Source organism: Nocardioides sp. NPDC023903, from assembly GCF_040639295.1.
GTDB lineage: Bacteria > Actinomycetota > Actinomycetes > Propionibacteriales > Nocardioidaceae > Nocardioides.
This window is the reverse complement of sequence record NZ_JBEZZS010000013.1, coordinates 1-113,066: the sequence shown is the minus strand read 5'-3', so window position 1 is coordinate 113,066 and position 113,066 is coordinate 1. Positions and strand designations below refer to the sequence as shown.

106 protein-coding genes and 1 tRNA gene (1 of these 107 running past the window's edge) are annotated in these 113,066 nt (G+C 69.8%); 73 read left to right on the top strand and 34 right to left on the bottom strand.

Features of this window, described 5'->3' with window-relative positions; all coding sequences use genetic code 11:
• Positions 1–687 carry the 5' portion of a hypothetical protein gene (locus tag AB0F44_RS15790; RefSeq protein WP_357356932.1) on the bottom strand. It extends 1,107 nt beyond the left edge of the window, so the window shows 687 of its 1,794 coding nt (coding positions 1–687); its start codon is at positions 685–687; its stop codon lies off the left edge, out of view.
• 37 nt (positions 688–724) lie between these two features.
• On the opposite strand from AB0F44_RS15790, the gene nudC reads away from it, so the two are divergent.
• Entirely contained in the window at positions 725–1,636 is a 912-nt protein-coding gene (gene nudC, locus AB0F44_RS15785; RefSeq protein WP_357356930.1) for an NAD(+) diphosphatase, read from the top strand.
• Between the two features lie 6 nt (positions 1,637–1,642).
• Here nudC and AB0F44_RS15780 read toward each other — a convergent pair whose 3' ends face one another.
• A complete protein-coding gene (locus AB0F44_RS15780) occupies positions 1,643–1,888 on the bottom strand; it encodes a mycoredoxin (RefSeq protein ID WP_091051217.1) in 246 nt (81 codons plus the stop codon).
• A gap of 108 nt (positions 1,889–1,996) precedes the next feature.
• On the opposite strand from AB0F44_RS15780, the gene AB0F44_RS15775 reads away from it, so the two are divergent.
• The 4 genes from AB0F44_RS15775 to AB0F44_RS15760 all read left to right on the top strand — a co-directional run bounded on the left by AB0F44_RS15775 (position 1,997) and on the right by AB0F44_RS15760 (position 5,119).
• A complete protein-coding gene (locus AB0F44_RS15775) occupies positions 1,997–4,048 on the top strand; it encodes an ATP-dependent DNA helicase UvrD2 (RefSeq protein WP_357356928.1) in 2,052 nt (683 codons plus the stop codon).
• Between the two features lie 138 nt (positions 4,049–4,186).
• Entirely contained in the window at positions 4,187–4,402 is a 216-nt protein-coding gene (locus tag AB0F44_RS15770; RefSeq protein WP_357356926.1) for a hypothetical protein, read from the top strand.
• 104 nt (positions 4,403–4,506) lie between these two features.
• Complete coding sequence (locus tag AB0F44_RS15765; protein WP_141802912.1) at positions 4,507–4,806, top strand: WhiB family transcriptional regulator; 300 nt, start codon at positions 4,507–4,509, stop codon at positions 4,804–4,806.
• Between the two features lie 148 nt (positions 4,807–4,954).
• A complete protein-coding gene (locus AB0F44_RS15760; protein WP_229788002.1) occupies positions 4,955–5,119 on the top strand; it encodes a hypothetical protein in 165 nt (54 codons plus the stop codon).
• 109 nt (positions 5,120–5,228) lie between these two features.
• Here AB0F44_RS15760 and AB0F44_RS15755 read toward each other — a convergent pair whose 3' ends face one another.
• Complete coding sequence (locus tag AB0F44_RS15755) at positions 5,229–6,875, bottom strand: GMC oxidoreductase (RefSeq protein WP_357356923.1); 1,647 nt, start codon at positions 6,873–6,875, stop codon at positions 5,229–5,231.
• A gap of 129 nt (positions 6,876–7,004) precedes the next feature.
• Here AB0F44_RS15755 and AB0F44_RS15750 point away from each other — a divergent pair, with 129 nt between their 5' ends.
• The 3 genes from AB0F44_RS15750 (at position 7,005) to AB0F44_RS15740 (ending at position 8,828) form a co-directional block, all read left to right on the top strand.
• Positions 7,005–8,105 (top strand): dihydrodipicolinate reductase, encoded by a 1,101-nt coding sequence (locus tag AB0F44_RS15750; protein ID WP_357356921.1) that lies wholly within the window; start codon positions 7,005–7,007, stop codon positions 8,103–8,105.
• A complete protein-coding gene (locus AB0F44_RS15745) occupies positions 8,102–8,584 on the top strand; it encodes a carboxymuconolactone decarboxylase family protein (RefSeq protein WP_350659421.1) in 483 nt (160 codons plus the stop codon). Before AB0F44_RS15750 ends, AB0F44_RS15745 begins: the two co-directional genes overlap by 4 nt.
• Positions 8,585–8,663: 79 nt before the next feature.
• On the top strand, positions 8,664–8,828 hold the full coding sequence (locus AB0F44_RS15740; RefSeq protein ID WP_168381087.1) for a hypothetical protein: 165 nt from the start codon (positions 8,664–8,666) through the stop codon (positions 8,826–8,828).
• A 9-nt stretch (positions 8,829–8,837) separates the two neighbouring features.
• Here AB0F44_RS15740 and argS read toward each other — a convergent pair whose 3' ends face one another.
• The 3 genes from argS to AB0F44_RS15725 all read right to left on the bottom strand — a co-directional run bounded on the left by argS (position 8,838) and on the right by AB0F44_RS15725 (position 11,827).
• Positions 8,838–10,535, bottom strand: coding sequence for an arginine--tRNA ligase (gene argS / locus AB0F44_RS15735; RefSeq protein WP_357356979.1), 1,698 nt, complete (start codon positions 10,533–10,535; stop codon positions 8,838–8,840).
• 158 nt (positions 10,536–10,693) lie between these two features.
• A complete protein-coding gene (locus AB0F44_RS15730; RefSeq protein WP_357356919.1) occupies positions 10,694–11,464 on the bottom strand; it encodes a hypothetical protein in 771 nt (256 codons plus the stop codon).
• A gap of 204 nt (positions 11,465–11,668) precedes the next feature.
• A complete protein-coding gene (locus tag AB0F44_RS15725; protein WP_091051197.1) occupies positions 11,669–11,827 on the bottom strand; it encodes a DUF5679 domain-containing protein in 159 nt (52 codons plus the stop codon).
• A gap of 543 nt (positions 11,828–12,370) precedes the next feature.
• Here AB0F44_RS15725 and AB0F44_RS15720 point away from each other — a divergent pair.
• Together AB0F44_RS15720 and AB0F44_RS15715 are read left to right on the top strand one after the other, a co-directional pair.
• Positions 12,371–13,402, top strand: coding sequence for a PHP domain-containing protein (locus AB0F44_RS15720; RefSeq protein ID WP_357356917.1), 1,032 nt, complete (start codon positions 12,371–12,373; stop codon positions 13,400–13,402).
• Positions 13,403–13,413: 11 nt separating this feature from the next.
• Positions 13,414–13,971: a M48 family metallopeptidase gene (locus tag AB0F44_RS15715; RefSeq protein WP_357356915.1), complete on the top strand. Its 558-nt coding sequence runs from the start codon at positions 13,414–13,416 to the stop codon at positions 13,969–13,971.
• Here AB0F44_RS15715 and AB0F44_RS15710 read toward each other — a convergent pair.
• Complete coding sequence (locus AB0F44_RS15710; protein WP_357356913.1) at positions 13,878–14,549, bottom strand: dihydrofolate reductase family protein; 672 nt, start codon at positions 14,547–14,549, stop codon at positions 13,878–13,880. The two genes, AB0F44_RS15715 and AB0F44_RS15710, sit on opposite strands and share 94 nt — an antisense overlap.
• Positions 14,550–14,614: 65 nt before the next feature.
• Here AB0F44_RS15710 and AB0F44_RS15705 point away from each other — a divergent pair, with 65 nt between their 5' ends.
• The gene (locus AB0F44_RS15705) at positions 14,615–15,466 is read left to right on the top strand and encodes an AraC family transcriptional regulator (protein WP_357356911.1); all 852 of its coding nucleotides are present in this window, start codon (positions 14,615–14,617) and stop codon (positions 15,464–15,466) included.
• Here the strand turns inward: AB0F44_RS15705 and AB0F44_RS15700 are convergent.
• Together AB0F44_RS15700 and AB0F44_RS15695 are read right to left on the bottom strand one after the other, a co-directional pair.
• Positions 15,463–16,002 (bottom strand): NUDIX hydrolase, encoded by a 540-nt coding sequence (locus tag AB0F44_RS15700; protein ID WP_357356909.1) that lies wholly within the window; start codon positions 16,000–16,002, stop codon positions 15,463–15,465. The genes AB0F44_RS15705 and AB0F44_RS15700 overlap by 4 nt on opposite strands.
• Positions 15,999–17,333, bottom strand: coding sequence for a zinc-dependent metalloprotease (locus AB0F44_RS15695; protein WP_350659429.1), 1,335 nt, complete (start codon positions 17,331–17,333; stop codon positions 15,999–16,001). Before AB0F44_RS15695 ends, AB0F44_RS15700 begins: the two co-directional genes overlap by 4 nt.
• Before the next feature lie 56 nt (positions 17,334–17,389).
• Here AB0F44_RS15695 and AB0F44_RS15690 point away from each other — a divergent pair, with 56 nt between their 5' ends.
• From AB0F44_RS15690 to AB0F44_RS15665, 6 genes are all read left to right on the top strand, one after another.
• Positions 17,390–17,827, top strand: coding sequence for a molybdenum cofactor biosynthesis protein MoaE (locus AB0F44_RS15690; RefSeq protein ID WP_357356907.1), 438 nt, complete (start codon positions 17,390–17,392; stop codon positions 17,825–17,827).
• A 35-nt stretch (positions 17,828–17,862) separates the two neighbouring features.
• Entirely contained in the window at positions 17,863–18,099 is a 237-nt protein-coding gene (locus AB0F44_RS15685; RefSeq protein ID WP_160027430.1) for a hypothetical protein, read from the top strand.
• A gap of 33 nt (positions 18,100–18,132) precedes the next feature.
• Positions 18,133–19,179, top strand: coding sequence for a PDZ domain-containing protein (locus AB0F44_RS15680; protein WP_357356905.1), 1,047 nt, complete (start codon positions 18,133–18,135; stop codon positions 19,177–19,179).
• Positions 19,176–19,772, top strand: coding sequence for a PPA1309 family protein (locus AB0F44_RS15675; protein WP_357356904.1), 597 nt, complete (start codon positions 19,176–19,178; stop codon positions 19,770–19,772). The genes AB0F44_RS15680 and AB0F44_RS15675 overlap by 4 nt, the downstream gene beginning before the upstream one ends.
• Positions 19,769–22,669 carry a UPF0182 family protein gene (locus tag AB0F44_RS15670; protein WP_357356902.1) on the top strand — a complete coding sequence of 967 codons (2,901 nt, stop codon included), beginning with the start codon at positions 19,769–19,771 and terminating at the stop codon, positions 22,667–22,669. The genes AB0F44_RS15675 and AB0F44_RS15670 overlap by 4 nt, the downstream gene beginning before the upstream one ends.
• Before the next feature lie 54 nt (positions 22,670–22,723).
• Positions 22,724–22,797 (top strand) — tRNA-Met (locus tag AB0F44_RS15665).
• Between the two features lie 69 nt (positions 22,798–22,866).
• Here AB0F44_RS15665 and AB0F44_RS15660 read toward each other — a convergent pair.
• Positions 22,867–24,003 carry an alkaline phosphatase PhoX gene (locus AB0F44_RS15660; protein ID WP_357356900.1) on the bottom strand — a complete coding sequence of 379 codons (1,137 nt, stop codon included), beginning with the start codon at positions 24,001–24,003 and terminating at the stop codon, positions 22,867–22,869.
• Between the two features lie 157 nt (positions 24,004–24,160).
• Between AB0F44_RS15660 and AB0F44_RS15655 the strand changes: the two genes are divergently transcribed.
• Positions 24,161–24,598, top strand: coding sequence for an SRPBCC family protein (locus AB0F44_RS15655; protein WP_357356898.1), 438 nt, complete (start codon positions 24,161–24,163; stop codon positions 24,596–24,598).
• A 12-nt stretch (positions 24,599–24,610) separates the two neighbouring features.
• Here the strand turns inward: AB0F44_RS15655 and AB0F44_RS15650 are convergent, their stop codons facing one another.
• A complete protein-coding gene (locus tag AB0F44_RS15650; protein WP_357356896.1) occupies positions 24,611–25,966 on the bottom strand; it encodes a flavin monoamine oxidase family protein in 1,356 nt (451 codons plus the stop codon).
• A 118-nt stretch (positions 25,967–26,084) separates the two neighbouring features.
• Between AB0F44_RS15650 and AB0F44_RS15645 the strand changes: the two genes are divergently transcribed.
• The 22 genes from AB0F44_RS15645 (at position 26,085) to AB0F44_RS15540 (ending at position 52,476) form a co-directional block, all read left to right on the top strand.
• Positions 26,085–26,738, top strand: coding sequence for a hypothetical protein (locus AB0F44_RS15645; RefSeq protein WP_357356894.1), 654 nt, complete (start codon positions 26,085–26,087; stop codon positions 26,736–26,738).
• Positions 26,735–28,588: a YhgE/Pip domain-containing protein gene (locus AB0F44_RS15640; RefSeq protein WP_357356892.1), complete on the top strand. Its 1,854-nt coding sequence runs from the start codon at positions 26,735–26,737 to the stop codon at positions 28,586–28,588. Before AB0F44_RS15645 ends, AB0F44_RS15640 begins: the two co-directional genes overlap by 4 nt.
• Positions 28,589–28,726: 138 nt before the next feature.
• Positions 28,727–29,905, top strand: a complete 1,179-nt coding sequence (locus tag AB0F44_RS15635) for a mandelate racemase/muconate lactonizing enzyme family protein (RefSeq protein ID WP_357356890.1) — start codon at positions 28,727–28,729, stop codon at positions 29,903–29,905.
• Positions 29,906–29,936: 31 nt separating this feature from the next.
• Complete coding sequence (locus AB0F44_RS15630; RefSeq protein ID WP_357356888.1) at positions 29,937–30,698, top strand: SDR family oxidoreductase; 762 nt, start codon at positions 29,937–29,939, stop codon at positions 30,696–30,698.
• Positions 30,695–31,834 carry an aldose 1-epimerase family protein gene (locus tag AB0F44_RS15625; protein ID WP_357356886.1) on the top strand — a complete coding sequence of 380 codons (1,140 nt, stop codon included), beginning with the start codon at positions 30,695–30,697 and terminating at the stop codon, positions 31,832–31,834. Before AB0F44_RS15630 ends, AB0F44_RS15625 begins: the two co-directional genes overlap by 4 nt.
• 36 nt (positions 31,835–31,870) lie before the next feature.
• Positions 31,871–33,091: a CoA transferase gene (locus AB0F44_RS15620; protein ID WP_357356884.1), complete on the top strand. Its 1,221-nt coding sequence runs from the start codon at positions 31,871–31,873 to the stop codon at positions 33,089–33,091.
• Positions 33,088–34,227 (top strand): hypothetical protein, encoded by a 1,140-nt coding sequence (locus AB0F44_RS15615; RefSeq protein WP_357356882.1) that lies wholly within the window; start codon positions 33,088–33,090, stop codon positions 34,225–34,227. The genes AB0F44_RS15620 and AB0F44_RS15615 overlap by 4 nt, the downstream gene beginning before the upstream one ends.
• Complete coding sequence (locus AB0F44_RS15610) at positions 34,224–35,012, top strand: enoyl-CoA hydratase/isomerase family protein (RefSeq protein WP_357356880.1); 789 nt, start codon at positions 34,224–34,226, stop codon at positions 35,010–35,012. Before AB0F44_RS15615 ends, AB0F44_RS15610 begins: the two co-directional genes overlap by 4 nt.
• A gap of 14 nt (positions 35,013–35,026) precedes the next feature.
• Positions 35,027–36,214, top strand: coding sequence for a fumarylacetoacetate hydrolase family protein (locus AB0F44_RS15605; RefSeq protein WP_357356878.1), 1,188 nt, complete (start codon positions 35,027–35,029; stop codon positions 36,212–36,214).
• Positions 36,211–37,713 (top strand): aldehyde dehydrogenase (NADP(+)), encoded by a 1,503-nt coding sequence (locus tag AB0F44_RS15600; protein WP_357356876.1) that lies wholly within the window; start codon positions 36,211–36,213, stop codon positions 37,711–37,713. The genes AB0F44_RS15605 and AB0F44_RS15600 overlap by 4 nt, the downstream gene beginning before the upstream one ends.
• A 188-nt stretch (positions 37,714–37,901) precedes the next feature.
• A complete protein-coding gene (locus AB0F44_RS15595; RefSeq protein ID WP_357356874.1) occupies positions 37,902–39,080 on the top strand; it encodes a CoA transferase in 1,179 nt (392 codons plus the stop codon).
• A gap of 76 nt (positions 39,081–39,156) precedes the next feature.
• On the top strand, positions 39,157–40,173 hold the full coding sequence (locus tag AB0F44_RS15590) for a LacI family DNA-binding transcriptional regulator (RefSeq protein ID WP_357356872.1): 1,017 nt from the start codon (positions 39,157–39,159) through the stop codon (positions 40,171–40,173).
• A gap of 202 nt (positions 40,174–40,375) precedes the next feature.
• Positions 40,376–41,710, top strand: coding sequence for an ABC transporter substrate-binding protein (locus AB0F44_RS15585; protein WP_357356870.1), 1,335 nt, complete (start codon positions 40,376–40,378; stop codon positions 41,708–41,710).
• Positions 41,711–41,813: 103 nt separating this feature from the next.
• A complete protein-coding gene (locus AB0F44_RS15580) occupies positions 41,814–42,785 on the top strand; it encodes a sugar ABC transporter permease (protein ID WP_357356868.1) in 972 nt (323 codons plus the stop codon).
• A 79-nt stretch (positions 42,786–42,864) separates the two neighbouring features.
• The gene (locus AB0F44_RS15575; protein WP_357356866.1) at positions 42,865–43,815 is read left to right on the top strand and encodes a carbohydrate ABC transporter permease; all 951 of its coding nucleotides are present in this window, start codon (positions 42,865–42,867) and stop codon (positions 43,813–43,815) included.
• Complete coding sequence (locus AB0F44_RS15570) at positions 43,815–44,915, top strand: Gfo/Idh/MocA family oxidoreductase (protein ID WP_357356864.1); 1,101 nt, start codon at positions 43,815–43,817, stop codon at positions 44,913–44,915. The genes AB0F44_RS15575 and AB0F44_RS15570 overlap by 1 nt, the downstream gene beginning before the upstream one ends.
• Before the next feature lie 19 nt (positions 44,916–44,934).
• Complete coding sequence (locus AB0F44_RS15565; RefSeq protein WP_357356862.1) at positions 44,935–46,089, top strand: CaiB/BaiF CoA-transferase family protein; 1,155 nt, start codon at positions 44,935–44,937, stop codon at positions 46,087–46,089.
• The gene (locus AB0F44_RS15560; RefSeq protein ID WP_357356860.1) at positions 46,086–47,255 is read left to right on the top strand and encodes an extracellular solute-binding protein; all 1,170 of its coding nucleotides are present in this window, start codon (positions 46,086–46,088) and stop codon (positions 47,253–47,255) included. Before AB0F44_RS15565 ends, AB0F44_RS15560 begins: the two co-directional genes overlap by 4 nt.
• A complete protein-coding gene (locus AB0F44_RS15555) occupies positions 47,252–47,725 on the top strand; it encodes a MaoC/PaaZ C-terminal domain-containing protein (RefSeq protein ID WP_357356858.1) in 474 nt (157 codons plus the stop codon). The genes AB0F44_RS15560 and AB0F44_RS15555 overlap by 4 nt, the downstream gene beginning before the upstream one ends.
• A complete protein-coding gene (locus AB0F44_RS15550) occupies positions 47,722–49,020 on the top strand; it encodes an L-fuconate dehydratase (protein ID WP_357356856.1) in 1,299 nt (432 codons plus the stop codon). Before AB0F44_RS15555 ends, AB0F44_RS15550 begins: the two co-directional genes overlap by 4 nt.
• A gap of 8 nt (positions 49,021–49,028) precedes the next feature.
• The gene (locus AB0F44_RS15545; RefSeq protein ID WP_357356854.1) at positions 49,029–49,907 is read left to right on the top strand and encodes an amidohydrolase family protein; all 879 of its coding nucleotides are present in this window, start codon (positions 49,029–49,031) and stop codon (positions 49,905–49,907) included.
• Positions 49,908–50,070: 163 nt separating this feature from the next.
• A complete protein-coding gene (locus AB0F44_RS15540) occupies positions 50,071–52,476 on the top strand; it encodes a glycoside hydrolase family 95 protein (RefSeq protein WP_357356852.1) in 2,406 nt (801 codons plus the stop codon).
• Positions 52,477–52,526: 50 nt separating this feature from the next.
• Here the strand turns inward: AB0F44_RS15540 and AB0F44_RS15535 are convergent, their stop codons facing one another.
• Genes AB0F44_RS15535 through AB0F44_RS15520 form a run of 4 tightly spaced genes read right to left on the bottom strand, consistent with a single transcriptional unit; the run spans position 52,527 to position 55,837 of the window.
• Positions 52,527–53,507: a D-glycerate dehydrogenase gene (locus AB0F44_RS15535; protein ID WP_357356850.1), complete on the bottom strand. Its 981-nt coding sequence runs from the start codon at positions 53,505–53,507 to the stop codon at positions 52,527–52,529.
• Positions 53,504–54,196: a FadR/GntR family transcriptional regulator gene (locus AB0F44_RS15530; protein WP_357356848.1), complete on the bottom strand. Its 693-nt coding sequence runs from the start codon at positions 54,194–54,196 to the stop codon at positions 53,504–53,506. The genes AB0F44_RS15535 and AB0F44_RS15530 overlap by 4 nt, the downstream gene beginning before the upstream one ends.
• A 16-nt stretch (positions 54,197–54,212) precedes the next feature.
• Positions 54,213–54,980, bottom strand: coding sequence for an SDR family oxidoreductase (locus AB0F44_RS15525; RefSeq protein WP_357356846.1), 768 nt, complete (start codon positions 54,978–54,980; stop codon positions 54,213–54,215).
• Complete coding sequence (locus AB0F44_RS15520; RefSeq protein WP_357356844.1) at positions 54,977–55,837, bottom strand: fumarylacetoacetate hydrolase family protein; 861 nt, start codon at positions 55,835–55,837, stop codon at positions 54,977–54,979. The genes AB0F44_RS15525 and AB0F44_RS15520 overlap by 4 nt, the downstream gene beginning before the upstream one ends.
• Before the next feature lie 149 nt (positions 55,838–55,986).
• On the opposite strand from AB0F44_RS15520, the gene AB0F44_RS15515 reads away from it, so the two are divergent.
• From AB0F44_RS15515 to AB0F44_RS15485, 7 genes are all read left to right on the top strand, one after another.
• A complete protein-coding gene (locus AB0F44_RS15515; RefSeq protein WP_357356842.1) occupies positions 55,987–56,937 on the top strand; it encodes an aldo/keto reductase in 951 nt (316 codons plus the stop codon).
• 5 nt (positions 56,938–56,942) lie between these two features.
• Positions 56,943–57,689, top strand: a complete 747-nt coding sequence (locus AB0F44_RS15510; protein ID WP_357356977.1) for a (Fe-S)-binding protein — start codon at positions 56,943–56,945, stop codon at positions 57,687–57,689.
• A complete protein-coding gene (locus AB0F44_RS15505) occupies positions 57,686–59,122 on the top strand; it encodes a LutB/LldF family L-lactate oxidation iron-sulfur protein (RefSeq protein WP_357356840.1) in 1,437 nt (478 codons plus the stop codon). Before AB0F44_RS15510 ends, AB0F44_RS15505 begins: the two co-directional genes overlap by 4 nt.
• Positions 59,109–59,714 carry a lactate utilization protein C gene (locus AB0F44_RS15500; protein ID WP_357356838.1) on the top strand — a complete coding sequence of 202 codons (606 nt, stop codon included), beginning with the start codon at positions 59,109–59,111 and terminating at the stop codon, positions 59,712–59,714. The genes AB0F44_RS15505 and AB0F44_RS15500 overlap by 14 nt, the downstream gene beginning before the upstream one ends.
• Positions 59,715–59,748: 34 nt before the next feature.
• A complete protein-coding gene (locus AB0F44_RS15495; protein WP_357356837.1) occupies positions 59,749–60,072 on the top strand; it encodes an L-rhamnose mutarotase in 324 nt (107 codons plus the stop codon).
• Positions 60,065–60,913 carry an amidohydrolase family protein gene (locus AB0F44_RS15490; RefSeq protein WP_357356835.1) on the top strand — a complete coding sequence of 283 codons (849 nt, stop codon included), beginning with the start codon at positions 60,065–60,067 and terminating at the stop codon, positions 60,911–60,913. The genes AB0F44_RS15495 and AB0F44_RS15490 overlap by 8 nt, the downstream gene beginning before the upstream one ends.
• A gap of 107 nt (positions 60,914–61,020) precedes the next feature.
• Positions 61,021–63,684 (top strand): right-handed parallel beta-helix repeat-containing protein, encoded by a 2,664-nt coding sequence (locus tag AB0F44_RS15485; protein ID WP_357356833.1) that lies wholly within the window; start codon positions 61,021–61,023, stop codon positions 63,682–63,684.
• Positions 63,685–63,703: 19 nt separating this feature from the next.
• On the opposite strand, the gene AB0F44_RS15480 is transcribed toward AB0F44_RS15485, so the two are convergent.
• The 3 genes from AB0F44_RS15480 to AB0F44_RS15470 all read right to left on the bottom strand — a co-directional run bounded on the left by AB0F44_RS15480 (position 63,704) and on the right by AB0F44_RS15470 (position 66,932).
• The gene (locus tag AB0F44_RS15480) at positions 63,704–64,399 is read right to left on the bottom strand and encodes a TIM barrel protein (protein WP_357356831.1); all 696 of its coding nucleotides are present in this window, start codon (positions 64,397–64,399) and stop codon (positions 63,704–63,706) included.
• A gap of 74 nt (positions 64,400–64,473) precedes the next feature.
• Positions 64,474–65,949: a hypothetical protein gene (locus tag AB0F44_RS15475; protein ID WP_357356829.1), complete on the bottom strand. Its 1,476-nt coding sequence runs from the start codon at positions 65,947–65,949 to the stop codon at positions 64,474–64,476.
• Positions 65,946–66,932, bottom strand: a complete 987-nt coding sequence (locus AB0F44_RS15470; RefSeq protein ID WP_357356827.1) for a hydroxyacid dehydrogenase — start codon at positions 66,930–66,932, stop codon at positions 65,946–65,948. Before AB0F44_RS15470 ends, AB0F44_RS15475 begins: the two co-directional genes overlap by 4 nt.
• Before the next feature lie 215 nt (positions 66,933–67,147).
• Here AB0F44_RS15470 and AB0F44_RS15465 point away from each other — a divergent pair, with 215 nt between their 5' ends.
• From AB0F44_RS15465 to AB0F44_RS15455, 3 genes are read left to right on the top strand one after another with little or no spacing between them, the layout of a single operon-like run.
• Positions 67,148–68,407 (top strand): ABC transporter substrate-binding protein, encoded by a 1,260-nt coding sequence (locus AB0F44_RS15465; RefSeq protein WP_357356826.1) that lies wholly within the window; start codon positions 67,148–67,150, stop codon positions 68,405–68,407.
• 39 nt (positions 68,408–68,446) lie between these two features.
• Positions 68,447–69,424 (top strand): sugar ABC transporter permease, encoded by a 978-nt coding sequence (locus tag AB0F44_RS15460; RefSeq protein WP_357356824.1) that lies wholly within the window; start codon positions 68,447–68,449, stop codon positions 69,422–69,424.
• Positions 69,421–70,293, top strand: a complete 873-nt coding sequence (locus AB0F44_RS15455; protein WP_357356822.1) for a carbohydrate ABC transporter permease — start codon at positions 69,421–69,423, stop codon at positions 70,291–70,293. Before AB0F44_RS15460 ends, AB0F44_RS15455 begins: the two co-directional genes overlap by 4 nt.
• A 35-nt stretch (positions 70,294–70,328) precedes the next feature.
• Here AB0F44_RS15455 and AB0F44_RS15450 read toward each other — a convergent pair whose 3' ends face one another.
• Positions 70,329–71,093: a FadR/GntR family transcriptional regulator gene (locus AB0F44_RS15450; protein ID WP_357356820.1), complete on the bottom strand. Its 765-nt coding sequence runs from the start codon at positions 71,091–71,093 to the stop codon at positions 70,329–70,331.
• 231 nt (positions 71,094–71,324) lie between these two features.
• Between AB0F44_RS15450 and AB0F44_RS15445 the strand changes: the two genes are divergently transcribed.
• The 4 genes from AB0F44_RS15445 (at position 71,325) to AB0F44_RS15430 (ending at position 75,402) form a co-directional block, all read left to right on the top strand.
• Complete coding sequence (locus tag AB0F44_RS15445) at positions 71,325–73,217, top strand: right-handed parallel beta-helix repeat-containing protein (RefSeq protein ID WP_357356818.1); 1,893 nt, start codon at positions 71,325–71,327, stop codon at positions 73,215–73,217.
• A gap of 123 nt (positions 73,218–73,340) precedes the next feature.
• On the top strand, positions 73,341–73,814 hold the full coding sequence (locus AB0F44_RS15440) for a nucleotidyltransferase domain-containing protein (protein WP_357356816.1): 474 nt from the start codon (positions 73,341–73,343) through the stop codon (positions 73,812–73,814).
• Positions 73,815–73,867: 53 nt separating this feature from the next.
• Positions 73,868–74,560, top strand: a complete 693-nt coding sequence (locus AB0F44_RS15435; RefSeq protein WP_357356814.1) for a hypothetical protein — start codon at positions 73,868–73,870, stop codon at positions 74,558–74,560.
• Between the two features lie 92 nt (positions 74,561–74,652).
• Positions 74,653–75,402 carry an enoyl-CoA hydratase/isomerase family protein gene (locus tag AB0F44_RS15430; RefSeq protein WP_357356812.1) on the top strand — a complete coding sequence of 250 codons (750 nt, stop codon included), beginning with the start codon at positions 74,653–74,655 and terminating at the stop codon, positions 75,400–75,402.
• Between the two features lie 31 nt (positions 75,403–75,433).
• Here the strand turns inward: AB0F44_RS15430 and AB0F44_RS15425 are convergent, their stop codons facing one another.
• From AB0F44_RS15425 to AB0F44_RS15410, 4 genes are all read right to left on the bottom strand, one after another.
• Positions 75,434–75,628 carry a hypothetical protein gene (locus AB0F44_RS15425; protein WP_357356810.1) on the bottom strand — a complete coding sequence of 65 codons (195 nt, stop codon included), beginning with the start codon at positions 75,626–75,628 and terminating at the stop codon, positions 75,434–75,436.
• Positions 75,629–75,691: 63 nt separating this feature from the next.
• The gene (locus tag AB0F44_RS15420; protein WP_357356808.1) at positions 75,692–76,075 is read right to left on the bottom strand and encodes a DoxX family protein; all 384 of its coding nucleotides are present in this window, start codon (positions 76,073–76,075) and stop codon (positions 75,692–75,694) included.
• A gap of 105 nt (positions 76,076–76,180) precedes the next feature.
• The gene (locus AB0F44_RS15415) at positions 76,181–77,077 is read right to left on the bottom strand and encodes a MerR family transcriptional regulator (RefSeq protein ID WP_357356806.1); all 897 of its coding nucleotides are present in this window, start codon (positions 77,075–77,077) and stop codon (positions 76,181–76,183) included.
• Between the two features lie 8 nt (positions 77,078–77,085).
• Positions 77,086–77,523 (bottom strand): SRPBCC family protein, encoded by a 438-nt coding sequence (locus tag AB0F44_RS15410; RefSeq protein ID WP_357356805.1) that lies wholly within the window; start codon positions 77,521–77,523, stop codon positions 77,086–77,088.
• A 103-nt stretch (positions 77,524–77,626) separates the two neighbouring features.
• On the opposite strand from AB0F44_RS15410, the gene AB0F44_RS15405 reads away from it, so the two are divergent.
• From AB0F44_RS15405 to AB0F44_RS15375, 7 genes are read left to right on the top strand one after another with little or no spacing between them, the layout of a single operon-like run.
• On the top strand, positions 77,627–78,898 hold the full coding sequence (locus tag AB0F44_RS15405) for an FAD-dependent oxidoreductase (protein WP_357356803.1): 1,272 nt from the start codon (positions 77,627–77,629) through the stop codon (positions 78,896–78,898).
• Positions 78,895–79,650 (top strand): DUF1365 domain-containing protein, encoded by a 756-nt coding sequence (locus AB0F44_RS15400; protein ID WP_357356801.1) that lies wholly within the window; start codon positions 78,895–78,897, stop codon positions 79,648–79,650. Before AB0F44_RS15405 ends, AB0F44_RS15400 begins: the two co-directional genes overlap by 4 nt.
• The gene (locus tag AB0F44_RS15395; protein WP_357356799.1) at positions 79,647–80,915 is read left to right on the top strand and encodes a cyclopropane-fatty-acyl-phospholipid synthase family protein; all 1,269 of its coding nucleotides are present in this window, start codon (positions 79,647–79,649) and stop codon (positions 80,913–80,915) included. Before AB0F44_RS15400 ends, AB0F44_RS15395 begins: the two co-directional genes overlap by 4 nt.
• Positions 80,912–82,261: a deoxyribodipyrimidine photo-lyase gene (locus tag AB0F44_RS15390; RefSeq protein ID WP_357356797.1), complete on the top strand. Its 1,350-nt coding sequence runs from the start codon at positions 80,912–80,914 to the stop codon at positions 82,259–82,261. Before AB0F44_RS15395 ends, AB0F44_RS15390 begins: the two co-directional genes overlap by 4 nt.
• Positions 82,258–83,604, top strand: a complete 1,347-nt coding sequence (locus AB0F44_RS15385; RefSeq protein WP_357356795.1) for a TIGR01777 family oxidoreductase — start codon at positions 82,258–82,260, stop codon at positions 83,602–83,604. The genes AB0F44_RS15390 and AB0F44_RS15385 overlap by 4 nt, the downstream gene beginning before the upstream one ends.
• Positions 83,601–84,602 carry an SDR family NAD(P)-dependent oxidoreductase gene (locus AB0F44_RS15380; RefSeq protein WP_357356793.1) on the top strand — a complete coding sequence of 334 codons (1,002 nt, stop codon included), beginning with the start codon at positions 83,601–83,603 and terminating at the stop codon, positions 84,600–84,602. Before AB0F44_RS15385 ends, AB0F44_RS15380 begins: the two co-directional genes overlap by 4 nt.
• A 49-nt stretch (positions 84,603–84,651) precedes the next feature.
• Positions 84,652–86,724, top strand: coding sequence for an MMPL family transporter (locus tag AB0F44_RS15375; protein WP_357356791.1), 2,073 nt, complete (start codon positions 84,652–84,654; stop codon positions 86,722–86,724).
• On the opposite strand, the gene AB0F44_RS15370 is transcribed toward AB0F44_RS15375, so the two are convergent.
• Complete coding sequence (locus tag AB0F44_RS15370) at positions 86,708–87,748, bottom strand: 2-oxoglutarate and iron-dependent oxygenase domain-containing protein (protein ID WP_357356789.1); 1,041 nt, start codon at positions 87,746–87,748, stop codon at positions 86,708–86,710. The two genes, AB0F44_RS15375 and AB0F44_RS15370, sit on opposite strands and share 17 nt — an antisense overlap.
• A 123-nt stretch (positions 87,749–87,871) precedes the next feature.
• Positions 87,872–88,579 carry a dienelactone hydrolase family protein gene (locus AB0F44_RS15365; protein WP_357356787.1) on the bottom strand — a complete coding sequence of 236 codons (708 nt, stop codon included), beginning with the start codon at positions 88,577–88,579 and terminating at the stop codon, positions 87,872–87,874.
• Between the two features lie 99 nt (positions 88,580–88,678).
• Here AB0F44_RS15365 and AB0F44_RS15360 point away from each other — a divergent pair, with 99 nt between their 5' ends.
• Positions 88,679–91,897 (top strand): BTAD domain-containing putative transcriptional regulator, encoded by a 3,219-nt coding sequence (locus AB0F44_RS15360; protein WP_357356785.1) that lies wholly within the window; start codon positions 88,679–88,681, stop codon positions 91,895–91,897.
• On the opposite strand, the gene catC is transcribed toward AB0F44_RS15360, so the two are convergent.
• From catC to AB0F44_RS15340, 4 genes are read right to left on the bottom strand one after another with little or no spacing between them, the layout of a single operon-like run.
• Entirely contained in the window at positions 91,894–92,172 is a 279-nt protein-coding gene (catC, locus tag AB0F44_RS15355) for a muconolactone Delta-isomerase (RefSeq protein ID WP_008361945.1), read from the bottom strand. The two genes, AB0F44_RS15360 and catC, sit on opposite strands and share 4 nt — an antisense overlap.
• Positions 92,172–93,047, bottom strand: coding sequence for a catechol 1,2-dioxygenase (gene catA / locus AB0F44_RS15350; protein ID WP_357356783.1), 876 nt, complete (start codon positions 93,045–93,047; stop codon positions 92,172–92,174). The genes catC and catA overlap by 1 nt, the downstream gene beginning before the upstream one ends.
• A gap of 36 nt (positions 93,048–93,083) precedes the next feature.
• Positions 93,084–94,187: an enolase C-terminal domain-like protein gene (locus AB0F44_RS15345; protein ID WP_357356781.1), complete on the bottom strand. Its 1,104-nt coding sequence runs from the start codon at positions 94,185–94,187 to the stop codon at positions 93,084–93,086.
• The gene (locus AB0F44_RS15340) at positions 94,184–95,095 is read right to left on the bottom strand and encodes a LysR substrate-binding domain-containing protein (protein ID WP_160027542.1); all 912 of its coding nucleotides are present in this window, start codon (positions 95,093–95,095) and stop codon (positions 94,184–94,186) included. Before AB0F44_RS15340 ends, AB0F44_RS15345 begins: the two co-directional genes overlap by 4 nt.
• Before the next feature lie 193 nt (positions 95,096–95,288).
• Between AB0F44_RS15340 and benA the strand changes: the two genes are divergently transcribed.
• The 7 genes from benA to AB0F44_RS15305 all read left to right on the top strand — a co-directional run bounded on the left by benA (position 95,289) and on the right by AB0F44_RS15305 (position 105,918).
• Positions 95,289–96,656: a benzoate 1,2-dioxygenase large subunit gene (benA, locus tag AB0F44_RS15335; protein WP_357356779.1), complete on the top strand. Its 1,368-nt coding sequence runs from the start codon at positions 95,289–95,291 to the stop codon at positions 96,654–96,656.
• A gap of 2 nt (positions 96,657–96,658) precedes the next feature.
• Positions 96,659–97,183 carry a benzoate 1,2-dioxygenase small subunit gene (benB, locus tag AB0F44_RS15330; protein WP_357356777.1) on the top strand — a complete coding sequence of 175 codons (525 nt, stop codon included), beginning with the start codon at positions 96,659–96,661 and terminating at the stop codon, positions 97,181–97,183.
• A 10-nt stretch (positions 97,184–97,193) separates the two neighbouring features.
• On the top strand, positions 97,194–99,923 hold the full coding sequence (gene benC / locus AB0F44_RS15325; protein WP_357356775.1) for a benzoate 1,2-dioxygenase electron transfer component BenC: 2,730 nt from the start codon (positions 97,194–97,196) through the stop codon (positions 99,921–99,923).
• Positions 99,924–99,993: 70 nt separating this feature from the next.
• A complete protein-coding gene (locus tag AB0F44_RS15320; protein ID WP_357356773.1) occupies positions 99,994–101,286 on the top strand; it encodes an aromatic acid/H+ symport family MFS transporter in 1,293 nt (430 codons plus the stop codon).
• Positions 101,287–101,306: 20 nt separating this feature from the next.
• Positions 101,307–103,973, top strand: a complete 2,667-nt coding sequence (locus AB0F44_RS15315) for a LuxR C-terminal-related transcriptional regulator (protein ID WP_357356771.1) — start codon at positions 101,307–101,309, stop codon at positions 103,971–103,973.
• Entirely contained in the window at positions 103,970–105,193 is a 1,224-nt protein-coding gene (locus AB0F44_RS15310) for a benzoate/H(+) symporter BenE family transporter (RefSeq protein WP_357356769.1), read from the top strand. The genes AB0F44_RS15315 and AB0F44_RS15310 overlap by 4 nt, the downstream gene beginning before the upstream one ends.
• Positions 105,190–105,918 carry an alpha/beta fold hydrolase gene (locus tag AB0F44_RS15305; RefSeq protein ID WP_357356768.1) on the top strand — a complete coding sequence of 243 codons (729 nt, stop codon included), beginning with the start codon at positions 105,190–105,192 and terminating at the stop codon, positions 105,916–105,918. The genes AB0F44_RS15310 and AB0F44_RS15305 overlap by 4 nt, the downstream gene beginning before the upstream one ends.
• Here the strand turns inward: AB0F44_RS15305 and chrA are convergent.
• The 3 genes from chrA to AB0F44_RS15290 are packed head-to-tail and all read right to left on the bottom strand — an operon-like array spanning position 105,905 to position 108,209.
• Complete coding sequence (gene chrA / locus AB0F44_RS15300; protein WP_357356766.1) at positions 105,905–107,269, bottom strand: chromate efflux transporter; 1,365 nt, start codon at positions 107,267–107,269, stop codon at positions 105,905–105,907. The genes AB0F44_RS15305 and chrA overlap by 14 nt on opposite strands.
• Complete coding sequence (locus tag AB0F44_RS15295) at positions 107,266–107,697, bottom strand: chromate resistance protein ChrB domain-containing protein (RefSeq protein WP_357356764.1); 432 nt, start codon at positions 107,695–107,697, stop codon at positions 107,266–107,268. Before AB0F44_RS15295 ends, chrA begins: the two co-directional genes overlap by 4 nt.
• Positions 107,694–108,209, bottom strand: coding sequence for a Chromate resistance protein ChrB (locus AB0F44_RS15290; RefSeq protein WP_357356762.1), 516 nt, complete (start codon positions 108,207–108,209; stop codon positions 107,694–107,696). Before AB0F44_RS15290 ends, AB0F44_RS15295 begins: the two co-directional genes overlap by 4 nt.
• A gap of 85 nt (positions 108,210–108,294) precedes the next feature.
• Between AB0F44_RS15290 and AB0F44_RS15285 the strand changes: the two genes are divergently transcribed.
• The 4 genes from AB0F44_RS15285 (at position 108,295) to AB0F44_RS15270 (ending at position 112,042) form a co-directional block, all read left to right on the top strand.
• Complete coding sequence (locus AB0F44_RS15285; protein WP_357356760.1) at positions 108,295–109,014, top strand: hypothetical protein; 720 nt, start codon at positions 108,295–108,297, stop codon at positions 109,012–109,014.
• Positions 109,015–109,174: 160 nt separating this feature from the next.
• A complete protein-coding gene (locus AB0F44_RS15280) occupies positions 109,175–109,594 on the top strand; it encodes a hypothetical protein (RefSeq protein WP_357356758.1) in 420 nt (139 codons plus the stop codon).
• A gap of 2 nt (positions 109,595–109,596) precedes the next feature.
• Positions 109,597–110,925: a hypothetical protein gene (locus tag AB0F44_RS15275; protein ID WP_357356756.1), complete on the top strand. Its 1,329-nt coding sequence runs from the start codon at positions 109,597–109,599 to the stop codon at positions 110,923–110,925.
• Positions 110,926–110,983: 58 nt separating this feature from the next.
• On the top strand, positions 110,984–112,042 hold the full coding sequence (locus AB0F44_RS15270; RefSeq protein WP_357356754.1) for a HupE/UreJ family protein: 1,059 nt from the start codon (positions 110,984–110,986) through the stop codon (positions 112,040–112,042).
• Positions 112,043–112,076: 34 nt separating this feature from the next.
• Here the strand turns inward: AB0F44_RS15270 and AB0F44_RS15265 are convergent, their stop codons facing one another.
• Complete coding sequence (locus tag AB0F44_RS15265) at positions 112,077–112,790, bottom strand: MIP/aquaporin family protein (protein ID WP_357356752.1); 714 nt, start codon at positions 112,788–112,790, stop codon at positions 112,077–112,079.
• Between the two features lie 43 nt (positions 112,791–112,833).
• A partial coding sequence (locus AB0F44_RS15260; protein WP_357356750.1) for a hypothetical protein occupies positions 112,834–113,066 on the bottom strand: 233 nt, incomplete at its 5' end.

Sequence of the window (113,066 nt, the reverse complement as noted above, 5' to 3'; positions counted from 1 at the left end):
CCACGGCACCAGCTGCGCGTGGAACCAGAGCGCGGCCTTGTTGGCGACCACGGCGAGCACGCCGGTGGCGACCAACCCGACGAGGGCGATCTGCCACTTGCGTACCAAAAAGAAGATCAGCCACAGCGCGACCGCGGCGACGAAGACCTGCATCCGGGCGTGGGAGAAGAGCGCGAGCCCGGTGAGCAGGCTGAGCAGGAGTACGCCGCGATAGGTCGGCTTATCCCAGAGCCGGAACGCCGCCAGGGTCGCCAGGACGACGAGCAGCGTGATCAGCCGCTCGGAGAGGATGTAGTCGGCCTGAATCGCGCGGGGCGGCAGGGCGATCACGATGGCGCCGGCGACCACGCCCTGCGCCGGAGTGACCCCGCTGAGCCGCACCGCGACCCGGGCCAGCGGCCAGATCGTGAGCATGCTGATCACCAGGCCGACGACGATCGCCATCTGGTAGAACGTGAAGACATTGGACGTGACCAGCCACAACGGCGCCAGCAGCACGCCCCACCCGGGGTAGTAGCCGGGGGTGTTCAGCTGCGGTGAGTCGAGCCCGAGGACGGTCCGTCCATGGATGACGGTGCCGATCTCGTCGTACATGAACGAGAGGTTGGAGCCCCAGGCGATGTAGACGTTGATCGCCAGAGCGACCACGACGGAGACGACAGCGGCGATGCGCCAGAACCGATCCACGCGGCGGAACTTATACCCACCTCATAGGCTCTGACGGGTGGACTCCCCGAAGCTGCCCATCCATCTGCGAATCATTCAGGATCCCCACGACCGGTCCGGCCATCTGCGCGCCGACGACGGCTGGGTCGAGAAGGCCTGGTTGGAGGAGACGACGAGGGTCCTCGTGGTCGCCGGCAACAGGGTCGAGCCGTCGGGCGAGACCGGAGTGAGGTGGCGTACGCCGGAGGCTTCTCCGGAGGGGATCCGGCTGCTCCTCGGCGACACCGCGGAAGGCGCCCGCTTCGCCGTGCTCACCGGTCGCGAGGAGGCCGGCGAGACATGGCGTGACCTGCGCGGGCTCTTCCCCGCGCTGCTCGCCGATACGACCGAGGCGAGCTTCCTGATGCACGCGATCGGCCTGGCCGAGTGGCACCGGGCGACCCGGTTCTGCTCCAGGTGCGGCGGCGCCCTCGAACCCCGCGCGGCCGGTCACGAGCTGGCCTGCGCGGAGGGACACGTGATCTTCCCGCGCACCGACCCGGCGGTGATCATGCTGGTGACGTCGGGGGAGCCCGGGAGCGATGATGAGCGATGCCTGCTCGGCAACCACACCCGCTGGCCCGCGCCCAACTTCTCCACCCTAGCCGGCTTCGTCGAGCCGGGGGAGTCGCTCGAGGACGCGGTGCGTCGCGAGGTCGCCGAGGAGGTCGGCGTACGCGTCGGGCAGGTCGACTACTTCGGCAACCAGCCCTGGCCGCTGCCGGCCAGCCTGATGCTCGGCTTCTTCGCGCGTGCGGTGTCGACCGACATCACGGTCGACGAGGACGAGATCCGCGAGGCGCGCTGGTTCACCCGCGCGGAACTCGCCGCGGTCGCGGAGAGCGGTGAGATCAAGCTGCCCAGCGGCATCTCGATCAGCCGCTCGCTGGTCGAGGAGTGGTACGGCGGGGAGCTTCCCGGCTCGTGGTGACCCGCGTCAGACCAGCTCGGCGAGCTTCGCCTTGACCTGAGCGATCGACGGGTTGGTCATCGCGGTGCCGTCGGCGTAGACGAGGGTCGGGACCGTCTGGTTGCCGCCGTTGACCTGCTCGACGATCTGCGCGGCCTCGGGGACCTGCTCGATGTCGACCTCGTCGAAGGTGATGTCTTCACGGCCGAGCTGACCCTTGAGTCGCTGGCAGTATCCACACCAGGGTGTGGTGTACATCGTGAAGCTGCTCATTGGGGGGCTCTCCTCATCAGAACTGTCGGTGCGAGCCAATAGTCTTGACCCGCAAGGCATAACGTTCCCACCCCGAGGAGCCATTCCCAATTGAACCCTGCCCCGCCCATGACCCCCGAGTCCCTCCTCGCCGCCCTCGACCCTGAGCAACGCCGGGTGGCGGAGGCACTGCGGGGTCCGGTCCGGGTGCTGGCGGGCGCGGGGACCGGCAAGACCCGGGCGATCACCCACAGGATCGCCTACGGCGTCGCCACCGGGGTCTACGCTCCCCAGGAGATCCTCGCGGTCACCTTCACCACCCGCGCCGCGGGGGAGATGCGGCAGCGGCTGCGCGGGATGGGCGCCGGTGCGGTCCAGGCGCGTACCTTCCACTCCGCCGCCCTGCGCCAGCTGCGGTTCTTCTGGCCGAAGGTCTACGGCACCGAGCTGCCCAACCTGACCGAGTCGAAGATCCCGCTCATCCGCGCGGCCGCGCAGCGCCAGCGGATCAACGTCGACCAGGCCCAGGCGCGCGACCTGGCCTCGGAGATCGAGTGGTCGAAGGTCTCCAACGTCCACCCCGACGACTACCCGAAGTCGGCCGAGTCGCGGGGCCGGGAGGTCGGCGGCCTGACCCCGTCGATGGTGGGACACATCTATGCGGCCTACGAGGACGTCAAGCGCACCCAGGCGCGCATGGACATGGAGGACGTACTGCTCCTGACCGCGGGTCTCCTGGAGCACGACGAGCGCGTCGCGGCGCAGGTCAGGCGGCAGTACAAGTGGTTCACCGTCGATGAGTTCCAAGACGTGTCGCCGCTGCAGTCGGCGCTGCTCGACCTGTGGCTGGGCGGGCGCAGCGAGCTCTGCGTCGTCGGCGACCCGGCGCAGACGATCTACACCTTCGCCGGCGCCGACGCCACCTACCTGCGTGACTTTCCGAAGAAGCATCCTGCCGCCACCTCGGTCGAGCTGGTCCGCAACTACCGCTCCACCCCGCAGATCGTGAAGGCCGCCAACAAGATCCTGGAAGGTACGCCGAGCGCCGGTGTCCAGCTGCAGGCGCAGCGCGACGCCGGTCCGGCAGTCGAGCACGTCGAGCAGCCCGACGAGGTCGCCGAGGCCGAGGGCGTCGCCGCCGAGATCCTGCGTCTGCACCAGTCCGGCAAGCCCTACAACGAGATGGCGATCCTGTTCCGGATCAACGCCCAGTCGGAGGCGTACGAGGACGCGCTCACCGCGCGCAAGATTCCCTACGTCCTGCGCGGCGCCGCCAGGTTCTTCGACCGGCCCGAGGTCCGCGAGGCGGTGACCCGGATCCGCGGCGCGGCGCGAGGCGGCCAGGGCGCCGTGATCGGCGACGAGCTGCTGGAGTCGGTGCACGGGATCCTGGCCGGGATGGGCTGGACCTCCGAGCCGCCCGAGGGTCGCGGACAGACGCGCGACCGCTGGGAGTCGTGGCAGGCGCTGATCGACCAGGCCCGCACCTTCTCCGCCGCTGGCGGCGACCTGGCCGGCCTCGTCGCCGAGCTCGACCGTCGCGCGGCCGAGCAGCACGCACCGGTGCCGTCGGGCGTGACCCTGGCGACCTTCCACGCCGCCAAGGGGCTGGAGTGGGACTCGGTGTTCCTGGTCGGCCTCCAGGACGGCACGATGCCGTTCATCCTCCGTGGCGAGGAGCCGACCCCGGCCGAGATCGAAGAGGAGCGGCGGCTGCTCTACGTCGGCCTCACCCGGGCGCGGGTGGACCTGACCCTGTCCTGGGCGCTGGCACGCCAGCCGGGCCAGGCCGCGCGGCGCAGGCCGTCGCGGTTCCTCGACCCGCTGCGGCCGGCTCGGTCCGCGGCGCCGACCCGGCGCCCCGGCTCCGGCAAGGCGCGGATGTGCAAGGCCTGCGGCGGTCCGCTGGGCTCGGCCGCCGAGAAGCGGATGGGCCGTCACGAGGGCTGCGACGCGCCTTACGACGAGGAGCTCTACGGCCGGCTGAAGCAGTGGCGCAAGGAGACCGCCGAGGCCATCAGCAAGCCGGCGTTCGTGGTCTTCACCGACGCGACGCTGGAGCAGATCGCCGAGCAGAAGCCGGGCACCCTCCAGGATCTGCAGCGCATCGCCGGCATCGGCCGCAGCAAGGTGGAGACGTACGGCTCGGAAGTCCTTCAGGTGATCTCCGCCGAGGCCTAAAAGTCCTTCACGGAAATTCGTCGAAATCAACGGGTTTAATCGTTTGCGGCCGACCTGCCCGGCCGGTTACTGTTCTTTCATCAAGTAAAGCCGCGCGCCGTTGAGGCGCGCCCGACAGCCCCGAAGGAGGTGGCCCCAGTGAAGATCAACTCGAACCAGACGCCGATCAATGGCATCGCCATGTCCGCGTGCGGCCACCCCGAGCTGTCCTGCCCGACCTGGGCCACCCCGGCTGCCGGTGCCTTTATGGGCGCTGGCTACGGCACGCGCTTCGAGGGACTCGTGTCCCCGCAGGCGGATGCCATCAAGGTCAAGTCCCACGGGATTCGAGCCTGGAGCTGTCCGACTACGTAGAACCACGTAGTCACAGCAGCCTCCAGGCCGCGGAACCCGAAACCCGGGATCCGCGGCCTTTCTGTTTCTCAAAACCCGCGATCAGTCACAAAGGAGGTGTACATATGACCAGCATTCTCGAGCCCGAGGTCACTCTCGGCGTTCTCCACGACCGCGCCAACCGCTACGACGAGGACCAGCTGCCCTGCCGGGTCAACAACCCGGAGCTTTGGTTCGCCGAGTCCCCTGCCGACGTCGAGTTCGCCAAGGCGCTCTGCGCGACCTGCCCCGTGCAGCCGCTCTGCCTCGCCAGCGCTCTCGACCGGCGTGAGCCCTGGGGCGTCTGGGGCGGCCAGCTGCTCCTGCAGGGGAAGGTGATCCCCCGCAAGCGGCCCCGTGGCCGGCCCCGCAAGGACGCCGCCTGAACGACCGAACACCTCAACAACAGCAGCCGTTTCAACGACGAAAGGCCAACAGCCATGAACCCGATCGTGATGACCATGGGCGCCGGAGCCCGCTGACCAGCAGGAGATCGAAAAAGACATGAACACCAACCGAGTACGGAGCACTCAGATGAACTTGCTTTACGAAGACCTGGCGCGCGCGCAAATGTCCGCGCGCCTGGGAGAGGCGCGTGAACTGCGGCGAGGACATGCCCTCGTCAAGGCCGCTCGCCTGGGCCGCAAGGCCGAGCGAGCCGCCGTCCAGGCGAAGCTGGCTCTTGCCCGCGCGCTGTAAGTCCCGGATGGGACCCCAGACCTCACCCCTCTGATCGCGGGTGTGGAAGATGACCGGCCAGTCCGAGAAACCCTCGGACTGGCCGGTCCAATGTTTTTGCCGCGATCGATTAGAGGTCGGTGGCGATGATCCTCTCGATGTTCCGCTCCGCGAGGGCGGTGATCGTGACGAACGGGTTGACGCTCGTGTTGCCCGGAATGAGCGAGCCGTCGATGACGTAGAGACCGTTGTAACCGTGCAGCCGGCCGTAGTTGTCCGTCGCCTTGTTCAGGACGGCGCCGCCCAACGGGTGGTAGGTCAGGTGGTCGCCCCAGATCTTGTTGGTGCCGAAGAGGTCGGTCCGGTAGATCGTCCCTTCCGTCCTGTTGATCTTGTCGAAGATCGTCTTCGCCATCGTGATGGAGTCCTGCTTCCACGCGGTCTGCCACGACAGGTCGACCTTGCCCGTGGCCGAGTTGTAGCTGAACGCCGCCCGGCGCTGGGTCTTGGTGATCGCGAGATAGAAGGACGCGAACGTCTCGAGACCGGCAGGCAGCGGCGCGACCTCGGCGAAGGCGCCGCCGGCGTCCCAGTTGTCGATGCCCGAGCACGGGATCGTCGACTGCACGTCACCGGTCGGGTCCCACATGTGGTTGGCGCGCCCGACCATCACGTTGCCGTTGTCGCCCCATCCCTGGCCGACCTCGCCGTTCAGCGCGGGCAGCGCGCCCGTCGCCTTCAGCTTCACCAGCAGCTTGCTCGTACCGACGCTGCCGGCCGCGAAGAACACCTTGCCCGCATTGACCGTCTTCGTCGCCACCACGTCGCCGGCGGTGTTGATCTGTTCCAGGACGACGTCGTAGCCGCCGGCTGCCGCGGGCCGGACCGAGGTGGCCCGGTGCAGAGAGGAGATGGTGACCTTGCCTGTGGCGGCGGCCTGGGCGAGGTACGTCTTCGGCAGCGTCTTCTTGCCGTAGTTGTTTCCGTAGATGACCTCCTGGGCCAGCGCCGACTTCGGGACGCTGCCGTTGTCCTCGGCCATCATGTAGTTCCAGTCGTACACGTCCGGGACGAACGTCCACGCGAAGCCTGAGCGCTGAGCGTGCTTCCGGCCCACGCGTGAGTACTGGTAGTAGGAGGTCCGTTCGAACCAGGCGGGGTCGACGGATCCGACGCCGAGGGCGGCATTGGCCCGCGGGTAGTAGGTGGAATACATCTCCGCCGCATCCACCGAGGGGAGGACGGCTCCGAAGTTCTCCCGCTTCGGCGTGACGGCCATGCCTCCGTTGACGAGCGAGCCGCCACCGACGCCGCGTCCCTGGTAGACGGAGATCCCGGCGAAGTCCTCGGCATCGAGGATGCCGGCATGCTTGGTGATGTCCTTGTCGATGGGGAACCCGAGGAAGTTGCTGAGCGGCTGTTTGGTCCGCGTACGCATCCAGAAGGCGCGGTGATCCGGGCTGGTGATCTTCGGATGGATCTTGCCGTCGCTCCCTGGTGCGACTGTTGCCCAGTCCTGGCCCATCTCGACCATGTGGACGTTGATGCCGGCCTGGGCCAGCCTCAGGGCCGCGACCGAGCCGCCGTAGCCGGTGCCGATGACCAGCACCGGGACCTGCGCGCCGTTGCCGATCGACGACGCTGCGGCTGATGCCCAAGTCGGGCTGGCTCCGAATGCTCCTCCCAGCATCCCGACACCAGCCAGTGAGCCCGCGCCGAGCACGAATCCTCGGCGTGACAGGCCTCGCGACCTGTCCTCTCGTGGTGTGTTGCTCAAGATGACCTCCCTTTTCATCACTGATTGCTAGAACATGTTCTAGTATGCCGGTGGGGGTGTCACAGGTTTCGCAACATTCGCGCAAACCGGCAACGCAAACCAACCAGGGCAACCGGCAAGGGAGATCGCATGGTCAGCGCATGCGTTTGGGGCACGGGAAACATCGGTCGACTCGCCATCCGCGCGGTCGACGCACATCCACGACTCGAGCTGACGAGCGTGCTCGTCCACGACCCCGAGAAGGTCGGCCGGGACGCGGGCGACCTCGCGGATCTCGGCCGTGACCTCGGCGTCGCCGCCACCGACGACATCGACGCGGTGCTCGCGACACGTCCGCAGGCGGTCGTGTACGCAGCATCGGGCGACATCCGACCGGACGAGGCCCTCGCCGACATCGTGCGAGCGCTCGGGACCGGGGCCGTGGTGGTCACGCCCGCCCTCTACGCGCTCTACGACCAGCGCAACGCCCCTCCGGAGATGCGCGAGCCGGTGCTGGCCGCGATCGCTGAGGGCAGCGGGTCCCTCTTCGTCTCCGGTGTCGACCCCGGGTGGGCCAACGACGTGCTGCCGCTGCTCGTCAGCGGCCTGGGCAGCACCGTGGACGTCGTCCGGTGTCAGGAGATCTTCGACTACTCGACCTACGACCAGCCCGACTCCGTCCGCTATCTCGTCGGGATGGGCCAGCCGATGGACTACGACGCCCCGATGCTCGCGGAGACCGTCCCGACCATGGTGTGGGGCGGCCAGGTCAGGCTGCTGGCCCGGGCCCTCGAGGTCGAGCTCGACGAGATCCGGGAGACCGTCGAGCGGCTGCCGCTGGACGAGACGGTGGCCACCGCGTCGATGGGCGACTTCGAGAAGGGCACCCAGGGTGCGGTCCGCTTCGAGGTCCAGGGCATCGTCGCCGGTGAGCCGCTCATCGTCGTCGAGCACGTCACCCGCATCCATCCCTCCTGCGCCCCGCACTGGCCGACGCCACCCGATGGCGACGGTGCCCACCGGGTGATCATCGAGGGCGACCCGCGGATCGAGGTGACGGTCGAGGCGACCGACAAGGCCGGCAACCGGGCGGCGGGCGGCAACGCCACCGCGGTCGGACGGCTCGTCGGCGCGATCGAGTGGCTCGTCGACTCGGCTCCCGGCCTCTACGACGCGCTCGACGTCCCGCTTCGTCCGGCGACCGGCAAGCTCGGTGCGGCCAAGGTCGCCCAGGAAGGTGCGACCGCATGATCATCGATGTCCCCGAGGACAAGGACCCCATCGCGTACGTCTGGGGCGAGATGGTCCCCGGCATCGGCCCGGCCGCCGCCGGTCTCTCGCTAGCGGTCTACGAGCACACCACGCTCGGGCTCCGCGAGTTCGAGGCCGCCCGGTTGCGGATCGCGCAGATCAACGGCTGCGTCTTCTGCCTCGACTGGCGCACTGAACGAGACGGCGAGAAGGTCGAGGAGTCGTTCGCCGAGGCGGTCGAGCAGTGGCGTACGACCGACGCCTTCGACGATCGCACCCGGCTCGCCGCCGAGTTCGCCGAGCGCTATGCGATCGACCACCATGGCATCGACCAGGACTTCTGGGATCGGATGTCGGCCCACTACACCGATGCCGAGATCGTCGAGCTCAGCATGTGCCTCGGCTCGTGGCTGGCGTTCGGCCGCCTCAACCACGTTCTGGGCCTCGACACCGCCTGCGTCCTGCCGTCCGGGAGGTAACACGGCGCTGACATTCAGGTGATGCAGAATTTCGGTGTTGCACCCTCTGAACCGCAGGATTTCGACCTATCGTTGATACATGAAGACCTGCGATTTCTGCGGATGCTACGAGGCCGACCCCAACCGCCTCCTCGCGTGGACCACCGCGGTTGAGCGTGGGCGTTCGAAGTCGTTCTGCGAGGCCTGCTCGCGACGTCACGTGCGCTCCATGGAAGCCAAGCTCGACTCCGACTGGTGGGCCTGAGCACCACGCTCACATCCTCTGCGGCGCCTCGATCCCGAGGAGCCTGAGTCCCTCTGACAGCACTCGCCGGGTCGCCTCGCACAACGCGAGCCGGGTCTGCCTGACCTCACCCTCGGCCTTGAGCACCGGACAGATCTCGTAGAACGCCGTCAAGGCGGTCGCCAGACCATAGAGGTACGCGGTCAGGTGATGCGGCTCCAAGGTGTCGGCGACCTTCGCGACCACCGGCGCGAAGCCGGTCAGCTCCAGCGCCAGCCGCTGCTCGGCCGGGTGGGACAGGGTGCCGATGGCGCGATGTCCTGAGCCTGTCGAAGGGTACGTCTGCTGCGGAGCCTGCGCGAGGATGCTGCAGACCCGGGCATGGGCGTACTGCAGATACGGGCCGGTCTCGCCGGTGGTGGCCGACATCCGGGCGAGGTCGAAGACGTAGTCGCGGGCGAGGTTGTTGGAGAGGTCGGCGTACTTCACTGCGGCATTGGCCACGGCACGTACGACCCCGGGGCCGGCGTAGCTGGCCGCGGCCGCCTCCTCGGCGGCGTCGAGCAGCGCGGTCAGCGTGACCGTCTCGCCGGAGCGGGTCTTGAACGGGCGGCCGTCGGGGCCGAGCACGGTGCCGAAGCCGATGTGCTGGACCTCTACCGACTCGGGCAGCCAGCCGGCGGCTCGGGCGACGGCGAAGACCATCTCGAAGTGCTGGCTCTGCCGGTGGTCGACGATGTAGACGACCCGGTCCACGGCCAGGTCGTCGACGCGGTGCCGGATCGTGGCGAGGTCGGTGGCGGCGTACCCGAACCCACCGTCGGCCTTCCGCACGATCAGGGGCAGCGGCCCGCCGTCGCGGCCGGTGAAGCCGTCGGGGTAGACGACCTGGGCACCGGCCGACTCGGTCAGCAGACCCGATGCGCGTAGGTCGTCGACGACGCCCGGAAGCTGTGGGTTGTAGCGGCTCTCGCCGTCGAAGTCGTCGTCGGTCAGGAGTACGCCGAGCCGGCTGTAGGTGGCGTCGAACTCGGCCATCGAGGCGTCGACGAGCGCCTGCCAGAGCGCCAGGGTGGTCGGTTCGCCGGACTGGAGCGCGACCACCCGCCGCCGGGCGGAGCCGGCGAAAGCCGGGTCGTCGTCGAAGCGCGCCTTCGCCCGCCGGTAGAGCGCGAGCAGCTCGGTCATGTCCAGGTCGGCGACCGTCGCCGGGTCGTCGAGACCCTCTCCGAGCAGCTCCTCGACCAGCATCCCGAACTGGGTGCCCCAGTCGCCGAGGTGGTTCTGCCGTACGACGTCGTGGCCGGCGTAGGCCAGCACCCTGGCCAGGGCGTCGCCGATGACGGTGGAGCGCAGGTGGCCGACGTGCATCGGCTTGGCGACGTTGGGGGAGGAGTAGTCGACGACGACCCGTTTCGGGTTCTCCGGGGTGGGTACGCCCAGGTGTGGGTCGGTCAGCAGGTCGCTGACGGCCGCGCCGAGGACGGCGGGGGACCAGATGAGGTTGAGGAACCCGGCACCTGCCAGCTCGAGGGTTCCGAGGTCCTTGAGGTCGACCGCGTCGACGAGGCGGGCGCCGATCTCCCGCGGTGGCAGGCCGAGCGGACCGGCCAGCCGCAGCGGCAGGTTGGACTGGAGGTGGCCGAACTCGGGCCGGGTGGCCGGTCTCAGCTCGGGATCGATGCCGGCGTAGGCGTCGCCGAAGCAGGTGACGACGGCGTCCTGCAGGTATGCGGACAGGGCAAGAGTGTGCTCGTGCACGAGAGTGGTCCTAGAAGGTGAAGAGGGCAGGCTGACGCGAGGGCGGGGTCAGAGACCCATGCCTCGTCGTCGCAGCGCGCTCTTCGTGACCATGTCCGCAAGGGTGCCGGAGGCATCGACGGAGGTCAAGCCGGTTCGCCCGCCTCCGGCCCGGCCGAGGCGATCAGGTCCCAGGCGCAGCCGCAGTAGGGATGCCGCCGCCAGGGTCGGACGGTGGGCGCGTCGTCACGGGTGAGGATCACCGACGCCGACCACGAGGCCGGGGTGCGCCCGGCGAGGTAGGCGCGGGCGTCGCGTACGGCCCAAGAGAGCGCGAGCGACTGCAGCAACGCGTCGCTCGGCACCTCGTTGCCGACGAGCTGGCTCACGACCACGGCCCGCCGCTCGTCCTCCTCGGCGAGCGTCGCGTCGACGCAGCGAAGGCAGGCGGTGACCCCGGGTACGACCAGCGGACCCACCGTCCAGGTGTCGGGTCCGCTCTCGACGACGAGGTGTGCCCGGCCCTCGCGCACCATCTCGTCGGCTCGCTCGCGGTCCAGCGGCCCCTCCGAGAGGAGCACGACGATGTCCGGGTTGCTCGCTGTCGGAGCCGATCCGATCAGCGCCCGAGCCGCCGAGAGCAGTGCAGGCGGACCGTCGAAGCCCACCCGCGGTGGCGGCTCGCCGCCGTCCGCGTCCATCAGCAGGCCGGCGTTGCCCAGCTGCTGCATCGCGTGTCGTCCGGGCAGGTGGTCGGGCTCGACCGCCCGGCCGGCGGCGAGGTCGGTCAGCAGGCGGCGTACCTCCACGCCGTCCTGCACGATCGCCCGTCGTGGCGGGTCGATGCCGATCTGGAGTCGGGTCTCATCACGTCGTACGGCCACATACCCCGGCCGAATCCGGTAGCGCGTGCTCATGCCGGGAGTCTCACACCGCGCCAGGATTCCTGCACCGACAATCCACAGACCCTGTGGATAACTGCCGAGACGTCACGCGCGTCGGCCGAGTTGGCACTCGGGTGACGCTTCGGCCGACGGGGCTGACGCTTCGGCAAAACGTGGCAGCGGCGCCGCCGGACATGCCGGGGACGCCGCCGCGTGGGCTCAGGATGAGCTCAGTGATCAGGCCTTGCCCAAGATGCGGTTGAGGTTGGTGCTGCAGACGGGGCAGACAGCCTTGGCCATCTTGGTGCCCTTGTCGTTCACCCGGATCTCACCGGTTGCCTCGCGCTTCTCCTTGCACTTCACGCAGTAGAACTCGCCGCTCCAGGTCTCCGCCATGACGGCCTCCTTGCCTATATGTAACTGGTCGTCGCGACGGGGTTGTCAGGGAAGCCCGTCGGAAGCTCGTCATGACGAGCCAACTCGACCCTACGACACGCGGCGCTTCCTGCGGCAACACGGGCTACCAAGCGAGTGTCGGCGTGTTGGCGTCATACCGGGGGATTCGGGGCTTTCGAGGACGCATCGAAGGTCTGTCGAAGGCTCTCGCGAAGGTCTCGGGGTGGGGATAAAACTGGAGGGACCCCCGGTGCCTGGATCGTCCTTCGCCTTCCCCTTGCGAAGGCCGTCCGGCGGCGCCGGGGGTCCCACTGACATCGAACCTAAAGAGGATGTGGGAGCGCGTCAACGTCCCACTCCGCGTTGCTTGTGGACAAGATGTGGACAACCCCGCTTTGCTTGGGGACATCCGGTGGAAGACATGCGCTTTCCTGTGAGTAACCAAGGTGACCGAATGGAGAATATTCGGTTGAATCCAGACCTTGACCTGGGAAAAGCATTCTCCACCGCCTGTGGAGGCAAAAATAGTTGGAGGAAGATTTGGTGGACGAGCCGTTGTCGCCCGTCGCAGCCCTGCGTCGGATCGCATTCCTGCTCGAACGCGGACGCGAGGACACCTACAAGGTGAAGGCGTTCCGCGCCGCGGCGGCAGCGATCCTGCCCCTCTCCGAGGAGGACGTACGCCGTCGGGCGGCCGAGGGCACCCTGACCGAGCTGAGCGGGGTCGGGGCGAGCACTGCCAAGGTCATCACCGAGGCCGCGCGCGGCGAGGTTCCGCAGCGCCTGCAGGACACCGAGCGCATCCACGGCGGTCCGCTGACCGGAGCGGGGGAGGGGCTGCGGAGCAGGCTCCGGGGCGATCTGCACAGCCACTCCGACTGGTCCGACGGCGGCTCGCCGATCGAGGAGATGGCCTTCACCGCGATCGAGCTGGGTCATGAATACCTCGTGCTCACCGACCACAGTCCGCGTCTGACGATCGCCAACGGTCTCAGCGCCGCACGCCTGGAGCGCCAGCTCGGTGTCGTCGACGCGGTCAACGACCACCTCGCCGGACACGGGTTCACCCTCCTGAAGGGGATCGAGGTCGACATCCTCGACGACGGCAGCCTCGACCAGACCGACGAGATGCTCGCCAAGCTCCAGCTGCGGGTCGCCAGCGTCCACTCGAAGCTGAAGATGGAGAAGGAGCAGATGACGAAGCGGATGGTCACCGCGGTCTCCACGACCCGGATGAACGTGCTCGGTCACTGCACCGGCCGGCTGGTCACCGGAAACCGCGGCACCCGGCCCGGCAGCCAGTTCGACGCCCGCAAGGTCTTCGAGGCGTGTGCCGAGCACGGGGTCGCGGTCGAGATCAACTCCCGACCGGAGCGGAGAGACCCGCCGACCAAGCTTCTCGAGCTCGCTCGCGACGCTGGTTGCCTCTTCTCGATCGACTCCGACGCACACGCTCCGGGGCAGCTCGACTTCCTCGTCCTGGGGTGCGAACGAGCCGAAATGGCGGGTATCGAAGAGGAACGGATCATCAACACCTGGCCTCGGGATCGCCTGCTGGCCTGGGCGAACAGGTAGTTTCTTGACCTATGGACGGCCCGGAGATCGAGGTGCGACGCAGCAAGCGGCGTCGGCGTACGGTCTCCGCCTACCGTGACGGCGATCGCATCATCGTGATGATCCCGGCCGCGATGTCCCAGCGGGAGGAGGCCGAGTGGGTCGAGCAGATGGTCGCCCGCCTGGAGAAGGCCGAAAAGCGTCGCAAGCCCAGCGACGACGATCTGGTGCGGCGATCGGCCGCGCTGAGCGACCAGTACTTCGGCGGCCTGGCCAAGCCTGACTCCGTACGCTGGGTCGACAACCAGAACAGTCGCTGGGGCTCGTGCACCCCCGGCGACCGCTCGATCCGGCTCAGCGACCGGCTCCGGGGCATGCCGAGCTGGGTCATCGACTACGTCCTCGTCCACGAGCTCGCCCACCTCTTCGAGGCCAAGCACAACGAGGCCTTCTGGGCGTGGGTCGACCGATATCCCCAGGCCGAGCGTGCCAAGGGCTACCTCGCCGGCTGGTCCGCCGCCGCCAAGCTCCCCGCCCCTCCGGGTGAGGAGGAGGACGACGATGTCGAAGGGGTCGAAGAGATCGACTGACCCACTGCGTAGGTGAGCGCGACCGTGCCGAGACTCGTCGAGGCGATGTCCTCGAGCCGCAGGGAACACGGCGACGGCAGGTCGCCGAAGAGTCGCTTGCCGGTGCCGAGCAGCAACGGATGCACGAACAGCCGCAGCTCGTCGACGAGCCCGGCGCTCATCAGCTGACGGACGAGGTCACCGCTCCCGAGTGCGACGATGGTTCCCTTCCCCTCGGCCTTGAGGCCGGCGACGGCCTCGATGACGTCTCCCTCGAGCACGCTCGCACCGCTCCAAGCGAGGTCGTCGAGCGTGCGGGTCGCGACGTGCTTCGGAGTGGAGTTGAGGCTTGCCGCCATCGGGTTGGTGTCGGGCTGGGTCGGCCAGAACTCCGCCATCTTCTGGTAGGTCCGCCGTCCCATGACGTACGCCGAGGTGTGCGCACCGACGTCGGGGGAGAGGACCTCCCCGACCGCGGCGCCGTACGGCGCGCCCCACCCGCCGTGCTCGAATCCACCATCCCGGTCCTCCTCGGGGGAGCCCAGTCCTTGCATGACTCCGTCGACGCTCAGGAACTCCACGATCGCAACTTTTCGCATGACAACAGCCTGCGCCCTGCTCGAATCGACTGGCTTGAACGAAATCGACCGGCGATCATCGATGTATGACGGGCGTGACCCGCGAGATCGTACGACTGCCCACCCACCCCGGTCTGCGGGGTCTGGTGGCGGGCGTCGTCGGCTTCCGTGAGCAGTCGGCAGCGCCGCTCGAACGGCGTCAGCCCGCGGGCACCCTGCTGCCGCTGGTCCTCTCCTTCGGTGACCCGTTCGAGATCCTCGACGTCGCCGCGGGGGAGGGCGTCGGGACGTACGGGTCGTTCCTCTCCGGCTTCATGCCCGGTCCGGTCTCGACCCGGTCCGGTCGTAGCCACGCGTGCGTGCAGGTCTATCTGACGCCGCTCGGTGTCTCCCGGCTGCTCGGTGTCCCGGGTCGGGAGGTGGCCGGCAGGGTGATCGCGGCCGAGGACCTGATCCCGCAACTCGGGCCGTCCTTCTCGGATCAGCTCGCAGAGGCCGGTTCCTGGCGACCGCGGTTCGACCTGGTCCAGTCCACGCTGCTCGCGCGGGCCGATGGCCCGGCCGACCCGCTGGTCTCCTGGCTGTGGGACCGGATCAACGAGTCCGGGGGTCAGGTGCGCATCCGGGACCTCGTGGCTGAGACCGGATGGAGCCACCGGTATGTCACGGCCTGCTTCCAGCGCGCCGTCGGACTCACCCCGAAGGCGGCTGCCGGTGTCGTACGTTTCGAGCGTGCCGCCGCCGACATCTCGACAAGCTCGATACATCGCCTCGGCACGCTGACCGTCGCCGAGGTCGCCGCCCGTCACGGCTATGCCGACCAGAGCCATCTGACCCGCGACGTCGTCAGGTACGCAGGTGAACCGCCGTCCGCGCTCGCCGTCAGCCAGCGCCCGACCGCGCACACCGCCCTCGGTACGACCCCGGGAGGCCTCTAGAGACGAGCCTGCGCGAGCTTGATGAGCTCGATCAGGTTGTCCTCGGGGTCGGGGATCGAGTCGACCGGCCACCAACGTACGTCCAGCGACTCCTCGCTCACCTCCGGAACCGCACCGGCGGGAGCGACGGCCATGAAGCGTACGTCGAGGTGGTGGACGTCCCCGGAAGGAGCGCAGAAGGGCACCGGGTGCTCGGAGAGCTGCACCAGCTCGGGCAGCGGGACCAGGTCGGGCACCCCGGACTCCTCACGAAGCTCGCGGGCAGCGGCCGCCCACAGGGTCGCGTCGTCCTGCTCGAGATGACCACCGAACTGGAACCAGCGCCGCGCCTTGCGGTGATGGGTCAGCAGCACCGAGGAACCGTCGTCGGAGAGCACCACGCACGAGGCCGTCAGGTGGTCGGGGACGCACGACTTGAAGACTCCGGTGGGCTCGGCCTCGAGATGGGAGACGTAGCGCTGCCGCAAGGTCTCCTGGGGAGCCGACGGCGCGTCCCACGCCCGCAGGTTCGCGAGCGCGTCAGCGTGCAAGCTCACTCGTCAGCGTCTCCGCCGAGCAGCTTCTTGAGCTCCGCGTCGAAGTCGATCGAGTCGACGTCCGGAGCCTCGGCGCCCTCACGGAAGCCGAGCGGGTCGTCGAGGTCGGCCGAGGTGGGCAGCAGCGCCGGGGACATCCAGACGCCGTCACGGGCCTCGATGCCCTGTCGGGTGCGCAGCGAGCCCCACAGCGCGGCCGCATCCCGCAGCCGTCGTGGCCGCAGGTCGAGGCCGACGAGCGTCGCGAAGGTCTGCTCGGCCGGACCGCCGGCAGCCCGGCGGCGGCGTACGGCCTCCTGCAGCTGCGCCGCGACCGGCATCCTCTCGGCGGTGGCCAGGGCGACGACCTCGTCGACCCAGCCCTCCACGAGCGCCAGCACGATCTCGAGCCGCTCCAGCGCCGCCTTCTGCGCGGGCGAGTCGGGCACCTCGAACATGCCTTCCTCGAACATGTTCTGCAGCTGGGAGGGGTCCTGCATCGCGGAGAGGTCCAGGCCGCGCATCTGCTCCTCGATGCGCTGCTGCATGGCCTCCATGTTGAGCTCGACGCCTCGCGCGTAGTCGGTGACGGCCGAGACCACGTGGTCACGCAGCCACGGCACGCCGGCGAAGAGCCGCTGGTGGGCGGCCTCGCGCAGGGCCAGGAAGAGCAGCACGTCGTCGGTGCTGACGCCCAGGCCCTCGGCGAAGGGCTCGACGTTGACCGGCAGCAGCGCGGCCTGACCGGGCTCGGTCAGCGGGATGCCGATGTCGGAGACGGAGATGACCTCGCCGGCGAGATGGCCGAGGCCGGTGCCGGCCTGGTTCGCGTACAACGCGCCCATCGCCTTCCCGACGAACCCGATCATCGGGCCCATCTGGGCCTTCATGTCCTCGGGGAGCTGACCGCTCATCGCGGCCGCGGTCGAGGCCGCGACAGGCTCGATCAGCGGCTTCCACGCGTCCAGCGTGTTGACCAGCCACTCCGCCTTCGACCAGGCGGTGGCGGACTTCACGCCGGAGGGGAACGACGTGGTCTCCTCCAACCAGTGGTCGGCCAGCTGGATCGCGTCGGCGACCGCGTCCTTCTGCCGCTGAGAAGGCGTCGGGTCGGGCGAGGACGCGGCTACCTTGCGGGCGAGGTCCATCGCGACGTCCCAGTTCAGCGGGCCGTCATAGGGCTGTAGCAGCGACTGGATCTGACCGAAGATCTGGCTCAGGTCAGGCATGCCGCCGGGGCCTCCGCCGACGCCGCCGATAGGAAAACCACCGAAGAATGCTTCAAAGGGCGTGCCCTTGAAGGGGTTCTCCGGCTCCTCCGGCTCGTCGGGGCCACCTGGGGTCTGACTCATATGTCCAGCCTACGCGGTTACGGAAGCCCGCTGTCAGCAAGCACTACCCTGTTCCTATGGCTGAACCGAAGAATGGCGCCGTCAAGCTTCTCGACATCCGGGAGACCCCTCTCGATGTCACCGAGGTGTTGGACGCACTCGACGACGACGCTTCCGGCGGGGTGACGCTCTTCGTCGGCCGCGTACGTGATCACGACGGGGGCAAGGGTGTGACCGGCCTCGACTACCAGGCCCATCCGAGCGCCCTCGCCCGCCTCGCGGACGTCGCCGAGAAGGTCGCCGCCGACCACGGCGTCGCGGGTGTCGCCGCCGTCCACCGCACCGGCCACCTCGACATCGGCGACATCGCCGTCATCGTGGCCACCGCCTCCGGCCATCGCGGCGAGGCCTTCGCCGCCTCCCGCGACCTCATCGACACCCTCAAGGCCGAGGTGCCGATCTGGAAGCACCAGGTCTTCACCGACGGCACCGACGAGTGGGTCGGCGCGCCCTGATGCGCGGCGTTGTGCTCACCAAATAGGCTGCGTACGTGGACATCCTGCTCTGGCTCGTACCGTCTGCGGTCATCACCGTGCTGGCGATGGCCTGGGTCGCGTTCCTCGGACGTGAGGGGCGCGAGCAGGACCGCGAAGAGGTCGTACGCCGCCTCGGCATCGCGCTGGAGAAGGAGAAGACGCGCGAGCGCTCGAGAAGGTACGCAGCGCCTCAGCCGCCGCCCGACAGGTCGACCGGAGTCGCGGTCCGTGTCAACCGCGACGCCTCTTAGGGTGCAGTTGGTCCCGAATGAGAAGGTGACGCTATGACACAGCGCACCCTGGCCGGCCTTGTCGCCCTGCCGCTCGTGGTTGCCCTGATCGTGATCGCCTGGGTCGTTCCGCTGCCTTTCACGATCTACAGCCCCGGGCCGACGGTGAACGTCCTGGGCGAGTTCGACGGCAAGGACATCGTTCAGGTCGAGGGTCACAAGAGCTACCGCGACAAGGGGCAGCTGCGGATGACCACGGTCTCCGAGACCACCCGCGAGGCCCGGCTCGGGCTCTGGACCCTGCTCGGCGCCTGGATGAGCGACACCGAGGCCGTCTACCCGCGCGAGGTCGCCTACCCCGACCAGGGCACCGTCGAGGACGACCGTGAGGCCGGGCAGGTGCAGATGGCCAGCGCCCAGGACGCCGCGATCGCCGCCGCGTTCACCAGGCTCGGTGAGGACGTCGACGAGGTGTCGGTCGCCGAGGTGACCAAGGACGCGCCGGCCGCCGGCAAGCTGAAGGCCGACGACGTGGTCACCAAGGTCGGCGACAAGCCGGTCGACACCCCCGAAGAGGTCGTCGCCGAGGTGCAGAAGGTCGAGCCCGGTGACACGGTCGAGCTGACCATCGAGCGCAAGGGCAAGACGCTCACCCAGACCATCAAGACCGGCGAGAAGGACGGCAAGGCCTTCATCGGCGTCTCGCTGGGAGCGACCTACGAGTTCCCCTACGACGTCAAGATCACCCTCGACCCGGCCATCGGCGGACCGAGTGCCGGGCTGATGATGGCGCTCTCGGTCTACGACACCCTCACCGAGGGGCCGCTGACCGGCGAGAAGAAGATCGCCGGCACCGGCACCATCGACGGTGACGGCAACGTCGGCCCGATCGGCGGGATCCAGCAGAAGATCCCGGGCGCGGCCTCCGACGGAGCCGAGCTCTTCCTGGTGCCCGCCGGCAACTGCCAAGACGTCGAGGGTGCCGAGAACGGTGACATGCGCCTGACCCGTGTGGAGACTCTCGACGACGCCATCAAGGCGATCGAAACCTGGACCGAGGACCCGAATGCCAAGCTGCCGACCTGTGGGAGCACGAAGTGAACGACACCCCTGAGCCCACGCCCGAGCTCAGCCGCGGTCTCGACCTGGAGACCGACCCCGCCCTGGCCACAGCGGTCCTCGAGATCGAGGCCCACGTCGCCGGCGAAGGCTGGGACGGACCGGCGAGGCTCTTCGCGCTCGTCGACACCGCCGCGCTGGTCCAGGCCGAGCCCGCGCTCGCCGCGATGATGGGCCTCGACGCTCCCGATCAGGACGGGTCGCTGACCCCGATCGAGCAGGACCAGGTGCCGGTGACGACCCAGCTGGAGGAGGTCCTCCAGACGACCGCCTGGCCCGCAGGGGTCACCGGCTGCGCAGCGGTCGTCGAGCGCCTGGTGCTGCCACCCGACGCCGACGGCAAGATCCCCGATGACGCCGAGGCGGCCGCGGAGTTCGCCAAGGCGCACCCCGACCGGCAAGAGGTACGCATCGTGGCCGGCGCGACACGTGCTGGTGCGACGTACTGTGCTCTGCGGTTGAAGGCGCACGACGACGACCAGTCGGTCATCGGTGGCGTCGACCTGGTCCCCGAGCTCCTCGAACTGTTGCGTGTCACTCTTGAGGAGACCCCCGACAGCGAGAGTGAAGAATGAGCCTGTTCGACGACGACGATCCGGCACAGGCGCCGGCGCGCACACAGAGCACCGGCCGCAACCGATGGCTGGCGATCTCGGCCGTCTCGGTCATCGTGCTCTTCTTCGGCATCAGTGCCTTCGCGGCGATCTACACCGACGCGCTGTGGTACGACGCGATCGACTTCAGCAGCGTCTTCGGCACGGTCTTCTGGACGCGTACGGCACTCTTCGTCATCTTCGGCGTGCTGATGGCGATCATGATCGGGCTGCCCGCGGCGCTGGCCTATCGCACGCGTCCCTACTTCCACCCCGCTGACGACATCGGTGGCCTCGACCGCTACCGCGACGCGATCGCCCCGATCCGCACCTGGCTCTTGGTCGGCGTCGCTGGTGTATCGGGGATCTTCGCCGGCTTCTCGGGCGCCGGCCAGTGGCGTACGTATCTGATGTGGCGCCACGGGCGCGACTTCGACAAGACCGATAAGTTCTTCGGCAAGGACATCGGCTTCTACGTCTTCGACCTGCCGTGGTGGCACTACCTGGTCAACTTCGCGCTGACCGGGCTGATCCTCGGCACCATCGGCGCGATGATCGTGCACTACGTCTACGGCGGCATCCGGCTCACCGCGCAGCGTGACCGGTTCACCCGCTCGGCGCAGATCCAGCTCAGCGCCATGATCGGCCTGATCCTGCTGGTCAAGGGGCTCGACTACTGGGTCGACCGCTACGACCTGGTCAACGGCTCCGGGCCCCGCCTGGACGGGATGACGTACACCGACGAGCATGCGGTGCTCCCGGCCAACCAGATCCTGCTCGGCATCGCGGTGATCTGTGGCGTGCTGTTCATCCTCAACATGTGGCGGCGCAGCTGGCAGCTGCCCTCGATCGCGATCTCGCTGTTCGCGATCTCGGTGCTGCTGATCGGGATGATCTGGCCCGCGGTCGTGCAGGGCTTCCAGGTGCGGCCGAGCGAGCAGGACAAGGAGAAGCCCTACCTGGCGGCCAACATCAAGGCCACCCAGGACGCCTACGGGATCGCCAAGGACGACCTCGAGGTGACCGAATACACCTCGCAGGCCGAGGCCGATGGCGCCTCGCCCGAGCAACTCGACGAGACCGCGTCCTCGCTGCCGATCGTCGACCCCGCGGTCGTCCACCGTGAGTTCGAGCAGGTCCAGCAGGGTCGCTCCTACTACTCGGTGCACGAGCCGCTGGACATCTCCACCTACGAGGTCGGCGGCAAGGAGCGGGCGGTCGTGCTCGGCGTACGCGAGCTCAACCAGGCCGGCATCTCCGACTCCGACCGCACCTGGACCAACCTGCACACGGTCTACACCCACTCCAACGGCGTGATCGCCTCCTACGCCAACATGCGCGGCGCCGACGACAAGTCGGAGTCGAACCAGATGCAGTGGGCCGAGGGTGACCGCACCGGGCAGCACGATCTGACCTCGGGCCAGGGCAAGTTCCAGGACAAGGTCTACTTCGGCGAGGACTCGCCGGAGTACTCGATCGTCGGCAAGGCAGGCAAGGGCAACCCGGTCGAGCTCGACTACAACTCCGAGGACGGCGAGACCAGGACGACGTACGAGGGTGCCGGCGGTGTCCCGATCGGGTCCAACTTCCGGCAGCTGATGTACGCCATTCAGTTCGGCTCCACCAACTTCCTGCTCTCCTCGCGGGTCAACGAGAACTCCGAGATCCTCTACGACCGCTCCCCGAAGGAGCGGGTGCAGAAGGTCGCGCCGTGGCTGACTCTCGACGACGACGTCTACCCGGTCGTCGTCGGCGGGCGGATCCAGTGGGTGGTCGACGGCTACACGACCACCGACCGCTACCCGCAGGCCGCGCGTGACTCGTTCGCCTCGATGACCGACGACGCCACTCAGACCTCGGCCGGCGTGCAGACGCTGCCGACTGACGAGATCAACTACATGCGCAACGCGGTGAAGGCGACCGTGGATGCGTACGACGGCACGGTCACCCTCTACGAGTGGGACGAGTCGGACCCGATCCTGCAGACGTGGGAGGCGGCCTTCCCCGGCACCGTGATGCCGAAGTCGTCGGTCCCGAAGGAGCTGATGGAGCACCTTCGCTATCCCGAGGACCTCTACAAGGTGCAGCGCTACCAGCTGGCGCGCTACCACGTCTCCGACCCGGACGTCTTCTTCTCCGGCAACGAGCGCTGGGCGGTGCCCGAGGACCCGAACGACGACAACCACCAGCAGACGCCCTACCGGATGTTCCTCGACGGCGGCTCGGGCACCGCGCGGTGGTCGCTGACGTCGGCCTTCGTGCCGTACAACCGTCCGAACCTGGCGGCGATGATGTCGGTCGACTCGGACGCGACCTCGGAGGACTACGGGAAGATCCGGATCACCACCGGCTTCCCCGACGACACCCAGGGTCCGGGCATGGTCTCCAACGAGTTCCGTACGGACAAGGCGATCGCCGACGAGGTCGCCTCGTTCAACCGCTCGGGCTCGGCGCCGGTGTGGGGCCAGGTCATCACCTATCCGACGGCGAAGAACGGCATCCTGTACGTCGAGCCGATCTACGCCCGCCGGGCGACCGCCTCGACCTCGGGCTATGCCCAGCTGGCCTTCGTGCTGGTCTCCTACGACGGACGGGTCGGCTACGGCTCGACGCTGAGCGACGCCCTCGAGGTCGCGCTCACCGGTGCTCCACCCTCGCCGCCGACGGCCTCCGATCCCGACGAGGAACCGGCCGAGACCACCCCGCCTCCCTCCGGTGACTCACCGGGCGAGGTCGGCCAGCTCCTCGAGGACGCGCGTGCCCTGTTCGCCCAGGCCGACGAGGCCGGCAAGTCCGGCGACTACGCCGAGCGCGAGCGCCTCATCGCCGAGGCTCAGGACAAGGTCGACCAGGCCGCCGACCTCATCTCGGGAGGCTGAGGACACCTCCGATTAGGGGTTCGTTTCCCCTCGCGTGTAATGTTCTTCTTGCGACGCGGGGTGGAGCAGCTCGGTAGCTCGCTGGGCTCATAACCCAGAGGTCACAGGTTCAAATCCTGTCCCCGCTACTCCAAGACGAAGGCCCGGACCGAGAGGTCCGGGCCTTCGTGGTTTTCTGGGCTAGGTGGTTCGGCCCGCTACGAGCGGAACGGGCCGCTGATTTCGTAGGTGATGCCGCCGCTGGACGAGCCGCTCGTGCCTCGCTGGGAGGAGAAGTACATGCGGTTGCCGGCCGGGTTGAACGCCACGCCGCACAGCTCTGACGAGCTCTGCCCGGTGACCCGGAGGAACGGCGCCACGACGTCGTCGGGGGTGATGATGCAGATCTCCATGTTGCCGCCGTCCTCGGCGACGTACAGGTCTCCTGCCCCGGCGCCGGTGATGTTGTCGACGCCGGTGAGCGGCGGGTTGCTGGTCAGGTTGTCGTCGTAGACCACGTCGAGGGTGTTGGCGGCGGCGTTGTAGGCCCACACCTTGTTGTCGCCCTTGGTGGTGAAGTAGCAGATGTCATTGCGGTAGTAGGCGCCTTCACCGCCGTTGAACAGCTTCATGTTCGACACCTGGTCGCGCGTGGGCGTGGGCGAGCCGTCCGGGTCGGGGACATCGGCCCAGGTGAGGTTCGTGGTGAGCACCTGCAGCTTCCCGGCGGACAGGTCTCCCCAGGTGGTTGGGACGAAGCGGTAGAAGCCGCCGTCGCTCTTGTCCTCGGTCTGGTAGACGACCTTGCGGACCGGGTCGCAGGCTGCGGCCTCGTGCGTGAACCGGCCCATCGCGGCACGACGGACGGCAGGCTTGACGCCCCACGGGTCGGTCTCCCAGCTGTAGCCCGTGTCGTGCTCCTCGCAGGAGATCCAGGTGTTCCACGGCGTCGGTCCGCCCGCGCAGTTCCGGGTGGTGTTGCCGAGGATGCGGTAGGCGCTGGTGATGTTGGCGTTGCTGTCGAACTTGAGTGCGCTGACGCCGCCGGCGCCGCTGCTCATCTCCGAGTTCGAGACGTAGATCCAGCCGGTTCCGTCGGCGAAGCAGACGCCGCCGTCCGGGGCGCTGTGCCAGGTGTATCCGGTGCTCGCGACGGTCCTCGTCGAGCGGGCGACCACCCGGCTGGTGAACCCTGCCGGCAGCATGATGCCGTTGGCGTCGGCGCCCAGGAGAGCGCCATAAGGGCTCGGTCCGGTCTTGGCTGGGTAGGCGATGGCGGGACGAGTGACGCTGAACCCGAAGGCGACGGTTCCGGCGCCCACAACGGCGGCACGTAGGAAGTTGCGACGATCCATGGTGGAGTCCTTCTGGAGTCTCGGCAGATGGAAATGTGCCCGACATACGCTAGAGATCCGGGCCCTGGCCGAGGCGTCTTCAGGACGAACAATGCTCAACGCACAAGCGCCGACCGTGGCGGAGGACAACGGCCCGATTTCGGAGGACGATGGGGCCATGAGCGTGGACGTGCTGGTGGAGACGGTGATTCGGCGATCGCCGGCCGAGGTGTCCGCGTACGCCGGAGATCCGACCAACGCGCCGACCTGGTACGCCAACATCCGCTCGGTCGAGTGGCGTACGGAGCCACCGGTGCGGGTCGGGTCGCGGATGGACTTCGTGGCCCAGTTCCTGGGACGCAGGCTGGCCTACACCTACGAGGTGGTCGAGTGGGTGCCGGGTGAGCGGCTCGTGATGCGTACGGCCGACGGACCGTTCCCGATGGAGACGACCTACACGTGGGAGTCGGCGGGGGAGGGCGGCACCCGGATGACGTTGCGCAACCGCGGCAACCCGTCCGGTTTCTCTCGGGTCGCTGCGCCGGTGATGGAGCGGGCGATGCGGCGAGCGACGACCAAGGACCTGGCCAAGCTCAAGCAGATCCTCGAGTCCTGACGAGGCTCGTGCTCACGCGAGGGCAGCGAGGATCTCATCGGCGGTGCGTCGGCCCGAGCGGACGGCTCCTTCCATGTAGCCGCTCCATTCGGTGGCGTACTCCGCGCCGGCCCAGTGGATCCGTCCGATGGGCTCGCGCAGGATCGGTCCGTAGTTCGTCCAGACCCCTGGCCCGAAGCCGGCGCCGTAGCAGCCGCGGGTGAACTCCTCGGCGCTCCAGTCCTTCTCGACGTACGAGAGCGGTGTGGCTGCCTCGCTTCCGAAGTAGCGCACGAAGCAGTCGATGACGCTGCTGCGGCGCTCGTTGTCGGGAAGACGCTGCCAGCTGCGGGCCTCGCCCGCCTCGACGAAGCCGATCAGGATGCCCACCTCCCCGCCCGGAGGGGAGACGTCGAAGGTGACCTTGACCGGGCCGAGGTCGGACAACGCCTGGCCGTTGAGTCCCTGCTCTCGCCAGAACGGTTTCGGGTACGCCGCGAAGCACTTCACGACCGTTCCGGCCGGCACGCGCTGGGTGAGCTGATCGCGGCCGGGCGGAAGGATCGGGTCGTAGTCGAGTCGTCCGGCGAGGGTCGGAGGCAGAGTGACGAGGACGTGTCGCGCCGTGTGCGACGCACCGTCGCGGGTGATGGCGGTGGCACCCCCGTCGGTCTGGACGATGCGGGCCACCGGCGCCTCGAACCGTACGTCCTGGCCTTCGGCGAGGCGCTGTGAGACCAGCACCGATCCACCGACGACGCGCTCCTTCTGGGCGCCTTGGTCGGTGGAGGCGAGCGTCTCCAGATCGCCGTTGCTGATCGTGTAGAAGAGCGTGTGCAGCAGGGATAGGTCGGCGGAGTCGGCCGAGTAGAGCGCCTCCGCCAGCACGCGGAAGTAGGAACGCCCGATCGCTGTCCTCAGGTTGCGACGGATCCACGACTCGAATGTCTGTCCATCCAGCAGTGCGGCCTTCGGATGGGCCCACGGACGCTCGACGTCGACGCTGCGAGCGAGCCTTTCGTAGCGGACCAGGCCCTGGGTGAGGTCGGCCAGGACGATCGGGTTGAACTTGGGTGTCGCGCCCTTCTGCGGACCGAGCCGGGACTGCTTGCCGCCGAGGTCGAGGAGCAGCTCGCCCGCGTCGTTCCAGGTGGGGAACGTCTTCAGACCCAGCTCGTCGACGAGCCGGTACATCTCGGTGTGCCCCTCGCCGATCCAGGTGCCACCGAGCTCGATCGGATGCCCTTCGAGGACTGCGCCCTCGGTGCGACCGCCGACCCGGTCCCTGGCCTCCAGCACCACCACGGACCTGCCAGCACCGGTGAGCCTGTCGGCCGCGCTCAGGCCGGCCAGACCGGCTCCCACCACGACCACGTCGACATCGGGCATCGCGGGAACCTCCGTTCGCGTCGTACGGCTGAAATCAACGTACGACGTTCTCGGTGCGGCTGCGGCAGGATCGTTGCGCCTGACGATCTTTGCCGACATTTGGTGACAGGGTTTGGCCATGAGCGAGGACGCGGTCGAAGAGGAGACGACGAGGCTGCGCGCCCTCGGAATACGTGTTCGGCAGGGGGCTCGGGACCTGCTCCCGACCACGTCGCTGACGCTGCGCGGGGGAGAGGTCGCGGTGGCTGTCGGCCCGCCCGGAGGTGGGCACACGTCGTTGGCTCTGACGCTCGCCGGACGGCTCCGGCTGGACGCGGGCAGGGCGGAGTTGGACGGGGACGCGTCGCCTCGGGTCCTGCAGGCGGCGGTGGCGCTGGTCGACGTGCCAGGGGTCTCCGAGCCGGACGAGGTGGTGCCGTTCCGCACGATCCTCGGTGAGGAGCTCGCCATGGCGAAGCAGAAGCCGAGCGCTGCGGCCATCGACGGCTGGCTGGGGGAGTACGACCTCGCGACCAGCATCACCACGGAGGCGGTCCCGCCGGTGCCGCGCCTGGAGATCCTCGCCCGGATGGCGCTGCTGCGGCCGGGCACCCGCTTCCTCATCCTCACCTATCCCGAGCGCCTCGGCCTGCCGGTCGCACAATGGCTCGACATCGCCAACGACCTCGCCGGCTCCGAGAGCCGGCCCGGCGTCTTGGTCACCGCGAGTCGTGCGGTCGCGATCCCCGCCGGCGTGCGTACGTTCACCATCGGTCCGACGGAGGAAGCATGAATTCGCTGCGTATCGCCCTGACCGAGCTGCGCCGGATCACGGCCGGACGGCTGGCGAAGCTCGTCATCGTGGCGCTCGTCCTCGTCCCCACGCTCTACGCCGGGCTCTACCTCTACGCCAACCACGATCCGTACGCTCACTTCGATGAGCTCCCGGCGGCGCTCATCGTCGAGGACACCGGGGCCACGACGACCGACGGCACGAAGATCGACGCCGGGCGCGATGTCGCCGACAAGCTCCTGAAGTCGGGCGACTTCGACTGGTCGGAGGTCTCCGCGGCCACGGCGGAGAAGGACATCCGGGAGGGCGACTACTACTTCGCCCTGCGGATCCCGGAGGGGTTCTCCCGGACGCTGACCGGCGCGGAGCGGCTCGACCCGAAGCAGGCGCAGATCCAGGTCATCACCAACGACGCCAACTCCTATCTGTCCACCACGATCGCGACCAACGTCACCGACAAGGTCCGCGATGCCATCGCCAGCGAGGTCTCCGAGCAGGCCGCGGCCAACTTCCTGCTCGGCATCTCCGACCTCCGCTCAGGTCTGGTGAAGGCCGCCGACGGCGCCGCGAAGCTGGAGAAGGGCGCGAGCACTCTGCGCGACGGAGCCGGGAAGCTGGCCACCGGAGCCGGCGACCTCGAGAACGGCCTGAACACCATCGAGGGCAAGGTCACCGACCTGCCCACCAAGACGCGCGAGCTCGCCACCGGCGCCCGCAAGGTCGCCGACGCGAACGGCGAGATCGCCGCCACTGGGCAGCGGGCCGCGACTGCCGTCGACGACGCCGTCGCCGCCTACGACTCCAACCGGGACGACCTCGACGCCCGGCTCCAGGCCCAGGGGCTGGACGAACAGCAGCGAGCCGAGATCCTGGCCATCTACGACCGCGGCTCCGCCCCGCTCGACCGCGTCGACCAGCGCGTCGGCGACGTCTCCGGCCAGCTCGACCAGCTCGCCACCGGGGCGGATCAGGTCGCCGACGGCAACGAGCAGCTGGCTTCCGCGATGCCCGATCTCGTCGCCGGGATCTCCCAGGCTGCGGACGGTGCCGGCGAGCTCAGCACCGGAGCGACCAAGCTGCGCGACGGTGCCGCCCAGCTCGCCACCGGCGCCGGCGACCTGGAGAAGGGGCTGCGGGACGGCGCCGCGCAGGCACCGGCCACCAACGTGGAGCTGCGCGACCGGATCGCCTCGACGATCGCCGACCCGGTCGCCATCGACTCGGTCTCCGAGGCGAAGGCGTCCTCGTACGGCGCCGGCTTGGCGCCCTTCTTCCTGGCCCTGGGCGCGTGGATCGGCGGGTACGTACTCTTCCTGCTCGTCCGGCCGATCTCGACCCGCGCACTGGCCGCGAACCAGACCCCGCTGCGGGTGGCTCTCGGGGGCTGGCTCACTCCTGCGCTCATCGGCGTCGCGCAGATGGTCGTCGTGCTCGTGGTCGTCGGTCTCGCCGTCGACATCACCCCGGTGAACTGGCTCGGCACGTTGGGATTCCTGCTGCTCACCTCCGCGACCTTCATCGCGATCGTGCACATGCTCAACGCGCTCCTCGGTGCACCCGGCCAATTCCTCGGCCTGGTCCTGATGGTCGTCCAGCTCGTCACCGCCGGCGGAACGTTCCCCTGGCAGACCATCCCCGAGCCGCTGCACTGGCTCCACCACGTACTGCCGATGAGCTACGCCGTCGACGGGCTACGCCAGCTGATGTACGGCGGGCTCTCGGGACGGGTCGTTGCCGACGCCCTCGTACTGGCCGCCTTCCTCATCGGCGCACTGCTGCTGACCAGCTACGGCGCCCGCCGGCAGCGGGTCTGGACGCCCAAGCGGGTGCGTCCGGAGATCGCCATCTGACCGTCAGCGCCCATCGATCACCGGTGCTTCCCGAGCTCCGGTGATCACTTCTGCCCACAGACAGCATACAGTTGACAACAGACAAATGATGTCTGATGATTCACGGACTCCATGAAAGAGTTAAGGGGCCGACGATCTATGCACATCACGGGCTATCGCACGCTGACGACAGTGCACGACTGGGGACGTCCCATCGGCGACGTCAACGGCGTCGTCGGGTCGGGCAAGACGGCGGTCCCGATCGTCGTTCTCACCACCGACTCGGGACTGGAGGGCATCGGCCTGGGCCATCACCAGGGCCTCGACGTCGTCTTCCCGGCCCTGGAGGGCGAGGACCCGCTTGCCGTGCAGGCGCTCTACGACCGGATGCTGTCGTGGGTCTTCAAGTCCGGGCACGCTGGCGCCGTGTTCGGTGCGATCGGCGCACTCGACATGGCGCTGTGGGACCTCAAGGCCAAGGCGGCCGGCCAGCCGTTGTGGCGCCTGCTCGGCGGGCGCGACCGGGTCGTGCCGGCGTACGCCTCCGGCCTGGACGGGCCGCTGACCGACGAGGAGCTGGCCGCGCTCCAGGACCGGTTCGCCGACCGTGGCTTCACGGCCGTCAAGATCAAGGGCGGCCTGGACGTCGAAGCCGACCTGCGGCGCCTCCACCTCGTGAGCGACGTCTTCCATGACCGGACGGGCGCCGCGCCCGCGCTGATGCTCGACGCCAACGAGTCCTGGTCGCGCAAGGAGGCGGTACGCCACATCGGCCGTCTCGAGGAGTCGGTCGACCTCGCCTGGGTCGAGGAGCCGGTGCGCCGGTGGGACGTCGACGGCCTGACTCGCGTCTCCCAGTCGGTGCGTGCGGCCGTCGCGACCGGGGAGAACCTCACCGGACTCGAGCAGTTCCGGCCATTGCTGCAGGCCAACGCGGTCGACGTCGTGCAGACCGGCAGCGTCTGGGGGATCAGTCACTTTCTGCGCGTGTCCGCCCTGGCGCTGGCTTTCGACCTGCCGGTGAGCCCGGTGGGCTACAACGCCAATCCGATCGCCCACGCGGCAACGGTCGTTCCCAATCACCTCTCGCTGGAGGTGCAGGACCTGCACCTGCCCTTCGGCATCGAGTCCGACCAGGAGATCGAGGACGGGCACCTGGTGCTCGGCGACCTTCCCGGTCTCGGCCTGGTCGTCGACGAGGCGGCGATCGAGCGCATGAACGAGGCCGCCGACTGGGGACGCCACATCGGTCCCCACGTACGCCCGGAGCGGGCCGGTCGCCGGCTCGTGCGCAAGCCGTCCCTCCACCCGCGCTCCCAAGGCCCCTCGGCACGCTGACTCGCTCCACCCCCACGAAAGGACCAGGCAGATGACGTCCCCGACCATGCAGACCCGCGGTTGTGCCGTGGTGACCGGAGCGGGTGGCTCGCTCGGCCGCGCGAGCGCCGTACGCCTCGGGCAGGAGGGCTTCTCGCTCGCCCTGCTCGACCTGCCGGGTGACGCACTGACCACCACAGCCGCCGAGGTCGAGGCAGCCGGAGCCCGGCAGGCCACCCTGCCCGTGGACGTCCGTGACGCAGGTGCCCTGGTCGCCGCCCTGGAGGAGGCGGAGCGCGAGCTGGGCCCCCTCGAGGTGCTGCTCAACAACGCCGCGATCTATCCGGCCACGCCGTTCCTCGACATCCCGGTCAGCGAGTACGACGACGTGGTCGCGGTCAACCAGCGGGCCTACTTCGTCGCCGCCCAAGCGGCGGCCCGACTGATGGCGCCGCGGCGGAGCGGCTCGATCGTCAACATCGGCTCGATCACCTTCTCCGGTGGCTGGGACAAGCTCGCCAGCTATGTCTCGACCAAGGGAGCCGCGGTGGCGCTGACCCGTGCGCTCGCGCGCGAGCTCGGCCCGCAGGGCATCCGCGTGAACGCGGTCGCCCCCGGCGCCTTCCCGACCAAGGCCGAGGAGATCCACGAGGATCCCGAGGCCTACACGGCCCACGTGCTGGACCACCAGTCTCTCAAACGGCGCGGCCGGCCCGCCGAGCTGGCGGCCGTGGTCGCCTTCCTGGTCGGGCCCGACGCGTCCTTCATGACCGGGCAGACCCTGAACGTCGACGGCGGATGGAACATGCAATGAGCGAACCCGACAACAAGCTCGACATCTTCGGACACCGACTCACGCCGCGGCAGCTGCGCGAGCGCACCGGCGACACCGAGTCCGTCGCGGGAGTGCGACAGGTCGTCCTCGACAACGGCTCCGAGCGCGGCGTACGCGCGGTGCAGCTGCGCACCTCGGCCGGGCTCGAGTTCGAGGTGCTGGTCGATCGGGCGCTCGACCTCGGCGCGGCCAGGCTGCGGGGCGTTCCCTTCGGGTGGCGAAGCGGCAACGGCTTCCGCCATCCGGGCCTGCACGAGCACCACGACGAGGGCGGCCTGTCCTGGCTGCGCGCTCTCGACGGCCTGCTGGTCTCCGGCGGGCTCGACCACACCCTCTTCGGCGGTGACGTCGACGCGACGGCGTACAACTATCCGCCCAAGCAGACGGTCAACCACGGCCTGCACGGCCGGCTCACCGCGATCCCCGGCCGCCTGCTCGAGGCCGGGGAGGTGTGGGACGGCGACCGTTGCGTCCTGCGGGTGCGGGGCGAGGTCGTCCAGGCGACGTCCTTCGGTGAGCATCTGCGCCTGACCCGCACGATCGAGCTGGACTTCGACGGGCTCGAGATCCGCCTCCACGACGTCGTCGACAACCTCGGCTTCGACCCGACGCCGCACATGTTCCTCTACCACCTCAACTTCGGCTGGCCCCTGGTCGACGCGGGCACCGAGTTCGTGGCAGCGATCAGCGAGACACCGTGGTGCTCCGACTCGGTCGCTGAGCAGGGCGTCTCCTACCGCACCCTCCCCGAGCCGCAGCCGCGGTTCGTCGAGCAGGTCCACGAACACACCCTCGTGGCCGAGGGCGACGGCCGGCACCGGGTCGCACTGCTCCGCAGCGACGAGACCCTCGGCGTGGAGGTGTCCTGGGACTCCGCGACGATGCCGCACTTCTTCGAGTGGCAGAACCTCCGAAGCGGCCAGTACGCCATCGGGCTGGAGCCGTCGACGCATGCGGTCGCCGGCGACGCCGCCGCCCGTGCGGACGGGTCGATGACCTGGCTCGAGCACGGCGACTCGCGCACCTACTCCACGACGATCCGCGTTCTCGACGGCGCGGAGGACGTCCGGGCGTCCCGCGCCGCGATCCGCGCACTCGGCGACCAGCCCGACTGACCCGCCCACCCATCCAGGCAAGGAAGACCCGAACCGATGACCACCACACCCCGCATCCTCGAGGGATACCGCGTCCTCGACTGCTCGATCGCCATGGCCGGCCCGTTCGCCGCTCAGCGGCTGGGTGACCTGGGCGCCGACGTCGTCAAGGTCGAGCCGGTCACCGGCGAGTGGCAGCGCCACGCCGCGGCCGGCGGCGCGCAGGGCAACCAGATCAACGTCTCCTTCCTCTCTCTGAACCGCAACAAGCGCTCGCTGGCCGTCGACCTCAAGGCCGATGCCGGCAAGCAGGTGCTGCTGCGGATGGTCGAGACGGCCGACGTGTTCCTCCAGAACTACCGACCAGGCGTGGCCGAACGGCTCGGCGTCGACTACGCGACGCTCTCGGCGATCAACCCCCGCCTGGTCTACGTCTCGATGTCCGGCTACGGCGAGGACGGCCCCGACGTCGACCAGCCCGGGCAGGACCTGCTGCTGCAGGCCCGCAGCGGCGCGATGCTCTCGACCGGCCGACACGGCGAGCCTCCGCAGCCGGCGGGGCAGTACCTCGTCGACGCGGTCACCGCGTCCACCGCGTTCGAGGCTGTGCTGGCCGCGCTGCTCCACCGCGAGCGTACGGGCGAGGGTCAGCTGGTGAAGGTGAACATGCTGGACGCGATCACCACCCTGCAGATGCAGGAGCTGTCGGTGTTCGTGGCTGGCAAGGTGCCCCAGCAGCGCAGCGCGGAGCCGCACGCGCACGTCTACATCCGTGCGCCCTACGGCACGTTCAAGACGGCCGATGGCTTTCTCGCCCTTGCCATGCCCGACCTGCCGACGCTGGGGAAGGTCATCGACGAGCCCGCGTTCGCCGAGATGAGCTCGGAGGTGCACGGTTGGAGCCACCGGGACGAGGTCCACCGCCGCACCGCGGACCGGCTGGTGCTGCGTACGACGGCCGAGTGGCTCGACGCCCTTGGCACCGCCGGCATCTGGTGCGGCCCGGTCCAGGACTACGCGGCCCTGGTCGAGGACCCGCAGATCAAGCACAACGGGACCTTCGTCGACTACGACCACCCCACCGAGGGCCGGGTCACGACCCCAGGATTCCCGTACGCCTTCTCCCGCACGCCCGCCTCGATCGAGCGGGGCGCTCCGCTGGTCGGGGAGCACACCGGTGAGCTGCTCGCAGAGGCCGGATTCACCGGCGAGGAGATCGCGGCGCTGACCGCCGGCGGCGTGGTCGCCGAGACCCGTCCCGAGCAGCCGGGCTCATGACCCAGCCGACCATTCGCGGCCTGACCTGGGACCACCCGCGCGGCCGCGACGCCCTGGTCGAGGCGGCCGAGGCGAGCGACCTGGACCTGGTCTGGGACGTCCACCCGCTCAGCGGCTTCGAGTCCACCCCGATCGAGGAGATCGCCGCCGACTACGACCTCGTCGTCCTCGACCACCCCCACCTCGGCGACGCCGTCGCACACGGCTGTCTGCAGTCGTTCGACGACCTTGTCGATCACGAGCAGGTCGCGGCGTGGGCGGACGCGTCCGTCGGTCCCAGCCTGGCGTCGTACGTCATGGACGGGCGGCTGTGGGCGGTGCCTCTCGACGCCGCGACGCAGGTCGCCGCGACACGTGCGGACCTCGTGGACGTCGTGCCGCGGCGGTGGGCGGAGGTCGCCGCGCTGTCCCGGCGGGCGCCGGTCGCGCTGTCTGTCGCAGGACCGCACGCGCTCCTGACGTTCTCCTCGGTCTGCGTCGCGCTGGGGGAGGAGCCCGGGGGAGCCGAGCGCTTCGTCTCCGACGAGGTCGGACGGCAGGCGCTCGAGCTGATGGCCGACCTGGCCGTGCGGGCGCCGCGCCACACCCTGGACCTCGACCCGATCGGCCTGCTCGCCGAGATGACCGAGGGCGACACGATCGCCCACGTGCCGCTCGTCTACGGCTACGTCACCTACGCCGACACCACGCTCGACCGTCCGGTGCGCTTCACTGATGCGCCCATGCTGGCACCCGGTACGCGGCCCGGCTCGACCCTCGGCGGAACCGGGCTGGCCATCACGGCACGGTGCGAGGTCACGCCTGAGCTGCTCGACCACGTACGCCACCTCATGTCGGGGCCGGTGCAGGAGGACTTCATCCCGGCACACGCCGGACAGCCGTCCGCACGCTCCGCGTGGACCTCGCCGGCGGTGAACGAGCCAGTGGGTGACTTCTACCGCGGCACCCTGGAGACGGTCGAACGGGCGTGGGTGCGGCCCCGTCATCCGGGCCATGTGACGTTCCAGACCGAGGCCGCCGAGGTCGTACGCGAGGCCCTGGCGGGCTCGATCAGCATCGCCGCCGCCCTGTCTCGGATCGACGACCGCCACCTGGCCACCCTCGGCCGAGCGAACCCGGAAGGCGCTGCCCGATGACCGCACCTGAGTCGACCTGCCCGGAGGTGCTGTTCGAGCAGCGCGGCCATGTCGGCGTGATCACCCTCAACCGGCCTGCCAAGCTCAACGCGGTCACCCAGGAGATGTCCGATGCGCTCGTCGCGCTGGCGCACTGGTGCAACGACGCCGACGAGGTCCGGGTCGTGGTGCTCACCGGTGCCGGGGACCGCGCCTTCTGCGCGGGCTCGGACATCGCCGAGCTCGACAAGTACGCCAGCCCCTGGGCCTTCCGCAATCGGGAGGACTACTGCGACTCGCTCAAGGTGCTGCGGAAGCCGATCATCGCCGCCGTCAACGGGTACGCCCTCGGCGGCGGGCTGGAGACCGCGCTGATCTGTGACATCCGGCTGGCGTCGACCACCGCCAAGCTCGCCGCCGCCGAGGTGAAGCTCGGCTGGATCGGCGGCGGTGGCATGTCGGCGTTGCTGGCCCGCTCGATCGGTCCCAGCAACGCAGCGGTGATGCTGATGACCGGCGATCCGATCGACGCCCAGCAGGCGCTCGCCTGGGGACTGGTCAGCGAGGTGCTCGAGCCCGACGCCCTCCTGCCGCGAGCCCTCGAGCTCGCCGAGACCATCGCGAGCCGCGCGCCCATCGCGGTCGAGACCGCCAAGGCCAACCTCGCCGCCGCCGCCAACATGCCTCTGGAGCAGGCGGTCGCCTACGAGCGCGACATCCAGACCGTGTGCTTCGCGACCGCCGACGCCGCCGAGGGCCGCACGGCGTTCACGGAGAAGCGCGCACCCCGATTCGTCCGAGCCTGACCGGAGGACCACCGATGACCGTCACCACCGACTGGGGGCCCGACCTGGCCGCCACCCTGCCCACCGATGGCGCCGTCCCCACACTCGTGGGGCGCGTCTGGGACCCGGAAGTGCGGGGCCCGAGCGTCGTTGTGGTGCGCGATGGTACGGCGTACGACGTGAGTGGCAGGTTCGCGACGGTGCGCGACCTCTGCGAGGAGACCGATCCCGCCGCCGCGCTGTCCGGTGTGCCCGGCGAGGCGCTGGCCACGCTGGCCGACCTGCTCGCCAACACGCCGCCGGAGTGCCGCGATCCCGCCCGCCCCTGGCTGCTCGCGCCGGTCGATCTGCAGGCGGTCAAGGCCGCCGGGGTGACCTTCGCGGTCTCGATGCTGGAGCGGCTCATCGAGGAGCGCGCTCGGGGTGAGGCCGACGCCGCGGCCGAGGTGCGTGCCGAGATCACCGCGGCGATCGGCGGCGGGCTCCACGAGCTGGTCCCCGGCTCGCCGGAGGCGCAGCGGCTCAAGGAGGTACTGCGCGAGCGCGGCATGTGGAGCCAGTACCTCGAGGTCGGCATCGGACCCGACGCCGAGATCTTCACCAAGGCCCAGCCGCTGTCCGCGGTCGGCACCGCCACCGAGGTCGGGGTGCTGGCCGCGTCGCGCTGGAACAACCCCGAGCCCGAGGTGGCGCTGGTCGTCGCCTCCGACGGCCGGATCGTCGGCGCCACCCTCGGCAACGACGTCAACCTGCGGGACGTCGAGGGCCGCTCGGCGCTCCTGCTGCCCAAGGCGAAGGACAACAACGCCGCCTGTGCCCTCGGCCCGTTCGTACGCCTCTTCGACGACGGCTTCACTCTCGACCACGTGCGCACGATGACGGTCTCGCTCGAGGTGCGGGGCAAGGACGACTTCGAGATGGTGGGCACCTCGTCGATGCGCGCGATCAGCCGCGATCCCGCGGATCTGGTCGCCCAGCTGATCGGACCGCACCACCAGTACCCCGACGGGGCTGTGCTGCTGCTCGGCACCATGTTCGCGCCCTCCGACGACCGGGACGAGCCGGGCATGGGGTTCACGCACCACTCGGGCGACGTCGTCCGGATCTCGGCGCCCGAGCTCGGCACCCTCGTCAACCTGGTCAGGGCGAGCGAGGAGTGCGCGCCGTGGGACTTCGGCGTCGCCGACCTGATGCGCAACCTCGCCGGAAGGAAGCTGCTGTGACCCTCCTGATCTCCCGAAACCCCGCCACCGGCGAGGAGACCCCGGCCGGGCTGCGGGCCACCACCACCGAGGAGGTCGACAGGGTCGTCGCGGAGGCACATCTCGCCATGCCGGCGCTGGCAGCGCTGGGCCGCGAGGGCCGCGCTCGCCTGCTCGAAGCGATGGCCGACCGGCTCGAGGAGAGCCGCGCCCGACTCGTCGAGACCGCGATCTCGGAGACCGGGCTGCCCCGGCCCCGCCTCGCGGGTGAGGTCAGCCGCACCACCTTCCAGCTACGGCTCTTCGCCGAGGCCGTCCGGGAGGGCAGCTTCCTGGAGGCCGCGATCGACCACGCCGGCCAGACACCCCTCGGGCCCGCCCCGGACGTACGCCGCATGCTCGTGCCGCTCGGCCCGGTCGCCGTCTTCGGCGCCAGCAACTTCCCGCTCGCCTTCTCGGTGCCGGGCGGCGACACCGCGTCCGCGGTCGCGGCCGGGTGCCCGGTCGTGGTCAAGGCGCACGAGTCGCACCCGCTGACCTCCCAGCTCGCCTTCGACGCGCTGCGCGCCGCGGTCGAGGACCTCGGGCTGCCGCCCGGGACGGTCGGCCTGGTCCACGGCCGCCAGGCTGGAGCTGACATGGTCGTCCACCCGCTCATCAAGGCGGTCGGCTTCACCGGCTCGCCCGCCGGAGGCCGGACATTGCTCGACCTGGTCAACGCGCGCCCCGAGCCGATCCCGTTCTATGGCGAGCTCGGCAGCCTCAACCCGCTCGTCGTCACCCCTGGTGCCGCGGCGGCCCGCGGGGCGGCCGTCGCCGAGGGTCTCGCCGCGTCGATCACCGGGTCGGCCGGGCAGCTGTGCACCAAGCCGGGACTCGTGTTCGTGCCCGAAGGTGAGGCCGGCGACGAGCTGGTCGAGACGCTGGCCGCGATCCTGGCCGAGTCGGTCGCACAGCCGCTGCTCAACGTCGGCATCGCCGACTCCTACCGCGCGATCCTCGACCGCCTCACTTCGGCGCCCGGCGTCACCGCCGCCGTGACTGCGGAGGAGCAGGGCGAGCCCGCCTGGGCCGTCGCGGGACTTCTCGTGACCGGCTCGGCGGGACTCCGGGAGGTCCTCGAAGAGTGCTTCGGCCCGGCCGCCGTCGTGGTGAGGTACGCCGATGAGGCCGACCTCGTCGCCGCGTTGAGGCAGGTGCCCGGATCGCTCACCGCGTCCCTCCACTCCGAGCCCGAGGAGTCAGCGCTGACCCGACGACTCGTCGAGGTGGTCACCCCGCTCGCCGGTCGCCTGGTCTTCAACGGCTTCCCCACCGGCGTACGTGTCTCGTGGGCGCAGCACCACGGCGGACCGTGGCCGTCCACCAACACCCTGCACACCTCGGTCGGCGTCACCGCCGTGCGCCGGTTCCTGCGCCCGCTCGTATGGCAGGACGCGCCCCAGGAGCTGTTGCCCGAGGAGCTGCGCGACGGACACACCGGCACGCCGCGTCGCATCGACGGCACGTTGCACGCCTGACCCAATCCGAGGCGTCAGCCGCGTCGGTCGAGAGGTCAGTTGCGTTGGCCGAGTCGGCAGCGGTCTGCCAGCTCGGCCGGCGTAGGTGACGCCTCGGCCGACCTGCGTGACGCCTCGGCGCTGCTTGTCTCCGAGTGGGCGGAGCCGTACTATTGCGCAAACGATTGATCGCGCGATGGGGAGTGGCGATGCAACCGGAGGATCTGCCTCTCGCCGGGACCGTCGTCCTGGACTTCAGCCAATTCCTGGCAGGCCCCGTCGCCGCGCTTCGGCTGGCGGACCTGGGTGCGCGGGTGATCAAGATCGAGCGGCCCCACACCGGCGAGATCGGCCGTACGCTCGCATTCGCAGGGCGCTCGGCAGCGGGGGACACGCTCTCGTTCCACGCCATGAACCGCAACAAGGAAGCCGTGGTCGCCGACCTCAAGGACCCGGCTGACCTGGCTCGGGTGAAGGACCTCGTCGCTCGCGCCGACGTCATCATCGAGAACTTTCGGCCCGGGGTCATGGAGCGCATCGGCCTCGACTACGCGAGTGTGCGTGAGCTCAACCCGGCGCTGGTCTACGCGAGCGCCTCGGGCTACGGCGACATCGGCCCTTGGGCGACCCGGCCCGGTCAGGACCTCCTGGCTCAGGCGGTGTCCGGGGTGACCTGGCTCGCCGGTGCGGACCGGCCGATGACGGTCGGGCTCTCCCTCGCCGACCACCTGATGAGCTGCCACCTCGCCGAAGGCGTGACCGCACTGCTCGTGCGCCGGGCCAGGACCGGCCGGGGCGGGCTCGTCGAGACCAGTCTGCTCGAGGGCATGCTGGACCTGCAGGCGACGCTCCTGACTCGCGCCGAGGGCGAATACCTGGCGGGCTCGCCTCGTCCGACGTCCGCCTGGACACCCACCGGGATCTTCGCCACCAAGGACGGCTACGTCGCGCTGGCCGGAGCGCCTCTCGACGAGCTCGCGGCCACGCTGGGCGACGCCGAGCTGGCCCGGCTCGCGGCCACCGGGGCGTGGCAGAAGCACCCGGACCGGGTGAGCGACCTGATCGCCGCCGCTCTGAGCCGTGACACCACGGCCTCCTGGCTGGCCGCGCTGCCTGCCCAGGATGGGCCGCGCGGGTGGTTCGCGCCGGTGCTCACCCTCGAGGAGCTGCTCGCCTCACCGGAGTTTGCCGCACTCGAGATGACCCAGAAGGTCGAACGCTCGGCCCTGGAGCCGGATGGCACACCCGTGACCCTGACGACCACCCGGAGCCCCATCCGCGTCGACGGCGAGATCCTCCGCCATCGACGCGGCGCACCGCGGCTCGGTGAGCACGGCATCCTGCGCGACGGAGCCGACCCGCTCGGAGGCGATCCGCATGGCCGGTGACGGCCAACCGGCCCCTGCCACGCCGGAGCCGCCGGGTCCCAAGCCGCCACTGCCGGGCAGAGCTAGGCTGCGGCCCATGGCCACCCTCGGCGATGTCGCAGCCCTTGCCGGCGTCTCGATCTCCGCTGTCTCACGGGTGCTCAGCGACGCGCCGTCGGCCCGGGTGAGCGAGGCGACCCGCGAACGGATCGTCAAGGCGGCGAGGGACCTGCAGTATCGCCCCAACTTCGCCGGTCGTGCCCTGAAGTCGGCGCGAACCCAGGTGGTCGGTCTGGTGGTGCCCGACCTGACCAACGCCCTGTTCACCGAGCTCATGCACGGCGCCGAGGACGAGGCCGCCGCGAAGGGCTACACCCTGCTGCTCGGCCGCGCCGACGACGTACGTCCCGAAGGCGAGATGATCGCCCGGCTCATCGGCGAGGGTCGCGTGGACGGCATGGTCATCCAGGTGGGCGACGGCGTCGCGCCGGCGGGGATGGGGGAGCTGTTGGCCTCCGGCGCTCCGATCGTGCTGATCAACTCCACCTATCCGGGGCACGCCGGCTCGGTTGCCCTCGACGACCGCACCGGTGCCCGGATCGCCACCCAGCACCTGATCGACCTCGGCCACGAGAGGATCGCCTTCGCCAACGGCCTTCCCCGCTCGTTCACGGCGAAGCGGCGGCGGGTGGGCTACAAGGAGGCCCTCGTCGAGGCAGGGCTACCGGTCCTTCAGGGGTACGAGACCCGGGTCGGCTACACCGCCGACAACGGCCGTACGGCCCTGCGGCGACTGATGGAGCGCGAGCCGAGACCCACTGGGATCGTGGTCGCCAACGTCAACGCCGCCATCGGTCTCCTCGCTGCCGCCCGAGCCGACGGGATCCGTGTCCCCGAGGACCTGTCTGTGGCCACCGTGCACGACTCCTGGACCGCTGAGAACACCTGGCCACCGCTGACCGCGGTCAAGATGCAGTTCTACGACATGGGCCGCGCGGCTGTACGCAGCGTGGTCCGCCGCATCGAGACCGGTGAGATGGCCGACGAGATGATCACCGACCCGGCCCCGGAGCTCATCGTGCGGGAGTCCACGGCGCCACCGCGCCAGGCCTGAGAACCCGGCCGGCGAGCACCCCTGCGGCCGGGCGGTGTGTCTCGCGCGCCCCGAATCGGCGGTCCTTGGGCCTCTCGCCTCCCTGCCCGAAGGAAGATCTACTCAAACGATTGACCAGTCCCAGTGATCTGCTCTAACGTTTGAGCAGTGGCCTGCGTCACATTGCATCCGCTCGGGACACATCGTCGAAGGAGCCATGTCCATGAAGCGAAACCCACTCGGTTCACGTCACCGGGCGGCCTTGGTGGCCGCCGTGACCCTGCTGGCCGCCTCGGTCCTGGGTGCCTGTGGCTCCGGCGGAGGAGATGATGCCGCGGGCGAGAAGACGGACTCCGGTGGTGCGATCACCGTCTGGGTCGACCCGCCGCGAGTGCCTGCGGCGAACGCCTTCAAGAAGGCGTACCCCGACATCGACATCAAGATCAACCAGATCGACGGGACCGTCGGAGGCAAGTCTCTCCAGCAGCAGTTCGCCCAGTTCAACGAGGCAGGACAGGGCTGGCCGGACGCCATCTTCTTCCCCTCCAACGACGACATCGCCTGGGCCTCCGGCGCGCAGATCGACTACACGCTCGACCTGACCGACCACCTGCCCGAGGTGCTCGACGGCTACGAGGGTTCGATCAACGCCGCCTGCGAGATCGACGGCCAGGTCCGGTGCCTGCGCAACGACGCGGCTCCTGACGTGTTCTGGTACAACAAGGCCTTCTTCGACGCCAACGGCTACGCGGCGCCGACCACCTGGGAGGAGTACGGCGACCTGGCCGTACGGATCGCCAAGGAGCACCCCGGCAAGATCAGCGGCTTCACCGGTGACGCGTACGCCCCGGACCGCTATCTGTGGGGGTCGGGCTGCCCGACCAACGACCGACAGTCCGAGACCGTCGTCCACATCGACACCTCCGACGCCAAGTGCACCCGAGCAGTGGACCTGATCGGCACGATGCTGGAGGGCAAGGCGCTCTCGACGGTCGGCATCTTCGACCCGGACGCAGCCAAGGTCGGCAAGGACCTGGTCATGAGCCCAGGCGCCGCATGGTGGGGTGACTACCTCTTCAACCAGACCTGGAAGATCCCGGCCGGTCAGATGACCGCCGTGGAACCCCTGGCCTGGGACGGTGAGAGCGAGCCCTCCACCGGCAACGAAGGCGGGGGCCTCTGGGGCGTCTCGAACCACATCACGGGCAAGCAGCTCGAGAACACGCTGAAGTTCGCCGAGTTCGTCGCCACCGACCCGAGGTGGCAGGTCGAGCTCTCCACCGGCCTGCCGGCGTACGGTCCCGTGCAGGACGCGTGGGCGGAGAAGCAGGCCAAGGCCAACTACTTCGCCGACAACGAGACCACGTTCGAGGCGATGAAGAAGGCCAACGACTACGTCGTCGACGGCCACGCCTACATGCTCTACAACACCGGAGCGGTGTGGACCGAGACCGTCGCCGCCGCCCTTGCCTCAGGCGGCGACGTCGACCAGGCCTGGACGTCCTTCGGGGACGAGCTGGTCAGCCAGGCGAAGGCGATGGGCTACACGGTCGAATAACCCGGCCGCGCACGAGCCCCTTCGGCCCGGAACCACCGGGCCGAAGGGTGCCATCCAGTCACATCGGGGCCTCACGGTGGCCCGGACACATCGGAGGAGCAACATGTCGACCGCCTTGATGGAGGACGTCGCCACCTCGCCGCCCGAGGCGGGCCCGAGGCGCCGTCCCCGACGACGCGTCGCGCGGCCCAGCGAGACGCGTGGCGCCTGGGTGCTGATGGCGCCCTACCTCGTCCTGCTGATGATCGCGGGCATCATCCCCGTCGCGTACGCGATCAAGACATCCCTGGAGAAGGCGCCGACGCCGCTGGACCCCACCGGGGGCTTCGGGGGCGTGGACAGCTTCAGGACCGTCGTCACCGACTACCGGTTCGTCGACACGTTCGTCAACATCTTCGCGACCCTGGTCGTCTGGCTTCCGATCATGACGATCGGCATCGTCGGGTTGGCCTTGCTGGTCCATGCCAGCCCCGGATGGTTCGGGTCGTCGATGCGGTTCATCTACTACATCCCCGGGGCCCTGGCAGGCGTCGCCAACCTCGTGCTCTGGGTCTACCTGCTCAACCCGAGCCAGTCCCCGATCGAGGGGTTCTGGCAGGCGCTGGGCGTCGACACGATCAAGCAGGCGGTTGCCGGACCCGGGAATCTGCCGTTCATCCTGGCCGCGATGATGTTCTTCCAGGGCGTCGGTCAGTGGGTCATCGTGGTCAACGGCGGCCTCAACGGGATCTCCGAGGAGACGCTCGAGGCGGCGCGGCTGGACGGCGCCAACGAGTGGCGGCTGGCCTGGCACGTCAAGCTGCCGATCATCCGGCCGTGGATCGGGTACGCCGTGCTGATGAATCTCGCCTACGGGTTCCAGCTGTTCCTCGAGCCACAGCTTCTCGACCAGGTCGCCAGCAACGCCCTGCAAGATCATTGGACCCCCACTCAGCTGGGGTACGCCTTCGCCTTCAGCAGCTACAACTTCCCCGCAGCCGCCGCGATGTCGCTGATCCTGCTCGTGATCACGCTGGGCATCGGACTGCTGGTCGTCTTCCGAACCGGGCTGTTCGGCGAGGAGGAGCACCGATGAGCGAGCGTCAGCGAGCGAACATTGGATCTCTCATCGGGCCGCGTCCGTATTCTGGCGCTTGCGCTACGGAGGTGGCCCGATGAGCCAGACCACCGTGGCCGAGCACCGAGCGGCCGGGAAGAAGCCAGGCATGTTCGACTGGAGCGTCGGCAAGACCGCACGCGTCGTCACGATGCTGTTCGTCGCCTGCCTGTTCGTCCTGCCGATCACCGGCTTCATCGCGATGGCGTTCCGGTCCAACGAGGGTGTCGCATCCGGGGCCGGCGGGCCGTTCGGCTTCGGCGACATGTCGTGGGACAACGCGCAGTACAGCTGGTCGCAGGTCAACGGGTTCGGACCCGACGGCGGGGGCCTGTACACCCGCTGGCTGATGAACACGCTCGCCGTCGCCGGCGGGGGCGCGCTGCTGGCGGTCTTCGCCGCTCTGCCGGCCGGGTACGCGCTGGCCCGGCTCCGGTTCCGCGCCCGCCGGGCCGTCCTCCTGATCACCCTGGTCACGATGGTGATGCCGAACACCGTGCTGGTCATCCCGATCTTCCTCGAGGTGAACGCCATCGGCGCGGTCGGCCTGCTCTGGCCGGTGGGGCTGATCATGGGCTTCTTCCCGTTCGGGGTCTACCTGGCCTACATCCACTTCATGACGACCATGCCCCAGGAGCTCGTCGAGGCAGCCCGGATCGACGGTCTCAGCGAGGTGGCGATCTTCTGGCGAGTCGCGCTCCCGATCTCCCGCCAGGCCGCGGTGCTGGTCGGCTTCTTCGCCTTCGTCGCCAACTGGATCAACTTCTTCCTGCCCCTGGCGCTGCTCTCCTCCAACCAGAACAACCAGACCCTCCCCGTCGGGTTGCAGCAGCTGATCGGCGCCAGTCCGCTGTTCAACCCGACCGTCGCCGCCGGGCTGGACGTGAAGCTCTACATGCCGCAGCTGGCGCTGGCGACCTTCATCTCCATGCTGCCGCTGCTGATCGTCTTCCTCGGCGCGCAGAAGTTCCTGATGCGGGGCGAGACGATGGGGGCGGTGAAGGGCTGATGGCCCCGCATCCGCCACCGGAGTTCGACCCGCACCCTGGCTACTCGGCCGAGATGCCGAAGACCCCGCGTCCGATCGTGCTCCTGGGCGCCGGCGGGATCGTCCGTGACGCTCACCTGCCGGCGTACGCAAAAGCGGGGTTCGAGGTCGCCAGCATCACCGACCTCGTCCCCGAGCGGGCGCGCGACCTCGCCGAGCGGTATGGGATCCGCGCCGTGTGCGAAGACGTCGCGGACGCTGTCCGGTCGGCTCCGGCCGACGCGGTCTACGACGTCGCGCTTCCGCCCGAGGCGCACGTCGAGGTTCTCGAGCAGCTTCCCGACGGAGCGGCGGTCCTGCTGCAGAAGCCCTTGGGAAACCACCTGGCCGAGGGAGTCCGCACCCGCGAGGTGTGCCGCCGCAAGGGACTCGTGGCGGCGGTCAACACCCAGCTCCGCTTCGCGCCGTACGTCGTCGCGGCCCGCGAGCTCATCGCCGCCGGCACGATCGGGGAGCTCTACGACCTGGAGATCCGGGTCTCGGTGCGGACCCCGTGGGAGATGTTCCCCTACGTGCTCGACCTGGACCGGCTCGAGATCAACATGCACAGCGTCCACTACCTCGATCTGGTGCGTTCCTTCCTGGGGGACCCGACCGGCGTCCACGCCGTCACCGTGCGCCACCCCGAGAAGTCTCACGCCAACTCCCGATCCGACATCGCGCTGAGCTACGGGGACCGACCGATCAGGGTCGTCGTCTCCACCAACCACGACCACCACTACGGGCCCCGGCACGAAGAGGCCTTCGTCAAGTGGGAGGGCACGCGCGGAGCGATCCGTGCACAGCTCGGCCTGCTGCTGGACTACCCGAGCGGCGGTGAGGACTCGCTCGAGCTGGTCACCGACGATCGGCTCGACGACGGCTGGCGACCGGTGCCGTTCGAGGGATCCTGGTTCCCCGACGCCTTCATCGGCTCCATGGCCGTGGTCCAGCGCTTTCTCGAGGGGTCGATCCCGTCCCTGCCCACCGGCGTCGAGGACGTCTTCCGCACCATGGCGGTCGTCGAGGCGGCATACACGGACGCGGCCCGCGGGGGAGAGCCGCCGGCTTATGACCAGTGACCATCTGAAAGGAACGCCGATGAGTGGCACCCGCCTCCGCGCCTCCGACCTGCCCCTGGAGGGCGTCACCGTCCTGGACTTCAGCCAGTTCCTGGCCGGTCCGGTGGCGGCGTTGAGGCTCGCCGACCTGGGCGCCCGGGTCATCAAGATCGAGCGACCCGGCAGGGGAGACGCGGGCCGGAGCCTGGCCTTCGCCGGGCGGACGGTGAACGGCGACAGCCTCTCCTTCCACGCCATGAACCGGAACAAGGAGAGCGTGGCAGCCGATCTGAAGGATCCCGCCGACCTCGAGCGCGTACGCGGTCTGGTCGCGGAGGCCGATGTGATCGTCCAGAACTTCCGCCCCGGCGTGATGGAGAGGATCGGTCTCGACTACGACTCCGTCCGGGCGCTCAACCCCGCCATCGTCTACGGCAGCGTGACCGGGTACGGCGGCGTCGGCCCGTTCCAGGACCGCCCGGGACAGGACCTGCTCGCCCAGGCGATCGCCGGGCTGCCCTGGCTCAACGGGTCGGCCGATGACCCGCCGGTCCCCGTCGGGCTGGCGGTGGCCGACCACCTCGCCAGCTGTCACCTGGCCCAGGGCATCACCGCCCTGCTGGTCCGACGGTTCCGGACCGGGAAGGGCGGGCTGACGGAGACGAGCCTGATGGAGTCCCTGCTGGACCTGGAGTTCGAGCTGCTGACCACGCGGCTCAACGACCCGTCGGTCGAGGTCCGTCGCAAGGGGCCTCGGTCTGCCCACGCCTTCCTCTCCGCTCCCTACGGCATCTACCCGACGAGCGACGGCTACCTCGCCATCGCGATGAACCCCGTGCCCACCATCGGTCGGCTGCTGGGGCTTCCCGAGCTGGAGGCGATGACCGATCCGCAGACCTGGTGGGACCGACAGTCGGAGATCGAGGAGGCGATCGGCGACCGTCTCCGGACTGACACCCGGGACGCCTGGCTGGCCGTCCTGGACGCCGAGGACGTGTGGTGTGCCCCCGTGCTCACCCTCTCCGAGCTGGTCGAGCACAAGGGCTTCGAGGCCATCGCGATGACCCAGCAGATCCGTCGTGACGGCCTCTCCCTGACGACCACCCGCAGCCCGATCCGCATCGACGGGGAGCGGCTGACCAACTCGCGTCCGGCTCCACGCCTGGGCGAGCACGACCTCGAGGAGGGCCGATGACCGTCCTGCACGGCATGACCTGGGAGCACCCGCGTGGCTACGACTGCCAGGTGGCGGCGTCCCGGGAGTACGCGCGCCGGACCGGGGTCGAGGTGCGCTGGGAGTACCGCTCTCTGCAGGCGTTCGCCGACGCCCCGCTGGCCGAGCTGGCCGAGCGCTTCGACCTCCTGGTCATCGACCACCCGCACGTGCCACTGGCCGTCGCGGAAGGCGTACTGGCGCCCCTGGACGGCGCCGGACACGACGACGAGCTGGCCGCCTTGGCCGCCGATGCCGTGGGCAGCAGCCACGCGTCGTACCGCCATGGCGGGCGCCAGTACGGCCTGGCCACGGACGCCGCGGCCCAGGTGGCTGCGTACCGCCCGGACCGGCTGCCGGCTCCGCCCCGAGCGTGGGAGGAAGTGCTCGACCTGGCCGCCGAGGGCAGGGTGCTCTGGCCCTGCAAGCCCATCGACGCCTACTCGACCCTGTGCACCCTGGCGGCCAACCGAGGGACGCCCGTCAACGCCGAGCCCGCGAGCTTCCTGCCCGAGGAGGATGCGCTGAGCGTTCTCGAGCTCATGCATCGGCTCTGCGAGCAGGTGCCGTCGTGGTGCTTGGACGCGAACCCGATCGAGGTCGCCGAGGCGCTGGCCGCCGACGGCACGGAGCCGTGGGCCTACGCCCCGCTGATGTACGGCTACAGCAACTACTCCCGGGCCGGGTTCCGGCCACATCGCCTCAAGTACGTCGACATGCCCTCCGGTCCCCGACGGGTGGCCGGCTCGCAGCTCGGGGGCGCCGGCGTAGCGGTCTCGGCCCTGTCGGAAGATCTGGACGCTGCCCGCGCCTACGCACTGTGGGTCGCCTCGCCGGAGATCCAGTCGGGGATCTACTACGACGCCGGTGGCCAGCCCGGCTATGCGTCGTCGTGGGACGACGACCGGCTCAACGAAGAGTCCTGGGACTTCTTCCGTGGCACCCGGGCGACCCTCGAGGGCGCTTGGGTGCGGCCGCGTACCGCCGGCTACCTGGAGTTTCAGGACATCGTCTCCCCGTGGGTGACGGAGGCGCTGGCCGGCCGGATGACCGACGCCGAGCTGGTCCGCCGGGCCGGCGAGCTCGCCGAGCGCCTGCTCGTCATGGAAGCCGACGCCTACGCCGTCGAGGAAGGAGCGTCCCGATGAGAGTCGAGGAGCGCTGGTTCGAGGACTACGCGGTCGGGGAGTCCCGGACCACCCTGGGCCGCACGATCACCGAGGCCGACATCGTCCTGCACGCCGGTCAGACGGGCGACTTCTTCCCGCATCACATGGATGCGGAGTGGATGGCCACTCAGCCGGCGGGACAGCGGATCGCCCACGGGACGCTGATCCTCGCGGTGGCGGTCGGGATGACGGCCACCGACATCAACCCACAGTCCATGTCCTACGGCTACGACCGGATCCGGTTCATCGGTCCGGTGTTCATCGGCGACACCATCACCGTCACCGCCGAGATCACCGAGACGTCGCAGCACCGGAAGAAGCCGGACGAGCTCGGCTATGTCCACGAGCTCGTCACCGTCACCAACCAGCGTGGCGAGACGGTGCTGGTGCTGACCCACCTCTACCTCGTGAACAAGCGCCACCCATCCCCACAGGAGGATCCCTCGTGACCCGTATCACCGCCGTCGATGTCACCGATGTCCGCTTCCCGACCTCCGTGTCGATGGACGGGTCCGACGCCATGAACAAGGACGGTGACTACTCGGCCACGTACGTCGTGGTGAGCACCGACGACCCGGAGCTGTCCGGCTTCGGCTTCACCTTCACCATCGGGCGCGGCAACGACATCTGCACCCTCGCGGCGCAGCGCCGCGGGGAGCCGTTGGTCGGGCGAGAGGTCGGCGACGTGGTGGGTGACCTGGGCGGGGTCTACCGGGATCTCGCCTCGGACTCGCAGCTGCGCTGGCTGGGTCCGGACAAGGGGGTCGAGCACTTGGCCCTCGCCGCGGTCATGAACGCGGTCTGGGATCTGGCTGCCCGCAAGGCCGGCAAACCGCTGTGGCGGCTGCTGGCCGACATGACCCCCGAGGAGCTCGTCGACGTCGCAGACCTGAGCTACCTCAGCGACGCCCTCACCAGGGAGGAGGCCCTGGACATCCTCCGCGCCAGCGTCCCTCACCGTGAGGAGCGGATCCGTCACCTCGAGTCGACCGGCTATCCCTGCTACACCACGTCTGCCGGCTGGCTGGGCTACTCGGACGACAAGCTGCGCAGGCTGGCCGCCGAAGCCGTCGACTCCGGCTACACGCACATCAAGCTGAAGGTCGGCGCGAACCTGGAGGACGACATCCGGCGCTGCGAGATCGCGCGGGAGGTGATCGGCTGGGACGCGAAGCTGATGATCGACGCCAACCAGGTCTGGGACGTGCCGCAGGCCATCGAGTGGGTCAACGCGCTGGCGCGCTTCGAGCCGTGGTGGATCGAGGAGCCGACCAGTCCCGACGACATCCTCGGCCACGCCGCCGTACGCAAGGCGGTGGCCCCGATCGGGGTGGCCACCGGTGAGCACGGCATGAACCGGGTGCTCTTCAAGCAGATGTTCCAGGCCGAGGCCATCGACTTCTGCCAGCTCGACTCCGCGCGGCTGGCCAGCATCAACGAGATCCTCTCCGTCTATCTGATGGCACGGAAGTTCGACGTCCCGGTCTGTCCTCATGCCGGCGGCGTGGGCCTGTGCGAGCTCGTCCAGCACCTCTCCGTCTTCGACTACGTCGCCGTCTCCGGCACGCTCGAGGACCGGGTCACCGAGTTCGTGGACCATCTCCACGAGCACTTCACCGACCCGTGCATCGTCGAGAACGGCGCCTACCGGCTGCCGTCCAGGCCGGGCTACAGCGCGGAGATGCACCCCGCGTCGGTGGCGACGTACGCCTATCCGGACGGCAGCTACTGGGCGACCCGGTGAGGCCGCAGATGATCATCGACAGCCACCAGCACGTCTGGGACCTCACCCGCTCGCCCTACCCGTGGCTCGGTCCCGACGTGCCCGAGTACAACCGCACGTTCACCTTCGACGAGGTCCAGCCGCAGCTGCGGGCGCAGGGAGTGGACGCGACCGTGCTGATCCAGTCCGACGACCACGACGGGGACACCGACCTGATGATCGAGGTCGCCGACCGACATCCCGAGGTGGTGGGGATCGTCGTCTACGTGCCGCTGGACCAGCCGGACCTGGCCGCCGAGCGGCTGGAGTCGCTGCGCGGAGACGACCGGGTGGTCGGCGTACGCAACCTCATCCACAACATCCCCGATCCCGACTGGATCCTCCGTCCGGACGTCGCCGAAGGGCTGCGGCTGCTGGAACGGCTCGGGCTCACCTACGACCACGTCTCGGTGCTGCCACGCCACCTCGAGCACGTCGCGACGCTCTCCGAACGCCACCCGGACCTGCGGATCGTGATCGACCACCTCTCCAAACCACCGATCGGCGAGGCCGAGCGGGAGCCGTGGTGGAGCCTCATTGAGCGGGCGGCCGAGAACCCGAAGGTGTTCGGCAAGGTCTCGGGTCTCTATCCGGGAGCGGCGCCGGACGGCTGGACCGTGGCCGACATCCAGCCCTTCGTCGACCGGGCGGTCGAGGTGTTCGGCCCGAGTCGGCTGATGTACGGCGGAGACTGGCCGATCTCCACCGCCGCGGGTGGCTACGAGCGGGTCTTCGCCGGGCTCCGGGACGCGTTGGCCGGCCTGTCGAGCGGCGAGCGCGACGAGATCTACGCCGGCAGCGCGCGCCGCTTCTACGGGCTCGACCAGCAGCGGCTGGCCGCCGCGGCGGCAGCTCGGGAAGCACTCTGATCGTTTAGAGGTCAGATCTTTCGTTCGTCCTGATCATCGCACTGCGGCCGATATCGGCCATAACAGGCGGATGTTTCAGCAGGCATCGACATGACGTGTGATGTCTATTACATTGAAACAACCGATCTTTGCCCCACCTGGGGCGTGAGTCAGGAGGAAGCTGATGGTGGACTTCACGAGACGACGGGTGCTGCAGGCGGCCTCGGCGCTGGCAGGCGGCGCCCTGGTGCAGCCGGTCGTCACCGAGGCGGCCGCGGCCGCCACCGATGAGCCGGAGACCAACCCGCTGGAGCTCTGGTACCGCCAGCCCGCCGCGGAGTGGCTCCAGGCGCTGGCGATCGGCAACGGCCGGATGGGCGCGATGGTCTTCGGCGGTGTGGCCAGCGAGAAGCTGATGCTGAACGAGGACTCGGTCTGGGCCGGCCACCCGCACAGCTACGACCCGCCTCGTGGGGCGGAGGTGCTGCCCGAGATCCGCCGGATGATCTTCGAGGAGAACTGGGTGGGCGCCCAGCGGTTGGCCGATGAGGAGTTCCTCGGGCGCCCCAGCGAGCAGGCCTTCTACCAGCCGGTCGGTGACCTGCTGCTCGAGTTCCTCGGCCTCGACGGCGAGCCCGTGACGTACCGGCGATCGCTCGACCTGCGCTCGGCGACCGCGATCTCGGAGTTCGAGGTCGGCGGCGTGCGCTACCGCCGCGAGGCGTTCGTCAGCCACGCGGACCAGGTGATGGTCGTCCACCTCACCGCGGACCAGGCCGAGAAGGTCTCGTTCAACGCCACCTTCGAGTCACCGCAGCAGAGCGACGTACGTCCCCACGACGCGCGGACGCTCGCCCTGGAGGGCATCAGCGGGCCCACGGAGGGGATGGAGGGTGCTGTCCGCTTCGTCAGCCTCGTCCGTGCCGAGACCGAGGGCGGAACGGTCCAGTGCCAGGGAGCCCACCTTCGGGTACGCAACGCCACCTCGGTGACGCTGCTGCTCTCGATGGCGACCAGCTACCGCAACTATGCCGACGTGAACGCCGACCACATCGGCCGAGCGACGAAGCCGCTGGAGGCAGCGACCGGGCGCGGGTACGGGCAGTTGCGGTCGGCGCACGTGCGCGACTACCAGTCGCTCTTCGGCCGGGTCGACATCGACCTGGGCACCTCCGCCGCGATCGAGAAGCCGACCGATGAGCGGGTGGCGGCGTTCCGTTCCGGCGGCGACCCGCAGCTGGCGGCGCTGTGGTTCCAGTTCGGGCGCTACCTGCTGATCTCGTCCTCCCGGACGCCCGGGCAGCCGGCCAACCTGCAGGGCCTGTGGAACTACAAGATGCAGCCCGAGTGGCAGTCGAAGTACACCCTCAACATCAACGCGCAGATGAACTACTGGCCAGCTGGCCCGGCCAACCTCGCGGAGTGCTGGGACCCGATGTTCGCGATGACCGAGGAGCTCGCGGAGGTAGGGCGGAACACCGCCAAGAAGATGTGGGGTTCGGACAAGGGCTGGGTCGCCCACCACAACACCGACGGCTGGAGGGGGACCGCACCGGTCGACTTCGCCTACTACGGAGTCTGGCCGATGGGAGGCGCCTGGCTGTCGCTGCTGTTCTGGGAGCGCTACGAGTACACCGGCGACAAGGAGAACCTCGCCGAGCACTTCCCGACCCTGCGCGGAGCCGTCGAGTTCTTCCTCGAGACGATGGTGCGCGACGAGCAGTCCGGCTACATGGTCACCTGCCCGTCGCACTCGCCGGAGATCAAGCACCACGAGCAGGACGACGAGGGGGTCAGCATCTGCGCCGGCCCGACGATGGACTGCCAGATCCTGCGCGACCTGTTCACCGCGTTCGAGAAGGCCGCTGAGGCGCTCGGCAAGTACGACCCGCTCGTAGAGAAGGCGGTGGCGATGCGGGATCAGCTGCCGCCCAACCAGATCGGCTACCTGGGCCAGCTGCAGGAGTGGCTGATCGACTGGGAGGAGGCGGCGCTGGAGCGGAGCCGCCACGTCTCCCACCTGTGGGGCATCTTCCCCTCGGACCAGATCACCCCGTTGCGTACGCCTGAGCTGGCCGACGGTGTCCGCAAGGCGCTCGAGCTGCGCGGTCCGGCGATCACCACGGGCTGGTCGCTGGCGTGGAAGATGAACATCCGCGCGCGGCTGCTCGAGGCCGAGAACGCCTACCTTCACGTCCAGCACATGCTGCATCCCTCCCGGACAGCCCCCAACCTCTTCGACCTGCACCCGCCCTTCCAGATCGACGGCAACTTCGGCGGCGTCTCCGGGATCACGGAGATGATCATTCAGAGCCACTCCGGCGAGGTCTTCCTCCTCCCGGCGCTGCCGGCGGCATGGCCACAGGGGAAGGTCCGCGGCCTGCGCGCCCGCGGCGGCTTCGAGGTCGATCTGCAGTGGGCTGACGGCAAGGTCGAGGTGGCGCGGATCCGGTCGCTGCTCGGCAACCGGCTCCGCCTGCGTACGCAGCAGCCGGTCAAGGTGACCGGGACGGAGGTCTCCCGGCCGGAGGAGAACGTCGTCGAGTTCGGCACCAGGCGGGGCAGCACCTACACCGTGGTTCCGCGCTAGGACCCAACCATGGCCGGCCGCGGGTGAGCCCGCGGCCGGCCTTGGTCTGCTTACGGGTGGACCGGGGTCGGCGCGGGCTCGCCGGCGAGCACGGCGCGGGCGTTGTCGATCGCGAGCATCGCCATCCGGTCGCGGGTGGCGCGGCCGGCGCTGCCGATGTGCGGCAGCAGGACGACGTTGGGGAGCGCCAGCAGCTCGGGGTGGACAGCCGGCTCGTTCTCGAAGACGTCGAGCCCCGCTGCGCCGATCGTGCCGTCGGCGAGCGCGGCCGCCAGGGCGGCCTCGTCGACGATCGGGCCGCGAGCAGTGTTGACGAGGACCGATCCCGGCCCCATGAGCCGGAGCTCCTCGGCGCCGACGAGATGCCTGGTGTCGGGGGTCAGCGGGCAGTGCAGCGACACCACGTCCGAGGTGACCAGAAGGTCAGCCAGCGGCAGGGTCTCGATGCCCAGACGCGCCGCCTCATCGCCGGCGGAGCGGGACGGGGTCGCGACGATGCGCATGTCGAAGGCGCGGGCACGCCGCGCCATCGCCAGCCCGATCCGGCCCAGGCCGACGATGCCCAAGGTGGCGCCGCTGCTGACGTCGAGGCCCACGAAGAGGTCCGGCCGCCAGGACCAGGGCTCGCCGCTGCGTACGAACGCATCGGCCTCCACCACGCGACGCGACGTGGCGAGCAGCAGGGCGAAGGCGAGGTCGGCGGTCGCCTCGTCGAGCACTCCCGGTGTGTTGGTCACGGTGATGCCGCGAGCGGCGCAGGCGGCGACATCGACGTTGTCGTAACCGACCGCCATGTTGGCGACGACGCGCAGCGACGGACCGGCCGCGTCGAGCAGTTCGGCATCGACCCGGTCGGTCAGCAGGCACACGAGCGCGGCGGCCCCGCGTACGTCCGACAGCAGCTCCGAGCGGTCCTGCCCGGACGGCGCAGCGGCGCAGGTCACCGGCCCGGGCAGCGTCTCGAGCGCCTGGCGGGCGCGGTCGCTGGGTCGGAAGCTGACGTGCAGCCGGTCCTGGTTCGGCGCGCTCACTCCTCCTCCCGGTCCTCGGCGAGGCTGCGGCGGATCCAGTTCTCGATGCCCGCGACGTGGGCGAGCGACAGCGCGGCGGCGATGCTCGGCTGTCGGTCCGCGATGGCCAGGGCGATGCCGCGGTGCTCGCGCTGCGTCTGGTCGAACGAGTCCTGCTGGGTCACGCCACGCCAGATCCGTGCCCGCTGGGTGCGGTTGGCGACGCCGTCGATGAACGAGCACAGCACGGTGTTGCCGGAGGCCCGGGCGATGCGGTGGTGGAACTCCAGGTCGTTGGCCACGACCTCCTCCAACGACGTCTCCGGACTGACGGAGTCGACCAGCGCGAGCAGGTCGGCGGACTCGTCCGGGAGCATCAGCAGGGCCGCCTTCTCGGCGGCCAGCGGCTCCAGCGCCCGTCGTACCTCGAAGAGGTCCAGGACGCTGGAGTCCTGGTGGAAGTCGATGACGAAGCCCATCGTCTCCAGCAGGATCTCCGGCGTCAGGCTGGTGACGTAGGTTCCGTCGCCCTGGCGTACGTCGAGGATCCGCATCATCGAGAGCGCGCGCACCGCCTCTCGCAGGGAGCTGCGGGAGATGCCGAGCTGCACGGACAGGTCGGCCTCGCGCGGGAGACGGTCGCCGGGCTTCAGCCTGCCGTCGAGGATCATCTCCTTGATCTTCTCGATCGCCTCGTCGGTCAGTGCCATCGGGATCCTGGTCCTCTCACTCGGTCGGTCGCAACCGTAACGTTGCCATGCCGCCGTCGACCGCCAAGGCCACGCCGGCGGTCGAACCCGAGGAGGGGCTGGCCAGATACGCGACCGCGAGGGCGACCTCGTCCGCGCTGACCAGCCGGCCGTGCGGCTGCCGCGCGTCCAGCGCGGCACGCTCGGCCTCGGGGTCGTCGGCCGAGTCGAGCAGGCGCTGCACCCAGGGGGTGGCGGCGGTGCCGGGGTTCACGCAGTTCACCCGGACGCCCTCCCGGAGGTGGTCGGCGGCCATGGCCTGCGTCAGGGACTGGACCGCACCCTTGCTCGCGGAGTAGACGGCCCGCTGCTGGATGCCCGTGGTCGCGGCCACCGAGGCCACGTTCACGATCGCCGCGGCCGGGGAGCGGCGCAGGTGCGGAAGCGCGGCGCGCGAGACGCGTACGGCGCCGAGGACGTTGACGTCGAAGACCGCGTGCCACTGCTCGTCGGGGTTGTCCTCGACGGTGCCCTGGGCGCCGATGCCGGCGTTGTTGACCACGATGTCGAGCCGGCCGAAGTCGGCGACCGCCTGTTCCACCGCGGCCCGGATGCTCGCGTCGTCGGTGACGTCGGCGCGGATGCCGAGGGCCTTGGGATTGATGCCCTCGGGGTCGAGGTCGAGGGCCGCGACCTGGGCGCCCCGCTCCAGCAGGACCTCGACGACGGCGGCGCCGATGCCGGAGGCGCCGCCGGTGACGAGGGCGACGAGCCCGTCGAGCTCGGGCGTTCCCTGCGCGCTCATGACTGCGTCCCGAAGGCGACGTACTCCTGGCGCTGGCGGCCGAGTCCGTCGATCTCGATCTCGACGACGTCGCCGGGCTGGATGTAGGGGAACCGGCCAGAGAGCGCGACGCCCTCCGGGGTGCCGGTCATGATCAGGTCGCCGGGGTCGAGAACCATGAACTGGCTGAGGTGGTGGATCACCGTCGCGACGTCGAAGATCTGGTCGGCGGTCACGGAGTCCTGTCGCGGTTCGCCGTTGACGAAGGACCGCATGCCGAGCTTCTGGTGTTCCACCTCGTCGGGTGTCACGACCCACGGGCCGATCGGGCTGAAGCCGGGGGCGATCTTGCCCTTGCTCCACTGGCCCCCGGAGATCTCGAGCTGGAACTCGCGCTCGGAGAGGTCGTTGGCGACCACGAAGCCCGCGACGTGCTCCAGGCTCTGGTCGGGGGAGTCGAGGTAGGACGCGCGCTTCCCGATCACCACGCCGAGCTCCACCTCCAAGTCGGTCTTGGTGCTGTTGCGCGGGATCGTGACGGTGTCGTTCGGCCCGGCGATGGTGTTGGGGGCCTTGAAGAAGATGACCGGCACCGAGGGCGGCTCCGAGCCGGACTCGGCGGCGTGCGCGGCGTAGTTCATGCCGATGCAGACGATGGCGCCGGGCTGGGTGATCGGGGCACCGATGCGGAGCGCGTCGGCGTCTTCGACGAGCGGGAGATCGCCCGCGGCGAGAGCGGCGGCGGCTCGCGCCGGTCCGTCGGCGGCCCAGAAGGCTCCGTCGATGTCGTTGGTGAGGCCGGCCAGGCTGCGCACCTCGTCGTCGAGCACGACGACGGGCAGCTCCTCACCTGCGGGTCCCAGACGGGCGAACTTCATGGTGTGGCCTCCAACGTTGATTAATCGGATCTATGGTGGTCTGGAAGCGCCAAATGAGGCACCGAATGCATATTGACAGTCTAAACATCAGATGTCTAGCCTCGATGTCGCGGTCGGACGACCGTGGAGTCAGAGGTTGAGGAGGGCGGATGGAGATCCCGCTGTTCGGACTCGGCTGTGCACCGATGGGCAACCTGTTCCGGCCGCGCACCGACGAGGACTGCTACGCCACGCTCGACGCGGCCTGGCAGGCAGGCGTACGTCACTTCGACACCGCGCCCCATTACGGGCTGGGACTGTCGGAGGAGAGGATCGGGCGGTTCCTGGCGTCGCGTCCGCGGTCGGAGTTCGTCATCTCGACCAAGGTGGGCAGGCTCGTGCGGCCCAACCCCACCTGGGACGGGGAGTCCCAGGACGACATGGGCTTCGCGGTCCCGGCGAGTTCGCACCGGGTCCTGGACTACTCCGCCGACGGCGTCCGCCGCAGCCTGGAGGAGTCGCTGACCCGGCTCGGCCTCGACCGGGTCGACATCCTCTACGTGCACGACCCCGAGCTGTCCGGTGACCCGGCGGCAGTCGAGACCGCGCTCACCGGCCTGGCGAAGCTTCGCGAGGAGGGGCTGGTCGACGCGATCGGGACCGGCTCCCTGTCGGTCAAGGCGCTGACCGCGACGGTCGAGACCGGCCTCGCCGACGTCGTCATGGTCGCCAACCGCTACACGCTCCTCGATCAGTCCGTCGCCGACAGCCTGCTCGAGGCGTGCGACCGGCACGGCACCAGGATCGTCGCGGCGGCCGTGTTCTCCAGCGGCCTGCTCGCCACCACCCCGCGCAGGGGCGCGATGTACAACTACGGCGAGGTGCCCGAGGACATCCTCGAACGCGCGCTGCGGATCGGCGAGGTGTGCGAGGCGCACGGCGTCGAGATCGCCACTGCCGCGCTGCACTATCCGTTGCAGGACCCGCGGGTCGTGTCGGTCGTGGCGGGCGCGGGGCGGCCCGAGCAGATCAGGCAGAACCTCGAGCGTCTGGCAGCCACGGTCCCCGAGGCGCTGTGGACGGACCTGGCCGACCAGGGGCTGGTGCCGTCGTGCGCGTAGCCCTGATGGTCACCTGCATCAACGATGCCCTGTTCCCCGACACCGGGCGCAACGTGGTCCGGCTCCTCCGCCGACTCGGCGTCGAGGTGGACTTTCCCCAGGCACAGACCTGCTGCGGCCAGCCGATGGTCAACACCGGTTACCTCGACGAAGCGGTGCCGGTGCTGCGTACCTTCGTCCGCGCCTTCGAGGGGTACGACGCCGTCGTGACGCCGTCGGGCTCGTGCGCCGGCTCCGCCCGGCATCAGCACGACCTTGTCGCGCGCCGCAGCGGCGACGAGGGCCTGCGGGCGGCGGCCCGCGAGACGTCCCGGCGCGTCTACGAGCTCAGCGAGTTCCTCGTGGACGTGCTCGGCGTCGAGGACGTCGGTGCCTACTTCCCGCACCGGGTGACCTACCACCCGACCTGCCACTCGCTGCGGATGCTCGGGGTCGGCGACCGGCCGATGCGGCTGCTCCAGCACGTCCGGGGGATCGACTTGGTAGACCTGCCTGGCGCGGCCGAGTGCTGCGGGTTCGGCGGCACCTTCGCCATGAAGAACTCCGACACGTCGATCGCCATGGGCTCTGACAAGGCCCGGCACGTACGCGAGACCGGGGCCGAGGTGCTGGTGGCCGGTGACCGGTCCTGCCTGACCCATGTCGGTGGCCTGCTCTCCCGGCAGCGCGCCGGCATACGCGTCATGCACCTGGCCGACGTGCTCGCCCAGACCGAGCCTGCCTCGGTTGCTGCCCCGGTGGTCGCCTCGTGACCGGCACGTTCGTCGGGATGCCCGTGTTCCCGAAGGCCGCGCGCGAGGCGGTCGGCGACTCCCAGCTGCGCCGCAACCTCGCGCACGCCACCGGCACCATCCGCGCCAAGCGTGCCGCCGTCGTCGGCGAGGTCGAGGAATGGGAGGAGCTGCGCCTGGCGGGTGCGGCGATCAAGGAGAACGTGCTGCTGCACCTCGACGAGCATTTGGTACGTCTCGAGGAGTCGCTCACGAAGGCCGGCGCGACCGTCCACTGGGCGAGCGACGCCGCCGAGGCGTGCCGCATCGTCGGCGACATCGCCGCCGCACACGACGCCACCGAGGTGGTGAAGGTGAAGTCGATGGCGACCCAGGAGATCAGTCTCAACGAGGCGCTGGCCGCCCGTGGCATCGACGCCTGGGAGACCGACCTCGCCGAGCTCATCGTGCAGCTGGGCGACGATCTGCCCTCCCACATCCTGGTCCCCGCCATCCATCGCAACCGCGCCGAGATCCGCGAGATCTTCGCCTCCGCGATGGGTGAGGTCGGCCGTCCCGCGCCTGACGACCTCACCGACGAGCCCGCCCGGCTCGCGGAGGCCGCCCGCCTGCACCTGCGCGAGAAGTTCCTGCGCGCGAAGGTCGGTGTCTCAGGTGCCAACTTCGCGGTGGCCGAGACCGGGTCCCTAGTCGTGGTGGAGTCCGAGGGCAACGGCCGAATGTGCCTGACCCTGCCCGAGGTGCTGGTCTCGGTGGTCGGCATCGAGAAGATCGTGCCGACCTGGGACGACCTCGACGTCTTCCTCCAGCTCCTGCCGCGCTCGGCGACGGGGGAGCGGATGAACCCCTACACCTCGGTGTGGTCCGGTGTCACCCCCGACGACGGCCCGCAGGAGGTGCACGTCGTGCTGCTCGACAACGGCCGCACCCGCGCCCTGGCCGACGAGGTCGGCCGGCAGGCGCTGCGCTGCATCCGCTGCTCGGCCTGCCTCAACGTCTGCCCGGTCTACGAGCGCACCGGTGGCCATGCGTACGGCTCGGTCTATCCCGGCCCGATCGGCGCCATCCTCAACCCGCTGCTGAAGGGCATCGGGCACGACGACCAGACCGACTCCCTGCCCTACGCCTCGACGCTGTGCGGCGCCTGCTTCGAGGCCTGCCCCGTACGTATCGACATCCCCTCGGTGCTCGTCGAGCTGCGCTCGCAGGTGGTCGACGCCCACCGCGGCGGCGTACCCAAGCCCGAGGCGGTGGCGATGAAGGCCGCCGGGGCGACGCTCGCGTCCGGGCGCTGGCTCGGCTTCGCCGAGCGCCTCGTCGGCACCGGCGTCCGGCTTGCGCGTCGCGCCGGGGCGCGCCCGTGGACGCAGGCCCGCGACCTGCCCGACCCGCCCGCCGAGTCCTTCCGCGCCTGGTGGCGCCGCACCGAAGGAGGTGCCGATGAGCACCCGTGAGCAGATCCTGGGCCGAGTCCGGCAGGCGCTCGGCGACGCGCCCCATCCGACCGCTGAGGTGCCGCGCGGCTACCGCGGTGTCGGCGACGACCTCGACCGGTCCGCGGTGCTCGCCCGGTTCGTGGAGAGGGTCGAGGACTACCGAGCCACGGTCACCCGGTGCAGCACAGCAGAGGTCGCCGAGGAGCTGGCGCGGGCGGTAGCCGGCCGGAGCGTCGTCGTACCCCCGGGCCTGCCGTGGCCGGTCCCCGGATCCGTCGACGACACCGGGCAGTCGGCCGCCGAGCTCGACGCGATCGACGCGGTCGTTTCAGCGGCTGCGCTCGGCATCGCGGCCACCGGCACGGTCGTGCTCGACCACGGCCCCGGCCAGGGACGTCGTGCGCTCACCCTCGTCCCGGACCTGCACGTGTGCGTGCTCGGAGCCGCCCGGGTCGTGGCCGGTGTCCCGCAGGCCGTCGCCCGGCTCGACCCGGCGAGGCCGCAGACCTGGATCAGCGGCCCCTCGGCGACCAGCGACATCGAGCTCGACCGCGTCGAGGGCGTCCACGGCCCGCGCACCCTGCACGTCGTCCTCGTCGACGACCTCTGACAGTTCGCCCATCACTGCTGAGAGGACCCCCACCATGACCCGCCACGGCTCCGTGGTCCGGCTGCGCCCCGAGAAGGAGGCGGAGTACGTCGAGCTGCACGCGGCTGTGTGGCCCGAGGTGCTCGAGCGCCTGACCGCCAGCGGCATCCGCAACTACTCCATCTTCCTGCGCGACGGCTGGCTCTTCAGCTACTTCGAGTACGTCGGGACCGACTACGAGGCGGACATGGCCGCGATCGCCGCCCATGACGTGACCCAGCGGTGGTGGGAGATCACCGCTCCGTGTCAGGAGCGGCTGCCCACCGCCACCGAGGACGAGCAGTGGTCCACGATGACCGAGGTCTTCCACCTTGACTGAGCCCCGGCGTATCGACGCCCACCACCACGTGTGGGACCTCGAGGTCCGCGACCAGGAGTGGACGCGCGACCTCCCGGCCATCCGGCGCTCCTTCTCGTTCGACGATCTCCGGCCCCACCTGGACGACCACGAGATCGCCGGGACCGTCGTCGTCCAGACCGTCGCGGTCGCCGAGGAGACCCCCGAGCTGCTCGCGCTGGCGGCGGCCACGCCCGAGATCCTCGGGGTCGTCGGCTGGGTCGACCTCACCGCCTCGAACGTCGCTGACCGGCTCGCCGAGCTGCGTGATTGCCCCGGGGGCGACCTGCTGGTTGGCATCCGGCACCTGGTGCAGTCCGAGCCCGATCCCGAGTGGCTGCTCCGTGACGACGTGCTGCGGGGCCTCGCCGCGGTCGCTGATGCCGGCCTGGTCTACGACCTGCTGGTGCGCCAGCCCCAGCTGGCTGCCGCCGTCGGCGCGGTCGAGCGGGTCCCCGGCGGGCGCTGGGTGCTCGATCATGTCGGCAAGCCCTTCATCGACCCCGTCGCCTTCGACGAGTGGGCCGGGCATGTCGCCGACCTGGCCCGCCACGACTCCGTGGCGTGCAAGCTGTCCGGGCTCGTCACCGAGCTCGCCCCGGACCAGCCCATCGACGCGGTCCTCCCTTGGGCCGCACACGTCGTCGACGTCTTCGGCGCCGCACGCACGATGATCGGTTCCGACTGGCCGGTCTGCCTGCTGCGCTCGCCCCACGACGAGGTGATCGCCCTGGCCGACACGGTCCTCGCTGGACTCGACGACGCCGGCCGCGCCGACGTCTGGGGTGGCACGGCCGCTCGGGTGTACGGCCTCTCCTCCTGACCGGTGGGCTGACTCCCGATCGCCCCGGGAAACCTTGGAAAACGCTTGCCCGCACCTCGTGTGTGATGTTAGACACATGTCATACGTCATATCTCAAGGAGACGGACATGCAGACTCGCACGACACGCCGCGCCCGCGCGGCGGCGGCCGTGGTCCTGGCAGCACTCGGTTCGACGGTCCTCGTCACCGGTACGCAGCCCGCCACCGCGGCCGAGACGACCCTCACGGTCCACGTCGCCCCTGACGGCGACGACGCCGACCCGGGCACGAAGAGCCAGCCGCTGAGGACGGTGGAAGCGGCCCGCGACGCGCTGGCCGGACGTACCTCCGCGGAGGACCGAGGCACGGTGATCGTCCACGGCGGCGAGTACGTCCTCGATGACGCGATCGACCTGACCGGCCCCGAGCACTCGTGGGTCACCTACCGCGCCGCGGCGGGGGAGAAGGCCCGCCTCACGGGCGCGCACGCCCTGGACGCGCAGGGCTGGCGGCCGCTCGCGGACCTGTCCGAGGAGGAGCTCGCCAAGCCGCAGTTCTCCTCGAACACCCGACTCGACTCGCCGGCGCTGCGCGAGGGCGTGTGGGTCTATGACCTGGGCGCCGAGGGCATCGACCCCGGCACGCTCTACAAGAACGGGTTCAACTGGCTGCCGCAGCCCTTCGCGCCCGAGCTCGTCGTCGACGGCGGGACGCAGACGCTCGCGCAGTTCCCCAACCAGGAAGGCTGCACCGGAGCGGATTCCAGCTGCCACCTCTACGGCGACGGCGGCAAGTGGAAGGTCCCGGCGACCAACGACCTCATCCAGTGGACGTTGCGCGACCGGTTCGGGATGGAGCCCGACTGGGGGATCAGCGGGACGACCCCGCGCGCGCAGTTCGAGGACAAGAAGCAGCAGCTCGCGAACCCGGCCGACCGCGACACCTGGTCCCAGGACGAGATGCGCAAGATGACCCCTCCTCTCTACGAGGTCGGGGGCCGGCTGCTCGAGGGCAACCGCTACCAGGGCTGGGCGCCTGAGGGAGTGCCGGAGATCATCGACCACGGCACCCGTGGCTTCGGTGCCTACTCCCACATCCCGGTGCAGGCCGACCCGCAGGAGCTCACCGACGTCGACAACACGACGTACGAGACCGAGGCGTGGCTCTCGGGCTACCTCGGCAACAACTACGCCAACGACATGGTGCGGCTGGTCTCTTGGAGCGGAACCACGATGTACGCCAAGTACCCCTCGATGTACTGGCCCCGCAACGACTACACCAAGGTCAAGGCGATGAACATCCTCTCCGAGATGGACGTCGAGGGTGAGTACTACATCGACCGCCACGCGGGCAACGACGTCGTCTACTACAAGCCGGCGGGCGGGACGATGGAGGGCAAGAGCGCGACCCTGCGGGCCTTCGACGACAACATCTTCCGCCTCGAGGGCACCACCGGCGTACGGATCGAAGATCTGTCGATGTCGGACTCGCTGGTCAGTGCGGTCCAGCTGCTCGACGCCGAGAAGACGCTGATCGACGGCGTCGACATCTCCAACGTCAGCATGGACGCGATCCGCATCGGCGAGACCACCGAGTCCATCACCGCGCTGCCCGACTACGAGACCGTACGCGGCGGCCACAACAACATCGTGCAGAACTCCTACCTCCACGACCTCGGCGGCGGCGGAGTCCTGCTCGGCGGCGGTGACCGCAGCACCCTCGAGCGCGGGAACAACGTGGCCCGCAACAACGAGATCGCTCGCTTCTCGCGCTTGGCGACGTACACGCCCGCCGGCTACCTGTACGGAGTCGGCAACAGCTTCGAGAACAACTACGTCCACGACGCGCCCCACATGGCGGTGCAGATCATGGGCAACGACATGCGCGTCAACCACAACTACTTCTACGACCTGGTGAAGAACGCCGGCGACCAGGGCGTCGTCTACACCGGGCGTGACTACACCTATCTGGGCAACGAGGTCGCGTACAACCTCTTCGACACCATCGGCGGCTCCAACGACGCGTTCTACATGGACGACGGTGTCTCGGGGATGCGGTTCCACCACAACGTCGTGAAGAACGCGCACTCGGGTGTGTTCTTCCAGTCGGGCCACAGCAACAAGGCGACGGACAACGTGTTCATCGACGTCGACCAGACCGGCCACGACCAGCTCTACCACCGCAACGGCGAGATTGGCCTGCCCGTGCCCAACGGCTGGGTGGTGCAGAGCCGCTACAACTCGTTCCTCGACGTGCGACCCGGCGAGAAGTACTCAGCCACCGAAGGGGGCGTGGCTCGCTGGCACCGTCACTACACCGACGGCAAGGCCCGCTACTCCGACGGAAAGCCGATCGTGTTCCCGGAGATCGGGGACTGGTACGTCCCGCGCGTGACCGCGACCGGCGCGGACTGCAAGAAGGCCGACTACGCGCCCGCCGCCACCAACGGATGCGACCGCGCGACCGTGTGGGAGAACCCGAACTCTCTCTATGTCCCCGCCCGCAACGCGATCGACCGTTCGGTCATCATCGGCGGCGGCGAGTACCGCGCCGGGGAGAACTCGTTCGCGAACCCGGCCGCGACCTATCGCCTCGCCACGTGGAGCGACGCGATCAACACCAACCTCAGCAAGCCTGCGTCGCTCGAGGCCGCCGGGCTCGACCTCGACACGCTGAGCTTCAGCTACACCGGTGAGGTCGCGCAGACCTTCGGCCAGGAGTGGGTGGCGACCTGGAACCGGCTGGTCACCAGGGACGGCATCGGGCTCCCCGGCGGCCCGGCCGCCGGCTGAGCCTCCCCGGACAGAGCAGTCAGGTCGCCTGCGCGATCCACTCGCGCAGGCGACCTGCCTCGCCCGGCAGCAGCGACAGGTCGTCGTCGGGCAGGAACTCCAGCAGTACGTCCGTCGGTCGCCCGGTGGTGGCGAGCATCTCCAGCACCGGTGGCCACAGGTCGGCGCGGCCTGCCAACGGCAGCCGCTCGAGATCCGGCCACCAGGAGAACGCGTGCACCGCACGTACGTGGGGGAGCAGCCGGGCCAGGCCGGCCAGGGCCACTTCTGCCGGCTCGCCCACCCGGGGCTGCCAGTAGGTGCCGACGTTCGGCCGGTCCACCTCGGCGAGGAGGTCGAGGGTGGACTCGACCGTGTCCGCCAAGGTCCGGTCATGGTGCTCGAAGGCGAGCTCGAGGCCGTGTCCGCCGGCCTCGTCGGCCAGCCGCTGTACGCGACGTACGACCTCGGCGCGCTCGGTGGGGGAAGCCTCGGCCGAGCCGGTGGTGCCGGCCCAGATGCGTAGGCGTGTGCAACCCAGCGCCAGGGCCGCGCCGATCAGCGCGGCCCCGTCGTCGTCCGCCGGCGCCCGCCAGTAGGTGCCATAGGAGGCGACGGCCAGCCCGGTAGCGGCGGTCGCGTCCGCCAGGCCGCGCAGGTCGCCGGCCGGCGGGGCGTGGACGTCCGCGCCCCACTCGATGGAGGCCAGACCGGCCTTCGCGGCGGCCTCGAGCACCCCGTCCGTCGAAAGATGACGGGCGGTGACCGAGCACAACCCGGGGCGCAGCAGCGGCTGGCCGCTGGGCGTGCTCAGAGCGTGCCCCGGTAGGTCGTGCCCAGCGCGGAGACGTCCGTCGGGCGATCGGAGGCGTCCACGCGACGCATGCCGTCGTTGGTCTCGAGGAAGAGCGGCGCCTCGGGGTAGCGCAGCTCGTCGTCGAGCGGCACCTTGTCGGTCCACGCGAAGAAGTCGCGCCCGAACACCGCCCGGTCCTTGCGGCCGTAGAGGTGCAGGTCGCCTGCGGTCAGCGGGCTGCGGATGCACCAGTGAGCGCCGTACTCGGCCCATACCGCCCGGTTGGTCATCAGCACCGACTGGCGCTCGTCGGGCGTGAGCACCGTCTTCCAGAAGTCGGGGCCCGGGTCCTCGACGTCGTCGGCGAGGAACACCAGGTCGTGGGCGTGCCACGCCGTGCTCGGCGCGACGTCGGCCTCGGTGCCCCAGTGGGTCGCCGAGGCGAAGTAGCCGGCCGGGGCCTGATAGTGCGCGTACGTCGCCCGACAACGCGCCATGAACTCCTCGAGCTCGGCGTCGGGGCGCACCCGGCACACCTCGCGGATGCCGTGCAGCGACAGACCCATGCCCGCGATCAGCATGGGGGTGTCGCTCTTCAGGGTCGTGCTGGGCGCGACGTACCAGTAGCGGTGGAAGCGGGTCTGGTCGTCCGCGTCGGTCCACGCCGAGCGGGCTACGTGGCGGCACAGCCGGACCGCCTCGTCGAGGTAGCGCTGCTCGCCCAGGCGCAGGTGGCCGAGCAGCAGCGGCATGATCATCAGGCCGTAGTACTCCGCGGGCTCGAGGATCCCGCCGGTGACCCGGTCCTCGGCTTGTCGCCACGTGCCCGAGGAGTCGGCGTCCGGGACTCCGGGCTCGTGGTGGCGGGCGATGAGGACGTCGAGGTCCTCGCCGATCTCGGCCAGGCCGCTGTCGTCGCCGGTCACCTCGGACAGCAGCAGCTTGACCCACACCCGGGCGTACTCCTGGTTGCAGGTGCCGTCCTCGGCCGGGCGGCCGCCGCCGAAGGAGTGGAGGGCGACCAGGTTGCGGCGCACCACGTCGACGATGCGGTCGGCCTCGGCGTCGTCGAGCAGGTGCCGGGCGTGCTTGAGCCCGAGGAGCAGGCCGATGCTGCCGGCGGCGTTGTGGATCAGGCCGGTCGTGGCCGACTCCCCGACTTGGAAGCCGACGTGCTTGTACTGGTCGTCGTCCTGCAGGGCGCTGCTCTGGAAGCGCATCATCCGGCGCCATACCTCGGCGGCCCGGTCATCGGGCTGTGCGGCGAGGAGCTGCGCGACGGCGCCGAGCGCCGGCGCGGAGAAGGCGGCGTGGCCGCTGGTCCAGTCGAGGAAGGTCGCGGGGTTCGTGCCCCACACGCTGTGGTTGTGGAAGCCGTTGATCGCCCCTTCATCGGTGACCCACGTCAGGAACCAGCGGGTGAGGTGGGTGAGGTCGGGCGCAGTGGTGGGGGTCGTCACGTCGGTCTCCGGTTTCAAGGTGTCGGTCATGCGCTGGTGGCCAGGCTGGTGGGGTCGACCGGGCGCAGCGGCGGCCGGCCCTCGATCAGGGCGCGCACCTCGTCGACGGCGCCGCGGCCCAGGCGGAGCAGCTCACCGCCCTGCGAGCCGGCGATGTGCGGGGTCAGGGTGACGTTGGACAGGCTCCACATCGGATCATCGGCGGGGAGTGGCTCGGGCTCGGTCACGTCGAGAACCGCGCGCAGCCGGCCCGAGACCAGCTCGGCGCGGAGCGCGTCGTGGTCGACGATGCCTCCGCGAGCGGTGTTGATCAGCGTCGCGCCGTCGCCCATGAGCCCGAGCAGGCGGGTGTCGACGAGGTGCTGGGTCTGCGGCAGCAGCGGTGCATGGAGCGAGACGACGCGCGAGCGCGCGAAGAGCTGGTCGAGATCCACGAGCTCTGCACCCAGCTCGGCGGCGCGTGCTGCGTCGATCGTCGGGTCGCTGACCAGAACGGTGAGGTCGAATGGGTCGAGCAGCTCGATCAGGGCACGGCCGGTGGCGGATGCGCCCAGCACGCCGATGGTCGTGCCGTACGCACCGTCGATGGTGTCGTCGACAGTGAGATCGGGAGCCGCCCGCTCGACGCGGAACCGCTCGGTCAGCGGAAGGACCGACTTCGTCGCCCACAGCACCGCGGCCAGGGCGTATTCGGCGACCGGTTGGGCGTTGGGTTCCACGCCGCAGGTGACCCGGAGTTCACGCTCCCAGGCCGCCGGGGTGAGGAAGTACTTCACCGAGCTCGCGGCATGGACGACGGCACGCAGCCGGGGCATCCGGGCGAGCGCCGAGGCGTCGATGGTCGGCGTGCCCCAGGCGGTGACGAGCACCTCCACATCGGCGGCACGCGGGTCGTCGTACGACGTCAGTACGAGGTCGGGATCGATGTCCACGAGCTCGCCCAACTCGGCCAAGAGGGGCGCATCGAAGAACCGATGCTGAAGATGGGGAGTCATCGCAAAAGCGGCGCGCACGAGGCGGATCCTCTCGGTCATCGAGGCTGTCGGGGCCGTTTCGGAAACGGCGAGATCTGGGCTTGCCCATTTAAACATAAGATGTGTTATCTTCGTCACGTTGGCGCCCGGGATAGCGCTTTCCTCACTCCGGTGGTCGGCAGTCCGAATCGCCAGAGTCCACGCGTACAACCTCCGTCGGATGAAGATCGACGGACGACGAAACGGAGATTCCTGTGGAGACACGACGCTTGTGGAGGGCGGGTGCTGTCGCAGCGGCTCTGCTTCCCCTGATCGCGACCGCGGCCTGCGGAGGCAACGGTGCCGCCAGCGACGACAGCAAGGAGGTGCGGGTGCTGGTCAACCTGACCGACAACCTCACCAAAGACTTCTGGAACGACCTGGTGAAGCCCTTCGAGGACGAGACCGGCATCGACGTCAAGATCGAGGGCCCGACCGGCACCAACGTGAGCGAGACCTTCAGCTCTCAGCTCGCGGCGGGCACCGCTCCCGACGTGGTCCAGTCGATCTTCCCGGACGACCAGATCGCTCCTGAGGTCCTCGACCTCTCCGACGAGAGCTGGGTCGAGGACACTCCGATGGTCGACACCTACGCCATCGACGGCAAGCGACTGGTCGCCGGTGTCGGCTCCCAGGCGCAGTCGCTCGTCTACTACAACAAGGCCGCCTTCGAGAAGGCCGGCATCAAGGCCACGCCGCAGACCTGGGACGAGTTCGACGCCGCGCTCGGCAAGCTCGCCGCCGCCGGCTACACCCCGCTCCAGACCGCGGGCCAGTGGGAGACCGGCCTCCAGCTCCAGCAGCTGTGGCACCCCACCCTCAACACCGATCAGCCCGAGTGGCAGACGGCCGTCGCCGACGGCAAGCTGACCCTCGGTGACGCCTTCGAGCCGATGTTCGAGCACTACGCCACCTGGCTGGGTGACGGCTACATCAAGAAGACCGATGTCGGCCTCGACCCGACCACGGCCGACGCCAACTTCATGGAAGGCAAGGTCGGGATGTACCCGCTCGGGAGCTGGCTCGTCGCCAGCCTGGACAACGCCGGCGAGCTCCCCTTCGAGGTGGGTGTCTTCTCCCCGCCGGTGGACAAGGGCATGGCCTACCCCGGCCCGCAGGGCGCCACCATGGCCAGCCCCTACATGGTCTACGGCGGTAGCGAGCACTCCGACGAAGCCCTCCAGCTCGTCGAGTACCTCGTGACCGACCAGGCCGCGATCGAGAGCCAGCTGACCGCCGACGGCGTGTTCCGTGCCGGAGCCTCCGTCGAGCAGTCCCCGGTCGCGACGGAGATCCAGGCGATCATCGACGAGGCACCCGAGCTGGTGGCGGTGGGCGAGGGCGCGGGCGACATCCGCCTGCCCGTCGTGGGCCTCAACGACAAGTTCACCGAGATCGTGCAGAGCCTCTACACCGGAACCAGCCCCGAGGACGCCGCGAAGGCACTCGACGACTGGGCCGAGCAGAATGGCTGACCCCTCGAGGCCACGACGAGGAGAACGATGATGGCTCTCATGAGCGCCAGCAACACCGACACCCCTCCCGCGGCAGTGGACCTGCCGCGGGAGGGAGGGGCCCCGCCTCGCCGGGCGATCGGCCGGTCATCCGGTTCCCGTCCGCGCACCTCGCGGTGGGTGGAGGCCTCGATGGTGCTGCCCGCGCTGGTGGTCTTCGTCGGCCTCCTCGTCGTGCCCGTCGGGTACGCCGTCTACTACAGCTTCACCGACTACAACGGCTTCCCGACACAGACCCCGGAGATCGTCGGCTTCGACAACTACGTCAGGCTCTTCCAGTCCACTGACGTCCGAGGCTCCATGGTCGTAACCGCGATCGTCGCGGTCGCGGGCTCGATGGTGATCAACGCCGCGGCGCTCGGCCTGGCTCTCCTGCTGTGGCGCACCACGCGCTTCACCGCGTTCGCCCGGGTGGTCATGTTCTACCCGCACGTGCTCAGCCTGATCGTGGTCGGCTTCCTCTGGTCGGCGATCCTGGGCCCGCAGGGCGCCGTCAACTCGCTGCTGGAGAACTTGGGCAGCAGCCCGCTCCCGTTCCTCAGCGACGAGACCTGGGCGCTCGCCACCCTGATCCTCGTCATCGCCTGGGCGCAGTTCGGCGTCCAGCTGCTCATCTATCTCGCCGGCCTCCAAGCCGTGCCCGCCGAGCTCCTGGAGGCCTCGCGCATGGACGGTGCCAACCGCTGGCAGACCTTCCGCCACGTCACCTGGCCTGCTCTCGCGCCGTCGGTGACGGTTGCCCTGATCACCTCGATGATCTCGTTGCTCAAGACCTACGACGTCGTCGTCTCCCTGACCGGTGGTGGGCCGGCAGGCTCCACGAAGACCTTCGCCTACCAGATCCTCGCCGTGGAGTTCCCCAAGCGGCAGGTCGGGCTGGCCTCGGCTGAAGCCGTGGTCCTCATCCTGGTCGCTGCAATCCTCGCGTTCGGCGTACTCGCGCTGCGACGCCGTCACGACCAGGGGGTCCAGGAATGAGCGCCCTGCGAGCACTCACGAGTCGCCGGAGCCCGATCGGCGAGCGTCGTACGCCGGGCTGGTACGCCGCGGTCACCGCGCTGTGCCTGTTCATGCTGGTGCCGATGTACCTCCTGGTCGTCAACGCGTTCAAGGACCAGCGCGACATCGTCAGCAGGCCCTTCTCGCTGTCGCCTGGCCAGTTCACGCTCGAGCATCTCGTCGCGGCCTGGAACAACCCCGACTTCGACATCGCGTTCGGCTACGCCGTGACGATCGGGCTGGTCGTCTGCGTCAACGTCGTCTCCATCGGCGTGTGCGCGCCCGCGGCGTACGTCATCGCGCGCTCGCCACGCCCGGTGTTCGGTGCGGCGCTTCTGTTCTTCATCTCGGGAATGTTCATCCCGACCCAGGTGATCCTGGTGCCGGTGATCTTCGTGCTCCGGGCCCTCGGGCTGATGTCGACGTTCCCCGGCCTGGTGCTCTTCATGGCCTCGGCGACGGTGCCGTTCACGATCTTCGTCTTCACCGGGTTCATCCGGATGCTGCCCGCCTCGCTCGACGAGGCCGCGGCGATCGACGGCGCCGGCCCCTACCGGACGTTGTGGACGATCATCCTGCCGCTCATGAAGCCGATCCTGGCGACCGTGTTCATCCTGAACACGTTGAGCGTGTGGAACGACTTCGCCAGCCCGCAGCTCATCCTGGGGCCCGGCTCGGGCCTCTACACGGTCACCACCGGTGTCTACGCCTCGGTGGGGGAGTACTCCGCCGACTACACGCAGGTGTTCCCCACTCTGCTGCTCGCGGTGCTGCCCATCCTGGTGATCTTCGTGCTCACACAGCGCTGGGTGATGAGCGGCCTGGCCGCCGGAGCGGTCAAGGGGTGAGGTGTGGGCGGCCAGATGGCCGCCCACACGTGGGTTCAGCCCTCGCGGTTGCCGGCCTCGGGCAACGGCAGCCTGCGGCGGCGCCACGCCTCGAGAATGTGGTTGTTCATCGCGTCCTGCGCCCGGACGGGGTCGCCCTCGGAGATCGCGGCGTGCACGGCCTCGTGCTCACGCAGGGTCACCGCGAACGCGTCGGGAGTGTCGACCCCGTGGTAGCGCGAGCTCTCCAGGGCATGGTCCATGAGCGTACGAGCGATGTTGCCGGCGAGCCGGTTGCGGGACAGCTCCATGACGGTCTCGTGGAAGGCCACGTCGGCGGCGCGGAAGACGTCCTCGTCGGCGGTGCTCTCCCGCATCCGCTGCATCGCCTGGTCGAGCTCGGCGATCTGGTCGTCCGATCGCCGCTGGGCGGCCTCTGCCGCCATCACGGACTCGAGCTGGGCGCGTACGACACTGAGCTCGTCGAGGATGCCCAGCGTCTCGTCGTGCTTGATCAAGGCAGTGAGGACCACTCGGTCCATCGTGTTCCACGCCGTCATCGGGCGGACCTCGGTGCCGCGACCGCGCGCGATCGTGACCAGGCCCTTCTCCTCGATGCGCTTCACGGACTCGCGGACGACGGTGCGACTCACGCCGAACTGCTCGCTGAGCGGTCCTTCGGGCGGCAGCGCGTCGCCCGGAGCCAGACGCCCGGAGACGATCGCGTCCACGAGCTCGTCCACGACGACCACTCCGAGCATCGGCTGCCGGTCACGCGGCTGAGAGAGGACCGTGGTGGTCCGGGTAAGCGGTTGCGGCATACCCGGAAGTGTAGGACATCGTACGTCGCCGAGCGCATGCATTGGACGTGCGGCGTGGCCGGGCGCGACATCTCATCATCCAGGCAGGTCTTGACACGTCATATGTCTGACATCACGCTAGTGGCGTGGCGTATGTCACACGGAGCTCGTCTCGGAGGCCGCACGGCCACCCTCGGGTGGTTCTTCTGCCTCTCGCCGGGCGCTCCGCCCCCATAGAGAAGGGAACGGACCATGCAGCAACCAAGGACGCGCCGTCTCGGCGCGCTGGCCGCGGCAGCCGTCGTCGCGGTCACCGGCTTCGCGGTCACCACAGAAACCGCCGACGCGGCGGGAGGAAAGTGCAAGACCCTCTGGGTCTCGCCCGAGGGAAGCGACGAAGCCGCCGGCTCGGAGGCGGCGCCGTTCGCGACCCCGGAGCGTGCCCGTGACGAGATCCGCGACAAGAAGCTCAATGACAACATGGGTTGCGACGTCACGGTCAACGTCCGGGCCGGTGAGTACCAGGTCGACTCGACGCTCGAGCTCGACGACCGCGACAGCGGCAGCAACGGCCACGACGTGGTGTACCGGTCGGTCGACGGACCGGGCAAGGCGGTTCTGACCGGCGCGAAGGAGCTGACCGGCTGGGAGCCGTTCCGTGACGGGATCTACAAGACCAAGGTCGAGCCGGGGCAGCGGTTCTACACGCTGTTCGAGGACGGCGCGCGAGCCGAGGTCGCCCGCTATCCCAACCGTGGGTCGGTGGACTCGCACGGGCCGTACCTCTTCTCCAAGCTCGGCGAGCCCGAGAAGGAGGCTGTGCGGCAGTGGCTGTACTGGGAGGAAGGTGACTGGGACCCGGCGTGGGACGACACCCCGACCAGCAACCCCCTGGCCAACGCCCAGGTGACCGTGTGGTCCGGTGGCTCCTGGAGCTGGTTCACCGACACCGTGCCGCTCGGTGGGGCCGACTACCGCAAGGGCTTCACCACGCTGAAGTACTGGACCCGCTACGCGCTGGTCAACAGCGGTGGCGGCTCGCGCTACTTCATCCAGAACGCCCTTCCGTTCCTGGATCAGGCGGGCGAGTACTACTTCGACTACGCCAACAACGAGATCTACTACAAGCCGAAGGGCGACATCAGCAAGGTGCGGATCATGGCGCCGACGGTGAAGAAGCTGATCGACGTGAAGGGCGCGACCCCGGAGCGACGCGCGCACGACATCACCTTCGACGGCATCGGGCTGCAGCACAGCGACTTCGTCGACTGGTACCGCGCGGGATGGATCTCGGCGGGCGACTCGGGTGAGCCCCACAAGTACCCCGAGTACGACCGGCAGATCGAGATGCCGCGCAACCGGTTCGGTGCGATCACGCTGGAGAACACCAAGGACGTCACGCTGACCAACCTGCATGTCTCCGACACCGGGTTCATGGGTGTCTACGCCCTGTTCGCCAACGAGGGACTGAAGGTCACCAACAGCTGGTTCGAGAACATCGGCGCGGACGCGATCAAGATCGAGGGTGGCTGGCCCGGTGAGGGCGACCTGAGCCACGGGCACACGATCTCCAACGTCTTCATCGACCACATCGGCGAGACGGTGCCCGGCGATGCTTCCGGGATCGAGCTGATGGACACCGGCAACAACCTGGTAGAGAACATCTTCGTCAACCACTCTGCGCGGTACGGCATCAGCCTGGAGTCGCGTCCGGAGGTCGTCGACGGCGAGCAGTACACCGACAACAACACCTTCCGCTACATCGAGATCCAGAACGCAGGCCTGGACTCAGGCGACATGGGCGCGTTCTACACCTACGGCGTGGCCAACCAGGATCCGCACCCGATCAAGAACAAGGTGGAGCAGATGGTGATCGGTGACGTGCTGACCGACCCCGTCGGGGAGATGCCCGACTCCGGCACGCGCGGCATCCACATGGACGCCGGCGGCTGCGGGTTCTCCTTCGCCAACATCGAGGTCGGCGAGACCACCGACCAGTCCTACCAGTCCTACCAGTGCAACGAGGTCACCAACGGCAACTGGAACGACGGGTTCGACGCCTCGAAGATGGAGTACGACAAGATCGGCATCACCTCGGAGTTCCCCTACGACGTGAGCGCCCAGATCGAGGCGGCCCGCTCCTAGGGACCCGCTGACCCGGCTTCGTGCTGGGAGCATCACCACTGCAGGCCCGGCGCATCGCGCCGGGCCTGCGGCCGTCCGGGTTGGTTCGCTCTGCCGAGACTCGAGCGGTGATAAGGTTCCCTTATGACTGGGGTGGCTGCGTACCGCCAAGCGCGACACGAGGAAGAGGTCGCGCGGCTTCGTCGTGTGCTTGCGCTGCGGGCGATGGTGGCGTCAGGCATGAGCCAGCGGGAGATCGCCGCCGAGCTCGGGGTGAGTCAGCCGGCGGTCAGTCAGCAGCTGAAGGTGGCGCAGGACCTGGCGCGGCTTCACCCTGAAGCTCTGGTCGAGGCTGCTGGACCGGTCCTCCGGAGTGTTGCCGAGGATGCGGGCTACCGCAGACTCGCGGTCTTCGGATCGGTCGCTCGTGGCGACGCACGGTTCGACTCCGACATCGACCTGGTTGTCGAGGCGCCGGAAGGGACGTCGTCCTTCGGGTTCATCCGGTTCAAGAGGGTGCTCGAGCAGATTCTTGGACGGGAGATCGACCTGGTCGACTACGGCGGCCTGAAGCCGCGGCTCGACGATGACGTACGACGCGATGCGGTGTTGCTCTGACGGAGGTCTCCTGGAACGCGACGGCGCGGCCTGAGGAGGTCTAGCCTTTGAAGATGAGGCCACCGCGCGAGTACGCCGAGGAGTCCGAGCGGCACCCGCAGCTGCCGCGGGGGTCGGAGGAACGCGTCGCGGGTTACGGCGTGATGGGGCAGACCTTCGAGTCGGGACATGTGCTGGGGCTGCGACGGTGGACGGCGTCGTCGGTGGGGGAGCAGTTCACCTCGATCTGGCACCGCGAGCCGGACGGGTCTTGGCACTTCTACGAGTCGGCGCAGCCGCAGTTCGCATGCTCGAGGTGGTTCGGACACGGCGTCCGAGAGTCTGTGGTCGTCCCGATCGACGTGACCTGGGATGGACCCACGCAGCTGCACGTGGCGGCCGAGGGACGGGCGGACTGGCGGCTCACGCTGGCGGCGTCGCCGATGACGCGAGTGATGAACGCGATGGGTGGTGGGATGCCGATGGCGGCCTGGCGCTCGACCGCGATGCTCAGGGCGATGGGTGCCATGGCGTCGGCAACCCTCGGGGTCGGCAAGGTCTCCATGACCGGGCTCACGGCGAACGGTCTCCCGTTCGACGCCAACCCGCTCCGGATCTGGCGAGTCGTCGACGCGACGGCGACGATCAACGGCATGGATGCGGGTCCGCCGGCGCCGCTGCCGCAGCAGGCGCGTCTCGGCGACTTCTGGATCCCGCAGCGCGGCATCTTCGCGATGGGCCGCGTCTTCGTCGACGCCCCCGGCTGACCCATGCGGCAGGTCCATTAGGTTGGTGACGCGTCGCGCGACGTACTCCTGCCCGAAGGGAACGGCGAGCCTTGAATATGAACGAACCAGGTGTGGATCTGAGCATCGACGGTGTGGTGGCGACGGTGCTGCTGGACCGTCCTGACGTACGCAATGCACAGCATCCGGTGATGTGGGCGGCGATCGCGGAGTTCCTCGAGTCGCTTCCGGCTGAGGTGCGGGTCGTCGTGGTGCGCGGGGCGGGCGGCACGTTCTCCGCGGGGCTGGACCTGTCACTGGTCGACCCGGGGCAGACCGAGGTGGCGGGGAGTCTGGTCGCGACGCTGGCGCGGAGCGATCAGGAGGTCATCGACCTGATCGGTGAGTATCAGCGGCCGTTCGTGGCACTGGCCGACCCGAGGTTCATCTCGATCGCCGTCGTCGAGGGGCACGCGATCGGGGCCGGTTTCCAGATGGCGCTGGCGTGCGACCTGCGGATCATGGCCGACGACGCCTGGGTCTGCATGAAGGAGCCTGCGCTGGGGCTGGTTCCAGACCTGGCCGGCACCAAGCCGCTGGTCGAGGCCGTGGGCTATTCGCGAGCGCTCGAGATCTGTGCCACCGCGCGCAAGGTGGGCGCTGAGGAGGCCGGGCGGCTCGGTCTCGCGCAGAGCGTCGTGCCGGCGGCCGAGCTGGACTCCACGCTCACCGACCTGGTCGGATCGCTCGTCGCCCACGATGCGACCGCGGTGCGGCGTACACACGAGCTCTTGGCGGCTGCGTCGAGCCGGAGCCTCGACGAGCAGCGTCTCGCCGAGCGCACCGCCCAGGTGGGTCGGCTCCGCGCCGTGCTCGGGCGCTGAGCCCGCGCCGAGCGCTGGCCGGAGCGGCCGCCTACGACACCGGCTGTCCCTGGTCGACGAAGTCGATGCCGAGGGCCAGCTGGCGCAGCCGGGTGCCGAACCAGGCGGCTGCCAGGCAGATGACGAGGTACATCGAGACCGCCTGGGTCGCGTAGTTGGGGTAATGGAGCACCCAGATCACGTGGTCGTCGGTCGAGGCCGGGTCGGCCCAGATGTAGGGCATCATCCATGTCATCGAGGCGCTCAAGGTCGAGACCGAGCGACTGGAGTCCGACGACCGCTGAGGGCGTCAGGCGGTGAAGGGTGTGGGGCCGAAGCGGCCGACGACGATGAAGAGGGCCAGGGCGAGGTAGACCACGTTGACCATGACCAGCTTTGCCTGACCGAGGCGGCCGTGGGTGATCATCGCGCCGATCATCAACGCGATCCAGCAGGCGGCGGTGATTGGCACGACGACAGGTGCGACACCGAGCACGGCGGGAAGGGTGAGCCCGATCGCCGCCAGGATCTCGAGTACGCCGAGGGTCCTGACGAAGGACGGCCTGGCGTCACGGATCCATGCGGCGCCGTCGTGCTGAGCGAGCTTCTCCAGCGGCATGAAGGTCTTGGTGATGCCCCCTGCGAGGGCGACGAGAGCCAGCAGTCCGGCGGTGATCCATAGGGCGATGTGCATCATTTCTCTCCTTGTCCGTGGGTTCACCACTGGAGACGAGACGGCGTGATGCCGTGTGACACGACGGCGCGGTTTCCGCCCCGGTCGCGGTCGGAGAGAAGGAGGTCAGTGCTGCTTCTGGGAAATCAGGGTCGCAAGCGTCCTCGCACCGGCAGCGATGTCGTGGCCCAGGCGGATCGCGGGTTCGGGGGCGTGGCTCTGCTGGGCTCCGCCGACGGCCACGACGAGCTCGGGGCGGTGCTCGTGCAGGGCGGTGATCACCTCGGCGGTGGCGATGATGTCGGCGGTGGTCGGGATCACCAGCACCGCGGCGGCGAGGGCGGGGTCGTCGACGACGCCGAGCCAGTCGTCGATCGGTAGATCGGCACCCAGGTAGTCGGTGTCCATGCCGTGTCGCCGGGCGGCGACGGCGAAGGCGAAGAGGCCGATCTCGTGGCGGGTGTTGGGTGCCGTCCCGAGGGCGATGCGGGGCCCGTGGCCATGGGCGGCCGCCGCCTCGTACGCGAGGGCGAGGCGCCGCATCACCGCGTTCGAGGCCAGATGCTCGCCGGCGATGCTGACCCGGCCGTCGGCCCAGGCGTCGCCGAGCTCCTCCAGGGCGGGGAAGACGTGCTCGGCCATCACCGTCTCGAAGCCGCCGAGGGCGAACACCTGATCCAGGGTCGCCGCCAGGTCGGTGGTGTCGAGTGCCGACGCGGCGGTCGTCAGTCGCTCCGCGAGGTCGGCGGAGGGGCCGGCTCCGTCGCCCCGTGCCTCCGTCGCGACCTCGTGAGCGGGCTGCGCGCGATCGAGCCGGATCGCCTCGGCCGCAGCCAGCCCGGCCGACCATCCCTGGTCCACGAGCTGCTTCATCGAGCGCAGCACGGCGACGTCGTGGTCGCCGTACAGGCGGTAGCCGCTCTCGGACCGGTGGGGAGCGATGACGCCGTATCGGCGCTCCCAGGCACGAAGCGTCGCGGTGGTGATGCCGACCCGCTGTGCCGCGTGCTTGATGGTGTACATCTGCTCCGCTACCGGCCCAGTCGGTCCAGGGTCGCGCGCATCTGCTCGGAGGCGGAGTCACCCAGGCGGGTGAACGCGGGGGTCAGCAGTGGGGCCACCATCCTGGCCATGCCTTTCAGCTCGAACTCGGCCACGTAACGCACAGAAGTGCCGCCCGTGGCTGTCGGTACGAAGGTCATCGTGTCATGGGCCACGACCGTCTTGTTCTCGCCACGTAGCCTGACACGCTTGCCGGGCTCGTAGACCTCGACCACGTAGGTGAGATCGGTGTTGCGCCCGAGGAAGCGAGACGTGTTCGCGTACGCCGTCCCGACCCCGCCGTTCCCGGAGATGCGGTCGGTGCGCACCGTGCCCGGATCCCACTCCTCGGTGTTGGTGAAGTCGGCCAGGAAGTCGAACACCTCAGCGGTCGGTGCGGAGGTCTCCACGGTTCGATCGATCTTCATCATCGTGCCCCTTTCAAACCTTTGACATACCTTGTACAAACATTGTACGTTCGATCTCCGAAAGTAGCCAGCGGCAATGCCGTTGCCTGACGAGGGAGTTCCCATGAGCCGAGCGGCGCACACCCGGCGGCCGACGGTTGCCGTGATCGGTGGCGGAGTCTCCGGGCTGACCGCGGCGTACCTCCTCGGCCGCAGCCATGACGTCACGCTCTTCGAGGCCGAGCGGAGGCTCGGTGGCCACGCGCACACCCACGAGGTCCCGACCGCGTCGGGAGCCGTCCTCCGCGTGGACAGCGGCTTCATCGTGATGAACGAGCGCACCTACCCGAACCTGCTCCGCCTCTTCGCCGAGCTCGGCGTCGAGACCCGGCCGACCGAGATGAGCATGAGCATCGTCTGCGACGACTGCGGCCTGTCGTACGCCGGTGGCAAGGGCCTGGGCGGCATCCTCGCCGACCCGCGTCGCATCGGTGACCCGCGCTTCCTGCGCATGCTGGCGCACGTGCCGCGGTTCCACCGTCGTGCCCGCCGTCTGCTCGAGACCGACAGCGATCTGACGTGGGGGCAGTTCCTCGACGAGGGCGGCTTCAGCGACTACTTCGTCCAGCACTTCGCCGTGCCTCTGGTCTCCTGCGTCTGGTCGTGCGGTGACGACGACGCCACCGCCTACCCGGCTCGACACCTGTTCGCCTTCCTCGACCACCACGGGATGCTTCAGGTCACCGGGTCGCCCACGTGGCGCACGGTCGTGGGCGGCTCCCGTGCCTATGTGGACAGGATCGCGGAGCGGGTGGGCGAGGTCCGTGCCGGCGAACCGGTGACCGCCGTGGAGCGGTACGCCGACGGGGTCGAGGTGCGCACCGAGGCCGGGTCCAGGCACTTCGACCGCGTGGTCCTGGCGACCCACGCCGACCAGGCATTGAGGCTCCTGGCCGATGCGACCCCGGAGGAGAAGTCGGACCTGGCCGCGATCGGATACTCGCGCAACGAGACCTGGCTGCACCGCGACGCCGCTCTGCTGCCGGCCTCGCCCCGTGCCCGGGCGTCCTGGAACTATCGCCTCGCCTCGTGCGGCGGTGGCGCCGACAAGGTGGTCGTCAGCTACTGGATGAACAGGCTCCAGGGCCTCGACGACCAGGACGAGCACGTGGTGACGCTCAACGCCACCGAGCACGTCGACCCGGCCAAGGTCACCGCACGGATGAGCTATGAGCACCCGGTCTTCACCACCGAGGCGGTCGCGGCAGCGGCCCGGCTGCGTACGGCCGGCGGACCTCGCCTGGCCTTCGCCGGCGCCCACCTCGGCTGGGGCTTCCACGAGGACGGCTGCCGCTCCGGCGTCGAGGCCGCAGAGTCGTTCGGGGTGACGTGGTGATCCCGTCACCGCTCTTTCCCGAGGTGCCCGCGCTGGTCGTCGGTCATGTCAGCCACACCCGCGAGAGGCCGCTGCGGCACGCGTTCCGCCACCGCAGCTACCAGTGGCTCATCGACGTCGACGATCTGCCTCTTCTCCCGCTCTGGCTGCGTCCCCTGGCCGGGTTCCGGGCCGAGGACCATCTCGACGGGGGCTCGTCGGGAGCTGGTGTCCGTGGCGATCTCGGCGTGTTCCTCGCCGGCCGCGGCGTCGACCTCGCACCGACCGATCGGGTGCTGATGCTGGCGAACGCCCGCGTCCTGGGCCACGTCTTCGACCCCCTCACCGTCTTCTGGGTGCAGTCGGACGACGGTGTGCTGCGCGCGGTCGTCTTCGAGGTGCACAACACCTACGGCGGCCGCCACACCTACGTGCTCGACATCGATCGAAGCGGCCACGCCCGCGCCGACAAGGCCTTCTACGTCTCGCCGTTCAACGACATGGACGGGACCTATGACATCCGGCTCCAGGTCGACCCAGAACAGGTCTCCGTGACCGTCGGCCTCGACCGCGACGGCGCCCGCGTGCTGACCGCGACCACCCGCGGGACCCCGGAGCCCGCGACGCGTCGTGCGCTGCTGCGGGTCAGCCTCACCCACCTGCTGATGCCCCATCGGGTCAGCGCGCTCATCCGGTTCCACGGGATCCGGCTGTGGCTGCGCAGGTTGCCCATCATCCCTCGTCCAGCCACTCCTAAGGAGGTCACATCATGAGTGCAGAGCCGGTGTCGCTCGAGCTGCCGATGCAGAGGGAGCCCGCGGCCGCGGCGAGCCTACGAGCCGGCGTCGCCAAGCAGATTCTGCGCCTGGTGACCCGGCAGGTCCCGGTGGACGTCGTGCTCCCGGACGGCGCTCTGCTCAACCGCCGAGGCGGCTCGCGTACGGAGGGGCGGCCGGGCATCGTCCTGCAGCGCCCGGAGTCGCTCTTCGGCCGGCTCGCGGAGAACCCGAAGATCGGTCTCGGTGAGGCGTACACGGCCGGAGACTGGCACGCGGCCGAGGGCACTGACCTCGCGGACGCGCTGGCGCCGTACGCCGCACGCCTCTCCGGGCTGGTGCCCGGCTGGATGCTGCGGCTGAGCCGTCTGGTCGACCTGCCGATCCCCGCCGACCAGCGCGGCGCGGTGGAGCACACCCAGGAGAACATCTCCGCCCACTATGACCTGGGGAACGACATGTTCGCCGCGTTCCTCGACCCCAGCCTCAGCTACAGCTCGGCGCTGTTCGACCGCACTCGTCCGGTGGTCGAGCAAAACCTGCAGGAGGCACAGCTCCGCAAGGTCAACGCGGCTCTCGACCTGGCGGGCGTCGGTGCCGGTGACGACGTGCTGGAGATCGGTACAGGGTGGGGGACCCTCGCGATCGAGGCAGCACGCCGCGGCGCCCGGGTCACCACCATCACGCTGTCGGTCGAGCAGGCGGCGCTGGCCAGGGAGCGGATCGAGGACGCTGGATACGCCGACCGGGTCGAGGTCCTGGTGCAGGACTACCGACACGTCGCCGGCACCTTCGACGCCGTCGTCAGCATCGAGATGATCGAGGCGGTCGGCGAGCGCTACTGGCCCGACTACTTCGCCGCCCTGTCCCGTCTGGTCCGTCCCGGCGGCGCCATCGCCCTGCAGGCGATCCTGATGCCGCACCAGCGCTACCTGGCGACCCGGAACTCCTACGGCTGGATCCAGAAGCACATCTTCCCGGGCGGGCTGATCCCGTCCACCACGGTCATCTCCGAGCAGGCCGGACGGGTCGGCCTGGCTGTGACCCGCACCGACAGGTTCGGCGCCGACTACGCCGAGACGCTCCGCCGCTGGCGCTCCGCCTTCCTGGCCGCGTGGCCGTCCATCCGGTCCGAGACGTTCGGCGAGGAGTTCCGTCGCACCTGGGAGTTCTACCTGGCCTACTGCGAGGCGGGCTTCCGGACCGGGGCCATCGACGTCGCCCAGATCCGCCTGGAGGCCGACGGACGGGACCGCTCATGACGACGTCGCTGATGTGGTTCCGGCGGGATCTCCGGCTGGGAGACCATCCCGCCCTGCAGGCCGCGGCCGCCGAGGGGCACGTGGTGCCGCTCTTCGTGCTCGACCCGCGCTTCTCCGGCACCGGGCTGCGGTGGGAGCGGCTGCTGGCCTCGCTCGCCGCGCTGCGCGAGGAGACGGGTGGAGCACTGGTGATCCGCCAGGGCGACCCGGCCGAGGTGGTGGCCCAGGTCGCCGCCGAGGCCGGAGCGCGCCAGGTGCACGTATCGACCGAGACGACCCCCTTCGGCCGGCGACGCGACGCGGCGGTGGAGCAGCGTCTGGCGGCCGACGACATCAGGCTGGTCGGCACCGGCAGCCCGTACGCCGTGACCCCGGGCAGGATCCGAAACGCGAGCGGGGCGCCCTACCGCGTCTTCACGCCTTTCCTGCGGGCATGGCGCGAGCACGGATGGCGGGCGCCCGCCGGTGATCCTCGGGTCGAGTGGATGGACAAGCTCGAGTCGCACCCGTTGCCCGCCCCTTCCGAGCATCTCGACCTGGAGGCCGGCGAGCGGGCGGCGCTCGACCGCTGGGAGGACTTCTGCGCTGACGACCTGGCCGGCTATGCCTCGGCCCGGGACCGGCCCGACCTCGACCGGACCAGCCGCCTCTCGACGGCCTTGAAGTACGGCGAGATCCACCCGCGTACGCTCCTCGCCGATCTGGGCGGGCATAGCACCGGTGCCTCCGGAGAGGATGTCGAGCGCTTCGTCGCCGAGCTCGCCTGGCGCGAGTTCTACGCCGACGTGCTCTGGCACGACCCCGGGTCGGCCTGGCGCGACCTGCGGGGAGGGCTGCGCGGCATGCAGTACGACGAGGACCCCGGGCTGTTGGAGGCCTGGAAGTCGGGCACGACTGGCTTCCCGTTCGTCGATGCCGGCATGCGCCAGCTGCTCGCGGAGGGCTGGATGCACAACCGGGTGCGGATGGTCGTCGCGAGCTTCCTGATCAAGGATCTGCACATCTGGTGGCCGGTCGGCGCCCGGCACTTCCTCGACCATCTCCTCGACGGCGACATGGCTTCCAACAGCCACGGCTGGCAGTGGGTGGCCGGAACCGGGACCGACGCCGCGCCCTACTTCCGGGTCTTCAACCCGGTCACCCAGGGGCTTCGGTTCGACCCGCAGGGTGACTACGTCCGGCGCTGGGTACCTGAGCTTCGCCACCTTCCTGGAGCGGCGGCCCACGAGCCGTGGCGCCACCCCGAGGGCTTTACCAACGGCTACCCTGAACGCGTCGTCGACCATGCCGAGGAGCGGCGCGAGGCGCTGGCCCGGCTGACAGAGCTGAAGGACTCGACCTTATGACTTTGTTGCGTACGACGACCCACGAGTTCCGGCACACGGTGCCGGACGCGGCCGACGTCGTCTTCGACTGGCACGGCCGACCCGGCGCGTTCCAGCGGTTGGTGCCCCCGTGGCAGCCGGTCCGGATCGCCGAGGAGGCCCAGGACCTCGCCGACGGGACGGCGGTGCTCGAGTTTCCGGCCGGCCGGCGCTGGGTGGCGCAGCACCTGCCCGAGGAATACGTCGCCGGGCACCGCTTCGCGGACCGCCTGGTCTCGCGTCCGTTCCTGGTCCCGGTGACGTGGCACCACCGGCACGACTTCGAGAGCGCCGGTGACCGCACCACCGTGGTCGACAGGGTCACGACGACCCTGCCGAAGCGGCTGCTCGAGCCGATGTTCGCCTACCGGCAGCGCCAGCTCGCCGACGACCTGGCGGCTCACCGCTCGGCTGCCGGCACACCTCGGCTCACCGTGGCGGTCACCGGCGCATCCGGCCTGGTGGGAAGCGCGGTCTCGGCCTTCCTCACCACCGGCGGACACACCGTGGTCCGCCTCGTACGCCACCCGCCGACCGCACCCGACGAGCGCGCCTGGAACCCGGACGACCCCGACCCGGCCTCGCTGGCCGGAGTCGACGCCGTCATCCACCTGGCCGGACACAGCATCGCCGGCCGCTTCACGGACAGGCACAAGGAGCTGATCCGGGACTCACGCATCGGGCCCACCCGCCTGCTTGCTCGGGCCAGCGCGGAAGCAGGAGTGGGCGTCTTCGTCTGCGCATCGGCGATCGGCATCTACGGGGCCGACCGCGGCGAGGAGGTGCTCACCGAGGACTCCACACCCGGCGACGACTTCCTTGCCGACGTCGTCCGCGACTGGGAGGAGGCGGCGCTGACTTCGGCGGATGCCGGGATGCGGGTCGTCCTGGTGCGCACCGGGATCGTGCAGAGCCCGCGAGGGGGAGCTCTGCGCCTGCAGCGGCCGCTGTTCGCCACCGGCCTCGGCGGCCCCATGGGGTCGGGGGAGCAGTGGCAGTCCTGGATCGCAATCGACGACCTCGTCGACATCTACCACCGCGCGCTGGTGGACGAGGGCCTCTCGGGCCCGGTGAACGCCGTCGCTCCGACTCCTCTGCGGCAGCGTGCCTACGCCGCCGCCCTGGGCCGGGCGTTGCATCGCCCGGCGATCCTGCCGACGCCGTCGCTCGGTCCCCGTCTGCTCCTGGGCAGGGAGGGAGCGCAGGAGGTGGCCTTCGCGAACCAGCAGGTGGTTCCGCAGCGACTCCTCGGGCTCGACCACCGCTTCCGGTTCGTGGAGGCCGAGCAGGCGCTGCGGCATGTCCTCGGGGGCGTACGCACATGAGGCACGCCGCAGCAGCTGACCAGGGTCTCGACCGTGTGCTCGACCGCACGGTCTTGCTGGGCTACTCCCGCCTCGGCTACGCGATCCGTCGCCGTCGCTGGGCCGCGGACGACCCGCGGCCCGGAGCCCTGACAGGGCGGACCGCCGTCGTCACCGGCGGCGGCAGCGGTCTCGGCGAGGCCACCGTGCTGGGCCTGGCCCGGCTCGGCGCCCGCGTCCACCTCCTCGTACGTTCGCCCGAACGCGCCGCACCCGCGGTCGCGCGGATCGAGCGGCAGCTGCGCGACGAGGGGCTCGTCGCCGAGCTTCGGACGGAGCGCTGCGACGTCTCCGATCCGGCCATGATCGACGCGTTCGCCGCAGACTTCTGCGCGCGTGACGGCGGCAGCACCGCTCTCGACGTACTCGTGCACAACGCGGGGGTAATGCCGCCCGAGCGGACCGAGTCGGTCGAGGGCCACGAGCTGTCCGTTGCCACCCATGTGCTCGGGCCGATCCGGCTGACCGAGCAGCTGCTGCCGGCCCTGCGCCGCTCGGAGCACGGCGCCAGAGTGGTCTTCGTCGCCTCGGGCGGGATGTACACGCAGCCCCTTCCTGTGGACGACCCGGAGTTCGCAGAAGGCACCTACCAGGGCGCCGTCGCCTACGCGCGGTCCAAGCGCATGCAGGTGGAGCTGGCACCGATCCTCGACCGGCGCTGGTCGCCGGATCGGATCTCCACCTTCGTCATGCACCCCGGCTGGGCGGACACACCTGGCCTCGCCCGATCGCTCCCCGCGTTCCGTACGTTCACCCGGCCGTTCCTGCGCCCGCCCGAGGCCGGCGCCGACACGGCGGTATGGCTCGCGGCCACCGAGCCTGCCCCGCCGTCCGGCACCTTCTGGCACGACCGTCAGCCGCGTCCGACGAGCTATCGGTCAGCGACCCGTCCCGGTCGCGGAGAGCCCGAGGCGCTGTGGAGATGGGCGGCGGCTGCCGCCGGCCTGGACAGGTCCTAGCTCAGATGTCACCCGAAGCACTCACCACCTCTACCCGAAAGGCCCGGCCATGCGCTCCGCGCTAGCAGCTCTCGCACAAGTCACCACGAGAAAGGCCACGGCGTGGCTGGTCCTGGTGATCACGGTCCTTCTGGCCGGTGCGGTGATGGTCGTCGGATCTTCCCTGGAGTCCGCCAGCTCGGCGCCTGACCCGCTGCCGGCGGACGCCGAGTCGGCCCGGGTCGCCGAGCTGCAGCAGAGCTTTCCGGGCGGGGACGTGCTGCCCGCGGTCGCGGTGGTCGAGCGTGATGGTGGGCTGACCGCGGAGGACCGAGTGTGGGTCGCCGAGGCGTCGCAGCGTTGGGCAGAGATCACCGGGAACGAGGTCTCGCCGCCGATCCCGGCGACCGACGGCGATGCCCTGATCGTCGCCATCGACGTCGATGCCGACGTGACCGGACTCGATCTCACCGAGCTCGTCGGCGACCTGCGGGAGGCAGTCGACGAGGACCGGCCCGACGGCCTCACGGTTCAGCTCACCGGTGGCGCCGCCTTCGCCGCCGACATCTCCTCGGCGTTCGAAGGTGCCGACGTGCGGCTGCTTCTCGTCACGGCCGCGGTCGTCGCCATCCTGCTGATCCTGACGTACCGCTCGCCGGTGCTGTGGCTCGTGCCCCTGATCGTGATCGCGCTGGCCGATCGCACCGCCTCGGTGGTGACGCAGATCGTCGCGGACTGGACGGGCAACGGGCTCGACGGCTCGACGTCGGGGATCACCAGCGTGCTGGTCTTCGGTGCCGGCACCAACTACGCGCTCCTGATGGTCTCGCGCTACCGCGAGGAGCTCCGCCGGCACGAGAACCACCGCGACGCCCTCGCCGCCGCGGTGCGCGGTTCCGCCGAGGCGATCGTGGCCAGCAACCTCACGGTCGTACTCGCGCTGTTGGCCCTGGTGTTCAGCGTCGCTCCCAACACCCGATCCCTGGGGGTCTCGGCTGCGATCGGCCTGCTGGTGGCCCTGCTCTTCGCGCTCTTCGCCCTGCCCGCCGCGCTGTCGTTGTTCGGACGTGGCCTGTTCTGGCCGTTCGTGCCGCGCAACGGCGAGGACGAGAAGTCTCGCGACGGTGTCTGGTTCCGGATCGCCCGCGCCGTGGTGAGCCGCCCGGCAGCGGTGCTGGCCGTGGCCGCGGTGATCCTCGGCGTACTCGCCTCCGGGCTCCTGGGGGTCAAGGTCGGGCTCTCGCAGACCGACCAGTTCCGTGTCGACGCCGAGTCTGTCGACGGTCTGGACACCCTCTCGAAGCACTTCCCGCCGGGTGCCTCTGATCCGGTGACGATCGTGGTCAAGGCCGACGAGGCCGACGCCGTCCTCGCGCAGGTCAACCAGCTGGACGGCGTAGACGGCGCGCGCCCGTCGGGCGAGAGCGGCGACCTGGTGAAGATCACCGCGACGCTCGAGGACGCGCCCGCGACCCCGGAGAGCATCGAGACGATCGAGACGATGCGCAGCGAGCTGGCCGGCACCAGCGCTCTGGTCGGCGGCAGCGTGGCCAAGGATCTGGACAGCCGCAACGGCGCCGAGCGAGATCTCAAGGTCGTCGTGCCGTTGATCCTGCTGGTGGTGCTGCTGGTGCTCTTCGCGGTGCTGAGGTCGATCGTGACGCCGCTGGTGCTCGTCACCATCAGCGTGATCGCCACCTTCGCCGCCCTCGGCCTGGGCGCCTGGATGAGCACCCATGTCTTCGGGTTCCCTGCGCTCGACGTCAGCACACCGATCTACGCCTTCCTGTTCCTGGTGGCGCTCGGCGTCGACTACACGGTGTTCCTCGTCCTGCGTGCGCGGGAGGAGACCGCCGAGCACGACACCGTCGACGCGATGGTCATGGCGGTCGGGCTGACCGGTGGCGTCATCACCAGCGCCGGCATCGTGCTGGCCTCGGTGTTCGCGGTGCTCGGCGTGCTGCCCCTGATCACGCTGACCCAGGTGGGCCTGATCGTGGGCCTCGGCATCCTGCTGGACACCTTCCTCGTTCGCACCGTGGTCGTGCCGGCGGTCTTCGCGCTGGTGGGCGACAGGATCTGGTGGCCCGCCGCGATCGCCCGCCGGCACACCGAGGAGGCGCCGGTCAGTAGCCCGCGGTGAGCACGCGGGCTGCCTCCCGATCGGCGGCGGCGTTGAGGACCCCGGCACGGGAGCCCGCGAGCTTGGCGGCGATGTGCTCGTCGACGGAGACGTCGCGGTAGAGGCGGGGGTGCTCCTCGTCGACGAACCCCGGCAGCGGGCCGATCATCGCCTCGGCGTCGCCGTCGAAGAAGTACGCAGCCGACCGGCGTCGCTGGATGGTGCCATCGACGATGGGTGGCTTGACCCGGTGCAGGGTCGAGAGCCACTGCTCGTTGGTCAGCCGGGTGGTGAGATCGCCGAGGTTGATCAGCAGCGCCCCCTCGGCCGGGCTGACGTCGTGCCACTCGCCGCCGTGCAGGACCTGGAGACCCTTGACCCGGTCGGCCCACAGGATCGTGACGATGCCGTAGTCGGTGTGCTCGCCCATCCCGATCATGTCCTCGTCGACCTCGACCCGGGTGCCCTCCGGGAGGGCGTAGTTGTTCATCCGCAGGACCTCGATCGGGTGGGCCGCGAGGCTCGCGATCGCGCCGCGCTCCAGGTCGAGTGCGTCCTCGAAGATGGTGACCATGGTGCGCGCGACCCGGGCGGCCTCGGTGCGCCAGACGTCGATGCGCGCCTGGAAGTCCGGCACCTCGGGCCAGGTGTTCTCCGCGTAGTGCGCCGCGACGAGATCGGCGTCGGGGTGGTCGGAGACCGACGAGCCGACGTTGAAGGCCTCGAAGAAGTCCTTCATCCGCGTCTCGGACTGGACGCCGGCGCTGAGCGCGAGCGTCTCCGACTTGGGCGGGGTGTAGCCACGGTTCTCGGTGGCCGGCCGGCGCCAGCGGGCCTTCTCCGCAGGCGGCAGGGCGAAGAGGTCGTCCATGGCGGCGGCCAGACCAACGGCCGCGGACGGAGCGACGCCGTGGCCGAGGATCTGGATGAAGCCGACCTCACGGCAGGCGGTGTCGATGGCGGCCGCGACGGCCGCCTTCTCCTGGGGCGTTCCGCCCTGGACGTACGCAGCGATGTCGACGGCGGGGACGTGGAAGGTGCTCACGGTTGCTCTCCTTGCTCGGAGCAGACGATTGGTCGTGCCCGGAGGTGTCCGCTTTCCCGGCCAGGAGGCCTTGCTTTCCGTTGAACTCGGGCGCCACCACAGTAGAACGCCGAGGTTTCGGCGCTATTTCGGGTCGAGGTGCTCGCCGAAGAAGGACAGGATGCGCCGCCAGGCGTCCTCCGCCTCGGGCTCGGAGTAGTTGAAGCCGACCACGCGCTCCAGGTCGGGCATCGGCCGGGGAAAGCCCCAGTCGTTCATGAAGCTGTGCCCGACACCGGGGTACTCCTTGACGTCGCGGGGTACGTCGCCCTCGGCGAGCGCCGCCTCGATCTTGGCCGCGGCGCCGGGCAGGGTGCGGTCTTTGGCACCGTAGCTGGCCACCATCGGGCACGAGGAGCTGAGCGAGGACACGTCCCTGCGCAGCATGCCGTAGTTGGGTGCGGCAGCATCGAAGATGCCGCGCGGGGCGAGCAGGAGGGTGAAGCCGCCGCCCATGCAGAAGCCGACGACGCCGACCTTGCCGGTGCAGCGCGGGTCGTCGACGAGATGGTCGCGAGCGGCGATCAGATCGTCGACCGCGGTGCCCTTCCCGGTCACCAGCGACTTCATCGTGCTGACGACACAGCCGACCTTCGGGCCCCGCTCGTAGAGCGACGGCGTCAGCGCCAGGTAGCCGTTGGCCGCGAACCGGTCACCGATCCGCTTGATGTCGGAGGTCATGCCGAGGATGTCCTGCACGACCACCACACCGGGCCAGGGCCCGGGACCCTCCGGAACCGAAAGATAGCCGCGGGTCGGACCCGCGGGCGCCGCATAGTCGATCATCGACATCTCATCACCTCGGTGCGATCCTCGCAGGTCCGACGATCCTGCACGCCGGACGACGCTCGACCCGATAGGATTTTGTGGTGATTCGCCAGGCTCGGGGTCTTGACGGAGGCCGGGGTGCGCCATGAGGGCATGTTCGGTCCCAGGCTCCGCCGGCTGCGCGAGTCGCGTTCGCTGACACAGGGCGCGCTCGCGCGCGCCGCGGGCGTCAGCGTCGCCTCGATCCGCGACCTCGAGCAGGGCAGGACGAGGCGTCCGAGGGCGGCTTCGCTGCGTGCGCTCGCCGAGGCGCTGGGCCTGAGCGATGAGGAGACGGCCCGGTTCGCCGAGGCCTTCACCCCCGTCCTCGAGGCCGACGGCGCGGTGGTGAGCATCGCCGTCCTCGGCCCGACCGTCGTGGTCCGCGACGGCGTGCCGGTCGACCTACCCGATCAGGTCGGGCTGCTGCTGCGGCGCCTGGCCCTGGAGCCGGGGGAGAGGGTCGGGCGCGACGAGCTGCTCGACCTGCTGTGGCCTGAGCTCGCCTCCGCCGAGTCGGGCAGGCGGCTGGCCCAGCTGCTGCGGCGCCTGCGCGCTCTCGTGGCGCCGATCGCGGTCACCCAGGACGGCAGCACCCTCCGCCTCGACGCCTCGGCCGACGAGCTCGACCTGGTCCGCTTCCGGGAGCTGACCAGGACCGACGAGATGGCCCCGCTGAACGAGGCCGTCGGCCTGTGGCGTGGGCGCCCCGAAGGGTTCGACCAGGCGCCGTGGCTGTCGAGCACGATCGAGGACGAGTACGTCGCGGTCGTGCTCAGATGGGCGACCCTCGGCGTTGCCGAGGGCCGGGCCATCGAGGCGCTCCCGGTCGTGGGCGAGGTCGCCCGGCTGCGGCCGCTGGACGAGCCGTTGTGGGCGGCGTACGTGAAGGTGCTGGCGGCGGCCGGGCGGCAGGCCGAGGCGCTCGCCGCCTACGACACGGTCCGGTCCGTACTGGCCGAGGAGCTCGGGCTGGACCCCAGCCCGGTCCTCGAGGATGTACGCCAAGGGACGCTGGAAGGACGCTGGCACACCCGGCGACCGACGCTGGTCGAGGGTGCCCGCCGGCGGGACGTACCTCGGGAGGTGCCGGCGGCGCCGGCGCTGATCGGGCGTGACGCCGAGCTCGCGATGCTGGCGGCCGGGCTCGGCGAGGGCGGCGGCGCGGCGGTGCTGGTCACCGGTCCGGCCGGCTCCGGGAAGAGCGCGCTGGCGCTGACCGCCGCGGCCCGGCTGGCCGGCGACTTCCCCGACGGCCAGCTCTACGCCGACCTCCACGGTGTCTCGGGCGAGGCGGTGGAGCCCGGCTCGGTGCTGCGGCGCTTCCTGCGCTCGCTCGGTCTCTCCGGCCAGCAGATTCCGACCGACGACGCCGACGCCGCGGCCCTGCTCCGCAGCGAGCTCTCCGACCGCCGGATGCTGATCGTGCTGGACAGCGTCGACAGCCCCGGCCAGGTCATCCCGCTGCTGCCCGGACCCGGCGCCACCCGGACGATCCTCACCAGCCGCCATCGGCTGCCCGCCCTTGCGGGCACCATCGATCTGGGCCGCCAGATCCATCTCGGCGAGCTCAGCACCGACGCCTCCGTCCATCTCATCGGCGCGATCGTCGGTCACGAGCGCGTGGCAGCAGCACCGCGCGCGAGCGAGTCGCTGGCGCTGGCGTGCGGCCGACTCCCGCTGGCGCTCAGGATCGCCGCGGCCCGGTTGCTGAGCCGTCCGGAGTGGTCGATCGAGACGTACGCCGACCGGCTGAGCGCGAGCTCCCACCGGCTCGCCGAGCTGGCCGTCGGCGAGGTGAGCGTGACGGCCAGCCTCGAGATCTCCTACGCCGCGATGCCAGCCGAAGCACAGCGGGCGTTCCGGCTGTGCTCGCTGATCTCGGCCTACGACTTCGACCCCGCTCCGGCGTGCGCCCTCCTCGACCGCGACCCGGCCACCACGCAGCGGCTGCTCGAGGACCTGGTCGACGCCAACATGCTGCAGACGGCCAGTCCCAACGACAGAGCCGACGACGGCGTCGGGCGCTACCACTACCACGATCTGCTCCGGCTCCACGCCGGCGATCTGGCCGCCGCCGACCCCGAGCAGCCGCAGGCGCAGCGCCGGCTCGCCGACTGGCTACTGGACACCACGGTCAGCGCCGCCGGCACGGCCTATCCGGGCCGCCTGCGCGCGCTGGAGATCGAGCCTTCGCCGGAGAGCCGCTTCGACTCGGCCGACAACGCTCGCACCTGGCTCGACCGCGAGGCGCAGCTGCTGATCGCCTTCGCGAAGCAGGCAGCGGGCGACCCGCACCGGCGTCACTACGCCTGGAAGCTCGTCGACCAGGCCCGGATCCACTACCGGACCCGCCTCGATGTGACCACCTACCTCGAGCTCGTGACGGTCGGGGCCGAGGCCGCCATGCTGGAGGACGAGGCGCGAGCCGAGGCGTTCCTGCGTACGCTGAAAGCCGATGTGCTCGGGGTTCTGGGGCGGATGGAGGAGGCCTGGGCGGAGTCGGACCGCGCCTGGAGCCTCCTCGATACGAGCGGCTGGCCGCAGGGGCTGGCGTTCGCGTCGATCGTCGACGGCCACCGCCACCGGGTCGCGGACTCCGGACGCGAGGCCGAGGTCGCCTACACGCACGCGTTGAAGATCCTCGGCGACATCGAGGGCACCGAGGGGCTGCGGGCCTGGGCCCATCAGGCTCTCGGCATCGCCTGCACCGAGCAGGGTCGCTTCGAGGAGGGACGTGTCCACCATCTCCAGGCGGTCGAGCTGAGCGAGGCACAGGGCAGCGCAACCCCGCTCGAGCTCGCCACGCTGGCCGCGGCCGAGCGTGCTCTCGGCCTGCTCGACTCAGCCGGCGCCCGGCTGGAGTCCGCGCTGGCGCAGGCGACCCGCAACCGGAGCCCGTTCGCCGAGGCCAACGCGCTCGAGGAGCTCAGCCTGCTCGCCCTGGTCCGTGGCGACCATGCCTCGGCGCTCGAGCTCGCCGAGCGGGCGCACCTGACCGCGCGGGCCCACGGGGACGTACGTTTCGTCGCGTCGACGGCGTGCAGCTATGCCGCCGCCCTCGATGCGACCGGTAGCCACCGCGAGGCGGCCGAGACCTACGAGTACGCGGTCCGGCTCAGCCACGCCCACGTCGCCTCGTTCACCGAGACCCGTGCCCGGATCGGGCTGGCCCAGGCGCTCCATGCCGAGGGTGACACCACGGCCGCCCGGGTCCACGCCCGCCGGGGCCGGCAGTTGGCCGCCGAGCACGGCTTCGCGCCGTTGCGGCGCGAAGCCGACCGAGTGCTCGAAAGGCTCTAGTCCACCTTGGACGGGTGCTTGGCCAGCGGGGTGACCTGCACGTCCATGTAGGGGAACAGCGGCAGGCCGGAGAGGATCTGGTGGAGCTCGTCGTGGGACTCGACGTCGAAGACCGAGAAGTTCGCGTACTCCCCGGCGATCCGCCACAGGTGCGGCCACTTCCCGGCGCGCTGGAGCTCCTGGGCGTAGGCCTTCTCGCGGGCGATCGTGTCGTCGCGGACGTCCGGATCCAGGTCGTGCGGGATCCGGACGTCCATGCGTACGTGGTAGAGCATCAGCCGCGAGCCGGGTCGAGCACGAAGCCGTAGTCGACGCTCACCGAGCCGTCACCGTTGGCGACGGGCGCGAGCACGAGCTCGGGCTTGACCGCCGAGGCGATGTCGTCGTCGTTGTGCTCGTCACCGGGGAAGTAGAGCTGGGCGGTGAGCAGCTCGTGACCCGGGGCCGACACCTTGACGTGCAGGTGCGCCGGACGCCAGGCGTGCCAGCCGGCGGCGGCGATGAGCTTGCCGCAGGAGCCGTCGGTCGGGATCTGGTAGGGCGCGGGCTGGATCGTGTGGATCTCGAAGGCGCCGTCGGCCCCGACGGTGAAGCTGCCACGCAGGTTCCACTCCGGAATGCCGGGCGCGAACTGCGAGTAGAAGCCGTCGGCGTCGGCGTGCCAGAGCTCGACCTTGGCGCCGTCGAGCGGGGTGCCGTCGGTGGAGGTGATCGTGCCGGTCCAGGTCAGCGGGGTGCCGGACTCGCCGTCGCGCATCGGGATGGTGCCGTTCGCGCCCTGCTCCGGGGCTGCGGGGACGTAGTAGGGACCCTCGATGGTGCCCTTGTTGCCCTCGCGGTGCTCGGTGGCGACCTTCTCGACCTCGTGCTCGACCCAGACGTCGAGGAAGAGCGGCCACTCGCCGTCCTTGCCGACCTGGATCAGCCACGCCTTGAGCGCGTTGTACTCGTCGTAGCTGACCTTCTCCTCGCGGATCGTGTCGTAGACGGCGTTGAGCACGCGCTTGGCCAGCCTGTCGACACGCTCCGGCGGGGTGTCCTTGACGGCGTCGAAGGGCGACTTGTCGGCGGCGAACCGCTCGGTGGCAGACGCGCCCGAGGCGGCCGCGGAGGCTGCCTCGGTGGACTCGAGGGTCTGGTCGGTGGTCATGGGTGTGTCCTCTCGTGTTGCGGTGGGGTCAGGTGTTCAGTTGTCGGTGCGGTAGCGATCGAGCTTCTCCGGATCGATCTCGACCCCGAGGCCGGCACCAGGACGTACGGCGAGCTCGCCGTCGCGGATCTCGAGCGGCTCGGTGAGCAGGTCATCGGCCATGTCGAGGAAGTTGGAGAGCTCACCGGCCCGGCGGGAGGTGAGCCGGTGAGCGGCGCCGAAGGCGATCGAGCAGGCGCTGCCGAGCTGGCCGTCGATCTGGTTGCCCATCACGACCTCCAGCCCGAGACCCTCGGCGAGATGGAGCACCTGCTGCGACCCGGTGAAGCCGGTGCGTGCGGTCTTGATGCTGATCGCGGTGGCGGAGCCACCGAGCACCTCGCGGGTCACGTCGGCAGCCGTCGGGACCGACTCGTCGGCGATGAACGGCACGTCCAGCTGGCTGACCAGCCAGCGCCGCCCGAGCACGTCGTCGGCGGGGTTGAGCTCCTCGGCGAAGAGCAGGTCCAGGTCGGCCATCTGCTTCATCGCGCGGGCGGACTCGGCCGCGGTCCAGCCGCGGTTGCCGTCGACGTACAGCTCGATCTCGGTGCCGAACCGTTCGCGCAGCGCACGGACGACGGCGGTGTCGAGCTCGATGGGGGAGCGGCCGACCTTCACCTTGAACGTCGAGATCCCGTACGTCTCCCGCATCCGCTCCGCCTCGGCGACCATCGCCTCGGGCGAGTCGAAGCCGAGCATGTGCGAGACGCGCATCCGGTCGGTGAAGGCACCGAGCAGGTCCACGACCCGCAGGTCCAGGGTCTTGCCGAGGGCATCCCACATGGCCATGTCGACGGCGGCCTTCGCGGTCGGGTTGCCGACGGTGCGCTCCATCAGGACTCGGGCGGTCTCGCGCTCGAGCAGGGTGAGCCCGGCGAGCTGTGGGGCGAAGAGCTGGTCGATGACGGCGATGATCCCGTCCTGGGTCTCGCCGTAGGTGAACGGCCGCGGCGGCGCCTCGGCGACACCCACGACACCGTCGTCGGTGTGCACCCGGACGAGCACGTGCTGGGCGGTGTGGACCTCGCCGGAGGCGAAGCGCAGCGGCTTGCGGTAGGGGATGGCGAACGGGATCGCCTCGACCTTGGTGATCTTCATGATCGGGGAGCTTCCAGACGGGGTGCGGTGAACAGGTCGGCTGCCTCGAGGATCTCGATGACGGCGTCGACGACGGGGTTGTCGTCGTCGGTGCGGTAGGCGAGGGAGAGCTCGACGCTGCCCGCGTCGAGCAGGTCGCGGAAGACCACGCCCTCCAGCGGAAGGGCCCGGACCGAGGCCGGTAGGACCGCGACGCCGAGGCCCGCGGCGACCAGCGCCAGCAGGACCGCGGTGCTGGGTGCCTCGTGCTCGCGGCGCGGCACGAACCCGGCCTCGCGGCAGCTGCGCAGAACCGCCTCGTTGACCGCCGAGTCGCGGGCGCTGTAGGCCACGAACGGCTCGGTGCGCAGGTCGGCCAGGGCCACGACGGGCTCGACGGCGAGCCGGTGGTCGACCGGGATGGCGAGCGCGAGCGGCTCGACCTCGAGGGTGCGCAGGGTCAGTCCCTCGCCTGTGGCCGGCGGCCGCAGTACGCCGAGGTCGAGCGCCCCGCTCTGCAGCCGCTCGCACTGGGCAGGGGTGAGCAGGTCGGCATGGATCTCGAGCGCCACCTCGGGCAGCTCGCGCTTGACCACCCGGGCGATGCCCGGCAGGTGCGAGAACGAGGCGGTGCCGGTCAGCCCCAGGCGGACCAGGCCGTGGCGGCCGGCCCCGATGCGGCGTACGCCTCGAACGCTGTCGTCGACGGCGGCCAGGACCCGGGCGGCCTCGGTGCGGAGGAACTCGCCGGCCGGGGTGAGGGAGACCTGCCGGGTCGTTCGGGTGAACAGGGTGACGTCGAGCTCGGACTCGAGCTGGCGGATCGCCTGGGAGAGCGCCGGCTGGGCGATGTGCAGCTGCGCCGCGGCCTGACCGAAGTGGCAGGTCTCGGCGACAGCGGCGAAATACCGCAGGTGGCGTAGCTCCATGAAGCGCTCCTCACGAGGTGGTGATGACCGCCACACTAGGTCTGCGATAGATAAACAACAAGGACGAAACTGCCGCTCATTGATCGATTCGAATGATCAATGGATGCCTAGGTCGGAACTGGGCATTCGCCTGGTGTGACGGCCGCCACGTCTTGCGAGGGTGTGGTCACCGTCACCCGTTGGAGGCATCACCATGACCGCACCACTCACCGAGAGCCTGGGCCACATCGAGAACGTCCTGTCGGACGCCGTCGTCGAGGACCGCGAGGCCGGGATCTACCGCGCCAACCGCCGGATCTTCACCGACGAAGAGATCTTCGAGCTGGAGATGAAGCACATCTTCGAGGGCAACTGGATCTACCTCGCCCACGAGAGCCAGGTGCCCAACCCCGGCGACTACTTCACCACCTACATCGGGCGACAGCCGGTGATGATCACGCGCGACAAGGACGGCGAGCTGCACTGCATGATCAACGCCTGCGCCCACCGTGGCGCGATGCTGTGCCGGCGCAAGACCGACAACCGGATGACCCTGACCTGCCCGTTCCACGGCTGGACGTTCCGCAACGACGGCACCCTGCTCAAGGTCAAGGACCCCGACGACGCGGGCTACCCGGAGAGCTTCAACACCGAGGGCTCGCACAACCTCACCCACGTGGCTCGCTTCGACAGCTACCGCGGCTTCCTGTTCGGCTCGCTCAACCAGGACGTACTGCCGCTCGAGGAGCACCTCGGCGACACCGTCAAGGTGATCGACATGCTCGTCGACCAGTCGCCTGAGGGGCTCGAGGTGCTGCGCGGTTCCTCGACCTACACCTACGACGGCAACTGGAAGGTCCAGGCGGAGAACGGCGCCGACGGCTACCACGTCACCGCGACCCACTGGAACTACGCGGCGACGACCTCGCGCCGCAACACCGGCGAGTCGAAGAACACGACCAAGACCGTCGACGCAGGCAGCTGGGGCAAGGCGGGTGGCGGCTACTGGTCCTACCCGAACGGCCACCTGTGCCTGTGGACCTGGGCGGCCAACCCGGCCGACCGGCCGCTGTGGGACCAGATGGACGTGCTCAAGGAGAAGTTCGGCGAGGCGAAGGGCGAGTTCATGGTCAAGGGATCGCGCAACCTGCTGCTCTATCCCAACGTGTATCTGATGGACCAGTTCTCGACCCAGATCCGGCACTTCCGCCCGATCTCGGTCGACAAGACCGAGGTCACCATCTACTGCATCGCCCCGAAGGGCGAGAGCCCTGAGTCGCGGGCCTGGCGGATCCGGCAGTACGAGGACTTCTTCAACGCCTCCGGCATGGCCACGCCAGACGACCTGGAGGAGTTCCGCTCCTGCTACGTGACGTACCAGGCCTCTGCTGCGCCGTGGAACGACATGAGCCGCGGTGCCGAGCACTGGCTCACCGGACCCGACGAGGTCGCCGAGGCGCTGGAGATGCCGGGCGTCATCTCGGCCGGCGCGAAGAACGAGGACGAGGGTCTCTACCCGGTCATGCACGCGCAGTGGGCCGACCAGATGCGTACGGCCATCGCGAACGAGAAGGGGAAGTGACCATGACGCTCACGCAGAACACCGCGACCGGGTCGAAGCTCATCACCCAGAACTCGATCGAGCAGTTCCTCTACCGCGAGGCGCGCTTCCTCGATGACCGCGAGTTCGAGAAGTGGCTCGAGTGCTACGCCGACGACGTCGTCTACTGGATGCCCTGCTGGGACGACGCGGACCTCCTCACCGAGGACCCGCAGACCGAGATGTCGCTCATCTACTACCCCAACAAGGGTGGCCTGGAGGACCGGGTCTTCCGGATCCGTACGGAGCGATCCTCGGCCACCTCGCTGCCCGAGCCGCGTACGTCGCACAACATCAGCAACGTCGAGGTGATCGAGCGCCGCGGCGACCTGGTCGACGTGCGCTTCAACTGGCACACCATGTACTTCCGCTACAAGACCGTCGACCCCTACTACGGCACGTCGTTCTACACCATCGACTTCTCCGGCGAGCAGCCGCTGATCCGCCGAAAGAGCGTGGTGCTGAAGAACGACTACATCCACCACGTCGTCGACATCTACCACGTCTGAGGCGCCTGCGATGACTGCAATCGAGACCGAGCCCACGACCGGGGTGGCGACTCACCAGGTCGCGCTCTCCTTCGAGGACGGGGTGACCCGGTTCATCACCGTGCGTGAGGACCAGACCGTCGCCGACGCGTCCTATCGGCAGCGGATCAACATCCCGCTGGACTGCCGCGACGGCGCCTGCGGGACGTGCAAGGCGCTGTGCGAGTCGGGGGAGTACGACGGCGGCACCTACATCGAGGACGCGCTCTCCGAGGCGGAGGCCGCCGAGGGGTACGCCCTGCCGTGCTCGATGAAGCCGCGCTCGGACCTCGCGCTGCAGATCGCCACCACCTCCGAGGTCGCCAAGACCGGTGCCGCGAGCTACACCGGCACCGTCGTCGGCCTGTACCGGCTGAGCCCGACCACGGTCGAGCTCGCCATCGACATCCCCAACCGCGGCGAGCTGGCCTTCCTGCCTGGTCAGTACGTCAACATCGCCGTGCCGGGCACCGAGGTGACCCGCTCGTACTCCTTCGCGAACGCCCCGCACGAGGAGCGGCTCGTCTTCCTGGTCAAGCTCACCCCGGGCGGCGCCATGTCGACCTGGCTGACCGAGCGCGCCGCCGTCGGCGACGAGGTCACCTTCACCGGCCCGAACGGCTCCTTCTTCCTGCGCGAGGCACGCCGGCCGGTGCTGATGCTGGCCGGTGGCACCGGGCTCGCGCCCGTGCTCTCGATGCTGCGCCAGCTCGAGGTCGACGGCTGCGACCGCGGCGGCCGCCTGGTCTACGGCGTCAGCACCGACGACGACCTGGTCAAGCTCGACGAGGTCGGTGAGCTGGTCTCGCGGCTGCCCGGGTTCAGCTGGGACCACTGCGTCTCCGACCCCGCCTCGACCGCGGCCAACAAGGGCTACGTGATGAGCCTGATCGGCGACGACGACCTGCACGACGGCGACGTCGCGATCTACCTGTGCGGCCCGCCGCCGATGGTCGAGGCGGTGCGTACGCACGTCGCCGGTGCCGGCATCCAGCCCACCGGGTTCTACTACGAGAAGTTCGCCCTCGCCGTCCCCGCCGAGGCGTCAGTGGCGTCGGCCGAGACGTCGCCCGCGTCGACCGAAGCGTCACAGGTGCCCGTCGAGCTGGAGACCCATCCGGAGGCGCGGGCCATCGCGGGGCAGCAGATGCTCCCCGCGCTCGACCTCGGACCGAGCGGATCGGCCACCGTGGCTCGCGACGACTGCGATGTCGTACGCCGCATCGCCGGTCAGCTGGTCGCGCCGGCACCCGCTGGTCGGGGCCACTTCGTTCAGACCCCGAGGGTGAGCGAGCGTGTCGAGACCAACACGGTCGAAGACCTGATCGTCGCAGTCGAGGCGCGTGGCATCGGTGGTCAGAAGATCTTTGCTCGAGACGACTCTGTTGGTCTCGACACGCCTCCGCCTAGCGGCTCCGACGGCTCGACCAGCGGGGACACCACCGCGGACGGGTACACGATCGGTGAGGAGCACCCGGACATCTCGGCCTCCGATGCGATCTTCGAGGCCCGCGCGGCGCTGGAGGTGGGGGCGCTCGATCTCACCATCGGACGGCTCGACTCCCAGCAGCTGGCCGGCTATCGGCTGCTCGCCGAGTCGACCCTCCCGTACGTCGAGGGCGACCGGTTCCTCGACGCCCACGGCTACACCGAGTCGAACGCGGCCTTCCACGACTACCTGTTCACCCTCACCGGAAACAGCCACCTGCTGGCCGCCTACCAGGCGCTCGGGGTGAAGGGCCGGATGGAGGACGTGCTGCGCAACGCCACCTGGTGCCACCCGCGGTGCACCCAGGACCACCTCGACATCGTCGAGGCCTTCGAGCGCGGCGACCGAGTGGCGGCCCGCGACCTGATCAAGGCCCACAGCGAGCGGTCGCAGGAGACCATGCGGCGCGCGATGGCCGAGTCGGCCGCCGCGACCAGGCCGCGGTTCATCACCCCGGGCCGGTTCGCCGGCCAAGTCGTGGTCGTCACCGGGGCGGCCCAGGGCATCGGCGCGCAGGTGGCCCGCCGGGTGGCCGCCGAGGGCGGAAAGGTCGTCCTCGCCGACCGCTCGCCGCTGGTCGCCGAGGTCACCCACGAGCTCGCCGGCCAGGGCGCGAGCGTCAGCGCGGTCGAGTGCGACCTCGAGCACTACGAGGGCGCGGCCGCGCTGGTGGAGCAGGCTGTGGAGACGTACGGCCGGATCGACGTGCTGATCAACAACGTCGGCGGCGCGATCAACTTCAAGCCGTTCACCGAGTTCACCGCTGAGCAGATCGACGCCGAGATCACCCGGTCGCTGATGACCACGCTGTACGCCTGCCGGGCCGCCCTGCCGGGCATGGTCGAGCGCGGCCACGGCGTCATCGTCAACGTCTCCTCGGCCGCGACCCGCGGCATCCACCGGATCCCGTACTCCGCGGCGAAGGGCGGGATCAACGCGATCACCGCCTCGCTCGCGCTGGAGTACGCCGGCTCGGGTGTCCGGGTCACCGCGACGGCCCCGGGAGGTACGGAGGCTCCGCCACGCCGGATCTCCCGGGGCACACCACGGCCGCGTACCGACACCGAGAAGGACTGGTTCCAGGCCCACATCGACCAGACCCTCGAGACCTCACTGATGCACCGCTACGGCACGCTCGACGAGCAGGCCGCCGCGATCTGCTTCCTCGCCTCCGAGGAAGCCTCCTACATCACCGGCACGGTCCTTCCCGTCGCCGGCGGTGACCTCGGCTGAGCCACCAGGTCCTCTCTCGGGGCCGTCCCTCCCTTCGCGAGCACGCTCGCGTCACCCATGGAGATCACCCATGCCCGACAACACCGAAAACACCGATGAAATCACTCGGGCCAAGACCGGGCGTCAGCTCGCCTGGGTCGTCGCGCTCTCCGCGCTGGCCCTGATGTTCGACGGCTACGACCTCGTGGTCTACGGCACGGTGCTGCCGACTCTGATGGCCGATCCATCCCAGATCGGGCAGCTCTCCGCGGGCCAGGCGGGCACGCTGGGCAGCTATGCGCTGGTCGGGGTCCTCGTCGGCGCGCTGAGCGCCGGCGCGGTCAGCGACCGGATCGGCCGCCGGAAGGTCGTGCTCGCCAGCATCACCTGGTTCTCGCTCGGGATGGCCGTGACCGCGTTCGCCCAGTCGATCGCCGTCTTCGGGATGCTGCGCTTCCTCACCGGCATCGGGCTGGGCGCGATCCTGGCGACCGTCGGCGCCCTGGTGGCCGAGTTCGCGCCGCCGGAGCGGAAGAACCGGCTCAACGCGATCGTCTACAGCGGCATCCCCGCCGGTGGCGTGGCCGCCTCCGTGATGGCGCTCATCATCGACCCGAGCGGCTCCAGTTGGCGGATCCTGATGGCGATCGGCGCCGCCCCGCTGGTGCTCCTGCTGCCCTTCGCCATCGCCAAGCTGCCCGAGTCGCAGCTGTGGCTCGACTCCCGCGGCCGGGTCGCGTCGACCACCGCCCAGGAGGCGGTCGGCTTCAGCGCCCTGGCCCGCCGCCCGCTCGCGTTCCCGACCATGGTGCTCGGGCTGATGAGCTTCTCCGGCCTGCTGCTCACCTACGGCCTGAACACCTGGCTGCCGAAGATCATGGAGGACAACGGCTACGGCAAGGCGTACGCCCTCACGTTCCTGCTGGTGCTCAACGGGGGTGCCATCATCGGCGGTCTCCTCGCCTCGTACGTCGCCGACCGCACCGGTGCCAAGAAGGTGGTCTCGACGACCTTCGTGCTCGCCGGCCTGATGCTGTTGCTGCTGCCCCTCGGGCTGCCGCTCGCCGTCCTGTTCCCGGCCGTCGCGATCGCCGGCGTCGGCACGATCGGTACGCAGGTGCTCATCTACGGGCTCGTCGCCAACTACTACCCGACCCGGGCCCGCGGCGCTGGCGTCGCGTGGTGTGCCGGGTTCGGCCGGCTGGGCGGCATCGTCGGACCGATCATCGGCGGGGCCCTGGTCGCCGCCGGGGTGGGCGGCACCACCGCCTTCCAGATCTTCGCGGGCGTCGCGGTGCTCGGTGCCCTGGTCGCCTCCGCCGTGCCGCGGTCCCCGGAAGAGACCGTCGTGAGCGTCACGCTCGACGACGGCGTACCGGCCTGAAGGGGGCCTAGGGTGTGACCGTGCTCATAGAACGAGCTGGGTGTGTCGGTCGCGAGGACGAGCTCGTCGAGCTCACCTCGCGGCTGGCAGCCACCCGCACCTCCGGCTCCGCCGCCGTCCTGGTCCTCGGGGACCCGGGGCTGGGGAAGACCGCGCTGCTGCGCGGCCTGGCCGACCGGGTGGCGACGCCGGCGCTGAGGGCCCGCGCCGGTGCGTGGGAGCAGGACTCGCCTGGGTCGGTGCTCCGCCAGCTGCTCGGTGAGGAGCCGCCGGCCGACCCGGTTGCCGCGGCCGACGCCCTGGTCGCGCGGGCCCTGGCTGGGTGTGCCGACGAGCCCGGTCTGGTCCTGGTCGACGACGCCGACCTCGCCGACACGCTCTCGCTGCAGGCGATCGCCTCCGCGCTGCGTAGACACCGCGAGGCACCGGTGCTGGTGGTGCTGGCGGCCACCCGCACCACCGCGTTCCTCGGCGAGATCGCCACCGAGACCGTACGCATCGAGGGGCTGGACGCGGCCGCCGTCGGTGAGCTCGCCTCGCTCCGCGGGCGGGTCCTGCACCCGTCGATGGCCGAGGTCCTCACCCGCCACACGGCGGGCAGCCCGCGCGACGCGGTCGCTCTGCTCGACGAGCTGCCGCCGACCCGTTGGGCACGGCCCGACACCCAGCTGCCCGCCCCGGTCCACGTACGCGACGAGGTCCAGCTCGCCCTCGCCGGGTGCGGTGCCGCCGGACGCGCGCTCGCCGAGGCCTTCGCGATCCTGGGAGAGGACGCGTCGCTGGGCCAGGCCGCGGCCCTCGCCGGCCTCGAGGACCCGCTCTCCGCGGTCGACGCCCTAGCCTCGGCCGGGCTCGTCGAGACCACCCGCGACCACCGCCCCCGATGGCGTACGCCATTGGTCGGCGTCGCCGTGCTGGCGACGATGGGCGCTCGCAGGTCCGCCGACGCGCACCAGCGCGCCGCCGCGATCGTCGACGACGAGGTCAGCCGCGCCCGGCACCTCGTCGCCGCGACCCCGCTACCCGACGCCGAGCTCGCAGACGAGGTCGCCCGGTTGGCTCAACGCCGCGGCGACGAGGGTGCCTGGGCGGAGGCCGCCGCCCTCTACCGCGACTCCAGCCGGCTCACCGAGGACCCGGTGCGGCGCGACGACCGGCTGATCCGCTCCGTCGACGCCCTGGTCGCGGCGGGCGACGGCATGGGCGCCGCGGCGCTGGTCCCGATCGTCGAAAGTCTGCGCGAGACGCCGCTGCGTGACGCGGTTCTCGCCTATCTGGCGATCCTGCGCGGCCGCGCCACCGAGGCCGAGGTACGCCTCAAGCGCGCCTGGGACATCGTCAATGCCGACCGGGAGCCGGAGACCGCCGCGCTGATCGCCACCCGGCACGTGCTGCACTCGCTGGCGCTGTGCCGGGGCGACGAGCTGGTCACCTGGGCCGACCGGGCCATCTCGCTGGCCGGCCGGGACTCGGCGGCGGGCGTCGAGGCGGCGGCCATCCGCGGGCTCGGTCTGGCGATGGCCGGCCGGTTCGAGGAGGCCCACGAGGCGTACGCCCTGGCCGCCCGCCGCGTCGGGCACAGCGCCCAGACCCAGCGGGTCACGATGGGACGCGGCTGGCTCGACGTACTCTCCGACGAGCCCGACGAGGCCCGCAGCCGCCTGGAAGGGGTCACCGACCCGCGGGTGCTCGGCGGGTCGACCCGGATCTCGATGTGGGCCCTGGCCTGGCTGGCGCGCGTGCAGTTCCTGACCGGTCAGGGCGAGGCGGCCCTGCAGACGGTCGCGGCCGGGCGGGCGCTGGCCGCCGAGTCGGGCATCGCCCTGGTCACCCCGCTGCTGGAGTGGACGGCCACCGAAACCCACCTGCTGCGCGGCAGCTGGGAGGAGGCCGCCCGCACCGCCCGCGCCGCCGAGGTCGGGGCGCAGGGCTACGAGATCATGCGCGTCCCCGCGCTGCTCGCCCGCGCCCACATCGCCGAGGCCCGCAGCGACTTCCGTGCCGTCCTCCGCATCCTCGAGCCGCTCACCCAGGCCCCGGCCGGCAACGCGCTGACCGAGCCGGCCATCTGGCCCTGGGCCGAGACGTACGCCGCCGCGCTGATCGCGGAGGGCAGGCTGGACGAGGCCGACGAGTTCCTCCGCCCGCACGAGATCCGCGCCCTCGAGGAGCAGCACCGCTCCGCCCAGGCCAGGCTGGCCACCGCCCGTGGCCGCTGGCACGGGGCCCGTGGCGACCTCGCCGGGGTTCGGGACACGTTCGACCGCGCGCTCGGCCTGCTCGACGGGATGCCGCTGCGCTACGAGCGCGCCCGGGTCACCTTCGCCTACGGCCAGGCGCTGCGCCGGGCCGGCCGTCGTCGTGACGCCGAGGCGCTGCTCTCCTCCGCGCGCGATCTGTGGGACGGGATCGGGGCGCTGACCTACGTCGCCGCCGCCCAGCGCGAGCTGCGCGCCGGGGGAGTGCGGGCGCCGCGCGGTCAGCGCGGGCCGGTGGACCTGACCCCGCAGGAGGAGACCGTCGCGGAGATGGTCGCCTCCGGGCTCTCCAACCGCGAGGTGGCCGCGCAGCTCTTCGTCTCGCCCAAGACCGTGCAGTACCACCTGACCCGCATCTACGCGAAGCTCGGCGTCCGCAGCCGGACCGAGCTCGCCGCGATGGCGGCCGAGCCGACGGAGGAGCCATGAGCACCGACCTCGACGTCCGAGAACCCCGGGTCGGTCTGCGGCGCGACCTGGGCCGTCACGAGCTGGTCAACGGCTTCATCGGCTTCCTCTTCTCCTGCACCGGCCCGGTCGCGGTGATTCTCGCCGTCGGCCAAGGGGCCGGGCTCTCCGCAGGTGTCGTCGCTTCCTGGGTGAGCGCGGTCTTCTGCCTCAACGGGGTGCTGACGATCATCGCCTCGCGCTGGAGCCAACAGCCGCTGGTCTACTTCTGGACGATCCCCGGCACCGTGGTCGTCGGCCAGGCGATGGCCGCCGGCACCACCTGGCCGGAGACGGTCGGCGGCTTCATCATGGCCGCGTTGCTCCTGCTCGCGCTGGCCCTGACCCGGCAGGTCGACCGGGTCATGCACCTGCTGCCGATGCCGATCGTGATGGCGATGGTGGCCGGTGTCTTCCTCCGCTTCGGCACCGACCTGGTCCTCGCCGTCGACCGCGACCTCGCGGTCGCCGGACCGATGGTGGTCGCCTTCCTCGCCGTCAGCGCGGTCCCACGGCTGGCCCGCTGGCTCCCCGCGGTGCTGGTCGCGCTCGCGGTCGGCGCGGTGGCGGTGAGCCTCGCCGACCGACCGGCCGTCGAGGTCTCCGGCCGCTGGGTGATCGACCCGGTCTGGACCGCGCCGGTCTTCACCGGGTCCGCCTTCATCGAGCTCACCATCCCCCTGCTGATCACCGTCCTGGTCGTCCAGAACGGCCAGGGCATGGCGGTCCTGCGGGCCGCCGGCCACGACCCGCGGATGAACCAGGTGACCGGCTGGTGCGGGGTGACTTCGCTGGTCGCGGCCCCGTTCGGTGGCGTTTCCACCTGCCTCGCCGGGCCGACCAACGCGCTGGTCACCGCCTCGGGCGAGCGGCGACGGCACTATGCCGCGGCGATCTGGTGCGGCGTACTCGCGATCGGGTTCGGCCTGCTCGCCCCCGGCATGGTGCGGGTCATCACCACCATGCCCGAGGCGTACGTCGCTGTGCTGGGCGGCCTGGCCATGCTCAAGCCGCTCCAGGGCGCCTTCCAGACCGCCTTCAGCGGGCCCTATGTCACCGGCGCGCTGGTCACCTTCCTGGTGACCGTCGCCGACGTCACCGTCTTCAACATCGGCTCCGCGTTCTGGGGGCTGGTGGTCGGTGTCGCGGTCAGCGTGCTGCTCGACCGCGACAGCCGGAACAACAGCAGGGAGAAGTCATGACCATCACCGACACCACCTACCCCGACGCGACGATGCGCTACGGCGCCACCGCCCGCCAGGTCGCCGACGTCTTCGAGCCGGCGGAGGCGACGGACTCGCTCGTGCTGCTGCTCCACGGCGGGATGTGGCGCGACTCCGACCGGATGCGCACCTGGTCCGCCGGCCGGGCGCTGGCCGAGGCGGGCCATCTGACCGCGACGGTGGAATACCGGCACGGGCCCGGTCAGTGGCAACAGGCCTTCGAGGACATCGAGACCGCGATCGAGTCGATCCAGCTCAGCGGCCGGGAGTGGACCATCCACAACGACGCACCCCGCCGGATCACCCTGGTCGGACACTCCTCTGGCGGCCAGCTCGCTCTGTGGGCGGCCGCCCAGGCAGGCACCCTCGTCACCGGCGTCGTGGCACTGGCTCCCGCCGCAGCGCTGGTCGCGATGAGCCAGGACGGACTCGGCGAGGGTGCGGTCGAGGAGTTCCTCGGCGGCACCCCGTCCGAGTCGCCCGAGGCGTACGCCGCCGCCGACCCGCTCGGCCTCGCTCCACAGGTCCCCGTGCGGATCCTGCACGGCGCCGCCGACACCGTGATCCCGCTCGCGATCTCCGAGCGCTACGCGGCAGCACACCCCGGCGTACGTCTGGTGGTCGACGGCGCCGACCACGCCTCCTGGGGCGACCCGGCCTCGACGGCCTGGCCGCACCTGCTCACCGCGGTCAGAGAGGTATGAGGGTCGAGGCGAGCCCGAGCAGCGCGCAGACGCCGAGGGTGCGCATGGTGCTCCACCCGCGCCAAAAGATGAGCGCGATCGCCACCGCGGTGATCGCGAACGCGACCGGATCCCACGAGGAGAGGACCGGGAGGTCCAGGTCGACGGGCCCCCACGCCAGGGTGCGGGAGTCATCGAACAGGGTGTGCAGAGCAAAGAAGAGCGCGAGGTTGGCGATCACGCCGACCACCGCCGCGGTGATCCCGGTGAGCGCCGCGGTGAGGTGGTGGTTGTTCCGAAGCCGCTCGACGTACGGGGCACCCAGGAAGATGAACAGGAAGCAGGGGACGAAGGTCACCCAGGTCACCAGCAGCGAGGCGATGACGGCGGCCACCCAGGGGTCGAGGGAGCCCGGGTTGCGGTAGGCACCCACGAAGGCGACGAACTGCACGACCATGATCAACGGCCCCGGGGTGGTCTCGGCGAGCGCGAGACCGCGGACCATCTCGCCGGCCTTCAACCAGCCGAAGACGTAGACCGCCTGATGGGCGACGTAGGCGAGGACCGCGTACGCACCTCCGAAGGTGACGACGGCGGCACCGGAGAAGAACAGGCCCTGGTCCACGAACACGCTGTCGCGACTGAACACAACCGCCGCCACCGCCACCGGGGCGAACCACAGCACCAGGCCGAGGACGAGGATCTTCAGGCCGCGGACCTTCGAGGGGGCGTCGTGGTGCAGGGCGTCATCGCTGATCAGCGGCTCGGGACCGTCGTCCGTGCTGCCGTGACCCTTGCTCCGGGTGAAGGCGGGGACCCGCGTGCCGGCCAGCCAGCCGAGCAGAGCCGCGACGAGGATCACGACCGGGAACGGGACCTTGAAGACGGTCAGCGCGACGAACGAGGCGACCGCCATCGCCACCAGGATCGGATGGTGCAGCGCTCGCTTGCCCACGCGCTGCACGGCCTGGACCACGATCGCGATCACCGCGGGCGCGAGGCCGGCGAACAGCCCGGTCACCAGCGCGGTGGATCCGGCGCCGACGTACAGCGCCGAGAGGGCGAGGAGCGCGACGACGCCGGGCAGCACGAACAGAACGCCGGCGATGAACCCGCCGAGCGTGCCGTTGAGCAGCCAGCCGACGTAGATGGCCAGCTGCTGGGCCTCGGGACCGGGCAGCAGCATGCAGTAGTTGAGCGCATGGAGGAATCGCTGCTGTCCGATCCAGCGCTTCTCGTCGACCAGCTTGTGCTGCATGACCGCGATCTGGCCGGCGGGCCCGCCGAAGGTCTGCAAGGAGATCGCGAACCACGCGCGGGTCGCCTCCCGAAGCGGGATCACGTCCTTGGTGCGTGCCTTCTCGAGCGTCATGGCGTATCCGTTCCGGTGAGGAGGGTTCGTCGTAGGTGGGTGTGGACGGCGTCGAAGATCGGAGCGGTCATCTCGATGACATCGTCGTCGTCGTGGACCGCCGACAGGGCGCGCAGGATCAGGTCGAAGCCGGGGGCTTCGGGAGCGTCGTACGCCTCGTCCTCGAGGTCGGCCTCGTGGACGATCGCCGCGATCCGCCACAGCACCGGATCGTCGAGGCTGTAGCGGCGCAGGATGGTCTCGAAGGTGCAGTCGGCGCCGTGGTGGCCGAGGTCGACGCCACGCATGTCGAACGGGGTCGCATCCGCGGGTACGTCGTCGGGGTCGCTGACGAACACGAACTCTGCCTCGTGGTCGACGTCGCGACGGATCAGCCAGGCGCAGGCAGCCCGGTCGATGTGTACGCCGGCACGGGTCGCCCACCTCATCGCGGCATCCCCTGATCGGCGACGGCCGGGGCGGGAGCGTCCTGAAGCGTGGCGGCCAGCGCGGCGAGTGACTGGCGGGCCTGTTCCCGTGCGGGCGGGCGGAAGTAGTCACGGCGCCGGACACGGTTGTTCTCGGCGCGAAGGCGCCGCAGCGCCCTCACGCGGTCGCTCTCGTCGGCATCCAGCGCGGCGACGGCGTCGTCGATGATGACCTGGTACTCCTCGGTGCGCGCGGAGTTCATCGTCTGCGCGAGCTCGCGCTCCTGGACCCGGGTGGTCGGCCGAGCCAGCCACACGCCCGCGCGGCCGCCCGACGCGATGGTGTGGTCGGCAGCCCATTCCAGCTGCTCCCGCGTCCGGACATCGGCTGGAAGCGCGACCAGTCCGTCGGCCAGCTGGACGACACCGAGCCGTCTGAGACGTCGCCACAGCGACAACCGAGGCGTCGACGGATCCCGCGGAAGCGAATAGGTCAGGAACACCCACTCGCCGGGTTCATCAATCTGCACCATATCTATACCGTAACCACGGTTACAGACTGACTTTCAAGCGGGTCCGTCTAACGAGATGCGAGCCCCGATCTGTAAGGATCGCGGTGTGAGTGACCTGCGCGTCGGTATCGGCCTGCGGTTTGCGCGCGGTCTCGTCACCGCCGCCGTGGCCGCGGGGATCGGTGCGCTCTGCCACGTCGGAGCAGGCGGCCTGTTGCCCTCCGCGCCGTGGTTGATCGCCGTCTTCGCGGGTGTAGCAGCCGTCACGATCGTTTCCCTGGGGATTCCGGCTGGCCTGCTCCGGCTGATGGCACTGGTTGGCGGGGGCCAGTTCGTGACCCACGCGATGCTCACCGCGCTCGCTGGTCATCGCGGTGATCACCAGCCGCATCATTCATCGGCGGACGTGGTCATACGGCCCATTCAAGTGGCGGACGCACCCGGAGCCGGCCGGCAGGGCTCGCTCCATGACCTGTCGATGCCGCAAGCCACCTCAGCGCCGGCCCCGGCGCCACCGCATTGGCTCTCGCACATCGTCGAAGACTTCACGGGTCCGCATCTGGCGATGGCGGCCGGGCATCTCGTAGCCGCACTCGTCGTCGCATGGTGGCTCGCCCAGGGCGAGAAGGCACTGTGGAGATTCATCCTGCTGGTGGCCGCCATCGCCATCGGAAGTCTCAGCGCGCTGATCGCCCGCAGCAGCCTCCCGCCCATCGAGACACGATTCCCGTCGGCGCCCGCCGCACCGCGGAGACAACCACGCCTTCGCCTGGCGCCGTTGACCGGTGGTCTGGCGCGCCGTGGGCCACCGCTGGTCGTGATCTGACCCTCCCCTCTCGTCCGGCCATGGACGAGCGCTCATCGCGCCGCGCGATCGCCATGCGAATCTCGCGGCATGCGCGAGCAACCCTTCAGACACGACTCATGAGAGAGAACCCATGTCGTTCCACCGCTGCCCCCTCGGGCGATTCAGCACCACCATCGCTGTGGCCCTCACGCTCGTCCTCGCGCTCGCCGCATGCGGGAGCGCCGACGAGGACACCGCCCCACCGACCGAGCCGACCGGCGCGACGTCCTCCGCGACCCCTTCGGCGGCCACCTCCTCAGCAGCTCCGGCCAGCCCTACGACCGAGTCGACCGACCTCGGGCCGCTGCTCACGGTCACGATCGACGGAGACCAGATCTCGCCCAACGCCGAGGAGATCGATCTCGGCACCGGAGACAAGCTCCTGGTCGAGGTCCAGTCCGACCGCGCCGGCGAGCTGCACGTCCACTCCGCCCCGGAGCAGTTCGTCCAGTTCGCCGCGGGGACCACGGACGGCGAGATCGTCGTCAACACACCGGGCACCGTCGAGGTCGAGGACCACGACACCAGCGCCGTCGTCGCCCTCATCGAGGTGCACTGACCTTGTTCCCCCTGATCCTGCCCATGCACGGCTTGGGCGGGGGCGCCGACCTGCCCATTCCCGCCTCCTTCGCGATCGCTGGCGGCACCGCCGCCCTCGCGCTGTCCTTCGTCGTGCTGCTCCTGGCCTGGCGTACGCCTCGGTTCTCGACCGCCGGCGGCGAACGAGCCGTCCCCGCCGGGCTCGCCGCATTACTGGACAGTCGCGGCTGGACCATGAGCATCCGCACACTCGGGACGGTGTTCTTCTGCTTCATGCTCTGGCCCGCGCTGTTCGGGCCGGACCTGCTCAACAACCCCACCTTCGGTGTGGTCTATGTCTGGCTCTGGGTCGGCATCGTCCCGGCGTCGCTGCTGTTCGGCCGCTTCTACCGTGCCGTCAGCCCGGCCCGGACGATCCACCTGATCGTGGCGAAGGTCGCGGGACGACCACCTGGTGAAGGCGTCCGCAGCTATCCGGCCTGGCTTGGGTACTGGCCGGCCGCAATCGGGTTGTTCGCCTTCGTATGGCTCGAGCTCGTCTCACCTCAAGCGACCTACCTGGGTCCGGTTCGCGCATGGTTCGCGTGCTACCTGGCAGCGATGTTGCTCGGTGGCGCGATCTTCGGTGAACGATGGCTCGAGCGGGCCGACCCGTTCGAGGTCTACTCCACCCTGTTGGCCCATCTCTCGCCCTGGGGACGCAACGAGAAAGGCAATCTCGTCTGGATCAGTCCGCTGCGCCACCTTGCCCGGGTGCCGGGCGAGGCGGGTCTGGTGGCCACGGTCTCGGTCCTCCTCGGGAGCACCGCATACGACAGCTGGCGCGAGAGCGTGACCTGGATCCGGTTCGTCCAGTCCAGCGGCATCGATGGAACCCTGCTGGGAACAGCCGGACTCCTGACAGCGGTCACCGTGGTCGGCGTCGTGTTCGTGGCGGCGTCCATGGCCACCGGGGTCGAGGACGGCGCCGACCGCTGGCGGATCCCGCGTCAGCTCGCTCACTCCGTCGTCCCGATCGTGGTCGGCTACATGGTCGCGCACTACCTGAGCTTCTTCGTCCAGGTCGGCTCGCAGACCTTGATCCAGATCAGCGACCCCCTGGGAACCGGGGCGAACCTGTTCGGCACCGCCAACTGGGAGGTCAACTACTGGTTCGCCCAGCATGCGACACTCCTCGCATCGACCAAAGTGGTTGCCATCGTCGCCGGCCACGTACTCGGTGTCATCGCCGCTCACGACCGTGCCCTGGAGATCCTCCCTCGCAGGCACCAGGTTGCCGGCCAGCTACCGCTGCTCCTCGCGATGGTGCTCTACACCTACATGGGCCTCTACCTGCTGTTCGGAGCCTGACATGAGCACAGCCGCTCAGAGCCCGACGTTCGACCAGACCCCCACAAGGAGTCTCCACATGCTGCCCCGAGCCTCACGTCTCAGACGGTCGATGATCGCCACCGTCGGCGCGCTGCTCGTCTTCGCACCCACACCTGCCCGCGCACATGGCATCGGCAGCGAGGCAGCCGACAAGTCCGTACTGGAGTTCATCCCGATCGGGATGGAACACATGCTGCTCGGATGGGACCACGTCCTCTTCGTCGCCGGCGTCCTGCTCGTCGCCTCGCAGGTACGCGTGGCCGCCAAGATGATCAGCCTGTTCGCGCTCGGCCACTCCACCACACTGATTGTCGCCACGCTCGCCGGATGGCGGATCAACCCCGAAGCCGTCGACATCGTGATCGCGCTCAGCGTGGTGGTCGTCGCCGTCGTGGCCATCCTCGGCCGCCCCCAGCACCCCGGGTGGTTCGCCGCGATGGTGTTCGGATTCGGACTCGTCCACGGGCTCGGACTGGCCACCCGGTTCCAGGACCTCGGCATCCCCGAAGCCGGCCAGTTGTGGCGAGTGATCGCCTTCAACATCGGCATCGAGATCGGCCAGCTCATCGTCATCTTCGCCGTCCTCGCGATCGCACTCATCGTCGCCGCGATCGTGGGCCGCGATCGGGAACCCGCCGCGATGAAGCTCGCAGCTGCCGCCCTCATCGTCGGCGGCTCGGTAGCGACTTCGATGGTGGCCTACCAGATGTTCACCGAACCCGACGACATCGTCGCTGCCGGCTACGACATCACCAGCGACGTCTGCGCGGTCGCCGACCGCACCGAACCACTCCCAGCGGATGGCGACCACGCATCGAAGAGCTTCTTCGAACCCACCGAGGAAGCCCCGCTCGGCGACTTCGGTCACTCGGTCGGGGACGGATACATCGCGGTGCTCTACCCCACCACCCTGCAAGGCCCCGACCTGCAAGACCTCCGAGCATTCATCACCGACGCAGACGGCGCCCTCGCCGGCCCCGCCTCCCAGGTCGGCGAGAAGGTTGTCGCCATCACCGCCGATCAGCAACTGACCTGCGACGAGCTCGACATCGAAGCGCTGACGCAGTTCAAGAAGGAGTGGTTCGCCTCCATGTGACGGCGCCTGTCTCACGCTGCCACTCGGGCGGACCTCAGGAGTGCGGCACGACGACATCGTCGGCGCGGTCGCCGGCGCCGGGGTAGAGAGCCAGGATCAGGAGTACGCCGACGACCAGGCCCACGAGCTGCGCGAGGATGAACGGAGCCACCGAGCCCGGCGCGATTCCGGCGAACGTGTCGGAGAAGACCCGGCCGATGGTGACGGCCGGGTTGGCGAACGAGGTGGAGCTGGTGAACCAGTAGGCGGCGCCGATGTAGCCACCGACCGCGGGCGCGGCGAGGGCGCCGCGGTCGCTGCGTACGAGGGCGAAGATCAGGGCGACGAGACCGGCGGTGGCGACGATCTCGGCCACGAAGTGTCCGCTGGTGGCGCGGTCCTTGGTGGAGATCGCCTGGTCGACATCGAACATGAGGTTGGCCAGCACCGCGCCACCGACCGCCCCGAGAATCTGGACGATCGCGTAGGAGCCGACCTCGGCGATCGACAGTCCCTTGCCGCTGCGGCGGCCGAGGAACCAGTCGGCGAGCGAGACCACCGGGTTGAAGTGCGCCCCCGAGACGGGGCCGAACATCAGGATCAGCGCGGCCAGTCCGAAGACGGTCGCCATCGAGTTCTCCAGGAGCTGCAGGCCGACGTCGTCGGGGGAGAGCTGCTGAGCGGCGATGCCGGACCCGACGACCACGGCGACGAGCAGGGCAGTGCCCAGGAATTCGGCCAGCAGGCGGCGCGGGAGAGAAGTGATCACGTCCGCATTCTTGACGTTCAACGATTACTCAGTCAATATTGAGTCAATGGAGGTTGAGAGACAGCCGGAGCTGGTACGCCGGGCCAAGATGCACGCAGCGCTCGGTGATCCAGTGCGTCTCCGGATCGTCGACAGCCTCCAGATCAGTGATGCCTCCCCCACAGAGCTCGCCGGGATGCTCAATGTCTCGTCGAACTTGTTTGCTCACCACGTGCAGACGTTGGTGAGCGCAGGTGTCGTGTCCCGTCATCATTCCGAGGGCGACGGGAGGCGTAC

What these genes read in the sequence shown, in the direction of transcription:
- AB0F44_RS15640 (WP_357356892.1), top strand. Translation starts at nt 26,735, where the DNA reads ATGAATTCGCTGCGTATCGCCCTGACCGAGCTGCGCCGGATCACGGCC.
- AB0F44_RS15565 (WP_357356862.1), top strand. Translation starts at nt 44,935, where the DNA reads ATGAGTGGCACCCGCCTCCGCGCCTCCGACCTGCCCCTGGAGGGCGTC.
- AB0F44_RS15495 (WP_357356837.1), top strand. Translation starts at nt 59,749, where the DNA reads ATGACCCGCCACGGCTCCGTGGTCCGGCTGCGCCCCGAGAAGGAGGCG.
- AB0F44_RS15545 (WP_357356854.1), top strand. Translation starts at nt 49,029, where the DNA reads ATGATCATCGACAGCCACCAGCACGTCTGGGACCTCACCCGCTCGCCC.
- AB0F44_RS15460 (WP_357356824.1), top strand. Translation starts at nt 68,447, where the DNA reads ATGAGCGCCAGCAACACCGACACCCCTCCCGCGGCAGTGGACCTGCCG.
- chrA (WP_357356766.1), bottom strand. Translation starts at nt 107,269, where the DNA reads ATGACGCTCGAGAAGGCACGCACCAAGGACGTGATCCCGCTTCGGGAG.
- AB0F44_RS15775 (WP_357356928.1), top strand. Translation starts at nt 1,997, where the DNA reads ATGACCCCCGAGTCCCTCCTCGCCGCCCTCGACCCTGAGCAACGCCGG.
- AB0F44_RS15415 (WP_357356806.1), bottom strand. Translation starts at nt 77,077, where the DNA reads ATGTACACCATCAAGCACGCGGCACAGCGGGTCGGCATCACCACCGCG.
- AB0F44_RS15635 (WP_357356890.1), top strand. Translation starts at nt 28,727, where the DNA reads ATGCACATCACGGGCTATCGCACGCTGACGACAGTGCACGACTGGGGA.
- AB0F44_RS15615 (WP_357356882.1), top strand. Translation starts at nt 33,088, where the DNA reads ATGACCCAGCCGACCATTCGCGGCCTGACCTGGGACCACCCGCGCGGC.
- AB0F44_RS15365 (WP_357356787.1), bottom strand. Translation starts at nt 88,579, where the DNA reads ATGTCGATGATCGACTATGCGGCGCCCGCGGGTCCGACCCGCGGCTAT.
- AB0F44_RS15630 (WP_357356888.1), top strand. Translation starts at nt 29,937, where the DNA reads ATGACGTCCCCGACCATGCAGACCCGCGGTTGTGCCGTGGTGACCGGA.
- AB0F44_RS15645 (WP_357356894.1), top strand. Translation starts at nt 26,085, where the DNA reads ATGAGCGAGGACGCGGTCGAAGAGGAGACGACGAGGCTGCGCGCCCTC.
- AB0F44_RS15540 (WP_357356852.1), top strand. Translation starts at nt 50,071, where the DNA reads ATGGTGGACTTCACGAGACGACGGGTGCTGCAGGCGGCCTCGGCGCTG.
- AB0F44_RS15290 (WP_357356762.1), bottom strand. Translation starts at nt 108,209, where the DNA reads ATGGTGCAGATTGATGAACCCGGCGAGTGGGTGTTCCTGACCTATTCG.
- AB0F44_RS15515 (WP_357356842.1), top strand. Translation starts at nt 55,987, where the DNA reads ATGGAGATCCCGCTGTTCGGACTCGGCTGTGCACCGATGGGCAACCTG.
- AB0F44_RS15590 (WP_357356872.1), top strand. Translation starts at nt 39,157, where the DNA reads ATGGCCACCCTCGGCGATGTCGCAGCCCTTGCCGGCGTCTCGATCTCC.
- AB0F44_RS15500 (WP_357356838.1), top strand. Translation starts at nt 59,109, where the DNA reads ATGAGCACCCGTGAGCAGATCCTGGGCCGAGTCCGGCAGGCGCTCGGC.
- AB0F44_RS15390 (WP_357356797.1), top strand. Translation starts at nt 80,912, where the DNA reads ATGACGACGTCGCTGATGTGGTTCCGGCGGGATCTCCGGCTGGGAGAC.
- AB0F44_RS15710 (WP_357356913.1), bottom strand. Translation starts at nt 14,549, where the DNA reads ATGCGAAAAGTTGCGATCGTGGAGTTCCTGAGCGTCGACGGAGTCATG.
- AB0F44_RS15405 (WP_357356803.1), top strand. Translation starts at nt 77,627, where the DNA reads ATGAGCCGAGCGGCGCACACCCGGCGGCCGACGGTTGCCGTGATCGGT.
- AB0F44_RS15340 (WP_160027542.1), bottom strand. Translation starts at nt 95,095, where the DNA reads ATGGAGCTACGCCACCTGCGGTATTTCGCCGCTGTCGCCGAGACCTGC.
- AB0F44_RS15655 (WP_357356898.1), top strand. Translation starts at nt 24,161, where the DNA reads ATGAGCGTGGACGTGCTGGTGGAGACGGTGATTCGGCGATCGCCGGCC.
- AB0F44_RS15385 (WP_357356795.1), top strand. Translation starts at nt 82,258, where the DNA reads ATGACTTTGTTGCGTACGACGACCCACGAGTTCCGGCACACGGTGCCG.
- AB0F44_RS15530 (WP_357356848.1), bottom strand. Translation starts at nt 54,196, where the DNA reads ATGGCACTGACCGACGAGGCGATCGAGAAGATCAAGGAGATGATCCTC.
- AB0F44_RS15410 (WP_357356805.1), bottom strand. Translation starts at nt 77,523, where the DNA reads ATGAAGATCGATCGAACCGTGGAGACCTCCGCACCGACCGCTGAGGTG.
- AB0F44_RS15570 (WP_357356864.1), top strand. Translation starts at nt 43,815, where the DNA reads ATGGCCCCGCATCCGCCACCGGAGTTCGACCCGCACCCTGGCTACTCG.
- AB0F44_RS15450 (WP_357356820.1), bottom strand. Translation starts at nt 71,093, where the DNA reads ATGCCGCAACCGCTTACCCGGACCACCACGGTCCTCTCTCAGCCGCGT.
- AB0F44_RS15740 (WP_168381087.1), top strand. Translation starts at nt 8,664, where the DNA reads ATGAAGACCTGCGATTTCTGCGGATGCTACGAGGCCGACCCCAACCGC.
- AB0F44_RS15750 (WP_357356921.1), top strand. Translation starts at nt 7,005, where the DNA reads ATGGTCAGCGCATGCGTTTGGGGCACGGGAAACATCGGTCGACTCGCC.
- AB0F44_RS15760 (WP_229788002.1), top strand. Translation starts at nt 4,955, where the DNA reads ATGAACTTGCTTTACGAAGACCTGGCGCGCGCGCAAATGTCCGCGCGC.
- AB0F44_RS15670 (WP_357356902.1), top strand. Translation starts at nt 19,769, where the DNA reads ATGAGCCTGTTCGACGACGACGATCCGGCACAGGCGCCGGCGCGCACA.
- AB0F44_RS15305 (WP_357356768.1), top strand. Translation starts at nt 105,190, where the DNA reads ATGACCATCACCGACACCACCTACCCCGACGCGACGATGCGCTACGGC.
- AB0F44_RS15745 (WP_350659421.1), top strand. Translation starts at nt 8,102, where the DNA reads ATGATCATCGATGTCCCCGAGGACAAGGACCCCATCGCGTACGTCTGG.
- AB0F44_RS15310 (WP_357356769.1), top strand. Translation starts at nt 103,970, where the DNA reads ATGAGCACCGACCTCGACGTCCGAGAACCCCGGGTCGGTCTGCGGCGC.
- AB0F44_RS15555 (WP_357356858.1), top strand. Translation starts at nt 47,252, where the DNA reads ATGAGAGTCGAGGAGCGCTGGTTCGAGGACTACGCGGTCGGGGAGTCC.
- AB0F44_RS15395 (WP_357356799.1), top strand. Translation starts at nt 79,647, where the DNA reads ATGAGTGCAGAGCCGGTGTCGCTCGAGCTGCCGATGCAGAGGGAGCCC.
- AB0F44_RS15695 (WP_350659429.1), bottom strand. Translation starts at nt 17,333, where the DNA reads ATGAGTCAGACCCCAGGTGGCCCCGACGAGCCGGAGGAGCCGGAGAAC.
- AB0F44_RS15580 (WP_357356868.1), top strand. Translation starts at nt 41,814, where the DNA reads ATGTCGACCGCCTTGATGGAGGACGTCGCCACCTCGCCGCCCGAGGCG.
- benC (WP_357356775.1), top strand. Translation starts at nt 97,194, where the DNA reads ATGACTGCAATCGAGACCGAGCCCACGACCGGGGTGGCGACTCACCAG.
- AB0F44_RS15485 (WP_357356833.1), top strand. Translation starts at nt 61,021, where the DNA reads ATGCAGACTCGCACGACACGCCGCGCCCGCGCGGCGGCGGCCGTGGTC.
- AB0F44_RS15730 (WP_357356919.1), bottom strand. Translation starts at nt 11,464, where the DNA reads ATGAGCACGCGCTACCGGATTCGGCCGGGGTATGTGGCCGTACGACGT.
- AB0F44_RS15690 (WP_357356907.1), top strand. Translation starts at nt 17,390, where the DNA reads ATGGCTGAACCGAAGAATGGCGCCGTCAAGCTTCTCGACATCCGGGAG.
- benB (WP_357356777.1), top strand. Translation starts at nt 96,659, where the DNA reads ATGACGCTCACGCAGAACACCGCGACCGGGTCGAAGCTCATCACCCAG.
- AB0F44_RS15435 (WP_357356814.1), top strand. Translation starts at nt 73,868, where the DNA reads ATGAGGCCACCGCGCGAGTACGCCGAGGAGTCCGAGCGGCACCCGCAG.
- AB0F44_RS15680 (WP_357356905.1), top strand. Translation starts at nt 18,133, where the DNA reads ATGACACAGCGCACCCTGGCCGGCCTTGTCGCCCTGCCGCTCGTGGTT.
- AB0F44_RS15440 (WP_357356816.1), top strand. Translation starts at nt 73,341, where the DNA reads ATGACTGGGGTGGCTGCGTACCGCCAAGCGCGACACGAGGAAGAGGTC.
- AB0F44_RS15525 (WP_357356846.1), bottom strand. Translation starts at nt 54,980, where the DNA reads ATGAGCGCGCAGGGAACGCCCGAGCTCGACGGGCTCGTCGCCCTCGTC.
- AB0F44_RS15295 (WP_357356764.1), bottom strand. Translation starts at nt 107,697, where the DNA reads ATGAGGTGGGCGACCCGTGCCGGCGTACACATCGACCGGGCTGCCTGC.
- AB0F44_RS15660 (WP_357356900.1), bottom strand. Translation starts at nt 24,003, where the DNA reads ATGGATCGTCGCAACTTCCTACGTGCCGCCGTTGTGGGCGCCGGAACC.
- AB0F44_RS15725 (WP_091051197.1), bottom strand. Translation starts at nt 11,827, where the DNA reads ATGGCGGAGACCTGGAGCGGCGAGTTCTACTGCGTGAAGTGCAAGGAG.
- AB0F44_RS15560 (WP_357356860.1), top strand. Translation starts at nt 46,086, where the DNA reads ATGACCGTCCTGCACGGCATGACCTGGGAGCACCCGCGTGGCTACGAC.
- AB0F44_RS15510 (WP_357356977.1), top strand. Translation starts at nt 56,943, where the DNA reads ATGGTCACCTGCATCAACGATGCCCTGTTCCCCGACACCGGGCGCAAC.
- AB0F44_RS15420 (WP_357356808.1), bottom strand. Translation starts at nt 76,075, where the DNA reads ATGCACATCGCCCTATGGATCACCGCCGGACTGCTGGCTCTCGTCGCC.
- benA (WP_357356779.1), top strand. Translation starts at nt 95,289, where the DNA reads ATGACCGCACCACTCACCGAGAGCCTGGGCCACATCGAGAACGTCCTG.
- AB0F44_RS15380 (WP_357356793.1), top strand. Translation starts at nt 83,601, where the DNA reads ATGAGGCACGCCGCAGCAGCTGACCAGGGTCTCGACCGTGTGCTCGAC.
- AB0F44_RS15765 (WP_141802912.1), top strand. Translation starts at nt 4,507, where the DNA reads ATGACCAGCATTCTCGAGCCCGAGGTCACTCTCGGCGTTCTCCACGAC.
- AB0F44_RS15650 (WP_357356896.1), bottom strand. Translation starts at nt 25,966, where the DNA reads ATGCCCGATGTCGACGTGGTCGTGGTGGGAGCCGGTCTGGCCGGCCTG.
- AB0F44_RS15620 (WP_357356884.1), top strand. Translation starts at nt 31,871, where the DNA reads ATGACCACCACACCCCGCATCCTCGAGGGATACCGCGTCCTCGACTGC.
- AB0F44_RS15375 (WP_357356791.1), top strand. Translation starts at nt 84,652, where the DNA reads ATGCGCTCCGCGCTAGCAGCTCTCGCACAAGTCACCACGAGAAAGGCC.
- AB0F44_RS15270 (WP_357356754.1), top strand. Translation starts at nt 110,984, where the DNA reads ATGCTGCCCCGAGCCTCACGTCTCAGACGGTCGATGATCGCCACCGTC.
- catA (WP_357356783.1), bottom strand. Translation starts at nt 93,047, where the DNA reads ATGACCACCGACCAGACCCTCGAGTCCACCGAGGCAGCCTCCGCGGCC.
- AB0F44_RS15575 (WP_357356866.1), top strand. Translation starts at nt 42,865, where the DNA reads ATGAGCCAGACCACCGTGGCCGAGCACCGAGCGGCCGGGAAGAAGCCA.
- AB0F44_RS15605 (WP_357356878.1), top strand. Translation starts at nt 35,027, where the DNA reads ATGACCGTCACCACCGACTGGGGGCCCGACCTGGCCGCCACCCTGCCC.
- AB0F44_RS15475 (WP_357356829.1), bottom strand. Translation starts at nt 65,949, where the DNA reads ATGACCGACACCTTGAAACCGGAGACCGACGTGACGACCCCCACCACT.
- AB0F44_RS15595 (WP_357356874.1), top strand. Translation starts at nt 37,902, where the DNA reads ATGCAACCGGAGGATCTGCCTCTCGCCGGGACCGTCGTCCTGGACTTC.
- AB0F44_RS15455 (WP_357356822.1), top strand. Translation starts at nt 69,421, where the DNA reads ATGAGCGCCCTGCGAGCACTCACGAGTCGCCGGAGCCCGATCGGCGAG.
- AB0F44_RS15780 (WP_091051217.1), bottom strand. Translation starts at nt 1,888, where the DNA reads ATGAGCAGCTTCACGATGTACACCACACCCTGGTGTGGATACTGCCAG.
- catC (WP_008361945.1), bottom strand. Translation starts at nt 92,172, where the DNA reads ATGCTCTACCACGTACGCATGGACGTCCGGATCCCGCACGACCTGGAT.
- AB0F44_RS15715 (WP_357356915.1), top strand. Translation starts at nt 13,414, where the DNA reads ATGGACGGCCCGGAGATCGAGGTGCGACGCAGCAAGCGGCGTCGGCGT.
- AB0F44_RS15345 (WP_357356781.1), bottom strand. Translation starts at nt 94,187, where the DNA reads ATGAAGATCACCAAGGTCGAGGCGATCCCGTTCGCCATCCCCTACCGC.
- AB0F44_RS15425 (WP_357356810.1), bottom strand. Translation starts at nt 75,628, where the DNA reads ATGATGCCCTACATCTGGGCCGACCCGGCCTCGACCGACGACCACGTG.
- AB0F44_RS15585 (WP_357356870.1), top strand. Translation starts at nt 40,376, where the DNA reads ATGAAGCGAAACCCACTCGGTTCACGTCACCGGGCGGCCTTGGTGGCC.
- AB0F44_RS15320 (WP_357356773.1), top strand. Translation starts at nt 99,994, where the DNA reads ATGCCCGACAACACCGAAAACACCGATGAAATCACTCGGGCCAAGACC.
- AB0F44_RS15625 (WP_357356886.1), top strand. Translation starts at nt 30,695, where the DNA reads ATGAGCGAACCCGACAACAAGCTCGACATCTTCGGACACCGACTCACG.
- AB0F44_RS15520 (WP_357356844.1), bottom strand. Translation starts at nt 55,837, where the DNA reads ATGAAGTTCGCCCGTCTGGGACCCGCAGGTGAGGAGCTGCCCGTCGTC.
- AB0F44_RS15705 (WP_357356911.1), top strand. Translation starts at nt 14,615, where the DNA reads ATGACGGGCGTGACCCGCGAGATCGTACGACTGCCCACCCACCCCGGT.
- AB0F44_RS15610 (WP_357356880.1), top strand. Translation starts at nt 34,224, where the DNA reads ATGACCGCACCTGAGTCGACCTGCCCGGAGGTGCTGTTCGAGCAGCGC.
- AB0F44_RS15445 (WP_357356818.1), top strand. Translation starts at nt 71,325, where the DNA reads ATGCAGCAACCAAGGACGCGCCGTCTCGGCGCGCTGGCCGCGGCAGCC.